A 115,343-nucleotide genomic window follows, 5' to 3' on the forward strand; every position below is an offset into this window, starting at 1 on the left:
GATGAGTCGCCATCGCTATCCCCACGAGTTCTCTGGAGGCCAACGGCAACGTATCGCCATCGCTCGGGCGCTGGTGCTCAAGCCGGAATTGATATTGCTCGACGAACCGACGTCGGCCCTGGACCGCACCGTGCAAAAACAAGTGGTCGCCCTGCTCCGCCAGCTTCAGGAAAAACATGGCCTGACCTACCTGTTTATCAGTCATGACCTGGCAGTGGTGCGCGCCCTGGCCCACGACATGATTGTGATCAAGGACGGGAAAGTCGTGGAAAGCGGCGCCAGCCATGACGTATTTGATGCGCCGCAGCATCCGTATACCAAAGAGCTGTTGGCGGCGGCGCATCCGGGCTAAACCTTGAAACCGCAAAGACGCCCGCACCGACAACATCACTTCCGGACAGGACTGAAATGAACACCACCGAAAGCCTCAAGGACTACCAGCGGGTCCGAATGCTGGCGATCCGTTCGCTGTTCGAGATCATCGAGCAATCGAGCGAAGGCACGGTGATAGTCGATCGCGACGCCAATATCGTCTGGATGAACGAACGTTACGCGCGCCGCTTTGGGCTGGAGTCTGCCGCCGTCGCCATTGGCAAAGCCTGTGAAAGCGTAATTCCCGGCAGCCTGCTGCGTGAGGTGGTGCGCACCGGCCGCCCGATTTTGCTGGACATGCAGGACACGCCCAAAGAACCGCTGGTGGTGATGCGCCTGCCGATCCATGACGACGTCGGCGCGGTGATTGGCGCCATCGGTTTTGCCCTGTTCGATGAGTTGCGCAGCCTGTCGCCGATGCTCAAGCGTTACCTGAGCATGCAGGAGGAACTGGCCTCCACCCGCTCCCTGCTGCGGGCACGTCAAACCAAGTACAACTTCGCCCACTTCATCGGCACCAGTGCCGCCAGCCTTGAAGTCAAACGTCGTGCGCGGCGCAGCGCCAGTGCCGATTCACCGGTGTTACTGCTGGGTGAAACCGGCACCGGCAAAGAGTTGCTGGCCCAAGCCATTCACGGCGCCTCGCCGCGGACGCACAAGGCGTTTGTCAGCATCAACAGTGCGGCGATTCCCGAGGCATTACTGGAAGCCGAATTTTTCGGAACGGCCCCCGGCGCGTTTACCGGCGCCGACCGCAAAGGTCGAGTCGGCAAGTTGCAGATAGCCCAGGGCGGCACTCTGTTTCTCGATGAGATCGGCGACATGCCTCTGCCCCTGCAAAGCAAGCTATTGCGGGTGCTACAGGAAAAAGAATTCGAGCCGGTGGGTTCGAACGAGGTGATTCAAAGCGACGTGCGGGTGATTGCTGCGACGTCCACAGACCTGGAGGCGGCGATCAAACGCGGCGAGTTTCGTGCGGACTTGTATTACCGCCTCAACGTCCTGCCGATTCAGGTTCCCCCCCTGCGTGATCGTTTGGACGATTTACCGGCCCTCAGTGAAGCGATCCTTGAAGAACTGCGCAGTCAACATGAGCTGAGCCGCGACGCCTTGGTGCTACTCGGTCAACACGCTTGGCCAGGGAACATTCGCGAGCTGCGCAACGTCCTGGAAAGGGCAGCGTTGCTCAGTGATGACGTGCTGTTGAATGAGGCGGATATCAGCGCGGCCATTGGTACGTTTACGCCGGTTGAGCGAGCAGTGCCCCAGACGATCCAACCGGTGGGCCATGAAACATTCAGTGAGGCTCGTGAGCGGTTTGATCGGCAGTTGATTGAGGCTACCCTTGCGCAATGCGAGGGAAAAGTCATTGCAGCGGCTGCGCGATTAGGGCTCGGGCGCTCGACGCTCTACAAAAAGATGGTCGCGCTGGGGATTATCGATTCTCAATAAAGAGATAACTGTCTCCGTATAGAGAAGAGCCAAGGCGTTGCTCGCCAGGCCGCCAACGGACTGCATCTGTGTCGATCAAAATTCGTCCCTGGGAGAGCTGGCTTACTCGCTAAGAAGCTACCCCTGCCACCCAACATCTCGAAACTGAGACAGTTGACACAAGCATCACCGCCAAAAACCCAATAAATCCTTATATTTCAATAAGTTGATTAACTGGCACGATTCCCGCTAATAGCCTCTCCTACAAAAGATTTACCCACAAAAATAACAATTCCAGGAGACACACCCATGAGTGTGATCATTGCCTTGGCAGCCCTCGCGCTGTTGATGCTGGCGGCTTACCGTGGCTACAGCGTTATTCTTTTTGCACCAATTGCGGCCCTCGGCGCCGTGCTGCTTACCGACCCTTCCGCCGTTGCCCCAGCGTTCAGCGGGGTATTCATGGAGAAAATGGTCGGGTTCATCAAGCTATATTTCCCTGTATTCCTGCTCGGTGCGGTATTTGGCAAGCTAATCGAGCTGTCGGGTTTCTCACGCTCAATCGTCGCGGCCGCCATTCGCTTGCTGGGCACCCGCCAGGCCATGCTGGTGATCGTGCTGGTCTGCGCCCTGCTGACGTATGGCGGCGTGTCGCTGTTTGTGGTGGTGTTCGCGGTCTATCCGTTTGCCGCAGAGATGTTCCGCCAGAGCAATATTCCCAAACGCCTGATTCCGGCGACCATTGCCCTCGGCGCGTTCTCGTTCACCATGGACGCCCTGCCCGGCACCCCACAAATCCAGAACATCATTCCCAGTACGTTCTTCAACACCACAGCCTGGGCCGCGCCGTGGCTCGGTCTGGTCGGCACCCTCTTCGTGTTCTGCGCCGGCATGCTGTTTTTGCAGCGCCAACGCAACAAGGCGCAACGGGCCGGTGAAGGCTACGGCAGCCTACTGCGCAACGAACCAGAAACCGCTGAAGACATCAAGCTGCCCAACCCTTGGATCGCGCTGTCACCGCTGCTGATGGTGGGCGTCATGAACCTACTGTTCACCCATTGGATTCCTTTGTGGTACGGCAAAACCCACAGCCTTGCGCTGCCAGGCATGAGCGCCCCGGTGACCACCGAAATCGCCAAGCTTACGGCGATCTGGGCAGTTCAGGCCGCCTTACTAATCGGCATTCTCATGGTCTTGGCGTTTGGTTATCAGGCGATCAAAGACCAGTTAGCAGAAAGCAGTAAAAGCGCCGTCAGTGGTGCGTTGCTGGCCGCGATGAACACGGCCTCGGAATACGGCTTTGGCGCGGTGATCGCTTCATTGCCAGGTTTTTTGGTATTGGCGGACTGGCTCAAAGGCATTCCCAATCCACTGGTCAACGAAGCGATCACCGTAACCCTGCTGGCGGGCATCACCGGATCAGCCTCAGGCGGCATGAGCATTGCGCTGGCCGCAATGTCCGAGAGCTTCATCAGTGCCGCGCATGCTGCCAATATTCCCCTGGAAGTGCTGCACCGGGTGGCGGCAATGGCCAGTGGCGGCATGGACACGTTGCCGCACAACGGCGCAGTGATCACCTTGCTGGCGGTTACCGGGCTGACGCACCGCGAAGCTTACAAAGACATTTTCTGTATTACGATCATCAAAACGCTGGCGGTTTTCGTGGTGATCGGCACTTTCTACGCCACTGGCATTGTGTGAGGTATTGATGACGACTCTTAAGGGCAAAACTGCACTGGTCACCGGTTCCACCAGCGGTATTGGCTTGGGCATCGCGCTCAGCCTCGCCAAAGCTGGGGCCAATGTGGTCCTCAACGGTTTCGGCGATGCCTCGAAGGTGATTGCCGACGTCGAGCAATTTGGGGGCAAGATCGGTCATCACCCGGCCGATGTCAGCGACCCGGCGCAGATTGCCGAGATGATCGCCTACGCCGAGCGCGAGTTCGGCGGCGTCGATATTCTGGTGAATAACGCCGGCATCCAGCACGTCGCGGCAGTTGAAGAGTTTCCGGTGGAGCGCTGGGACTCCATCATCGCGATCAATCTGTCCTCGGTGTTTCACAGCACGCGCCTTTGCCTGCCAGGCATGCGCGTCAAAAATTGGGGGCGGATCATTAATATCGCTTCGGTTCACGGCCAGGTTGGGTCGGTGGGCAAGGCCGCTTATGTGGCCGCCAAGCATGGTGTGATCGGCTTGACCAAGGTCGTTGGGCTGGAGACCGCTACCACGCAGGTCACCTGCAATGCCATCTGCCCAGGCTGGGTACTGACGCCACTGGTGCAAAAGCAGATCGATGATCGCGCCGCCGCCGGCGTCGACCCACAACAGGCGCAGCACGACTTACTGGCACAGAAGCAACCCTCGCTGGAATTCGTCACCCCCTCGCAACTCGGCGATCTGGTGCTGTTTCTGTGCAGCGAGTCCGGCAGTCAGGTACGCGGGGCGGCATGGAATATGGATGGCGGGTGGTTGGCGCAGTAGGCGCAATGACTGAGCATTTCCACGCAACTCGTGAGGAACGAGAGAGGCAAACAATGTCCGATATCCTCTGGCAACCCAGCGCGGAGCGCGTCAGCAAGACCCGCATGGACGCCTTCCGGTGTTTTATCAATCAGCGGCATCAGCTTGCAGTGGGCGATTACCCGGCCTTGCACCAGTGGTCGATTGATCATCGGCAAGTCTTCTGGCAGGCCATCGTCGACTTCTTCGAGATCCGCTTCCATGCGCAACCGAGTACCGTGCTGCATGAAGGTCCGCAGATGCCCAGCGCCCAGTGGTTCCCCGGCGCGACCCTGAACTTCGCCGAACACCTGTTGCTTCGTCGTGATGAGGCCGTGGCGGTCATCGCGATCGCCGAAACCGGCCAGCGCGAACAATTGACGTGGGCCGAATTGGCCAGCCATGTCGCCGGTTTCCAAAACAACTTGAAAGCGGCGGGCGTTGGCCTCGGCGACCGGGTAGCCGCGTGCATGCCCAACACATGGCAAACCCTGGTGGCCATGCTCGCCACCACCAGTTTGGGGGCCGTCTGGTCCTGTTCATCGCCGGACTTCGGCACCCAAGGGGTCATCGACCGCTTCGGCCAGATCGAACCGACAGTGCTGATTACTTGCGCCGGCTATCGCTATGCAGGCAAGGAGATTGACCAGACGGCCAAGGTCAATGAGATCCTCGAACGCCTGCCTTCGCTGCAACAGCTAATCGTCGTGCCCTACTCGCGACCTCAAACGCAGACCGCGGACTTCTGCACTCAAGCCAAGGTCACCTTGTGGAGTGACTTTTACCGTCCCGGCGGCGCACCCACATTTGTTGCCGTCCCTTTCGCGCATCCGCTGTACATCCTCTATTCCAGCGGCACCACCGGCGTGCCCAAATGCATCATCCACAGCACCGGCGGTGTGCTACTGCAACACGTTAAGGAACATGGGTTGCACGTCGATCTTGGCCCCGGCGATCGTTTGTTCTACTACACCACTTGCGGCTGGATGATGTGGAACTGGCTGGTTTCAGCGCTGGCGGTCGGCAGTGCGGTGGTGTTGTACGACGGCTCGCCGTTTCATCCCGACCCGCAGCGCTTGGTCGACCTGATCGATGACGAGCGCATCAGCGTTTTTGGCACCAGCCCCAAGTACCTTGCCACCCTGCAAAGCCTTGGTCTCAAACCTCGACAGAGCCATGACTTGAGCAGCCTTAAAACCCTGCTCTGCACCGGCTCAGCGTTATCACCACACAGCTATGACTACGTTTACGGTGAGTTCAAGGCTGACGTTTGCCTGGCCTCAATGTCCGGCGGCACCGACATCGTTTCGTGTTTTGTGAACGGCAATCCGCTGCTGCCCGTGCGGCGCGGAGAAATACAGGGCAAGAGCCTGGGCATGGCAATGGAAGTCTGGAACGACGCCGGGGAAGTGCTGATCGGCGAAAAAGGCGAGCTGGTCTGTACCCGCCACTTTCCGGCGATCCCCATCGGCTTCTGGAACGATCCCACCGGTGACAAGCTTCGCGCCGCGTATTTCGGTCAGTTCCCTGGCGTCTGGGCCCAGGGTGATTACGCCGAACAACTGCCGCATGGCGCGATGATAATCCACGGACGCTCAGACGCCGTGCTTAACCCTGGCGGCGTGCGCATCGGCACGGCAGAAATCTACCGTCAGGTGGAGAAAATCGCACAGGTGCTGGACAGCGTCGCTATCGGCCAGCCATGGCAGGATGACGTGCGAGTGGTGCTGTTTGTAAAGTTGCGAGACGGTGTGGAACTGGATGAAGCGCTGAGGCAACAGATTCGTCAGGTCATTCGCGCCAACACTACGCCACGGCATGTGCCGGCGAAAATCCTCGCTGTGACGGATATTCCCCGCACCATCAGCGGCAAGATTGTTGAGTTGGCGGTGCGAAATGCGGTTCAGGGTCACGCGGTAAAAAACACGGATGCACTGGCCAATCCGGAGGCACTGGAGCAGTTCCGCAAACGCCCGGAGCTCAACGACTAAGCGCTTCAATTGACGCTGGCAGCAAGCGCCGCAGTAGGGGTGTCAGTCCATCAGCCCCCACTCACCGGGTGGGGCTTGGGGGGCCGGCGCAGCATCGGCGTGCAACTTCAATCTCAAGCGCAAGTTATTCACCGAATCGGCATGCTTCAACGCCTCCGCCTCATCGATTGCACCCTCGAGCACCAACGCATAAAGCGCCGCGTCGAACGTTTGCATTCCCAGCCCCCCGGACTTTTCCATGATCCCCTTGAGCTCGGAAAACAGATTACGCCGGATCAGGTCCGCGATGGTCGGCGTCCCGAGCATTACCTCGACCGCCGCCCGACGCTGCCCCTCGCGTGTGCGCACCAGCCGCTGTGAAACAAACGCCTTGAGGTTATTACCGAGGTCGTGGAGCAACTGCGGACGGCGCTCTTCGGGAAAGAAATTGATGATGCGATCCAGCGCCTGATTGGCGTTGTGAGCGTGCAAAGTCGAAATCACCAGATGGCCGGTATCCGCGAACGCCAATGCATGTTCCATGGTCTCGCGGTCGCGAATTTCGCCAATCAGCACCACATCCGGCGCCTGACGCAGAGTATTTTTCAGGGCCGCATGGAAACTGCGAGTGTCAACGCCAACTTCTCGCTGATTGATGATCGACTTCTTGTGTCGATGGATGTATTCCACCGGGTCTTCGATGGTGATGATATGGCCACTGCTGTGGCGGTTACGGTAATCGATCAGCGCTGCCAGGGACGTGGACTTGCCCGAGTCAGTGGCGCCGACAAACAGCATCAGCCCCTGCTTGAGCATCACGGTTTCCAGCAGCACTGCGGGCAACTTAAGGTCTTCGAAGCGCGGAATGTCGAGTTTGATGTTGCGCGCCACAATCGATACGTCGTTGCGCTGTTTGAAGATATTGACCCGAAAGCGCCCGACCCCGGACAGGGAAATCGCCAGGTTCATTTCCAGGTCCCGATCGAACTCAACGCGTTGTTCGGCGTCCATGATGGAATCGGCAATGGCCGCGATTTCCCCCGGTTTGAACGGCTGATCGTCCAATGGCTTGAGCACACCGTCGAACCGTGCACTGGGGGGTGCGCCAGTGGACAGATAAAGATCAGAGCCATTTTCACTGGCAAGGTGTCGCAACAACGCATCTATTTCCATGGTAAAAAAACACCCGCTAAGCATTCAATGAACAGATATAACCCGGATCAGTGTTACATCGGGTCATTCTGCGTCTACCGTCTTGCAAGGATAGTAGACGCCGCCTCACCGACTTAAGTGCAGGACAATGCAATGAACGCAATATCCAAGGGCAGTGATGCCCAGGCCTTGATCGCCCGCACGGACTGGAGCCGTAACCCTTTGGGCGCCCCCGATGCCTGGCCGCAGAGCCTGAAAACAGCAGTGGACATCGTAATTCATTCGCCCATGCCAATGCTCTTGCTGTGGGGCCCGCAGCTTACACAAATTTATAACGACGGCTTCGCCCTGCTGGCAGGTAACAAACATCCAAACGCTTTCGGACAACCAGCGCACCTGATATGGCCGGAATTAAAAGACTTCACCGACCCCATCTACAGCGCCGTCCTACAAGGACATGTGCGGACCTACACCGAACAACGATTCACCTTACAGCGCGATGGAGGTGAAGCTGATTTTTGGCTGGATTTGACCTATAGCCCCATCCGCGACGAGAGCGCTAACGTTGCAGGCATTCTGGTCACCGCCATCGAAACCAATGAGCGCCGGCGCATTGCCCTTGAACTGGAGCAGCGTTCAGCCGACAGCCTCAAGGCCCAGCACGATACCGAACAGCGCCTGCAACTGGCCTTGGCAGCCACTGACGCCGTGGGCACGTGGGATTGGAACATTGGTGAAGATCGCTTTATTGCCGATGCCCACTTCGCACAATTACACGGCGTAAATCCGGCATTGGCCAGCCAGTTGCCCATCAGCGATTACCTCCAGGGCGTTCACCCGGAGGACCGGGCGCTGATTGCGCGCAGCATCAAGCACTGCATCACCCACGGCACCGAATACGCCGAGGAATACCGCCTGCTGCAACCCAACGGTGAGTTGCGCTGGGTATTCGCCAGGGGTCGTTGCTACAAGGACCACCATGGTCGGCCGACCCGTTTCCTGGGCGCCGCCCTCGACCTGACCGAACGCAAGCACACCGAGCAGGCGCTGCGTCAGAGCCAGACCGAACTGCAACTGATCATCAACGCAATGCCCATCCTGATCAGTTACGTTGACCGCGAAGAACGCTTTCGCCTGAACAACGCCGCGTACCTTGATTGGTACGGGCTCACGCCACAAGAGCTTTATGGCAAAACCATCCAGGAAATGCTCGGCGACGAAGCCTACGCCCTGCGTGCAGAACCGATCGCTGATGCGCTAGCCGGCAAGCCGTGCTGTTTCAGCATCAACACCCTGCACCGCGACGGCAGCACCCGTCATGCGCTGATGAATTACCTGCCGCGACACGGGGCCGACGGTTCGGTGAACGGTTTCTACATCTTCGTCATTGACGAAACCGAGCGTAAACAAACCGAGGAAGCCCTGCGCAACCTCAATGAAACGCTTGAGGAACGGGTGATCGCTCGTACTCGGGAATTGGCCGAAGCCAACCAGCGGCTGCAAAACGAAATGTTTGAACGCGAGCGCGCCGAAGATGCGTTGCGCCATGCACAAAAAATGGAAGCGGTCGGCCAGCTGACAGGAGGCATCGCCCACGACTTTAACAACATGCTCACCGGGATCATCGGCAGCCTCGACCTGATGCAGCGCTACATCGCCGAAGGGCGCGCCGAAGAAATCGGCCGTTTCACCGAAGCCGCCGTGTCCTCGGCCAACCGGGCAGCGGCGCTGACACACCGGCTGTTGGCGTTCTCCCGACGCCAGTCACTGGACCGCAAACCGCTGAACGCCAACGAGCTGGTGCATTCTCTGGAAGACTTGCTCAGCCGCACCAAGGGCGACCACATCGAACTCAAGCTGCAATTAGTCGCTGACCTCTGGTCGGTCAGCACCGACGTCAGCCAACTGGAAAACGCCTTGCTGAACCTGGTCATCAATGCCAGGGACGCGATGCCCGACGGCGGCGATTTGTTGATCGAAACAGCCAATGTTTACCTCGACGGCAGCGACATCACCACCCTGGAACCGGTCAAAGCCGGCGACTACGTGATGATTGCCGTGAGCGATAACGGCGCAGGCATGACGCCGTCAGTGCTGGCCAAAGCCTTCGATCCGTTCTTCACCACCAAACCCATCGGCCAAGGCACAGGCCTGGGATTGTCGATGATCTATGGCTTCGCCCAGCAGTCTGGCGGCCACGTCAGCCTCGACAGTGTGCCGGGCCAAGGCACCAGCGTGCGCCTGTACCTGCCCCGCCTGAACCTCGGCGTCCCGGAAAATAGCGTGTTACCCGCCACCGGCGAGGCGCCGGCAGCCAATGCGGGCGAAACCGTCATGTTGGTGGAGGACGATCCGGCGGTACGCATGCTGGTGCTCAACCTGCTCAACGAGCTGGGGTATAACGCCCACGAAGCTGAAGACGCCAAGTCGGCCCTGCCCTTGCTTGAGTCCGACCTGCGAGTGGATTTGCTAGTGACCGATGTTGGGCTGCCAGGGATGAATGGTCGGCAACTGGCGGAGATCGCCCGTCAGTACCGCCCCGATCTGAAAGTCCTGTTCATGACCGGTTATGCCGAGAAAGCCGCCGAGCGCCAGGGGTTTCTGGAAGCAGGCATGGACATGGTCGCCAAACCCTTCTCCATCGAGCTGTTGGCCAACAAGATTCGCACGATGATCGGTCAACCCGAGTGAGTTAAGGCATAATCGCGCGCCCCGCGCTCATCACCGTTACAAGGTCTGTCTCATGAAAGCTCAAGCCCGCCATATTCTGGTGAAAACCTCGGAAGAAGCCGAGCAGCTCAAACAACGCATCGCCAAGGGTGAAGCCTTCGACGTGCTGGCCAAAAAATACTCCACCTGCCCGTCCGGCAAGCGCGGCGGCGATTTGGGTGAAGTCAGGCCGGGGCAGATGGTCGGCGTGATCGACGCAGTCATCTTCAAAAAACCGCTGCGCGTAGTGCATGGTCCGGTCAAGAGCAAATTCGGCTATCACCTGGTGCAGGTGTTTTATCGGGATTGAACGAGGGGCTGCCGACTCCCCATCGCGGACCAGCCCACCTTAAGGGGCGGGCTGGTCCGCGAACCGATTGCGCAGCGAACGGCGCTATCTGGGAATGAGCGCCCCTGGCACCTGAATCACCCGACTCGCCAACCGATGACCCGCCTCGGCAGCCTCCACAGGACTGCCGCCCCTGAGCCGACTGGCCAAGTAGGCCGCGCTGAACGAATCCCCCGCTGCTGTGGTGTCTACCACCCGCTCGACCTGATGCGCTGGCACCTCGAATGACTCGCCATTGCAGCGAATCAAACACGGCTCGGCGCCACGTTTGAGCACCACTTCCGGGGTGCCAATCTGTGTGTAAGCCTCAAACACCGCTGCACAGTCAGAAAATTGAAACAACGCCTGCTCGTCATCGACCGTTAGCAGTGCCAGGTCCACATAAGGCAACACACTGCGATAAGCCGCCCGCGCATCGTCCACCGAGGCCCACAGGCGCGGCCGATAGTTGTTGTCGAAGACGATTCGCGCATCCCGCTGCCGAGCCTCAATCAAGGTCTCCAGCCATTTCTCGCGCCCCTGCGCGCCAAGCACCGCCAGGGTGATGCCGCTGAAATACAGCACGTCATAGTCCGGCAGTGCCGCAAGGATTGGCGCGGCGGCAGGCGTGGTGAAGCAATCACGCACCGCCGCCTCGTTGCGCCAATACAGAAAGCGTCGCTCGCCAGCGGCATCAGTCTGAATGCAATACAGACCCGGCAAGCGACCGGGCAACCGTTGCACCAGGCTTAACCCGATATTTTCTGTGGCCCAACTTCGGCACATGGCGTCGCTGAAACTGTCGTCGCCCAGGGCGGTGACGTAATCTACCGCGCCGCCCTCACCCATTTCTCGGCACAGGTAGACCGCCGTATTCAAGGTATCGCCACCGAAGCTTTGTTGCAGGCTGCCGTCCGCGCGCTGCTGTAGCTCGATCATGCATTCGCCGATCAGGGCAATGCGCGGAACGTTAGGGCCGAGGGTGCTGATGGTGTTCATTGAGGAGTGCTCTCGCAGTTCGGTGATCTCTGGACGGGCGCCTTCGCGGTGTGAAACCTTAAAAACAGGTTTCCATGGTTTCAATCACCCGCAACTGTTCATCCACCAAACACCCGACCCGCCACTTGTCGAACGTCAGGCACGGGTGGGATGTCCCAAACGAAATGATGTCGCCCACCTGCAACTCAAGCCCTGGTGCGACGGTCATGAACGCATGCTGGTCCATCACCGCCGTCACCTTGCAGGCGCTCATGTCGTCCCCCGTCGCCGGCACGATGCCCGCTTTGTAACGCAGTAACGGCACTGGCAAACCCGCGTCGTAGGCAACATCACGCTTGCCAAGGGCGATCACCGCAAACCCTGGTTCCGGCATTGACTGCACGTGTGCCCAGACTTCCAGCGCCGGGCGCAAGCCCTCATCCAAATCGCTGCGACGGTCGAGGACGCAGCATTGCGCGTCTTTATAGATGCCATGGTCGTGAGCGACGTAACTGCCGGGGCGCAACACGCTGAGGAAACGCCCGCCAGCGTTCTGGGCTTCGAAGGACTCAGCGATCAAGTCGTACCAGGCTGAACCCGAAGCAGTGATGATCGGCTGCACAATCGCGAACGCAGCGCTGTCCTGCAACTGCACCGCCAGCCGCACCAAAGACGCTGCAAACTCACGGATGCCACTTGCCGCGTGATCGCCGTGAATCACCCCTTCGTACCCTTCGATGCCGGTCAGCGCCAGCGCCGGTTGCGCGGCGATGGCCTTGGCCAGTTCGAGCACTTGCGCCTCGGTACGGCAACCGCAGCGGCCACCCAACACGCCGTACTCGATCATCACATTCAGCCGCATGCCACGGGAGGCGAAGTACGCGCCGAGGGCCGCAACGTTATCTGGATGATCGACCATGCAATGAAAGTCGAAGCTGGGGTCTGCCAACAAATCGGCGATCAGCGCCATGTTCGGCGTACCGACCAACTGATTGGCCATCAACACTCGACGCACGCCATGGGCGTAGGCCGCTCGCGTCTGGGTCGCGCTGGCCAGCGTGATGCCCCAGGCACCGGCCGCCAGTTGCCGACAAAACAGCGCCGGCGTCATGCTGGTTTTGCCATGAGGCGCCAACTGCGCGCCGCTGTTACTGACAAACGTCTGCATCCAGCGAATGTTGTGTTCCAACGCTTCACGGTGCAGCACCAGCGCCGGCAGGCTGACATCGCGTACCAGGTAAGCACCGGTCAGGGCAAAACCCTTTTCTACAGCGCCGGTAGGGTTGGCAGAAGACATGATCAAACTCCTCAGACACGCAGCTGCAAGCAGCCGCTGTTATTCGTTGATACGCCGGGCCAAGCCGTTGGCGCTATCGATCAACACCCGGCGATAGTCGTTGTAGTGAGTTTTAGCATCGGCCCGTGGAGCGACGATGCACAAGGTCGCAATGGCCACGCCGCCGGGGTCTTTGACCGGGGCGGCGAAACAATGGGTAAAGGTGTCGGCGACGCTGTCGAAGGAAAAGAAACCATCGATACCGGCCTGACGGATTTCCTTGAGAAACTGCTCCAGCGGCAGACGCTCACCGTCGGGCAGGATGAAATCATCAGGGTCGATCAGGTCGACAATGTCCTGGTCGCTAAGGTGCGCCAGCAGCAGGCGCCCAGACGCAGTCCAGGGAATCGGGGCGTTTTCACCAATGTCTGAAGAAATGCGGAAATGCCGCTCGCCCTCTTTCATCAGCGCCACGGTGTATTTGCGGCCGTTGAGCAGGCACATTTGTGCGGTTTCGCGGGTTTGGCTGACGATGTCCTGCAAGGCGTGGTCGGCCTCGCGACTGAGGTCGAAATGGCGCAAATGCGCCTGCCCCAGAAAGTACAACTGACGGCCGAGGTAGACGTGACCGTCCTTGCCCACAGGCTCCAGAATGCGCCGTTCCAGTAACGAGGCGACGAGTTCATACACCGTGGATTTCGGACTACCGATGCCGTTGGCGATGTCGTTAGGACGCAAGGGCTGGCCGATTTCCTTAAGGAAATCGAGGATATCGAATGCCCGGTCCAGACCGCGAGCCCGGCGCTTGATGGTGTCTTCGGTCATCTCTTCAGGTTCCCATTCAAAGTGCCGGGAGTTTACCGCTAATGACCGTTCCCACGGGGAGCGCGGGAACGCTCATTAGCGCGACTCGGCTCAGGCTTTTTTCTTGTAAGCGATGCAATCAATCTCGACCTTGCAATCGACCATCATGTTCGCCTGCACACAGGCCCGGGCCGGAGCGTGCTCTGGGCTGAAATACTCGGAGAAGACCTTGTTGAAACTCCAGAAATCCCGTGGATCTTCCAGCCACACACCGGTGCGAACCACATCTTCCAGGCCATAACCGGCCTCTTCGAGGATGGCGATCAGGTTCTTCATGGTCTGATGCGTCTGCTCGACAATGCCGCCCACGATGATTTCGCCCTCCAGCGCCGGCACCTGACCGGACACGTGCAGCCAACCATCGGCTTCAACGGCACGCGCAAAAGGACGAGGCTGACCGCCACCGGCGGTGCTGCCAGTGCCGTAACGAGTAATGCTCATGAGTGTTTCTCCTGATTGAAAAATTAAAACCGAGTGTTCTTCAGAAATTCCGCCAGTCGCGGCGATTGCGGGCGCTCAAACAGTTCTTTTGGGGGCCCCTGCTCTTCGATACGGCCCTGGTTCATGAAGACGATCTTGTCCGAGACCTCAAAGGCAAAACGCATCTCGTGGGTCACCAGCAACATGGTCATGCCTTCATCGGCCAGGCCCTTGATCACGTTCAACACCTCGCCCACCAGTTCCGGGTCGAGGGCCGAGGTGACCTCATCGAACAGCATCAGGCTCGGGTTCATTGCGATTGCCCGAGCAATCGCCACCCGTTGCTGCTGACCGCCAGACAACTGACCGGGAAAGTGATCCCGGCGCTCAAGCAGGCCCACCCGATCCAGCCACTTCTCGGCCAGCGCGACCGCTTGATCCTTGTGCAGTTTTTTGACCTTGAGCAGGCCGAGGGTGACGTTCTGCAACGCCGTGAGGTGGGGGAACAAATTGAATTGTTGGAACGCCATACCGGTCATGGCCCGATGACGAGCGATGACTTTTTCGGCGTGACGCACACGCTTGCCGTTGACTTCGTCATAGCCGATTGACTCGCCGTCGAGCAGGATTTTCCCGCCTTCAAACTCTTCGAGCATGTTCACGCAACGCAGCAACGTGGTCTTGCCCGAACCACTGGAGCCAATCAGCGTGACCACATTGCCGCGCTGCAAGGTCAGGTCCACGCCTTTGAGCACTTCGAGCTTGCCGTATTACTTATGCAGCCCGCGAATGTCCAGCAAAGCCGGGGCGTTCTGGGTCGAAACGTGTGCTTGAGTCATGGCAAAGCCACCCGCTTTTCAATGTGCCGGCCGAGTAATTCGATGGCGTAGTTGATGACGAAAAAAAGCAAACCGGCGAACAGATAAAACTCCAGGGTCATGAAGGTCCGGGCGATGATTTGTTGGGTGCTGAGCAACAACTCGGCGACACCGATTACCGATAGCAGCGTCGACGCCTTGACGATCTCGGTGGATGAGTTGACCCAGGTCGGCAAAATCTGCCGTAGCGCCTGCGGCAACAGCACATAACCCAGCGATTGATAGAACGTCAGGCCGATGGCCTTGCTCGCCTCCATCTGCCCGCGAGGTAACGCTTGCAGCGCACCACGGACAATTTCGGCGACGTGCGAGCCGCAGAACAGCGTCAGGCCCAGGGCCCCGGCCTGGAACGCGCTAATTTGCCAGCCCAGCGCCGGCGCCATGTAAAAGCAGGCCAGCACCAAAACGAACACCGGGGTGCCGCGAATCAGATCGACGTACAGACGAAAGGGTGCGCGCATCCAGAACGTGCCGTAGGTCAGCACCAGTCCGGCAAAGATGCCGATCAGCGTACCGAACAAAATCGCCAGCGCCGAGCACTGCACGCTGGTCAGAAAGCCCGACCACAGGATTTCCCGGGCAATCCACAACTCATGCAACCAACTGGGGGATTGGACCATGGGGCCTCCTATCGGCGAATTGCCAGACGCTGCTCGAGGTAGCGCAGGATCATGGCAATGAGGTAACAAGCGGCGACATAGAGCGCAGTGGTCACCATCCAGGTTTCAATCACCCGGTAGCTCTCGACATTGATCTTGCGCGCGTAATAGGTCAGCTCCGGCACGGCAATCGCCGCCGCCAACGAGGTGTCCTTGAACAGCGAAATGAAGTTGTTCGACAAGGCCGGCAGTACGTTGCGCAGCATCACCGGCACGGTGACATAAGCCTTGACCTGCCACTCGCCCAACCCAATCGCCAACCCGGCTTCGCGCTGTCCTTTGGGGATACTCAGCAGGCCGCCGCGAAAGACCTCGGTCAGGTACGCCCCGGCATACAGCGACAGCGTGACGATGAACGACGGAATCTTGTCCAGGCGGATCCCCAAACTCGGTAACGCAAAGTAGATCAACAGAATCAACACCAGAATCGGCGTGTTACGGATCACCGTCACGTACACCGACGCCAGCACCCGCAACGTGCGGTGCTTTGACAGCAAAGCAAACGCCATCAGCAGGCCGATCACGCAGCCAATGGCGATCGACAACAACGCCAGCTCAAGGCCCAGGCCGAGCCCTGCCAGCAAGGTGTCGAAATCGCGCCAAACGGCCGCAAAGTTCAACTGATAGTTCATGGTCAGCAGCACCTTGAGCGGGGCGATTGAGGGTCGCCCCACTCTCACGGGGTCATTTGAATTCGACAGGAAAACCAATCGCAGGCGAAGGCAGGTCTACACCGAACCACTGTTTGAATGACGCCGCGTAGGTTGGGAACTCCACGCCGGTCATTGCTTCATGCAACACGGTATTGACGAAATTCAGCCAGTCCTGATCGCCGCGTTTGACGGCACAGGCGTATGTTTGCGGGCTCCAGGCATAGGCCGGACTGCGGTAGTGGCCAGGGTTCTGCACCATCAGGTATTTCACCGACGACTGATCGGTCGCCGCCGCATCGGCACGGCCAGAGTTCACGGCCTGGTACATCAGGTCCACGCTGTCGTACTGATCGACCTTAGCCTTGGGCAGCGCCTGGTGGACCAGCTCTTCGGCGTACACGTTTTGCAAAACCGCCACCGTCACGCTGTCGCCGGCGGCTTTGAGGTCTTCGATTTCTTTGTACTTGCTGTTGGTCGGCAGCAACAGGCCAACGCCTTCGCGGTAATACGGCAGTGTAAAAGCCACCTGCTGAGCACGGCTGGCGGTGACCGTGATGAACTGACAACTGATGTCGACTTTGTCCGTCAGCAGGTTCGGAATTCGCGCATCGGAGGACTGCACCACGAACTCGACCTTGCTCGGGTCATTGAACAAACCCTTGGCGATCATGCGCCCGATGTCGATATCAAAACCCTGCAACTTGCCGTCTGCCCCCTGGAAGTGCCACGGCGCATTGGTGCTGCCCGTCCCCACCATCAACTTCCCACGGGCCAGCACACTGTCGAGCTTGCTGTCCGCCGCCTGGGCAACACCCACGGCAGCGGCCGAAGCCGCGAGGATAAAAACACACGCTTTGAACAAGGAAGGTCGGCGATGCATGGCAAGCACTCCAGGAGAATGTGTATTCCGCTATAACGGATACTGGTATGTAATAGCGGAATAGACAGCAGAAAGTGTGCCACAGGCTGCATGAGTGATGTTAGGAACCTTGAAAAGTGTTTTGAATCAGAGCGATGCGTGATGACACGGAAAAAACGTTACGCCACGAACTGCGGAGAAAACGCTACCGTTGACTACAACCCGCGAGTAGTGGGGTCACAGTGTGGCTTGAGCGAACGATGATGGTGCAGCGCTGCATACCCTTTAACGCTCAAGAATGCTTCGACCTGTAATTTCTGACAGTAGACCTGCCCGCCACCCTCCTCTAACGTCAACCACGTCTTCGACGAACGCTACGAAAAGGAGATTGCCGTGACCGCGCTCCCCCCTAACTCAATGTTGGCCCCGACCTACCGCAAGGTTCTCAACACCTGGCGTCCGGTCATCCTGTACTTCGGTGATGAGCATTGCCCCGCGTGCGAAACGGCAGAGCCGATTTTCCGCCAGGTCGCCGAGCCGTTTCGACATCGCGCGACTGTCTTCGTATTGAAAACCAGCGAATCGCCCCGGCATCCGCAGGTCACCGGCACCCCGACCGTACTGTTTTACAAAGATGGAAAACTGCTAAAAAAGCTCAAAGGGATTGGCACTGAGCAGAGCCTGACAGAGGACTTCGTCACACACATCGGCAAGGTGAAACCCAATTACAAGGCTAAAAAACCGAGCCATGACCTCACGTGGTTGCACCGAACACTGCGTAGCCTATGCACTGTGTCTCGGGCGCATTCCCTGATCAGGGCTTGAGTTTGTGACACGGGGAATATCGCTATCGTGAGCAAGCTCGCCACCCCAGAGATTGCCGGTGAACACACACGTTGTGTCAACCGTGATCACCTAGGGGCGCGAGCTTGCTCGCGATGAGGCCCGTCAGTGCGGCGCTGCGTTACCCACTGCTGCGCACCAGCAATACCTGCGTCACCCGACGTTCCTCTACCGCCATCACCGTCACCATCCAACCGTCCCATTGATGACGGTCACCGATCATCGGCAAGCGATCCAGCACGCTCATCACCCAACCGGCCAAGGTCTGGTAATCCTCGGTGGGTTGCGCGCTGAAACCGGTCAGCTGTCGAACCCGCGTCAAATTCAACGCACCGCTGACCCTGAACCCGCCCTGCTCCTCGACCACATCCGGGCCTTCAATTTCGCTGGCATCCGGCAGTTCGCCAGCGATCGATTCAAGAATGTCGGTCATGGTCAGCACACCGACGAAGTCACCGAATTCATTGACCACAAAGGCAATGTGGGTCGAGGCTTGACGCATCTGCTCAAGCGCATTGAGGATCGAGTAGCTGTCCAGCAGATTGAGGGTCTTGCGTGCGAGGTTTTCGAGGTCGGGCTCGTGGCCGGCCAGGTATTCCTTCAGCAATTCTTTCTTATGCACGAAGCCCAGCGGCTCATCTACCGCGCCGTCGCGAATCAGCGGCAGGCGTGAATAGGACGAGTGCATCAGCCGCTTACGAATAGTTACCGCATCGTCAGACAAATCGATGTGATCAACATCGGCCCGCACGGTCATCAGCGTGCGTATCGGCCGCTCGGCCAGTTGCAGCACACCACTGATCATCACTCGCTCGCGTCGGCCGAACAGCGAAGCACTCGGCACGTCACCGTTATCCAGCAAGTCGGCAATCTCCTCGCCGACCTCTTCCACCGCCAACGTGCCCCCCCCCAATAAACGCATCACAGCATGGGCCGTGCGCTCACGCATCGGCCGCAGACCTTGCATAGAGCGCTTGCGCCGGGCCCGGGCGACCTGGTTGAACACCTCAATCAAGATCGAAAAACCAATGGCCGCATACAGATAACCCTTGGGAATGTGGAACCCCAGGCCTTCGGCGGTCAGGGCGAAACCGATCATCATCAGGAAGCCCAGGCAGAGCATGATCACTGTCGGATGTTCGTTGACGAATCGGGTCAACGGCTTGCTGGCAACGATCATCAGGCCAATAGAAATGATCACCGCGATCATCATCACCGCGAGTTCATCGACCATGCCCACGGCGGTAATCACCGCGTCGAGCGAAAATACCGCGTCGAGCACCACAATCTGCGCCACGATCGGCCAGAACATCGCATAAGCGGCATTGCTCGCCCGCTGACCGACATGCCCTTCGAGCCGTTCGTGCAACTCCATCGTGGCTTTGAACAACAGAAACACACCACCCAACAACATGATCAGGTCACGGCCCGAAAAGGCCTTGTCGAACACCTCGAACAGCGGCTGAGTCAGAGTCACCAGCCAGGAAATACTCGCCAGCAAGCCAAGACGCATCAACAGCGCCAGGGACAAACCAATAAGGCGTGCGCGGTCGCGCTGCTCCGGCGGTAACTTGTCCGCCAGGATCGCGATAAACACCAAGTTATCGATGCCCAGCACCAGCTCTAGCACGATCAACGTCAACAGGCCCAACCAAGCGGTGGGATCAGCTATCCATTCCATAAAAACGTCTCGATCTCTTCAGCGAATTCAGAATGCCGGGCACGGCAAGGTGCGGCACGAAGGCCGTTGAGGTGCAATGGCTGAGACAGATGGACGTCGAAAGACCGGGTATTTGGCCTGCGTCAGGGTTGCGCGAGTGCGCGAGATATAAGGTTGACTGGGAGGCTCCGAGACGGTGTTCATGCAGTTCCTGAAAGGACAAAAGGATTGGAATCGTACAGCCTCAGTCAATATTTCCTACAGCGTGAATTCATTACAAAATTTGTAAGGCATTTGAAATCTGACTGTTCCTGGACCTGATTACGACGCCTTTGCACTGAATCAGATGCCTGCTGGTTCAACAATCACCGCGCAGGCGTGAATGAGGCCAGCACTCGCTCGGCATTCGCCTCGCAGTCCATCCCCTCGGGCCGTGCCTGAATATCGGCGATCAGCCCCAAGAGCTGCGCCTTGCTCTGAACCAAGTGCAACTGGATTGCTTCGATCTGCTCGACCTTGCGTGCGAGGCCCGCCACCAGGTTTTGGTGCTTAAACTCACCGGTGGCGCTGTCGGGCAACAGTTGCTTCAACTCTTCCAGGCTGAACCCGGCCTGCTGAGCACACAGGATGATGTTCAGGGTTTGCACGACGTGGTCCGGATAATGCCGGTAGCCATTAGCGCGGCGTTCGACTTTCGGGATGAGGCCTTGAGCCTCGTAAAAACGAATGCGCGATGCGTTTAACCCACTTAATTGCGCCAATTCACCAATTTTCACTCGAGCCTCGTTTGCCTGCTTGACATTAAAGTTAGCTTTAAGCTTAGCCTCTACGCTTCATTGATGAGGAGTCAAGCATGTCGCCCTTCCAAGCGTTGAAACTGCCCAACGGCCAGACCATCGACAACCGCCTGGCCAAAGCCGCGATGGAAGAAAACCTTGCCGATACCCAACAGGCACCTGCGGATGCGCTGTTGCGTCTGTATCAAGCCTGGGCCAAAGGTGAAGCCGGGTTGTTGCTGACCGGCAACGTGATGATCGACCGTCGAGCCATGACAGGCCCCGGCGGCGTGGTATTGGAAGACGAGCGACACCTTGAGCGTTTTCGCCAGTGGGCGGCCGTTGGCCGGGCTGGTGGCGCGCAATTCTGGATGCAACTCAATCACCCAGGGCGCCAGACCATGGCCAATCTCGGCCAACAGGCTTGGGCGCCGTCGGCGGTGGCACTCGATCTGGGCGCGTTCTCGAAGATGTTCGCTGAACCCAGGCCCATGAATGAAAGTGACATCGCAGACGTGATCCAACGCTTCGCCGCCAGTGCAGCACTGGCAGAAAAAGCTGGTTTTACCGGCGTACAGATTCATGCCGCCCACGGCTATTTGCTCAGCCAGTTTTTGTCACCGCTGACCAATCTGCGCACGGACCAATGGGGCGGCGCTCTGGAAAATCGCGCGCGGTTGCTGCTGGCGGTGGTCGGTGCTGTTCGCCAAGCGGTTTCAGCGCAATTCTGCGTGGCGGTGAAGCTCAACTCAGCCGATTTCCAACGCGGCGGATTCGATGCCGACGACGCCCGGCAAGTCATCCAGTGGCTTAACGAGCATCAGGTGGACTTGCTCGAATTGTCCGGCGGCAGCTACGAAGCGCCGGCCATGCAAGGTGAAGCGCGCGACGGGCGGACGCTCGCGCGGGAGGCATACTTCCTTGAGATGGCCGAAGAGTTGGCGAGTGTGGCGCGTATGCCGGTGATGGTGACCGGCGGTATCCGCCGCTTGGCAATCGTCGAACGCGTGCTCGACAGCGGCATCGCCATGGCCGGGATTGGCACCGCAATGGCGCTGGAGCCGCACGTGGTCAAACACTGGCGCGAGGGCCGCAACAGCCACCCGCAACTGCCGCCGATACACTGGAAGCGCAAACCGCTGGCCGCCTTGGCGACCATGGCGGTGGTGAAGTTCCAGCTCCATCGCCTGAGCCGTGGGCGCAAACCGCGACCGCAGGTCTCGGCGCTATGGGCACTGATCCTCGACCGTCTATACATCGCCCGCCGCACGCGGCAGTACCGTCAGGCGATGGCCAAGTAATCGAAGATCAAGGGAGTCATGACCGTGCTTGAGTTGTCCTCTTTTAAACCCGAGGACTACCGATCGATCACTGGAGCATCCCATGGCGAAAATCACCCTTGCGCAGCAACTGGCAACCACGCTTGAACAGGCCGGCGTAAAACGCATCTGGGGCCTGACCGGCGACAGCCTCAACGGTCTGACCGAGGCCCTGCGCACCATGGACAGCATCGAGTGGATGCATGTCCGTCATGAGGAGGTCGCGGCCTTCGCTGCCGGTGCCGAAGCGGCGGTCACCGGAGAGTTGGCGGTGTGTGCCGGCAGTTGCGGCCCCGGCAACTTGCACCTGATCAACGGGCTGTTCGACTGCCACAGGAACCATGTACCGGTGCTCGCCATCGCGGCGCAGATTCCTTCGTCCGAAGTCGGCTTGAACTACTTTCAAGAGACCCATCCGCAAGAACTGTTCAAGGAGTGCAGCCACTTCGTCGAGTTGGTCAGCAACCCGGCGCAGATGCCGCACGTGCTGCACCGGGCGATGCGCAGCGCGATCCTCAATCGTGGCGTCGCCGTCGTGGTGATCCCCGGTGACGTGGCGTTGCAGGAAGTCGAAGACAACCTGAAGCCTTGGCCGGTGCTTTCCAAGCCTCGCACTCTCCCCGCGCCCCAAGACCTGGATCGACTGGTCGAACTGCTGAGCCAAAGCAATGCTGTGACCCTGATGTGCGGCGCCGGCTGCGCAGGCGCCCACGATCAAGTGGTAGCGCTGGCAGACGCCTTGGGCGCGCCGGTGGTGCATGCCTTGCGCGGGAAGGAACATGTGGAGTGGGACAACCCGTTCGACGTCGGCATGACCGGGTTGATCGGGTTCAGTTCCGGGTATCACGCGATGCTCAACTGCGACACGCTGGTGTTGCTCGGTACTGACTTCCCTTATCGCCAGTTCTACCCCACCGACGCGACCATTATTCAAATCGATCACAATCCCCAGGCACTCGGCCGGCGCACACCGCTGGACCTGGGCATTGCCGCCGACGTCGGCGAAACCCTTGCTGCCTTGCTACCGCGTCTGCCTTATCGCGCCGACCGAAGTTTCCTAGCGTCGTCCCTCAAGCATTATGAAAAAGCCCGTCAGGGGCTGGATGACCTGGCGCAACCTTCCGCGCCTGGACGGCCGATTCACCCGCAATACCTGACCCGTCTTCTCAGCGAACTGGCTGATGAAGACGCCATCTTCACCGCCAACGTCGGCACGCCGACGGTGTGGGCCGCGCGTTACCTGAAAATGAACGGCAAGCGCCGACTGCTCGGCTCTTTCAATCATGGTTCGATGGCTAACGCCATGCCCCAGGCCATCGGCGCTCAAGCAGCATTTGCCGGGCGTCAGGTGATTTCATTGTCCGGCGACGGTGGTTTCAGCATGTTGATGGGGGATTTCATTTCCTTGGCGCAGTTGAAGCTGCCGGTCAAGATCATCATCTACGACAACGCGGCGCTGGGATTTGTCGCCATGGAGATGAAATCCAGCGGACTGCTCGACACCGGCACCGACCTGCACAATCCAGACTTTGCGGCGATGGCCAACGCCATGGGTATTCTCGGGATTCGTGTCGAAGATTCAGAGGCGCTCGAGCCCGCGCTGCGCCGAGCACTGGCACATGACGGACCGGTTTTGGTCGATGTGATCACCGCCACCCAGGAACTGGCCATGCCACCGACCATCAAGCTGGAGCAGGCCAAGGGATTCAGTTTGTACCTGCTCAAAGCAGTGATGAGCGGGCGCGGGGATGAAGTGATCGAATTGGTGCGCACTAACCTCTTGCGCTAAAAGCCTGATCAGGCAGTGGGCTGACCCGCGAGCAGGTCAGCTCATACGCCCGAAAATTAGCGTTAAACGGGGAGCCAACAGAATTCGGAAAAAATCTTACGCTAAGCGTTCGGCAAGCTAGGTTGTGGCCGTATCGGTGCGGATGTTCGGTGCCTGGCGGTCGAACGCTTGGCGCCTAATGCCCTACGGGCAGGTCGATGTGCGTGGCGTATCCGGGGATTTGCTCAGCAGCACCGGCTTTGGTCCAGCGGTGAACCAAGCTGCGACTGGAGATGCCCAGCGCACTTTTCAAATTCGGGTGATCAGGAAAACCAATACCCTTGCGGGTGAAGGCGGTCAGGTTCGTATTGAGCTGCGCGAGCAGGCGTTTACGCTCGGCAAAAAACTCCGGCGAACGTAAGTGGCCATCCGCTTGAAATGTGCGTTTGTGCAGTGCTTCGATGTCATTCAAAACGGTTTTCACGTTCCCCAGATTATTGGCAAACATCGCTTCACCAACGCCAATACCCTTTGAACCGTAATCCAGAAAGGCTTCGATTTCGTCGCGGTGGCGAACCATAAAGTCAGCCTCTTCCGGACTAAGCGGCTTGAGTGCGGCATTCGTCTTGGCCGCTGCTTCCATCAGCAACGCTTCTTCGCGGGTGCATTACAGGTTGGTAGGGGCACTGATGACGATCATCGAACCGGCTTTAACGTCGGTCAAATTGGGGTTTAGCGATTTGAATTTGCTGATCACTGCCGGGTTTTTCGCCGCAAACAATGTTGATTCCAGGTGCTCAGCAGTCGTACTTTTCGGTACGACATAAAAGCCTGGCTCTTGAGGCTGCGGTTTAACTATCGGCTCAGCATCAGGTAACGGTGGTTTCTCTCGAACCACCGGTTTGTGAAAGCCAAATAACCAGTAAAAGCCTCCTGAACTTTAGCTTTGGCGATAAAAGACGATTCGATTTCGCTAAAGCTGATGCCTTGACGCTCACGATCTTCCCGGCGAATTAGACGCATAACCTATTGTCCTTAATAAGAGAACCGATCAGGCAGAGGTCTGCCCCGATTCATCCTTTGATAGTGCGCGAAAGGATAACCGCCGTTCGTCGGAGCTAAAATGTTGGCTTATCGCCATTGAAGTGCGTGGTGATGAAAAGAGCACGAACACGCAGAGTCAGTAGAAGTAAAACTTCGCGTACTGGTCGATACTTCCTGTTCTGTGTAGCCCGAAAAACCATCGAGCCCCGCTCTGATGTCAGGTTGGGCTATACCCCAACCGGGCGTCAGGCAGATCACTCGGGTAGCGTCAGAATAGGGCTATTTTCTGTATTTCCTGACCCCGAGGCGTCAAGTTCTATGACCTCAATCTGACAAACTGAATGCATCGTAGGATTTTGTCCGAACTCTGCGGACTCCCCTAAACCAGCTCATCGATGTGTCGATAGTCAGCCCGCAATTGCGCGGCCAGCGCCTTGGCCCGCCCCAGCCGAATCGGACCGCGTTCGATATCGATCAGCAGCGCCGGGCAATCCAGCGCTGGCAGCATGGGCCATTCTTTCAGTCGTCCATCCGTCAACAGCAGCACCCGCTGCTGTTCGGCGGCAAAACGCTTGCGCCGCGACGCGAGCCATTGACCCGCTGCCCCTAACGCCGCCAGCAACGGCGTACCGCCTCCCGCCCCCAGCCCCGCCAGCCAGTCGCGCAGGCCACTGGACGCTTTAAGCCCTTGCATCTGCCACTTCGGCGTGTCGCCACTGGCCGTCAACAAGGCTAAGCGCGCGCGCTGACGATAGGCATCGTCAAACAGTTGCGCCAATACGCCTTTAGCATCGCTCAATGCCTGATGACGGCGGGTGGAAGCCGATGCATCGACAATCACTAGCCACAGTTCGTGAGGCGAACGGGTGCGCAGTTGGAACACCAGATCCTGTCGCTGACGCGGCCGGCCATTGAGCAGCGTACTTGGCCAGTTGATCGAGCCGTGAACGGCTGCGCGCTGTTTGCCTTGCCGGCCGTTATCGAGCCGTCCTGGCTGGGGTCTGGCATTCGCCCCCGCGTCAGATCGAGGGCGAATGCCTAAGGCTTTTTTGGCCAGCTCGGCACGTCGCGTCGCGCGCCGACCGGCAACGCCGGCGCAGGCATTTCACCCCATTGACCTTGGCCCTCACTCGGCTTGGCGGATTGCGCAGATGGCGACTGCGGCGTTTGAGACGACTGCGGTGCCGCCGCTGCCTGCTCACGCCGGCGATGACGCAAGGCAAACTCGGCGACCGCGTCGATATCTTCATCACTGATTGTTCGGGCCCCGCGCCAGGCAGCATGGGCCCGAGCCGCCCGCAGCCAGACCAGATCAGCCCGTAGCCCATCGACACCCGCCGCAAAGCAGCGCTCAGTGATCTGCGCCAACGCTTCGTCGTCGAGGGGAATGTTTGCCAATGCCTCACGCGCTTGCTGGCAACGTTCGCGCAACGACTGTTGCTGGACTTCCCAATCGGCACAAAAACCGTGTGGATCACTGTCGAAATCCAGCCGCCGCCGAATGATCTGACCGCGTTCGGCAGGTGCAGTCTGACCGCTCAGGGCGACATTCAGCCCAAAGCGGTCCAGCAGTTGCGGACGCAGTTCGCCCTCTTCCGGGTTCATGGTGCCAATCAGCACAAACTTCGCCGAATGCCGATGGGAAATGCCATCACGTTCGATCAGGTTGGTCCCGCTGGCCGCCACGTCCAGCAGCAAATCCACCAAGTGATCGGGCAACAAGTTGACTTCATCGACGTACAGCACGCCGCCATCGGCCTTAGCCAACACCCCCGGAGAAAATTGTGCGCGGCCCTGGCTAAGCGCAGCGTCCAGGTCGAGGGTGCCCACCAGCCGTTCTTCAGTCGCACCGAGCGGCAGCGTGACGAATTGACCACTGGCCAACAAATCCGCCAAGCCGCGTGCCAGCGTGGACTTGGCCATGCCACGCGGGCCTTCAATTAACACACCACCGATTTTCGGGTCGATGGCGGTCAGGTACAGCGCCAGCTTCAAGTCGTCAGCGCCGACCACGGCACAGAGCGGGAAATGCGGGGTGTCAGTCATGGTTAACTCTCGGTCATGGTCGATGATTGATGGTTCCCGCACGCTGCGTGGGAACCATCAGACCTCAGGAATCTTCTTCTATATCCAGCAACAGATTTTCCAGCGCGTCGCGGTACTCGCCCGGTTCCTGCCACAAACCGCGCTGCTGGGCTTCCAGCATCCGCTCCGTCATATCGCGCAAAGCATGAGGATTATGCTCGCGGACAAAATCGCGCGTCGCCGGGTCCAGCAGGTAGGCGTCCGCCAACAAGGCGTACTGGTGATCATCGATCAGGTGCGTGGTCGCGTCGAAGGCGAATAGATTATCAACCGTCGCCGCCATTTCAAACGCGCCCTTATAGCCGTGGCGCTTAACCCCCTCGATCCACTTCGGATTGGCCGCACGGGAGCGAATCACCCGGTTCAGCTCTTCCTTGAGGGTGCGAATTTTCGGCAGGTCCGGCTGACTGTGGTCGCCGTGATAGCTGGCCGCCGATTCGCCGCTGAGGCTTTCAACGGCGGCCAGCATGCCGCCCTGGAATTGGTAATAGTCATTGGAGTCGAGCACGTCATGCTCGCGGTTGTCCTGATTCTGCAAGACCGCTTGCACTTGACTGAGGCGCTGAGCGAACTGTTCGCGGGCCGCCGTACCCTCGTCAGATCCGCCGTAGGCGTAACCGCCCCAGTTCAGATAAACCTCGGCCAGGTCTTCACGACTTTGCCACAGTCGACCGTCGATAGCGCCCTGCACGCCCGCTCCGTAGGCACCGGGTTTGGCGCCGAAAATACGCCAACCCGCCTGACGCTGAGCAGACGCTTCATCCAGGCCCGATTGGCGCAGCGTTTCACGCTCGGCGCGGACCTTGGCGGCCAACGGATTGAGGTCGTCCGGCTCATCCAGCGCCGCCACCGCTTGCACGGCGGCATCGAACAGGCGGATCAAGTTGGCGAAGGCATCACGGAAAAAACCCGAGACGCGCAAGGTCACGTCCACTCGTGGCCGGTCCAACAGGCTTAGCGGCAGAATCTCGAAATCATCGACCCGCTGACTGCCGGTGGCCCATACCGGACGCACGCCCATCAACGCCATGGCTTGGGCAATATCATCGCCGCCGGTACGCATGGTGGCGGTGCCCCAGACCGACAGCCCGAGCTGGCGCAAATGGTCGCCGTGGTCTTGCAAGTACCGCTCAAGAATCAGGTTCGCCGACTGAAATCCGATGCGCCACGCTGTGGTGGTTGGCAAGTTGCGCACATCCACCGAGTAGAAGTTGCGCCCGGTGGGCAGCACGTCCAGACGCCCACGACTGGGTGCGCCGCTAGGCCCTGCCGGGACAAACCGACCGCTAAGCGCGTCCAGCAAACCGCGCATTTCGGCGGGACCACAGGCGTCCAGACGCGGCGCGACCACGTCACGTAGCCCGTCGATGATCGCGCTCACGTCAGACCAGCCCGTTTCCTTTAAGCGCGAGCCTGCCTCCGGGAGACGATCAGACGATGACGATGTCTCAATCAACATGGTTAATGAAGGGGCAAGCGCTTCGCGAGCAGGCTCGCCCACGTAAGGACCGAGTCCGGTCTGAGGCGGGTTCAACGCCTGCGAGATCAGGTGCGCGGCGAACAGTTCCAGGCGTTCGCGGGTATCGCCTGCCGTGCGCCATACGTCATCGCTGACGGTGAGCAGTTGCGCCGGTTTCGGCCCGACCCAAGGGTCGGCCAGCGCGCAATCCAACGGATCGAAGCCCAAGCAAAACGCTTTGGCCAGCGCCCGCAGCAGGCTTGACTGGGCGCCGCGACCATCGCCCCGTGGAATGCGCAGCAACGCCAGCAAGGTGTCGATACGCAAACGCCCGGTGGGCGACTCGCCAAAAATGTGCAGGCCGTCGCGGATCTGCGACTCCTTTAAATCGCACAGGTAGGTATCCAGCCGCGGCAACCAGATTGCAGCGTCGGCGGCACTGTCGAGTTTTTCATCCAGTTGCAGCTCGCGGTCGATCTGCGTCTCGCGCACCAGTTGCAGAATGTCACGCTGCAACTCACGGGCGCGGCGCGGATCAAGCAATTGCGCTTCGTAATACTCGTCGGCGAGCAATTCAAGGTTACGCAGCGGACCGTAAGTTTCGGCACGGGTCAGCGGCGGCATCAGGTGATCGATGATCACCGCTTGCGTGCGGCGCTTGGCTTGAGCGCCTTCGCCGGGGTCGTTGACGATAAAGGGATAGATGTTCGGCAGCGGCCCGAGCAACGCATCCGGCCAGCAGTTCTCGGACAGCCCGACACCTTTGCCGGGCAGCCATTCGAGGTTGCCGTGCTTACCGACATGGACCACACCGTGGGCGCCGTAGGTGTTACGCAACCAGAAGTAAAACGCCAGATAGCCGTGGGGCGGCACCAGGTCCGGGTCGTGATAAACCGCGCTCGGATCTACCTGATAACCCCGAGCTGGTTGAATACCGATAAAGGTCAGACCCAAGCGCAGGCCCGCGACCATCAACCGACCGTCGCGGAACATTGGATCACTGTCGGGCGGCCCCCAACGCTCCAATACCGCCTGGCGGTTGGCTTCGGGCAGTGCGCTGAACATCAAAAGGTAGTCGTCCAGCGCCAGGCTTTGCTGACACGGCCGCTGATCGAGACTGTCGAGGTCATTAGTGACTCCGCCGAGCAACTGCTGGATCAATGCGGTGCCGCTGTCCGGCAGTTCGGCCGGCACCGGATAACCCTCTTGATGCAGCGCACGCAGAATATTCAGCGCCGCGGCCGGGGTGTCGAGGCCTACGCCATTGCCGATACGACCGTCGCGGGTCGGGTAGTTGGCCAGGATCAGGGCGATGCGTTTTTCGGCGTTGGGCACTCGCCCCAGATCGATCCAGCGCCGCGCCAGCTCAGCAACGAAGTCCATGCGCTCAGGTTGTGGCCGATAGCAGACCACATCGCACTGACCGCGCTCGCTGCGCCAGGCCAGGTCTTTGAAGCTGATCGGGCGACTGATGATCCGCCCGTCGAGTTCCGGCAACGCGATGTGCATCGCCAGGTCTCGCGGGCCGAGGCCTTGTTCGCTGGCGCGCCAGCCGGGTTCATTGTCTTGGGCACAAATCGCCTGAATCACCGGGATGTTGCGACGGAACGGCCGCAGGTGTGGCGCTTCAGGACTGGATTGGGCAAACCCGGTGGTATTTAGAATCACCCCGGCCTCGACCGCATCCAGCCAGTCCTCGACCGCCGCCAGGCAGCCAGGCTCTTTGAGACTGGCCAACGCGATGGGTAAAGGGTTTAGCCCCGCCGCTTGCAAGCGCTGGCAAAAAACATCAATGAAACCGGTATTCGCTGCCTGCAAGTGCGAACGGTAGAACAGCACCGCAGCCACCGGCTGGTCGACTTTCCAGTCCGCTTGCCAATCCTTGAGTTCAGCCAGACTTTTTTGCGGGTGATAAATCGCCGTGCGCGCCAACGTTTGTGGCTCGGCCCAGGCATAGTCTCGGTCCAGCCAGCGATTGGCCAGGCAGCGGAAAAAATCCAGCGCGTTGCTCATGCCGCCCTGACGCAGAAACTGCCAGAGGCGATCGCGATCGCTGGCCGCCACGGTGCTTAAGTCACTGAGTTCGGGGTCAGGACGGTCATCGCCGGGCACCAAAATAAGCTGCACGCCGCGCTCCGCCAGTTCCACCAATCGCTCGACGCCGTAACGCCAATAGCCAATGCCACCGTGCAGCGAGATCAAAATGACTTTGGCGTGGCGCAACACTTCATCGACGTACAAATCGACCGACGCATGGTTCTGAACCTGCATCGGGTTGGCCAGACGCACACTCGGGTAATCGTCGGGCAACTGTTGCGCCGCCTCGGCGAGCAGCGCCAGGCTGGAGTCGCCGCTGCACAGGATCACCAGCTCGGCGGGCGTTTGTCCAAGGTCGGCGATGTTGTCATCCGACACGAAACCGCCGGGCTGAGTCCTGAGCAGGTGCATGGCTTAAACGCTGAGCGCAGCGCGCAGTTGCGCTTCGAGCAGAGCGGCGTCCAGTTCCTGGCCGATCAACACCAGGCGCGTGGTGCGCGCTTCATCGGCGCCCCACTGACGGTCGAAGTGCTTGTCGAAGCGCGTGCCCACGCCTTGGATCAGCAAACGCATCGGCTTGTTCGGGATCGCGGCGAAGCCTTTGACCCGCAGGATGCCGTGCTTGACCACCAACTGGGTCAACGCATCCATCAGCAGGCTTTCGTCGGCTTGCGGCAATTCGATTGAGATGGAGTCGAACGCGTCGTGGTCGTGATCGTCCTCACCGTCGTGGTGATGGTCATGATGGCTGTGACGGCTGTCGATGTGTTCTTCGGAACCCGCGCCGAGGCCGATCAGCACGTCCAACGGCACGCGTCCGCTGCTGGCTTGGATAACTTTCACCGCAGCCGGCAGCTCTTCGGCGACTTCCAGGCGCACGCGGGCCAGGTCTTCAGGGCTGATCAAGTCGGCCTTGTTGAGGATCACCAGGTCGGCGCTGGCCAGTTGGTCGGCAAACAATTCGTGCAGCGGCGACTCGTGATCCAGGTTCGGATCGAGTTTGCGCTGAGCGTCGACCTGGTCGGGGAACGCGGCGAAGGTGCCAGCGGCCACGGCAGGGCTGTCGACCACGGTAATCACCGCATCAACGGTACAGGCGCTGCGAATTTCCGGCCACTGGAAGGCTTGAACCAATGGCTTCGGCAAGGCCAGGCCAGACGTTTCGATGAGAATATGGTCGAGGTCGCCGCGACGGGCCACCAGTTCGCGCATCACCGGGAAGAACTCTTCCTGAACAGTGCAGCAGAGGCAGCCATTGGCGAGTTCATAAACACGCCCGTTGGCCTCTTCTTCAGTGCAACCGATGGAGCACTGTTTGAGGATTTCGCCGTCGATGCCCAACTCGCCGAACTCGTTGACGATCACCGCAATGCGGCGGCCCTGAGCGTTGTCGAGCATGTGCCGCAGCAAGGTGGTTTTGCCCGAGCCGAGGAAACCGGTGACGATGGTGACAGGGAGTTTGGCCAGTGTTTTCATCGGATGCCCTTTGGCAAGGTGGCGGGCATACGGGACGACAATCGCGGCCAACGATGCGCGCGCGGAAGAGTTCGCCACCGGATCACCCCGCCCGGTTGTAGTGAGAATCTGTGACGAGGCAGGTCTCCTGGCTGACGGTGTGCCAGTCGGTTGACTGGCATTTGCTGCGCCTTCCCGTTCGCCCAATGAAGTGGGCTTGCAGTGGCGTGGCAGCGAACATCACCGTTCACAGTTGCGGGGGCAGCCGCGGCATCGACCGCGTTCCCTTCTTAGCTTCGACAAACGCCGAAGAACCTCGAAAGCGCAAGGCTACGCATCGTCTGGGGGCGGGTCAATGTCTTGTCGCGTCCGCGCCGCTACCGTTGCGAGGCTGCTCGCGACAACGTTCCTCCAGTTCGGCGTTGAGAACCCTTGCCAATTGACTCCCCGCCCCCACCCGTGGTCTGCTGTGCGCCTTGTTACGGGTGCCCTTCATAGGGTGAAACGGGAAATCGGTGAATCATGTGCTTTACTCTTAAAGCCATGTCAGTCCGATGCTGCCCCCGCAACGGTAAGCGAGCGAAGAATCAGATCCACTGTGCCGACAACGTCGCATGGGAAGGCGATTCTTGCAGGTTCAGGCGCAAGCCTTGGCCCCTCGTGAGCCCGGAGACCGGCCCGCAACACATCGATAACAAACCCGCGGTGGGCGGGCGCTGTTTGAACTTCTGCATGCCTGTCGCGCAGGGGGTCTTCATGCGCTCTATTCACCCGCTGACAGACCAGAGGGAAGCGCCATGTCGATCATCAGCAGTACAACCAGCCGCACCACTAGCAACACTACAACGCTGAGCCAACGCCTGACCGCCGCTATCGGCGCATCGATTCTCGGTGCCTGCCTGGTGTACTTCGCCGGTTTCTCGCACATTGATGCGGTACACAATGCCGCACACGATACCCGTCACAGCTCCGCGTTTCCGTGCCATTGAGACCTGCCCAAATGATCAAGCGTATAGCGCAAACCGCAGGTTTCACCGGGTTGCTGGCCGCCCTGCTGCTGACTCTGCTGCAAAGCTTCTGGGTGGCCCCGCTGATTCTGCAGGCAGAGACCTACGAAAAGTCCCCAGCGACTGAAACCCATCAACATGCCGAAGGCGCGATGGTGGGCCACACTCACGACGCCGAGGCCTGGGAACCGGAAAACGGTTGGCAGCGCGTGCTGTCCACCACCGGCGGTAACCTGGTCGTTGCGGTGGGCTTCGCGCTGATGCTGGCGGGCCTCTACACTTTGCGCGCCCCCACCCGCACCGCTCAGGGCCTGCTCTGGGGCCTGGCGGGTTATGCGACCTTCGTGCTGGCGCCAACGTTGGGCCTGCCACCTGAGTTGCCGGGCACTGTCGCCGCCGATCTGGCGCAACGACAGACCTGGTGGATCGGTACTGCAGCGTCTACCGCTGCCGGTATCGCCCTGATCGTGTTCAGCCGTCACTGGCTGATGAAAATCCTCGGAGTGGCTATTCTGGCGGTTCCGCACGTGATCGGTGCGCCACAACCGGAAGTCCATTCGATGCTGGCTCCGGAAGCGTTGGACGCGCAGTTCAAAATCGCTTCGCAGCTGACCAACGTAGCGTTCTGGCTGGCCTTGGGCCTTATAAGCGCCTGGCTTTTCCGCCGCAAAACCGACGGTCAATACCACGCATGACGAGTAACCGCGCAGCGCCGACCCTGGTGGTCGGCCTGGGCTGCCAGCGCGGCTGCCCGGTCAGCACGCTACGCGCACTGCTTGATCAGGCGTTACAGGCTCATCAAATCGAATTGCGGATGATCAAGGCCCTGGCCAGCATCGACCTGAAACGCGATGAACCGGGGCTGATAGAGTTGGCCGCGCAGTTGTCCCTGCCATTGATGTATTTCAGCAGCGAACAGCTGGCTCGCTATCAATCACAGTTGAGCCATCAATCACAGATCGCCTTCGAGCGCACCGGTTGTTACGGCGTGGCGGAAAGTGCAGCCTTGGCGTTGGCGGAGCAACTGGTCGAGGCCCCGGCAAAACTGCTGGTATCGCGACAGAAATATGCCCAGGCGACCCTCGCGGTAGCCAGTGCGGCACAACCCCAGCGCTAATCCGCCCTCTCGATCATGAGCAATCTTCATCTGAAGCGTTCTCCACGCCCTTTTTCTTACAGGAACCGACGATGACCGTCTATTTTATTGGCGCGGGTCCCGGCGACCCGGAACTGATCACCGTCAAAGGCCAGAGGCTGATTCGCAGTTGCCCGGTGATCATCTACGCCGGCTCGCTGGTGCCGGCTGCGGTGCTTGAAGGCCACCGGGCCGAACACGTAGTCAACAGCGCCGAGCTGCACCTGAAACAGATCATCGAACTGATCAAAAACGCCCACGCCAACGGCCAGGACATCGCCCGCGTGCATTCCGGCGATCCCAGTTTGTACGGTGCAATTGGCGAACAGATTCGCTACCTGCGCGAGCTCGATATTCCCTTTCAAATCATCCCTGGCGTCACCGCCACAGCAGCCTGCGCCGCGCTGCTGGGGGCAGAACTGACGCTGCCAGACGTTTCGCAGAGCGTAATTTTGACGCGTTACGCCGACAAGACGGCGATGCCGGCGGGCGAAGAGCTGGGCAGCCTGGCGCAACACGGCGCGACCATGGCGATTCATCTTGGGGTCAATCATCTGCACAAGATCCTTGCCGAGTTGCTACCGCATTACGGCGCAGACTGCCCGATCGCCGTGATTCACCGGGCGACGTGGCCGGATCAGGACTGGGTGGTAGGGACATTGGCCGATATCGCCGAGAAAGTTGAAGCGAAAGGGTTCCGACGCACGGCGCTGATCCTGGTGGGCCGGGTGCTTGGCAGCGATCATTTCAGTGAGTCCTCGCTGTACCGCGCGGGGCATGCGCATTTGTACCGCCCTTAGCAGCCTCTTCGCGAGCACGCTCGTTCGCAATTGGGCGCTCGTCAATCCAGGGCGAGCCTGCTCGAGAAGGCATCCTTGAACATCACCCATAAAAAAACGGCGCTCACGGGGCGCCGTTTTTTATGTCGCAGCGAACACCTTAGTAGTAGGCGTTTTCTTTCTGCGTGTGGTCGGTTACGTCGCGAACGCCCTTGAGCTCCGGAATACGCTCGAGCAGGGTGCGCTCGATGCCTTCACGCAACGTGACGTCTGCCTGGCCACAGCCCTGGCAACCGCCGCCGAACTTGAGAACGGCGATGCCGTCTTCAACCACATCAATCAGGCTGACCTGACCGCCGTGGCTGGCCAGCCCCGGGTTGATCTCGGTCTGCAAGTAATAGTTGATGCGCTCGTTAACCGGGCTGTCAGCGTTGACCATCGGTACTTTGGCGTTTGGCGCCTTAATGGTCAGTTGGCCGCCCATACGGTCGGTGGCATAGTCGACCACCGCATCATCCAGGAAGGCTTCGCTGAATGAGTCGATGTAGGCAGTGAAGCTTTTGAGCCCCAGCGCAGTGTCTTCAGATTTCTCTTCGCCCGGCTTGCAATAGGCAATGCAGGTTTCGGCGTACTGAGTGCCAGGCTGGGTGATAAAGACGCGGATGCCGATACCTGGGGTGTTCTGCTTGGAGAGCAGATCAGCCAGGTAATCGTGGGCGGCGTCGGTAATGGTAATAGCGGTCATGGAAACTCCTCGCAGGCGTCGGCGCAGTTTACGCCAATCGTCGCGCCGCACAAAGTCCCAGTATTTTTGTCGGGAAAGCGCGAACGCTGGCGGCCTGTTCAAAACCTCATCAGGCAAGGCTTTAAAGCCTGAAATAGCGGGGTTTCACCCCGACCAACACTCCGCCCACGTTTCGATCAAAAATCGATCAAAGATTCTCGTAGCGGTTCATGTCCAGCACGCCCTCTTCCACCGGATCGGTTTCATGAAGGTAGCGGCTCAGGTCATGGAAATACTCCCAAAAATGCGGATGACTGCGACGAATACCCCAACGCTCGACGATTTTCTCGAAACCGCTGCCGTCATTGGCGTGCTCCATCGCGTCCACGAACGCTGGCACTTGCTCGGCGGGAATGTTGAAGATGAAGTTGGGGTAGCTACTAAGCACGCCGGGGAAAATGGTCAGGGTGTCCAGCCCCGGCTGATAGCGCAGCGATTCGCCGCTCAAAAACGCGACGTTACTGTGGGCACGGTTGCGCAACAGGCTATAGAACTCGCGCTTGCCGCTGCGGGTCTCGATGCGCAGCATGCTGGCTTCTGGCAGTTGATCAATGATTTTGAGCCCGGCAGCCGGACGGGATGTGAGGCGACTCAACGCCTGCTCGGCATTCTGCAATTCAGGGTCGATATTGGGCCGTGAACAATAGGCGCCCTCGCATCGATTGATCGGGTCCGGGGTTGCATTGAGGTCGCCGTATCGAGCCAGCAACTGCTTTGCAAAGTCGCGTTTAGGGTCTTTTTCGTCCAGTTTCAGTGCTGTCGGCTTGTCGTTATCGATGGACTCGTAGTCCAACCACATTTTGAATTTGCCACTACTCTGATACCAATCGTCGAGGTAGTCGCCCCTGGAATTGGCCGGCATCAGGCGCAGGAAATTCTGCTCGGCTCCGTTGCGGATCAAGTCAAAGTACAAGCGAGTCTGCGCCTGATGTGACACGTTGCCGAACACATCGAAGTTCACCGCCAACTGGTAATAGGTGCGTTCCAGCAACGGATAGTCAAACAGCCATATCGTCTGCGGTACTTCACCGATCAAGCCCTTGGTCACCGAGGCACTGTCGAAATGCCGAAAGATGCTTAACAAGGCATTGTCGTTACCTGCCCACAACGTAGACCAGCTCGGCGCCGGCGCATCAGCGTAGCTGTCGCGGCGTAACGCTTCATATTCATTACGCTTGTTGCGGTAGTCTCGCCAAAGACTCAATACGCTGCCGACATCGTCGTTTTGCCCCGGCATCGCCAGCAACGGCGTGGCCTGCCCTCGATAGTTAGGATCAGTGATGTACAGGTCATGGTCCGGCGCCTGAAACAGCGCCCAGAAGTTGTCACGAATGACGTCGGTCGCAATTTGGCCGCGGCACACCGGACCGCGAATAAACGTGCGCACAAAGTATTCGGCGTTATCGAGCATGAACTGGTAGCGGGCCTGAGCGGGAATGGCCTCGAAGGTCTGGAACGGATTGGCCCGACGTTCCGGGCCATAACCTGGCAACGCCGTCACCTGCCAGTTACCGCTATAGAAGAGGCTTTTGACCCGTGCCATTTTCGCCGGGCTCAATGGGTAGGTGATGTGGGTCTTGTGGACGATCACACCCTGCACCGGCCACAAACGGTAGTAAATCTGAGTACCCGGATCGTCGTTCGGACGCCGGGTGTTGATCAGGTCTATAGGTTGGCCGGTCGGCGTGCGTGAACGCACCCACTGGAAGAAATGTCCCGGCTCACCGTCGTTGAAGTAGAGGTGCGCCAGGAATAAATGCTCGAACAACCATCGCCCGACCAGGCTCTCGCGGGCACCCGGCGCATTGAGCAGGTTTTCCCATTGCAGCACTTGCAACGCTTCCTGTGTACTCGGCACCAACCCTTGCTCATCAATGGGCGCGCCGGATGCAAGCCAGCGTTGCAGTGTCTGATACTGCTGATCAGTCAGGCCGGTCACCGCCAGAGGCATACCTTCTTGAGGGTGAGCGCTGGCGTAACCCTGGAACTGCGCCGGCATCGCACACATGTTCTCGCGATTCAGGCCCAGGACGATGTCATCCGGCAACTTGGCGTTGGGCTGCAACACAGCGTTGTGGCCCAACTCCAGCATGCGCGCCATCAACGCGGCTTGACTGCCTTGAGCGTCGAGCACCGAATAAAAATCCTTGTGCTGCCAGGCTTGCTTGCCGAAAGCGTCATAAAACAGCCGGGTCGGCGCCGCGGCCTCGCGACGCTCGCCGTCATAGACCGGGATCTTTGTAGCGCCACGCGCCGCGCCTTCGCCACTGCCCAGGTTCAACTGACAGGCGGAGTCATAGCAGGCGTGGCAGGCCACACACTTTTCGGTGAAGATCGGCTGAATATCGCGGGTATAAGAAATAGCCGGTTCCTGCGCAACGGCGCATCCGCTTAAAAGCAGCAAACCAATGCAGACGACGACGCGATACGGCATGAGCAGTCCCGATAATGAAAAAACGCCGCGATTCTACCGGTCTGGCACCGCGACCAACATGAGCGATATTCATGCAAAACCCTGACATGCTCCAAAAGCGCACAGGTTTGCTATGATCCCGCCCCTTCGTCATGGTCTTTCCGAGTAGCCCCAATGTCCGATCGCAGTGTTCGCCTTCAAGCCCTCAAGCACGCCCTTAAAGAGCGAATCCTGATTCTCGATGGCGGCATGGGCACAATGATCCAGAGCTACAAGCTCGAAGAGCAGGATTACCGCGGCAAACGTTTCGCCGATTGGCCGAGCGATGTCAAAGGTAATAACGACTTGTTGGTGCTGACTCGCCCAGACGTCATTGGTGCTATTGAGAAAGCCTACCTGGATGCTGGCGCCGACATTCTGGAGACCAACACTTTTAACGCTACCCAGGTTTCACTGGCCGATTACGGCATGCAAGGGCTGGCATACGAGTTAAACGTAGAGGGCGCACGCCTGGCACGCAAGGTCGCTGATGCCAAGACCCTGGAAACCCCTGAAAAACCACGCTTTGTCGCGGGCGTGATCGGGCCGACCAGCCGCACCTGCTCGCTGTCGCCAGACGTGAACAACCCCGGCTACCGCAACGTCACGTTCGATGAATTGGTGGAAAACTACACCGAGGCCACTAAAGGCCTGATTGAAGGCGGCGCCGACCTGATCCTGATCGAGACCATCTTCGACACCCTCAATGCCAAAGCGGCGATCTTCGCCGTTCAAGGGGTTTTCGAAGAGCTGGGCATCGAGCTGCCGATCATGATCTCCGGCACCATTACCGACGCCTCCGGTCGTACTCTCTCCGGCCAGACCACCGAAGCGTTCTGGAACTCCGTCGCCCATGCCAAGCCGATCTCGGTCGGCCTGAACTGCGCCCTCGGCGCCAGCGAGTTGCGCCCCTACCTGGAGGAGCTATCGAACAAGGCCGGCACCCACGTTTCGGCGCACCCGAACGCTGGCCTGCCGAACGAATTCGGTGAGTACGACGAATTGCCAGTAGAAACCGCCAAGGTCATCGAAGAGTTCGCCCAAAGCGGTTTCCTGAACATCGTCGGCGGCTGCTGCGGCACCACCCCGGGCCACATCGAAGCGATCGCCAAGGCGGTGGCTGGTTACGCCCCGCGCCAGATCCCGGTCATTCCCAAAGCCTGCCGCCTGTCAGGCCTCGAACCGTTCACCATCGACCGCAGCTCGCTGTTCGTCAACGTCGGCGAGCGAACCAACATCACCGGCTCTGCCAAGTTTGCCCGCCTGATCCGTGAAGACAATTACACCGAAGCCCTGGAAGTCGCCCTGCAACAGGTCGAAGCCGGTGCTCAGGTGATCGACATCAACATGGATGAAGGGATGCTGGACTCGAAGAAGGCGATGGTGACCTTCCTCAATCTGATTGCCGGCGAGCCGGACATCTCCCGCGTACCGATCATGATCGACTCCTCCAAGTGGGAAGTCATCGAAGCCGGCCTCAAGTGCATCCAGGGCAAGGGCATCGTCAACTCGATCAGCATGAAGGAAGGCGTCGAGCAGTTCATTCATCACGCCAAACTGTGCAAGCGCTACGGCGCCGCCGTGGTCGTGATGGCCTTCGACGAGTCCGGCCAGGCCGACACCGAAGCGCGCAAAAAAGAAATCTGTAAACGCTCCTACGACATTCTGGTCAACGAAGTCGGCTTCCCGCCGGAAGACATCATCTTCGACCCGAACATCTTCGCCGTGGCCACCGGCATCGAAGAACACAACAACTATGCTGTGGACTTCATCAACGCCTGTGCCTACATCCGCGACGAACTGCCGTATGCGCTGACATCGGGTGGCGTGTCCAACGTGTCGTTCTCGTTCCGTGGCAACAACCCGGTGCGCGAGGCGATTCACTCGGCGTTCTTGCTCTATGCGATCCGCAATGGCCTGACCATGGGCATCGTCAACGCCGGCCAGTTGGAGATCTACGACCAGATCCCCGCCGAACTGCGCGATGCCGTAGAAGACGTGGTGCTCAATCGCACACCGGAAGGCACCGACGCCCTCCTCGCCATCGCCGACAAGTACAAGGGTGACGGCAGCGTCAAGGAAGCCGAGACCGAAGAATGGCGCGGCTGGCCTGTCAACAAGCGGCTGGAACATGCGCTGGTCAAAGGCATCACCACCCACATCGTTGAAGACACCGAAGAGTCGCGTCAGTCCTTCGCGCGTCCGATCGAGGTGATCGAAGGCCCTCTGATGTCCGGCATGAACATCGTCGGCGATCTGTTTGGCGCCGGCAAAATGTTCCTGCCGCAGGTGGTGAAGTCAGCCCGTGTGATGAAACAGGCCGTGGCGCATTTGATCCCGTTCATCGAGCTGGAAAAAGGCGACAAACCAGAAGCCAAGGGCAAGATCCTCATGGCCACGGTCAAGGGTGATGTCCACGATATTGGCAAGAATATTGTCGGTGTGGTGCTGGGCTGCAACGGCTACGACATCGTCGACCTCGGCGTGATGGTGCCGGCGGAGAAAATCCTGCAAGTGGCCAAGGAACAGAAGTGCGACATCATTGGCCTGTCCGGCCTGATCACGCCGTCGCTGGATGAGATGGTCCACGTCGCGCGCGAGATGCAGCGTCAGGATTTCCACCTGCCGCTGATGATCGGTGGTGCGACCACGTCCAAAGCGCACACCGCCGTGAAGATCGAGCCCAAGTACAGCAACGACGCCGTGATTTACGTCACCGACGCCTCACGCGCCGTGGGCGTGGCGACCCAGTTGCTGTCCAAGGAACTGAAGCCCGGCTTCGTCGAGAAAACCCGGCTGGAATATATCGAAGTCCGCGAGCGCACCGCCAACCGCAGCGCCCGTACCGAGCGCTTGAGTTACCCGGTGGCCATCGCGAAGAAGCCACAGTTCGACTGGAGCACCTACACGCCGGTCAAACCAACGTTCACAGGCGCCAAGGTGCTGGACAACATCGATTTGAACGTCTTGGCCGACTACATAGACTGGACGCCGTTTTTTATCTCCTGGGACCTGGCTGGCAAGTTCCCACGCATCCTGAATGACGAAGTGGTCGGTGAGGCCGCGACTGCGCTATACGCCGATGCCAAGGAAATGCTCGCCAAACTAATCGATGAGAAACTCATCAGCGCCCGCGCAGTGTTCGGCTTCTGGCCGGCCAACCAAGTGCGCGATGATGACATTGAAGTGTATGACGATAATGGCAAGCCATTGGCCAAGCTGCATCACCTGCGCCAGCAAATCATCAAGACCGACGGCAAGCCGAACTTCTCCCTGGCCGATTTCGTTGCGCCGAAGGACAGCGAAATCACCGACTACGTGGGGGGGTTCATCACTACCGCCGGGATCGGCGCCGAAGAAGTGGCCAAGGCCTATCAAGACGCTGGCGACGATTACAACTCGATCATGGTCAAGGCCCTGGCCGACCGCTTGGCCGAAGCTTGTGCCGAGTGGCTACACCAACAAGTGCGTAAAGACTACTGGGGTTACGCAAAGGACGAGACGCTGGACAACGAGGCTCTGATCAAAGAGCAATACACCGGCATCCGTCCTGCCCCAGGCTACCCTGCCTGCCCGGACCACACCGAAAAAAGTACGCTGTTCGCCTTGCTCGACCCGCAAGCCCGCGAGATGCAGGCTGGGCGCAGCGGTGTGTTCCTTACCGAGCACTACGCGATGTTCCCGGCAGCGGCCGTCAGCGGCTGGTATTTTGCCCACCCGCAGGCGCAATACTTCGCCGTGGGCAAAATCGACAAGGACCAGGTGCAGAGCTATACGTCACGCAAAGGGCAGGAATTGAGCGTGACCGAGCGCTGGTTGGCGCCTAACCTGGGTTACGACAACTAAAGGTCAGCCGACGATCGTCCCCATGCTCGGCGTGGGGATGTAGCCAGCAACACGCAGCGCCCAAAGAATAGACGCAGAGCGTGGCAACGGTCCGTGCAGCATTGTCTATGCTTGCCTCACACACCTACGTGACGAGGGATTTATGGACGATCCAGTCGACAACAAGCCGCCGACCCTATGGCAGATGCTGCACAGCGTCGTTGCGGCGGCATTCGGCGTGCAAAGCGGGAAGAACCGCGCCAGGGACTTTACCCACGGCAAGCCGAGTCATTTCGTCATCCTGGGGATTTTGTTCACAGCTGTATTTGCGCTGACACTGTTTGGCATCGTGAAGCTGGTGCTGCATTTGGCGGGGGTCTGAATCGACTTCAGTGGATCAACGTTTGCAGGTTGAACGGATAACGATAGGACGCCGGCCGCCCCTTGGCTGACAGTTTGCGAAAGTTCACCCCGTAATTTTGGGTGGCACTCAACGCCAGTAACTGTTTGGCCTGCGCACGATTGATCAACTGCAACACCGGAATCTGCAGATCACGTCCACCGTATTGGCTGGCATCCACCCCTTGCGCGTAATCATGCAACTGCACCAACGCCCACCCACCCAGGCTGAAGTGCCCGCCCAGCAGCACACTCAAGCGACCGTCCAAAAATGCCTGCAACGCTGGTGGCGAATTGTTTACCGCGCTGAACAAGGCACCCTTGCCGGGCTTGCCGCCAACCTCCGTGTAGGCTTGCATAGCGCCAAATGCCATCTCGTCGTTGGCCGACCAAACCAGTGACGTTTGCGGGTAGCGTCTAAACAGCAATTTGGCTTGTTCATAGGCTCGTTCACGGCTCCAGCCGCTGTAGACCAATTGCCGCAGGCGTACCTCGGGGTGTTTGGCCAACGCCCGTTTCATGCCCTTCTCGCGCAGTTGCGCCGAAGGCGTGATCTTGAGTCCCGAAAAAGCCAGCAACTCAATCACCTGTCCGGGCGCCACAGGCCCTTTGAGGCGAATCAGTTCCTTGAGCATCAAGTAACCGCCCTCCTCGTCATTAGGCACCAGGCTGCCTAGCAAGTCGGGGAGCTTGTCGGGTTGCGAACCGAGCAGTCTCGTTTGGTCGGCAGTAAAAGCACTATTGACCATGAACAGCTTTACGCCGCTCCCTTGGGCCAGGCGCAGGATTTGCGGGGCAACGTATTGCTCGTTGACGAACACCAGATAGTCGGGGCGATTGGGGCCTTGCAAGGCTTCGCGGGCTTGATCGATGACGACTTCAGGCTCGCGATCAGCGTAAACAATACGCAAATCCATGCCCAAGTCTTTGGCGGCGGCTTGCATGAATTGCGAGAAGCTGACCCAGAACGCTTCCTGGGTGGACCCCGGATTGAGGAACAGCACCGAAGCCGCCTGGGCACAAGGTCCCAGGACCGTGCAAAGCGTCAGCACTACACCACAAAAAAGCTTCAACATTGGTCATTCGAGCCCCGGAAATTTCGCCGCATATTATAGCCAACGAGTGCCCGGAAACGGGGCTTATTCCATCAACTGTCCGACAATCGTCGGGATTGGACTCGGACGAGGTCGTTTATTGATGGCTGACCCAAAACACTGCCGTGCCTACGACCAGAATGATCAGAAACAGAATCGCCCAAGCATCAACGGTGCTATCACTTTTTCTTGCTTTGGTTGGGTTGCTCATTGCATCGCCTCTTGTCGGTTTTATTGGTGATTGCATAAAGACTCGACCACAGTTAAGACGATGATTGCCCGCACCACAAATGTGGAATTAGTAACAACCACTCTCATTAGTCGTTTTGGTTCTTTACATATACTCAAACATCACTTTTGCGCATAACTGCAAACTGGTATCTTGCCCCGGCTCCGTAGGGAGTGCGCGGCCGTGCGCGCAGAATTGCCGAGGCAGTATCGGACGCAAGCAAGCGAAAAAAGCAGCTGGATCCGACCGGCCCAAGCCTGAGAACAGGACTTATATGTACGTATACGACGAGTACGATCAGCGGATCATCGAGGACCGCGTCAAGCAGTTCCGTGATCAGACCCGACGCTATCTGGCTGGCGAGCTGAGCGAAGAAGAATTCCGCCCCCTGCGCCTGCAAAATGGCCTTTATATCCAGCGCTTCGCTCCGATGCTGCGGGTGGCAGTCCCTTATGGCCAACTCACTTCGCGCCAGACGCGAATGATGGCCAAGATTGCCCGCGACTACGACAAGGGCTATGCCCACATCAGTACCCGGCAGAACGTGCAGTTCAACTGGCCGGCGCTGGAAGACATTCCGGACATCCTTGCCGAACTGGCTACCGTGCAAATGCACGCGATCCAAACCAGCGGCAACTGCCTGCGCAACGTCACCACCGACCAGTTCGCCGGTGTCGCCGCCGACGAGTTGATCGACCCACGCCCATGGTGCGAAATCGTTCGTCAGTGGACTACCTTCCACCCGGAATTCGCCTACCTGCCGCGCAAATTCAAGATCGCCATTAACGGTTCGACGTCAGACCGTGCGGCCATCGAAGTTCATGACATCGGTCTCGAGCCGGTGCATAACGCCGCGGGCGAACTGGGTTTCCGCGTGCTGGTAGGTGGCGGCCTGGGCCGTACACCGGTAGTCGGGGCGTTCATCAATGAGTTCCTGCCGTGGCAAGACCTGTTGAGCTACCTCGACGCCATCCTGCGGGTTTATAACCGTTACGGCCGTCGCGACAACAAGTACAAGGCGCGGATCAAAATCCTGGTCAAAGCCTTGACCCCTGAAGTCTTCGCGCAAAAAGTCGACGCGGAAATGGAACACCTTCGTGGCGGCCAGACCACGTTGACCGATGCCGAAGTGCATCGCGTCGCCAAACACTTCGTCGATCCTGACTACAAGGCCCTCGACAATCAGAGTGCAGAGTTGGCCGACCTCGACCAGCAAAATCCAGGCTTCGCACGCTGGCGCACCCGCAACACTCTCGCGCACAAGAAACCGGGTTATGTGGCCGTGACTCTGTCGCTGAAGCCGACTGGTGTTGCGCCGGGCGACATCACCGACAAACAGCTCGATGCGGTGGCTGACCTGGCCGACCGTTACAGTTTCGGTCAACTGCGCACTTCCCACGAGCAGAATATTATTCTGGCCGACGTCGAGCAGGCTCAGTTGTTCTCGCTGTGGGGCGAATTGCGCGAGCAAGGTTTCGCCACGCCGAACGTTGGGTTGCTGACCGATATCATCTGCTGCCCTGGCGGCGATTTCTGCTCCTTGGCCAACGCCAAGTCGATTCCGATTGCCGAATCGATCCAGCGCCGTTTTGACGACCTGGATTACTTGTTCGACATTGGCGAACTGGACCTGAACATCTCTGGCTGCATGAACGCCTGTGGTCACCACCACGTTGGTCACATCGGGATCCTCGGGGTGGACAAAAAAGGCGAGGAGTTCTACCAGGTATCACTGGGTGGCAGCGCCAGCCGTGACGCCAGCCTCGGTAAAATCCTCGGTCCTTCGTTCGCCCAGGACGCTATGCCGGATGTGATCGAAAAGTTGATCGACGTGTACATCGAGCAACGTACCGACGATGAACGCTTTATCGACACCTACCAACGTATCGGCATCGACCTCTTCAAGGAACGCGTCTATGCAGCGAATCATTAAAAACAACGAGGTTGTCGACGAAACCTGGCACGTGTTGCCAAAGGACGCGACGCTCGACGGTATCTCCAACTGCGACGATTTGATCGTGCCGCTGGCCCTGTGGCGCGATCATGCTCACGCCCTCAAGGCCCGCGACGGCGGCTTGGGTGTCTGGCTGGACGCCGATGAAGAAGCTGAAGAAATCGGTGAAGACATTTCACAGTTTCAGGTGATTGCCTTGAACTTCCCCGCCTTCACCGATGGCCGCAACTACTCCAACGCCCGCTTGCTGCGTGACCGTTATGGTTTCAAAGGTGAACTGCGGGCGATTGGCGACGTGCTGCGTGACCAATTGTTCTACCTGCATCGCTGCGGCTTCGACGCCTTTGCCTTGCGCGCAGACAAAGATCCTTACGAAGCCCTTGAAAGCCTCAAGGATTTTTCGGTGACCTACCAAGCCGCCACTGACGAACCGCTCCCGCTGTTCCGCCGCCGCTAATCTGCGTCACCCTGAACCTCTTTGAGGTTCAGGGTTGCACACGGTTAGCTGACGGGCCCTGGACCAATCGGAAACGGCTGCCCCATCGCCACCCAGTCTCTGTACAACCGGACACGACCTTCCAGCGAAACCAGGATCGCCATCGGATTATCAATATCGGCATCCCCGACTTCAACCTCCTGACTCAAGCGCTCCCATAGCGGCGGCGAAGCCTGCGCTTCGCTCAACAGTCGCCACACCCGTGCCTGAAGCGCCAGATAATCGACCCGGTAGTCAGCGGTCAGACTCAAAGCGTTCATAAAGCCCAAAAAGCGTATCCCTCCCCTTTTTTCCGCCACACCCTCCCAGATCGATTGCCGGGCGGCCCGTTGCGCGTCATCGCTTTCATGCAGCCAAGCACGCGAAGTGCCGTAGTCAGCGCCGGGAGTTCCTAACCATAAATTGATTCCGGTCCGCTCTCGATGACTGATCAAACGCCGCAACGTGTCCTCGTCCATCAGGGGGTTACCCCACAACTGCACGCGCCCAGGGGCGATGGATTGACTGATTACCGCAGGCGGGACCCGCGCAATCTGGTTATCGCGTAAATCAAGAGCTGTCAGGTAAGGCGGGTCCATGATGCCGATCGGGCAGGTGGTAATCCGCGTGTTTCGCAGATTCAAACGACGCAATGCGTTCATTCCCAATACAACTGGAGAAACGACTAAGGGATTGTTGCTCAGATCCAGATCTTCAAGCCTAACCAGTTCGCGTAACTGCGATGCAGTTTCCAGCTTGAATTGCAGCTGGGTTGACCCGAGGTTCAACGACGTAAGTTGAGTCATTTGAGGTATTGCAGGCGGCAAACAACCTTCGAGCACTCCGTCGATGTTGGTCTGGGTCAGATCAACGTCTTCCATGTTTAACGTCCGAAGGTTTGGAAAGCACTCGAGAAAAACATCCAGACTTTCTTGCTCCGTCACGTTCAAGGCCCGCAACGACAATTCGACAACCTCACTTAAACGCACACTCAGGGTCGGCAATCGGTGATAGCTTTCTGCATCCATATTGAGTTTGAAACCAATAAAATCTCCATTCGAATAAACACGGTTGTCGGGCCGGTTACGCTGGCTCCAGATAGAAAATAGTTCTTCAGAGAGTTCGATCCTGGTCTGTCTTTCATGGTCCACTGCCTGTTGCAGCAACTGAAGATTGTGCCCATGAATCTGCTCTGGCCCCAACCCTTGCGCGGCATCATCACCCGCCACCAAAAAATCGACATGCATGTCATGGATGTCGTCGGTAACCCTGTCGATCCAGTCTGCCAAGTCCGCGGACAACTGCAGGCATTGCCGACGTAACTCATCAATGTGCGCCTGAGCCCCGACACCTGCACGTTGCAGTAACTCATCGGCTTGTACGCTGGAGGAGTCCGGGTAGATATCCTTGACCTGCAACCTCATCATTTCATGCGTCATTGCGTCGGCCTGAGGCGTATCCGGAAAGCCGCCTCCGCGCAACCCCTGAGCCTCGAAAGGTAGCCCGCAATCCATCCTGTGCAGCCCAAGCATGAGTTGGGATCGCGTCAGGGCGTTGTCAGCAAGCAGGCCCCTCAGGGCGCGCGCCTGATTCATAGCAGGCAAACGCAGCGCCAAGCGCTCCTGCGCAGACAAGTGATCGAGCACCGCAGCAATAAAATCTTCACCGTCAACGTTCGCGCCCTGGCGTTGGTACTGATTGGCTACCTTGATCAGCGGTCGACGATCAACGCTACCCAGCGGGCCGCAATGATCCAGGATTCGCCCCTGCGACACAGCGTCCAGCACTTCAAACCTCAGGCCTTTTGGCCATCCTGGCAAGTTCTTGAGTGAGTGTAATGCCAGCGTGTCTGACTCAGGACCGGCCATTGCAGGCAAGTAAAGGCCTTCATACGCACGGTTTAGCCGAACATGTTGTTGATACTGCCTGGCCTTGTCGGCCAACCGTTGAAACACGCGCATGACGTCGACGGGATCAGCGGGCACCTGAATGTCCACGCCATATCGGTCGAGCATTTGCTCAACGGCGCTTTTGGGCAGGCCTGGGTATTCGTGCTGAAACAACCTCACCCATTCGTTCGAGGAGCTTTGGAGCGCAAGGTAGCGGTTGTTTAACAATAGCGTTCGTTGCGCCTCGGCCTGACTGGCGAGACGAACCCTCAAGCGAGCTGTCGCCGCCATCAGATCGTGTGTCAGGGGCTCGCCCAGCAGCGTTTCGGCAGTTGATTTTTCGAGCCGGCACAGCAACGCCTCTAACCAACCAGGCTCGGACAGTTTTACATAAATGACTTGGGCCGCATCTGCCGACCCGAACGCTTGCCGACTCACGCCGCCTGGAGTGTCCAGCAACCGCAATGATGTTGCCGACGGCCAGCCCGGTGACTGAACCAGCAGTTGCAACTGCAATGGCGGATCAAGGCTGTCTTGCAGCGCCCTCGTGCTGTTTCGCATGCCATCGATGAACTGTGTCATGTCCTGATCGATTCTGAAGCGGCTGATCGTGTCGGACAGCATGGGCGTCATCGGTCTCCCTGACGACATCAGGCGCAGCATGTCGTTATCGATGTCGGTGACGTGGCCAATCTGTGCCAGTACCTCATCGCTGAGGGACGATACGGGCTCTCCAATTCGTCGGATCAGCTCCGCACGGGTGGCGACGGGTTGAAGCGGCGGCGGATGCAGAATCACCTCGATATCAGCCACCGGCGTTACCTCTGACGTTCTGGACGGTCGCTGCGCCCTGTTCAGCAGAGTCGCCTCATCAGCCGCAAGCGCCCTCCCACCTCCCACCAACGGCAACGCATTGAGCAGGCCGAAAATCATGCGCGTCGCACCTTGCCGCGTTTCACCCTTGACGACCTGATCCAGCCCATAACCGGCATCAATGATCCCGGCTAACGCCAACAGTCCCTCACCTCCTGGAACGAAGAGTGCCAGCGGCCCAAATGTATTGATCCATTGCACCGCCGACTCGACAACCGCACTCAAGTTGTCACGGTTGACCTGCGCATCGTCGAAAACGCTATCAACAAGGGCAAAGGCTTCCCGCTTCATGACCAGTACGCATTGTGCAAATGGATCGGTTCCCGAAGATGCCGGGGTAAAGCCAACGTAGTCCGCAGGCTCCCAGTAGCCGTCATTGTTGAAAAAACCGGCACTTTTCGTCAGCGCGTGCCGCCGAGGATAAATCGCCATACCCTCCAACGCAGTCAGCACCCCGGCATGAAATGTACCGTCGTTACGATCATCTGGCGCAAAGTGAGACGCCAACGCCTGCCGCGTATCGGCGCTTTTGCCCTGCACCACAATCCACTCCAGCAGTTGCGGGTTATCGGCAAATTCATGCAAGGGTGAAGAGTTGCCCGGTATGTACAACAAGATTCTGGAACTGCTACGGTCCTGGTAGCTCCAGATGTCTGTGGCGGTATACCGATAGAGCTTCAGTCGACTGGCCAAGACAGAGGCGGGAAGTACCGTCGCTGCCCGTAGTTGCTCGTCCTCAAGTGTTCGCCAGAGCTGATCAGGCGGCAACCCTGCGGCGTGCAAGGCGAGCGCCAGCCCATGCGCGGTGAGCCTGTGCTCTTGATGTTCAAGCCAGGCTGCCCAGACAAACGCCGCCTTGACCGACGTCCTCAGCGGATAAGGAGCACTCGCGACAAGCACATCGTCTGCCGCCCACGTTCGATCAAGATAGGCGCGGTACAAGTCCTTGACGTTCAGTTGCCAGACCCAGGCCTTGAAGTCGGCCGGCTTCAGGTTGATTTGCGTGTGTGGACCGTAAATTTGCGGAACGGTATGGCGATAGATACCTTCATACGTTTGATGAATAAACCCGAGGCGGTTAGTAAGCTCATCGGTTTTCTCGACGATGCGCACGAACGGCCCGACATCTGGTGGCGTGTACAGGCCAAACGCGGTTTCACCAAAACTGCCATCACCCACCGCCTGATAGTTGGAAAGCAAAGCTTGGGTCAACGTGCGGGAGGTCACCACCTTTCCCGCAAGCACCTCGCTCTGAGCAGGACGTCCGGTATAGCGGTAGTCGAGGGTGACCAATATCGCCGTTTGCGGGTCGATGTCGCGCCCCCATTTGTCATTGATCAGTTGCGCGCAAAACTGACTGGGCGACAGGGGCAGCGCGTTATTGACGCTTGCGCCCAGCGCGTTACGCATCAGAGGGGCCGGCAGCGTACTCGGGGCAATCGGGGCATCAGTAGGGAGATCAGGCATACGCAATCCATTGCGAGCAGTAGAGGCTTACAACATACCGAAGCGCAAGGCACTTCAAAGCAGGAAAGAATCACCAGCGGGCTTAGGACAATTCCCAGCGTTGATGAGGAAAACAGAAAACCCACAGCAAAAAAAAGGAACCGTGACAAGTTCACGGTTCCTTTTTCAATTGTGACGTGCGGGTTTTACCAGAAACGTTGCTGGGTCAAACGGCTCCACCATGTCAACAAAACGCGGTCCACAGAACCACTCGCGGCCATACCAATGCGCTCTTGAAGGCTTTTGCGCTCTGAGTAGTGCAGGTGGTAAAGCTCGGATTTTCTGGCCCGCTCGGCCAGGTACTCGTCACTGGTTTTCAGCTCATCGACCAGCTGTTTTTCCAGTGCCGCGACACCCAGCCAGACTTCTCCGGTAGCCACTTCATCGATTGCCAATTGCGGGCGATAGCGAGAAACGAAGTTCTTGAACAACTGGTGCGTGATGTCCAGATCTTCCTGGAATTTCTCGCGTCCCTTATCAGTGTTTTCGCCAAAAACGGTCAGGGTGCGTTTGTATTCACCGGCGGTGAGAACTTCAAAATCGATGTCGTGCTTCTTGAGCAAACGATTAACGTTGGGTAACTGCGCCACCACGCCAATCGAGCCGAGGATGGCGAACGGCGCGCTGATAATTTTCTCGCCGATGCAGGCCATCATGTAGCCACCGCTGGCGGCCACCTTGTCAATGCACACGGTCAACGGTACGCCAGCCTCGCGGATACGCGCCAGTTGCGACGACGCCAGACCATAGCTGTGAACCATGCCGCCACCGCTTTCCAGGCGCAGCACCACTTCGTCTTTCGGGGTCGCCAATGTCAGCAGCGCGGTGATTTCGTGGCGTAGGCTTTCGGTGGCGGACGCTTTGATGTCGCCGTCGAAATCCAGCACAAACACCCGAGATTTGACCTCAGGCGCCTTCTTCTGTTTTTTCTCGGACTTAGCCTGGGACTTGCGCAGCGCCTTGAGTTGCTCCTTGTCGAGCAAGGTCTGCTCCAAACGTTCACGCAAGCCTTTGTAGAAATCATTGAGCTTGCTGACCTGCAACTGGCCCGACGACTTTCGCCGTCCTTTGCTGCGCAATGCCGCAAAACTGGCCAAAACCACCAGAATGGCGACGACCAGGGTCACGGTTTTAGCCAGAAAACTGGCATATTCAGCTAGAAACTCCACAGGGACTCCTTCAAACGATGCGCAGCAGAGGCGCGCGCGCGATGGCGCCAGCATACCCATGCGCTGCGCTTGGGGCCAGTCGTGAAACCTCTGGCGACAAGCCGGCAAGCGGCCTTTCAAACAAGCGTATGTTTTTTCATTGACAGCTCAGCGCCATCCTCATAACCTCGCCGAACCTTCAACGTACCGGGACGACGCGGACGTGGGCAGTATCTACTTGATTCGACATGGCCAGGCCTCCTTTGGTGCAGACGACTACGACGTCTTGTCGCCGACCGGTATCCGCCAGGCAGAAATCCTCGGCCAGCACCTGGCTGAACTCGGTGTCAGCTTTGATCGCTGCCTTTCGGGCGACCTGCGTCGGCAACAGCACACGGCCAACAGCGCACGGCAACAGTTCGTCGACGCAGGCCTCGCCGTCCCACCGCTGGAAATCGATCCAGCCTTCAACGAATTCGATGCCGAAGCGGTCATCCGCGCCCTGCTGCCGGCGCTGCTGCCGGACGAACCCGAAGCATTGAATTTCATGCGCAATGCCGCGCAGAACCGGGGTGAATTTCAACGTATTTTTTCGCTCATCATCGAGCGCTGGCTGGCGGGCACCTACGACACCGAGGGCCTGGAAAGCTGGTTGGGGTTTGTCGAACGCGTGCAAGGCGGATTGAACCGTATCCTCGAGCAAGCAGAAGAGGCCCAGAAAATTGCCGTATTCACCTCCGGCGGCACCATCACTGCTTTGCTCCACCTCATTACACAGATGCCGGCAAAGCAGGCATTTGAATTGAACTGGCAAATCGTCAACACCTCGCTCAACCAACTGAAGTTTCGTGGTCGCGAGGTGGCTCTGGCTTCCTTCAACAGTCATGCACACCTGCAACTGCTGAAGGCCCCGGAACTCATCACGTTTCGCTGAGTCCGGAATAGTGTGACCCCGGCTGTAACCACCCAATAAAGGATCGAACCATGACCTCCGTAGCTGATGCCGTACAAGCAATGAAAGCCAAGTTCAACCCAGCCGCTGCTGCCGGTCTGGACCTCGTATTCGGTTTCCGTATCGATGACACCCAAAACTTCTCGTTGATCGTAAAAGACAGCACTTGCGAGCTCAAAGAAGGCGAAAACCCAGACGCCCAGGTGACCTTGGTGATGGACGGCGAAACCCTGCAAGGCATCGTCGACGGTTCGACTGACGGTATGCAAGCGTTCATGGGCGGCAAACTGCGCGCTGAAGGCGACATGATGTTGGCGATGAAACTGTCCGAGCTGTTCCCGTCTTGAGATGACGGCTCCTCCCTATGGCGGGGAGCCTCTCTGTCGGCCTATGAATCCCGTCTAGATGACGGGATTTGTTGTTTCAGGGCCTAGCGCGTACCCGCGTCATCCATCTCTTCGAAAACTTTGACGTAAGCTTCGTGTTCTTCGTTTGCGCTATCAACTTCTAACACTTCACCATCAAAACCGAGGTTACCCTCGTCGCCGTCGAGCTGCAGACCGATGACAAACCTGCGATAGCTCACCTGTAGATAAAGATTGTAAAGATCCGCCGGCTTATCCGGCGCAGTGAACACGCTGTAGGTGTAGCGCACACGCTGGGTCAGCACCGGCCATCTGTCCCAGATAGGCTGCGTATCCACTCGAGGCTGAACATCCTCCAGCGCCTCTATGGCCGCCTGAATCAGGAACTCGTTGTCCTTGGCCTTGAAAACGAATGGCTTGCTGCGCGTCATGATGTACGGATTCAACTTGCCGTCGAGTTCCTGAGGGACATACGTACCATTACGAAACCATTTCGTGGCATCGAACGTTGGCCCATCAGTGCCGGTGGCGCGAGACGTCATCATCACCGTGCCGGGAAGACCTGGCCCCTGACTGGCATACAGATAAGTGCCGGCCAGACCGACAGCGATGAGCGCTGCCATCAAGATGCCTTTCGGGTTACTGACGTTGATCATCGTCTACTTCCTTGTGGGAGCGGGGCGAGGAATCTACCCGATCTATCGGGCGGTTAAAACAGGCCGTTCCCACATTTGCGGTCTATATTCCTTCTGGCTGCCTGCGTCAGACATCGGCTGTTCAGTCCGATTGTTTTACGCAGAACACCGCCATGAACCTACCTGACGAACACCACGGATTTAATCGTTACCGTCTCATGCAAAGCGTTTCGGCAGGTGCCACAGGTGCCTGGATCAACCCGCTATCCTCAGGGAGTCACACCATGCCCGACGCACCGGCCGACCTCATTTTGTACAACGGATGCCTGCACACCGTTGACCGCAAGAAACCCCAAGCCAGCGCGGTGGCGATCAAAAACGGGCGCTTCGTGGTGGTTGGCAGCGACGCCCAGGCGATGGCTTTGCACGGCCCGGGCACGCAAATCATCGACTTACACGGCCGCACGGTAATCCCTGGCCTCAATGACTCGCACCTTCATCTGATTCGCGGCGGCCTCAACTACAACCTTGAACTGCGCTGGGAAGGCGTGCCATCGCTGGTCGATGCTCTGCGCCTGCTCAAGGAACAGGCTGATCGCACCCCCACGCCACAATGGGTGCGCGTGGTCGGGGGCTGGAACGAATTTCAGTTCGCCGAAAAACGCTTGCCGACAATTGAGGAACTCAACAAAGCCGCACCGGATACCCCGGTGTTCGTCCTGCACCTCTATGACCGCGCCCTGCTCAACCGCGCCGCGCTTAAAGTGGTCGGCTACACCCGCGACACCCCGAACCCGCCAGGCGGCGAGATCCAACGCGATGCCAATGGCAACCCGACGGGGATGCTGATCGCCCGTCCCAACGCGATGATTCTCTACTCAACCCTGGCCAAAGGGCCAAAACTGCCGCTGGACTATCAGATCAACTCGACCCGCCAGTTCATGCGCGAACTCAACCGCTTGGGCGTCACCAGCGCTATCGATGCCGGCGGCGGTTACCAGAGTTATCCGGACGACTATCAGGTCATCCAGCAATTGGCCAACGACCAACAACTTACGGTGCGCATTGCCTATAACCTGTTCACTCAGAAACCCAAGGAAGAACTGAGCGATTTCAAAAACTGGACCCACACTTCGCACTTCGGCCAGGGCAACGATTTCCTGCGCCACAACGGCGCCGGGGAAATGCTGGTGTTCTCGGCGGCGGACTTCGAAGACTTCCTTGAGCCGCGCCCGGACCTTGCGCAATCCATGGAAGACGATCTGGAGCCGGTGGTGCGACACCTGGTGGAGCAGCGCTGGCCGTTCCGCCTGCACGCCACTTACAACGAATCCATCAGCCGCATGCTCGACGTGTTCGAGAAGGTCAATCGCGACATTCCGTTCGACGGTTTGCCGTGGTTTTTCGACCATGCTGAAACCATCACCCCGCAGAACATCGAGCGGGTCAAAGCCCTGGGCGGCGGCATTGCGATTCAGGACCGCATGGCGTTTCAAGGCGAATACTTCGTTGACCGTTACGGGGCCAATGCCGCGGAACAGACCCCGCCCATTGCGCGCATGCTCGCAGAGGGCATTGCGGTCGGCGCGGGCACCGATGCCACGCGGGTTTCCAGCTACAACCCATGGACTTCACTGTATTGGCTGGTGAGCGGTCGCACGGTCGGCGGCCTGGCGCTGTACCCGCAAGGCTTGAGCCGGGACACTGCGCTGGAACTCTTCACCCACGGCAGCGCCTGGTTTTCTTCCGAACAAGGCAAAAAAGGCCAGATCAAGGTCGGGCAACTGGCGGACTTGATTGCACTGTCGGCGGACTATTTCCACATTGATGACGAAGCCATCAAATGGATCGAGTCAGTGCTGACGGTGGTGGACGGCAAGATCGTCTACGGCAGCAGCGAGTTTGAAAAGCTCTCCCCTGCGCCCATACCGGTTATTCCCGAGTGGTCACCTGTGACCAAAGTGCCCGGACACTGGAAACCTCAGGCGCCGCTGACGGCACAGGTCCATCACTGCGTGGGCGCTTGCGCGGTGCATGCCCATCGTCATGAGCAGGCGCGACTGTCCTCGGCGCCGGTCAGCGATTTTCAGGGCTTTTGGGGCGCGTTCGGCTGTTCCTGCTTTGCGTTTTGACCCGCCCCTGTTGGACGGGGCTTTACGACCGTCCTCTCTTACAGTTGAAGCGATACACAGAAGCGTCTGCCGGCCCTGGACCTACACCCACGCCCTGGGGACGACATACTTGCTGACACATGCTTGATCTCGATCAGTTGTCCGGCGCTGCGTAATCACTACTATCGCGCTTCCATCGAACGCCACGGACGGCTCATTGCCGGGTATGGCGGGACATTCTCAAGGAAGAGGCACGCATGCGTTCACTGAAGATCATTCTATTGTCCTCCGCATTTAATGGCCTGACCCAACGGGCCTGGCTGGCGTTGCGCGAAGCCGGTCATCGCCCCAGCGTGGTGCTGTTCACCAACGAGGCGGCTGTCTGCGAGCAGATCGAACACACCGGCGCTGACTTGGTGATCTGCCCGTTCCTCAAGGACCGCGTACCGCAACAACTGTGGCGCAATCGCCAACGCCCGGTGGTGATCATCCACCCAGGGATCGTCGGTGACCGCGGTGCCAGTGCGCTGGACTGGGCGATCACCCGTGAACTGGACCGTTGGGGCGTGACTGCGCTGCAAGCAGTCGAAGAAATGGACGCCGGGCCGGTCTGGGCCACGTGTGAGTTCAACCTGCCTCAAGGTCTGCGAAAGTCCGAGTTGTACAACGGACGAGTCAGCGACGCGGCGATGCTGTGCATCCATGAAGTGCTGGAAAAATTCACCACCGGTTTTGTTCCGGTGCCACTCGATTACAGCCAGCGTCATGTGCTCGGCCGTTTGCAGCCGAACATGACACAGGCCGACAGAACGTTCAGCTGGCACGACTGCTCGCGTTTCATCAAGCGCAGCATCGACGCCGCCGATGGTCAGCCGGGGGTGCTGGCGAGCCTGGCGGGCGGACAATATTACGTGTTCGACGCGCACCTGGACTCACGCAGCGGTACGCCGGGGGAGATTCTGGCCGTCCACGATGATGCTGTGCTGGTAGCGGCCGGTGACCGGAGTGTGTGGATCGGTGCATTGCGGCGCAAACCGCTTCCCGGTGAAGAAACGTTCAAGCGCCCCGCTCGTCATGTGCTCGCCGAACACCTGCACCCAGTACCGACGCTGGACTGGTCGATTTCGACGCAGCCGTTCAACAACGAAGCCTATCAACCGATCCGCTATCGCGAGTCCGGTCACGTTGGCGAGCTGACCTTCGAGTTCTACAACGGCGCCATGAGCACTGAACAGTGCCAACGACTGGTCACGGCGCTGCGTTGGGCCAAGGCGCGTGACACTCAGGTATTGCTGATCAAGGGCGAACGCGGCAGTTTTTCCAATGGCGTGCATTTGAACGTGATCCAGGCAGCGGAGGTGCCGGGGCTGGAAGCCTGGGCCAACATTCAGGCCATCGACGATGTCTGCCAGCAATTGCTCAGCGCTCGGCAACTGGTGGTCAGTGGCTTGACCGGCAGCGCCGGGGCCGGCGGTGTGATGCTGGGGCTGGCCGCCGACATCGTGTTTGCCCGTGAAGGCATCGTGCTCAACCCCCATTACAAAACCATGGGGCTGTACGGTTCCGAATACTGGACCTACAGCTTGCCCCGCGCCGTGGGCCCGGCCATGGCGCAAAAGCTCATCGAAGAGTGCTTGCCGATCAGCGCCGTCCAGGCATTGCAGCTGGGCATGGTCCAGGAAATAGGTCCGCGCTGCCCGCAAGAGTTCGGGTTGTGGTTGCTGCAACGGGCCAACGGCGCGTTGAGCGATCCGGTGTATGACGCTGTGCGCAAGCGCAAGACTCAGCCCGACAAGCAACTCATGCAGCACTGCCGCAACGCGGAGTTGGAAGACATGGAATTGGACATGGTCCACAACCGCCAACAGTTCGCCGAAAAGTGCCGCAACTTTGTCTTCAAGCGCAAGGTGTGTGGCACGCCACGGCGGTTGATCGCTGAGTGGACCATGGCGCAGCAGGCGGCGCTGGCAGGCTGATGTGGCCACGCCTGTAATAGTCTCAGCGCGGGTAAGCTCAGCGGTTCGGCGTCAAGGTTGCAAGAGCAGCACCACCAAGGCACTCCACCCAGTCTGATGGCTGGCCCCCAACCCGCGTCCAGTTTCGCCATGAAAATACTCATGGAATAACACCAGATCGCGACTGGCCGGGTCGGCCTGCAAGTGTGGATACGCCGCCATCGACGGCCGATTACCCTCTTCGTCACGCAAAAACAGCCGGGTCAGTCGCTGGCTCAGGCTGTCTGCGACCTCCTCCAGCGACGCCAGAAACCCCGAACCCGTGGGGTACTCCACCGAGAAATCCTGGTCGTAGTAACGATGAAATTCACGCAAGGCTTCAATCAGCATGTAGTTGATCGGCATCCACACCGGCCCCCTCCAGTTGGAGTTGCCGCCGTACAGCCGTGACGCCGACTCACCCGGCTCGTACTGGGCGCAGAGCCGGTGGCCGTTAATCTGCAAACCGAAGGGTTGTTCGGCAAACGCCTTGGACAGCGAACGGATGCCGAATGCGGACAAAAACTCGCCCTCATCGAGCATCCGCTTGAGCAGATCCTTGGTGCGCTCCCCCCGCAACAGCGCCAGCAGCATGCGGTTGCCTTCACCGGGTTCGGTCCAGCGTGAGACCAGGCTGGCCAGGTCCGGCCGATGACGCATAAAACCCAACAATCGCTCACGCAGTCCCGGCAAGCCCTCATGCTCGTGTTGTTCCAGCACCTGCACGGCAAACAGCGGCATCAGGCCGACAATTGAGCGCAACCGCAGCGGCTCGCTCACCCCGTCTGGGCGGTGCAGCACATCGTAGAAAAACTGATCCTGTTCGTCCCACAGCCCTTCGGCGTCAGAATCGACTTTGTTGATTGCCCCGGCGATGTACAGAAAGTGCTCGAAAAATTTCACCGCGATGTCGACGTACACACTGTTGCGTTTGGCCAGCTCCAGGGCGATGCGCATCAGGTCCAGTGCGTAGGCCGCGACCCAGGCGGTGCCGTCTGCCTGATCGAGTTGATAACCCGGCGGCAAAGACGCCGAGCGGTCAAACAGCGCAATGTTATCCAGCCCCAGAAAGCCGCCTTGAAACAGGTTGCGTCCCTCGGCGTCCTTGCGGTTGACCCACCAGGAGAAATTCAGCAGCAGTTTGTGGAAGATACGTTCGAGAAAATCCAGGTCTGCCACCCCTGTCAGCGCTTTATCCTGCTGATACACCCGCCAGCAGGCCCAGGCGTGTACCGGTGGGTTGGCGTCGTCAAAACGCCATTCATACGCTGGCAATTGGCCGTTGGGGTGCATAAAGCGGTCTTTGACCAGCAGCAATAGTTGGTGCTTGGCAAAGCCCGGATCGATCAACGCAAAGGCCACAGCCTGAAAGCCCAAGTCCCAGGAGGCGTACCACGGATACTCCCAGGTGTCGGGCATGGACACGATGTCGATGTTCGACAGGTGCCGCCAATGAGTGTTACGAATGTGCGCGCGCTCGGGCGCAGGCGGCGGTTGCGCCGGGTCGCCGTCCAGCCACTGATTGACGTCAAAGTAGTACAGCTGTTTTGACCAGAGCAACCCGGCCAATGCCTGGCGCTGCACATTGCGCGCATCGGCGTCGGGGATTGCGGCTTGCAACACCGCGTAAAATTCATCGGCGTCGGCGCGGCAACGTTCAAAGACTTCCCTGGCATTGACCTGTGCGGCGCCGGCGGGCGCAAACCGCAGGAAAACACTGCGACGCTGCCCCGCGTCGAACTCCAGCAAAAAGTGCGCAGCGGCACGGGTTCCGCCTGTGCGACTGACCGCTTGGGCCACGCCATCGACCACGCAATCATTGATCCCGTCCTTGAACGGACCGGTGGCTGGCCCTCCATCAAGTTTGGGAAAGTTGCTCTGGTTTTCACAGAACAACCACTGGCAATCTGCTTCGCCCCAGGCAGTGGCCTGTCGTTCGGCCTGTTGCGGATGCAAGGCCAGCACGTGCTCGCCATCGAGGGCCAGGCTCGGCTTCGGTGTGTCGCCCTCCCAGCTCCAAGTATTGCGCGCCCACACCTGCGGCAACACATGCAAACGTGCTGGCTGCTCGGAACGGTTATGGACGGTCACACGCATAAAAATATCGTCGACTGCGTGCTTGGCGTATTCGACTGTCACATCGAAATAACGATTGTCGTCGAACACCCCGGTGTCGAGGATTTCATATTCAGCGTCGGCCAAGCCCCGACGAGCGTTCTCAGCGACCAGGTCAGCGTAGGGGAATTCGGACTGCGGGTATTTGTAGAGCATGCGCATGTAGGCGTGGCTCGGTACACCATCGACGTAAAAATACAGCTCCTTGACGTCTTCGCCGTGATTGCCCTCGCTGTTGTTAAGGCCAAACAGGCGCTCCTTGAGAATCGGGTCGTGCTCGTTCCACAGGCCTAACCCAAGGCACCAGTGCTGGGCTTTATCGGAAAACCCTGCGAGTCCGTCCTCACCCCAGCGATAGGCGCGACTACGAGCATGGTCGTGGGGAAAATATCGCCAGGCATCGCCGTCGCTGCTGTAGTCCTCGCGTACCGTGCCCCACTGGCGTTCGCTCAGATAAGGCCCCCACTCGCGCCAGTCCTGAGCCTCGCTGCCAGCCAAGCGTTGGCCTTCACGGGTATCGAGAATGTTCGCTGCGGGTTTTGCCGTCATAGGTCGGTCCGTTGATTCAGAAGACGGGTTGCAGTGTAGTGCGCACACCCCGGCAGGAAAGTGAAAACTGTGACATCCAATGAATAGCAACGCTTGTGGGCGCGCTAATCGCCCATGAAACCGCTAAGAAGAGAGCCTGGATGGCGGCAATCAAGGTTGCTCCGACCTCTCTGGCAGGATCGACTAATCTGCAGTGATAACAACTACCCCAGGTGATTGCATTGAGGCAGACCACCGAAGCATTTCGCAGCCGCTACCGCGCCGATATACACCGATGCTACAACCCCTGGCTGCACGGAGCGTTTGTACTGCTGTTTGGCCTGCTGGCCATTGGCGGTTTCTGGCGCACCGTGCAGCAGATTCGGCCCTTGGAATGGCTGGCGGTGCCGCTGACATTGTTGTTTTTCAACGCCGGCGTCTACGCCGTCCATCGCCATCTGGGGCATCACAAAAAAAGCTGGGCGCGGTTGTTCTATATGAGGCATGCCGGCGACCATCACAGTTTTTTCGCCCCCGGACACATGACCTACGACAGCGCCTTGGACTGGCGAGTGATCCTGTTTCCAGCGTGGCTGATCGTGCTGTATACGGGCGTCATCACCCTGCCCGTCTGGTGGCTGCTGTCGCAGGCCAATACCAACGTTGCTGGACTAGTTGGTGGCTGCCTGGTTTCAGGTTACCTGGCCTATGAAGTATTCCATGCCTGTGAGCACCTTCCCCCCGGCAACCCGGTCACCCGAATGCCGTGGGTCCGTCAGATGCGCCGCCTGCATGAACTGCATCACCGTCGAGAGCTGATGCAGACGCGTAATTTCAATATCGTATTGCCATTAATGGACTACCTGTTCGGCACGCTGTACTGGGAGCCGGAGCAGGCGCCACTCAACCTGACGAGCCCTCTTATGACACGCATGCGGCATCAGATCGACATTGCTGGAAACCCGATTTCGGTGCTCGCTTATGCCTGCACCGTGACCCGTTGGCCAGAGTGGCATCCGTCCTCGTTGAGGGTCGAAGGCCAGAGCGGCGCGCTGCACGCCGGGGCCCGGTTTGAGGAGGATATTCGGGCCGGAGGCCGTGACGGGCACCTGAGCTGGGAGGTCGAGGAATACCTGCCGGGGCGCCGTTGGAGTGCTCAGGCACAAGGCGATCATGGTCTGTCGCTGATGGTGACCTACGAGTGCGAAACCTTCGGTGACGGCACTCGGTTTGTCCGAACCCTGAACTATCGCTTCAGCGGCCTGGCAATGCGCATTGCCAACCGCTTGCTACTCAAGCGGCGCATCGAGCATGAATCAGCCGCCTCACTGCGGGCCTTGCGCGACAGCGTGCAGCAGCACTTGGCGCGGCACCCGTCGAACAAGGCGTTACCGTAAACCTGGACGACTACGCGAGTGTCAGGAGCGGGCGCCCAACTGCTGGACGATCTTGTCCTTGACCAGCAAGCGCTTCTCCTTGAGTTTTTTCAGCGCGTCATCACTGGGGGCATTCGAGGTCGCCGTTTCGGCTTTCACCACCTCGGCGTCCGCTTGCGAATACTTGTTTAGCAGTGAATCCAGTAATGGATCCTTGGTGCGTTTTTGCTGGATCTCTTCCTTCGTGCAGCTCAAATCCTGAAAAAGGTCGTGGGTCACCGGCATGGAACACCTCCGTTGGTTGATCGGTAGCAAACGCGATCAATTGCGCTCACCAACTATCAGAATGGCCTCGGTTACCGGGTTCTGTCGACCGCCTATCAGACCAGCGGTGCCCGTTGGTCGTCCTGTCGTATTCGCGATAAATGCGTTTTGCTTGCGTAAGCCGCCACCCAATCACGTTCATTTTCAGCGACTACCCGGCGCGGCCCAGCACCTTGGCCAAAAACGCGGCTGTGCGGCTTTTTTTGCTGCTGGCCACCGTCTGCGGCGTCCCCGCCACGACAATTTTGCCTCCCTGATCCCCTGCGCCAGGCCCGATGTCGATCACCCAATCGCTCTGGGCGACCACCCGCATTTCATGCTCGACCACGATCACCGTGTGACCCGCCGCCACCAGGGTGTTCAACTGTTCGAGCAAGCGATCAACGTCCCGCGGGTGCAGCCCCGTGGTGGGCTCATCCAGTACATACAACGTAGCCCCTCGCTGACTGCGTTGCAGCTCGGTGGCCAGTTTGATCCGCTGGGCTTCACCGCCAGACAGCTCCGTGGCCGGCTGACCCAGGCGCAGATAACCCAGGCCAATGTCGCGCAGCACCTCTAACGAGCGGTGAATGCCGGGCTGTTCGGCAAACACCGAGACGGCTTCGTCCACCGTCAGTTGCAACACCTGGGCGATGTTGAGGCCCTGCCAGGTGATCTCAAGCGTTTCAAGGTGATAGCGAGCGCCGTGGCAGGTTGGGCATGGCGCATACACGCTGGGCATAAACAGCAACTCGACGCTGACAAACCCCTCGCCCTCGCACGTCGGGCAACGCCCCTTGGCGACGTTGAAGGAAAACTGCCCGGCGTCGTAACCCTTGGCTTGGGCTTGGGGCGTGGCGGCGTAGAGTTTGCGCACGCTGTCGAACAGGCCGGTGTAGGTCGCCAGGTTCGAGCGCGGGGTGCGGCCAATGGGTTTTTGATCGACCTGCACCAAGCGTTTGATGGACTCCAGCCCTGCGCTGACCTGACCGCCACTGGCGTAGGGCACGTCATCTTCAAGGCTAAGCGTCTGCGGCTCGCGTTCGCTGACGCCGCGCCCCAAATGAGCCCCGACCAACTCCAGCAGTGCCTGGCTGACCAAACTGGATTTTCCGGAGCCCGAAACACCGGTCACCGCCGTAAAACAGCCCAACGGAAATTCGGCACTCAGGTGATTCAGGTTATTGCGGGTGATGCCGTCCAGGCGCAGCCAGGCCGACGGCGTGCGGCAGATTCGCGGTGCAGTGACCTGCTCGGCAAACAGGTAGGCGCGGGTCTGCGATTCGGTGATCTGCGCCAGACCTGCCGGTGGCCCGCTGTACAGCACCCGTCCGCCCTGCTCGCCCGCCGCCGGCCCCACATCAATCAGCCAATCGGCGCGGCGCATGGTTTCAAGGTCATGCTCGACCACAAACACGCTGTTGCCCTCGGCCTTCAAGCGCTGCAAGGCGTCGAACAGCGCTTCGCCATCGGCGGGATGAAGACCTGCGGAAGGCTCATCCAGCACGTAAATCACGCCGAACAGTTGCGAGCCTAATTGCGTCGCCAGGCGCAAGCGCTGTAACTCGCCAGACGACAAGGTCGGGGTGCTGCGCTCGAGCGCTAAGTAGCCGAGGCCCAAATCGGTCAGGGTGCTGACGCGTTCCAGCAAGTCCTGCGCAATACGCTGCGCAGCCAAGCGTTTTTCCACTGACAAGTTCGGCGTGTGGCGCACGTCTGGCGCCTGCGCGTGGCCACTGCCGCCGTGGGCGACGCGGTGTTCGCGTACCGCGCGAGTCTGACGGTGTGTCAGCACTTCGCTCGCCGCATCAGGTTGTTCGAGGTAACGCTGAGCCGCCACCGGTTTCAAAACCTCGGCCACTTGCAGCAACGGCATCTGCGACAGTTGGCCAATGTCGTAACCGGCAAACGTCACCGACAGGGCCTCACGTTTGAGCCGCTTGCCGTCACACAACGGGCACGGGCTGCCGAGCATGAATTGTGAGACACGCTTTTTCATCAGCGCGCTTTGTGAATGACTGAAGGTGTGCAGGATGTAGCGTCGGGCGCCAGTAAAAGTACCTTGGTAACTCGGTTGCAGGTTGCGCTTGAGGGCAACGCTGGTTTCTTCGGGCGTGAGTCCCGCATACACCGGCACCGTCGGCGTTTCATCAGTGAAGAGAATCCAGTCGCGCTGCTGCTTTGGCAGCTCGCGCCAAGGCTTATCGACGTCGTAGCCCAGCGTCACCAGAATGTCGCGCAGGTTCTGCCCCTGCCAAGCCACGGGCCAGGAGGCTACCGCTCGCTGGCGGATAGTCAGGCTGGGGTCCGGGACCATCAAGGCTTCGGTGACTTCATAGACCCGTCCCAAACCATGACACTCAGGGCACGCCCCCTGAGGCGTGTTGGGCGAAAAATCTTCGGCATAGAGCATCGACTGCCCCGGCGGGTAGCTACCGGCCCGGGAGTAGAGCATGCGGATCAGGCTCGACAACGTCGTTACGCTGCCCACCGAAGAGCGCGTACTCGGCGTGCCACGTTGTTGTTGCAGCGCAACTGCCGGTGGCAGGCCCTCGATGGAGTCGACGTCCGGCACGCCGACCTGATCGATCAGGCGCCGGGCATACGGGGCCACGGATTCAAAATAGCGTCGTTGCGCTTCAGCGTAGAGGGTCGAGAACGCCAGCGAGGATTTACCCGAACCCGAGACACCGGTAAACACCACCAACGCATCCCTGGGAATGTCGAGATCAACGTTCTTCAGGTTGTGTTCCCTTGCGCCACGCACCCGAACCATGCCGGCGGGTGGATTGGCGGTGCGTTTTGAAGTCATGAACCTGCCTTGATTGGCGAATGGATAGAAGCGAGTCCCTGCCTAAGCGCTAGGCGTAGCAAGGCGACTTGTCACCTCGCCGCCCGGAATCGATGGTTTAGCCGTTGAGCACCGTGCGCACCATCCGGGTCAGTGCGTCCGGGCCATAGGGCTTGCTTAGCAGATATGTTTCGGGGCTCAACTGATGATTACGCGAAATGATGTCCCGGGTGTGACCGGAAGTGAACAACACCGGTATGGGCGGGTTCTGCACCTTGGCCCAGGCGGCCAAATCTGAACTTTTGATCAGACCGGGCATGACCACGTCGGTGAAAATCAGATTCACCGCCACGCCGTCCAGCAACATTTGCATGGCGGCGTCACCGTTGATTGCGGTCAGCACCTGATAGCCCTCTTCTCGCAGCAATTCCACGGCTGAAGCCCGCACTGCTTCATTGTCCTCGACCACCAGAATGCATTCGTGACCGCCCCGGTGCGGCACATCATAGAGCGTTGTTTCGCGCAGCAACGGACGCAGGCTACGGGGAAAATACAATTGCACCCGTGTGCCCTCTCCGACCACGCTGGACATCTCGATGTGCCCACCGCTCTGCTTGACGAAACCGAACACCATGCTCAAGCCGAGGCCGGTACCCTGGCCGTCGGCCTTGGTCGTAAAAAACGGCTCGAACGCCTGGGCCAGCGTCTGCGGCGGCATGCCAATGCCGCTGTCAGAGACCGTCACACGCAGATAATCTCCGGCAACGATTCCTTTGCCCTGACAAAACCGTCGATCCAGCGCAACGTTTTCAGCGTTCAAACCGATGACTCCATCGCCTTGCAGGGCGTCCCTGGCGTTGATCGCCAGATTGAGAATGGCGTTTTCCAGTTGGTTGCGATCTACATTGATCCGCCAAGGTTCTTCAGGCAGTTGCACATCGATGTGAATGGTTTCACCCAGCGCACGGTGCAACAACTCCCCCATCCCTTCGAAAATCTGTCGCGGGTCGCAGATGGCCGGTGACAGTGGCTGACGCCGGGCGAACGCGAGTAATTGCGAGGACAACTTGGCCCCCCGTTCGACCGCTGCGATGGAGGCATTGACCCGGCGCTGCACGTTGGCATTATCGGGCTCATTGCGCGCGAGTAAATGCAGGTTGCCGGCGATAACCTGCAACAAGTTGTTGAAGTCATGGGCCACGCCACCGGTAAGGCCACCGATGGCTTCAAGCTTCTGCGATTGACGCAGTTGCTCTTCAGCCATCAACCGCGCCTCGACTTCATTGGCGACCCGTTGCTCCAGGTTGCGGGTGAACTTGAGCAGCGACTCCTCGGCGATTTTGCGTTCGTTAATGTCAATCAGCACACCCGGAAAACGAAACGGCTCGCCCTGTTCATTGAATTCGCAACAACCGCTGGCCAACACCCACAAATACGTGCTGTCGGGACGAAGGACGCGGTATTCGGCGTTATAAGGGACGCCCTTGGCGACCGATTGATCGATCCGGTTCCTGACCCAGGCCAGGTCGTCCGGGTGAATCCGCGCTTCGGCGATGTCAGGTGCCAGGTTGAGCAGGTTTCGCTCAGGAGGGTAAGAAAAAGTGCGAGCGAAACGCTCGTCGCCAGACAGCGTATCGGCCTTGATGTCCCAGACGAATGAACCGAGCAAAGCCCCGGCGTTGAGCGCCAGGCGCACACGCTCGTTGTCGGCGCGATAGGCATCTTCAGCTTCCCGACGTCGGCGTTCGGAAATCACATGCTCGGTGGTTTCAACCACCATGGCCATGACGCCGGCAGGTTGCCCTTCGTCATTGGCAACGGGACTGTAATAGAGGTCCAGCCAGACTTCTTCCGGAACGCCATCTCTCAGCAACACCAACTCTTTATTGCTATAAGACAGCGTGCCGCCTGCCAGGCAGGTGTCCATGACATATCGATTGAAATCGGCCACTTCCGGCCAGCCCTGCTCAACCGCCGCACCTAAAATATAGGGATGGCGTCCACCGGCAAACACCGAGTAGGCGTCGTTGTAGATCATGTAGCCGGTACGGCTCCAGAGCATCACCATCGGCAGCGGTGAGGCCAGCATCAACTGCACCGTGCTGGACAGGCTGGCCTGCCAAGTATCGATAGGACCGAGTTCTGTCTGGCTCCAGTCGAACGCGCGAATGCGTCCGGCCATTTCACCATTCCAGCCGGCACATCCGTGGCTATCCGATAGAAACTGCATCGACTGACTCTAAGTCCCGATAAATGACAGGGTTTAAGCAAGTGCAACGGCACACAAACGATGCCCACCCGTTTGTTTCGAGCATGGTCGAGGCGAATGGTTTCATACAGGTATAGCGGATTCAAATTAAAAACGTATGGTGAGCGGGGCTTGCCCCCAGCTCACCATGCAAACGCCCGACAACAGGCGCTGGACCTGACAGGGTGGTATCAATCAGTGCCGTATTTAGGCGAACGCGGGCCGTACAGTAAACCTGCACGTTGTCCCGCCGACAGCAGCCGTGTGCTGGCTACGCCGGCTATCGGGTGAGCGGCATCTGTGGAGCTGTTGATCACTTGCTTGACCGCTGCGACCACCAGCATGCCAATCAAGTTGCCACCGCCATTGTTGTTACCCTCTTCGCTCGACGCGCGGGCCGAACCGGTCCACAGGGTGGTGCCGGTTTTGAGGTCCACCAGCTTCGCATTCGCAGTGACCACGGTTTCACTGTTAATGATCATGTAGCGGGTGCCGTAATCGGTCACGGTGATGTACAGCGCCGCATCGGCACCAAAGATGTCCCGCAACTTGTCGGCTGGCGCTTGGTGGATGTCCGCTGGGGTGGTCAGGCCATTCTGGCGAAATGTTTCATCGACCAGCGCAATTGGCAGTACGTAGTAGCCTGCTTCAGCCAACGGAAAGGTCACTTGGGACAACAAGCTGTAGGACGCCTTGACGTCCGGCGAGTTGTTTAGCGGTGGCAATACCAGAATGGTTTTCGGACGGCTTTGCTTGTACGCCGAATAGTCCACGGTCTTGGGACTGACGCAACCGCCCAGCACTGCCAGGGCCAGCAGGCCGGCCATCAGTTTCAATGCGCGCGGGATCATTTGGCGTCTCCGGTTTTAGCGTTCTTGAGCAGAAAATCCATGTACGGACCAGACTCGGGAAACAGGGTTTTCTCGGTTCTGAACTGCTGCACCATCTGGTCGTCCTTGCCCATGCTCAGGTACAACAACCCGAGTTGAGCGTGGTAACCAGGCGGTGGCGTATTACCGGTGGAAGCGATTTTTTGCAGATCACGTTCCAGGGCTTCGGCCTGAGCTTCCTTGGGCGTTTCGCCCTTGAAATACTCATAAACCTCAGGTTGGTAGCTTTCCCATTGGTAAAGGGTTTTCGGACCGGAATTACAGCCGGCCAGCAACGCGCCGCCCGCCAGGGTCAAGGCCATCAATGGCCACGACAGGTACTTGTTCATACGATTATTGCTCCTTGCCATCAACCTTGATCAGTTGCCCGGTTTCCATGCACCGGAATTCATGCCATCTACCAAACGATTGATCGCCTCACGCATGGCCAGGTCGAGCACCTTGCCGTTGAGGGTCGAATCGTAGGCCGCCGTACCACCAAAACCGATGACTTCACGGTTGGACAAGGCGTACTCACCCGCGCCCTGGGTCGAATAGACGACTTCCGAGGTACTGATGTTGACGATGTTCAGGTTGACCTTGGCGTAGGCAACCTGGGTCTTGCCGAGCCCGAGAATGCCGAACAATTGGTGGTCGCCGGTCTCTTTACGGCCGAATTCCGTGACATCACCCGTCACCACAAAATCAGCCCCCTTGAGGCGCTGGGCCTGGCCTTTGAGGGTCGCTTCCTGCTGGATCTCGCCCATGTTGTCGCGATCCAGCACGCTGAAGCGATGGGTCTGCTGCAAATGGGTGATCAGAATGGTCTTAGCCTGCCCGCCGAGACGGTCAACGCCGTCGGAGAAGATGCCGCGCATGTAGCTCGAACGGTTATCGAACTTACCCACGGCCATCGGCACCCGGACACCGGTCCAGGCCTGGCTGGCACTTTCAACTTTTTCGATGGGCAATGCCCGGGAGCTTTCGGTTGCACAGCCCCCCATCGCAACCACTACCGCAATCGCGGCACCTGATACCAACACTCGAGAAATCATTCTCACTGCAAATCCCTTCTGAAAAACTGTTGATCCCGGCATAGCGATGACCGACCGCTGCACAAGGCAGCAGCGAAAAAGCGCTGGGGAGATAGAACCAATAATCGATGTGCGGTACATCGACGGCGCGCATTATGCCAAAGTGCCACCACTGAATACAGCTTTAAAATAATCTGGCGTCGGTCGATTGACCCGCACGCGTAAGAAAATTCCAGAGGCTGGGGCACTCGTCATCGGTCAGCGGAAATCACGGCTGCGCACGCTAATGCCATCGAGTAATGGGCTCAAGTCGCTCAAGCGTCCGGCAATTAAATGCCGCACTTCGCCTTCCTTTTCCCAGCGTCCATCAACCTTGAGCAGGTGCGCGCCGACCAATACCTGCCGCTGGCGCTCGGCCAGATCGCGCCATACCACCACGTTGACGTTACCGAACTCGTCTTCAAGGGTCACGAAGGTGACTCCACTGGCGGTGCCCGGACGCTGTCGTCCGGTCACCAAACCGGCCACGCTGACCGGGCGCCCATGATCAACGTCGAGCAACTCGCTGGAACTGCGGCAGCGCAGGGCTTTCAACTCGCCGCGCAACAAGGCCAGCGGATGCGGGCCAAGGGTGGTGCCGACGCTGGCGTAATCGGCTTGCAAGTCTTCGCCGGCAGTGGGTTTGGGCAGCGACACCGTGGGCTCTTCCTGACTCGGCAGACCGGCAAACAAACCGAGCTGCTTCTGCACCCCCGCCACCTCCCAGCGAGCCCGGTGACGGTCGCCGGCCAAGCCGCGCAAGGCGCCAGCATCGGCCAGTTGCTCTTGGGCACGCGCATCGAGTCGGGCCCGTTGGCCAAGGTCGGCAATGTCCACAAATGCGCTCCACGCCCGCGCCGCTTCAATGCGTCGGGCATCGTCCTCGCGAAATCCCTTGATCATCCGCAAGCCCATGCGCAGCGCTGGTTGTGCGTCGCTGATCGGTTCCAGGCTGCAATCCCAATCGCTGGCTCGCACGTCCACCGGACGAATCTGCAAATGGTGCAGCCGGGCATCCTGCAGTATTTGGTCCGGGCTGTAGAAACCCATCGGCCAACTATTGATCAGCGCACAGGCGAAGGCCGCCGGTTCGTGGCACTTCAGCCAACAACTGGCGTAAGTCAGCAAGGCAAAACTGGCCGCGTGGGATTCGGGGAAGCCATAGCTGCCGAAACCTTTGATCTGCTCGAAAATTTGTGCGGCAAACTCTGGCGTGTAGCCGTTTTTCGCCATCCCTTCCGCCAGCCGTTTCCGGTGCGGCTCCAGGCCACCATGGCGTTTCCAGGCCGCCATGGAGCGGCGCAACTGGTCCGCCTCGCCGGGGCTATAGTCGGCGGCGACGATAGCGATCTGCATCACCTGTTCCTGGAACAGCGGCACGCCCAACGTCCGCTCCAGTACCACCTTGAGTTCTTCCGAAGGGTATTTCACCTCTTCTTCTTTTTTACGGCGCCGCAGGTAGGGATGCACCATGCCGCCCTGAATTGGCCCAGGCCGGACAATCGCCACCTCGATCACCAAGTCGTAAAAAGTGCTGGGCTTGAGCCTGGGCAGCATCGACATCTGGGCCCTGGACTCGATCTGGAACACCCCGACCGTGTCGGCACGGCTGATCATCTCGTAGGTTTGCGGGTCCTCGGACGGCACTGTGGCCAGGCTCAGATCACGCCCCCGATGCCGGCGCAGCAGATCAAAACAGCGGCGGATGGCGCTGAGCATGCCAAGGGCCAGAATATCCACCTTGAGCAACCCCACCGCATCCAGGTCGTCCTTGTCCCACTGAATGATCGTGCGCTCGGCCATGGCTGCATTTTCCACCGGCACCAGGCTGTCCAGCGGCTGCTCGGAAATCACAAACCCGCCTGGGTGCTGGGACAGGTGCCGGGGGAAGCCGATCAGTTGCCCGGTCAGGCTCAACACCCGACGCAGCACCGCGCTGTCCGGATCGAAACCGCCTTCACGCAGGCGTTCAACCGGTGGTGTTTCATCGCTCCAGTGCCCGCAGCAATCGGCCAGCGCGTTGATCTGATCCGGCGGCAGCCCCAGCGCCTTGGCGACATCGCGCACGGCGCCGGCCGCATGGTAAGTGCTGACCACTGCCGTCAGCGCCGCACGGTTCCGACCGTAACGACGGAACACGTACTGCAAGACTTCTTCACGCCGTTCATGCTCGAAATCGACGTCAATGTCTGGCGGCTCGTTGCGTTCGCGCGAAAGAAAGCGTTCGAACAATAACGTCGTTCGACCCGGGTCTATTTCGGTGATCCCCAAGGCATAACACACCGCCGAGTTAGCAGCCGACCCCCGCCCCTGACAGAGAATATTTTGCTCACGCGCGAAACGCACAATGTCGTGAACCGTCAAAAAATAGCTTTCGTAACCGAGGCCGGCGATCAGCTCCAACTCCTTGTCGATTTGCACCAGCACGTCGGCTTTTGGCCCCTCCTTCCAGCGCCAGCGAATGCCCTGCTCGGTCAACTCGCGCAGCCAGGACGTGGCCGTCTGACCTTCGGGCACCAACTCCCGTGGGTACTGATAACGCAATTGACCGAGGTCGAAAGTGCAGCGCCGGGCAATAGCCAGTGTTTCGTCGAGTAAGGTTTGTGGGTAAAGCTCGCCCAAGGCGCCGAGACTGCGCAGGTGTCGCTCACCGTTGGGGTGCAGGCGCAACCCGGTGGCGGCCACCGGCAAGTGATGACGGATCGCAGTCATGGTGTCCTGCAAGGCGCGCCGGCCACGGGCATGCATGTGTACATCGCCACTGGCCACCGCCGGAATTCGCAGTTCGGCGGCCAGTTTCAGCAGCGCGGCCAGGCGCTGGGCATCGTCCTGACCCCGGTGCAACTGCACGGCCAGCCACAGGCGTTCGGCAAAGACGCTGCGCAGCCAGCACCCCTGTTCACAGGCATCGACCGCGTCCGGCACCCACAACGCCAATAGCCCCGGCAACGGTTCGTTGAAGTCCTCCCGTAGGACCTGATACTGGCCTTTTTGCGTGCGGCGTCGAGCCCGAGTGATCAAACGGCACAGTGCCTGATAACCCTCAAGGTTCTCGACCAGTAGCAGCAGTTTCGGGCCGTCCTCGATCCGGATTTCACTGCCGATGATCAGCGGCAGTTCCACCGCTTTAGCGGCTTGCCAGGCGCGGACGATACCGGCAAGTGTGCATTCGTCAGTGATTGCCAGGGCTTTATAACCTTGCTGTTTCGCCCGTTGAAACAGCTCCAGGGCGCTGGACGCACCGCGCTGGAAGCTGAAGTTCGACAGGCAGTGCAGTTCGGCATACCCAACACTCATGCGAACCAGCCCTGCAACCATAAATGGCCGCCCTCTCCCACGGTTCTATAGGCCCAGCCTTGCTGGCCGGAACGGGTTTCGATCAGGTAATAATCGCGCCGCACGTCATCACCGTCCCACCAGCCTGACTCGATACGTTCCGGCCCCATGAGGATGCGCGTCGAACCTTCATGAACCGCTAAGGGTTCGCTCAGCAGCCAGCCCGGCCGCTGCACGCGGGGCAGCCCGCCGCAGAACTGGCTGTCAACACTGGCCTGCCACGCGCATTCCGGCCGGTGATCGGCCTGGAAGCGCAAACCTTGCACTGCGTCGTCCCCCAAGCGTGCCCGCAGGCGTTCGCGCAACTGCTCCCAAGGCAAAGACTGTTGCGCACGGTCGTCGAATAATTCCTGACGCTGAGGCACAAAACTCGGTAGGTCCTCGGCACACAAGCGAAAGCCGCGCACGGGGGCCTCGACTTGCACCTGTTCCAGTCGCCCACGGGCCAGTTCGAAGAGCATCGCTGGATCACGCTCGGCGCTGAGCAGGCCGACCTTGATCCGCGTGTCCGGCAACCCGGCGTGTTCGAGGAGCAGGTCAAAACGCTGAACACCGCGGTCCCGACCGCACAGAAAGGCCGACAGGTCCCCGGTCAACCGGCGCAATGGGAACAGCAGCGCCTGATGGGACTGCACATCGAAATTGAGTTCGATGCGCACATCAAAGCGGTCCGGCGGCAGGTAAAACGCCAGGGCCAAGTGGCGTAACCCGAGCAGGGTATCCAGATGCTTGAGTACCTGAGCCTCGAAACGTCGGGCCAGGGTATGTCGCGGCAGGGCCTGCACCTGACTCAAGGTCCGCAGGCCCATGCGTGATAACGCCGTTGCCACCGTAGGTTCGAGGGCGATCCGGTCGATGGGCAGTTGCCCCAGGTGATAGCCCAAAGCCTGATCGTCCGGCACCACCAGGCCGTCATACACATTGGCCAGCACCCGCGCCGCCACTGGGTTGGGCGCGGCGACGATCCGATGGCGAAAACCCAGCCCGGTGAGTTCGGCCCGCAACCGCGTTTCGAACTGCGGCCAGGCACCAAACAGACCGAGGCTGGACTCGATTTCAAACACCACGGCGCGGGGATAATGAACGCTGACCTGAGCACTGAATCGATAGGCCCAGGCCGCGAGAAACTGCTGCCAATGTTCGATCTCGGCGGCATCGTACTCGGCGGTGACAAAGCCTTTGCTCAGGGCCTGGGCGGCGGTCATGGACTGGCCTGGGCGCAAACCCAACGCCCTGGCGGAACCGTTGACCGCTTGCAACACCCGGCGCTGGGCCGGGCCAGTCAGCAGCACCAGCGGCTCATCGGGATTGGGGCGCTGGCGCAGGACGGCATCCATCGCCAATTGCGGGAAAAGAATGCAAACCCAGCGCATGGCAGCCTCAATGCCCCACGGCAAACGCAATCGGCGCCGTGCGGGCCAGTCCGCCGCGACACTTGAGGACGCGCAATTGCGCAGGCCGGGCATCGATGGCAATGCGCAAAGCGGCTGGCGAAGGGTTAATCGCCTCTTTGATCGAGCGGTAGGCGAAGGCCAGGGTCTGACCGGTTTCCGCCGCCACCTGCAAGCGGCGCAAGGCTCGGTCATCGGCCTTGTGCGGCCAGCACAATACGGCGCCGCAACTGCCCGAGCGCAGGCATTGTTCCACCGCCCACAAGGCATCACGTTCGCCCGCCTGGATAATCGACAACTGGCGCAGATCAACCCCGGCGTTCTGCCAAGCCTGGGGATACGGCACGTAGGGCGGCGCCACCAGCACGATGCGCTCACCCGCCGCCGACAACCGCGCCAACGCCGGCCACACCAGTTGCAGTTCACCCACGCCCTGTGCGGCGAGAAGGATTTCAGTCAGTGCTGCTTCCGGCCAACCACCGCTGGGCAGTGCGGCATCCAGCGCGCAATACCCAGTAGGTTGCGGGCTGACCGCCGGTGGTGCGGGCCGGCCCTTCCATACCTGGCCACCATTGAACAGCGTATCCAGCGCGACGACGGCGCCCATCACCCTTGCCTCACCAAGCCGCAGAACACCCCTTCGATAGCAAAGTCCTGATCGGCTTCGACGATGATCGGTTGATACGCCGGGTTGCGCGGCAGCAGGCGCACCGTATCGCCGACCCGCTCAAAACGCTTGATGGTGACTTCGCCATCGAGCCGCGCCACCACGATCTGCCCGGTGAGCGCCTCGGGGTTGCGGTGTACCCCCACAAGATCACCGTCGAGAATGCCGTCCTCGATCATCGAGTCGCCCTGAACCCGCAGCATGTAATCCGGCACCCTGGAAAAGATCGACGGATCGAGCAGCAAGCGGCTGTGAACCTCGGCATCGGCGCTGATCGGTAAGCCGGCAGCAACCCGGCCAAGCACGGGAATGTCCAGTAGCTCGGGGCGCGCCGGTTGCCCGAGCAAACGAATGCCCCGGGCCTGATTCGGGTTGACCTCGATCAAACCGGCCTCGGTCAGCGCCAACACATGCTTGCGGGCCACGCTGCGGGAGGCAAAACCAAAGGCCTCGCTGATTTCAGCGAGGCTCGGGGACTGGCCGTGCTCCGCGATTCGATCACGGATAAAGGTCAGGATGGCGGTACGGCGGGGCGTTAGAGTCGTCATGGAGTACATTTGTACTCTTTCAGCTTTTCCCTGACAAGAACCGCCAGTCAGCTCAACCGCCGGGCCGCCAGAAACCCTTCGAGGTAATCGATAAACGCCACGACTTTGGCCGTCGCCCGTCGATGGCTCGGGTACACCGCCAAAATGTGCGGGCCAAAGCTGTCCGGATCGATCTCGTAGTCTGCCATCACCTGCACCAGGCGTCCCTCGGCCAGGTACGGCGCCGCGCTCCATAACGGCGTGTGCAACAACCCGTGACCGGCCAGGGCATTGGCCAACAGCAAGTCGTAATTGTCGCTGCTCAATCGCGGCGCCCGAGGCTGTGGCAGGCTTAAACGCTGCCCGTCACGCTCGACCCACCAGAACTCGCGGCTGAGCAACGGATGGCGATACAGCAACCACTCGTGCGCATCGAGCGTGTGCGGGGTGACCGCCAGTTTCTGGCGCTCCAGATAGGCCGGGCTGGCGCACAGCGCCAGGCGATTGCTGCCGACGACACGGGCAATCAGCCCCGGCAAATCGTCATGGCCTTCGCGCAGGGCCAGGTCGTAGCCGCTTTCCAGCAGGTTGACGAACTCATCGCACAGGTCCACTTGCAGGTTGATCTGCGGGTATTGCTGCAAAAATCCGCCACACACTTCGTCAAGGAATGCGCGCCCGTAGGCCAGTGGACCGGTGATTTTCAAATGGCCGCGCAGGCCATGCTGCAGTTGCTCGATTTCCTCACCGGCCTCCTCCAGCCGCTGCAACACCTGTCGCGCAGTTTCCAGATAAAGCCGCCCCACTTCCGTCAGCAAAATCCGTCGCGTAGTGCGCTCGAACAGACGGGCCCCCAATTCCGCTTCCAGGTGGTTGACCGCTTTGGTCAGGGCTGAGGGGGTCTTGCCCAACTGCTCCGCCGCGCGGCTGAAACTACCCAGTTGCGCCGTGGCCACAAACATTTTCAAAGCGCCCAGCTTGTCCATGCTTTTTCCATTCTGGCAAAAACGTTTTTCGTGAAGTAGGCGTTCTGCTGCACGACAGCCGCCACTAATCTGGCCATCAGACGCAATAACAAGGAAATGTTCAATGAAAAGGTTCCTCCCGAATCTGCTGGTTGCCGCTGTGAGTTTTGCCTCGATGGAAGTCATGGCCGCCACCGACCTGGTGTTGCTCAATGGCCAGATTTTTACCGCCAACCGTGACCAACCCAAGGTGCAGGCCATGGCGGTAGAAAACGGCACCGTGCGACAAGTCGGCAGCGATGCGCAGATCAAGGCGTTGATCGAGCCCGGCACCCGTGTCATCGACCTCGGTGGCAAGGCACTGATGCCCGGTCTTATCGACAGTCATTCGCACGCCATTTTCGGAGGCCTGGAAAGGGTCGCGGCCAATATGCAGGATGCCGTGGTCAGCCTCGACGAACTGGAAAAGCGCCTGCGTAGCTGGCGTGACGACGGCACGGCCAAGCACGGCGATGTACTGAGCGTGGCGGGCATGAGTTCGGCGTATTGGGCGCAGGCGCAAGCCTTTGGCAAAAAATTCAACGCCGCAGAATGGGCTAACGTGCCAGTGGTCTTCACCGGCAGCGACCACCACACCGCGTGGGCCAATAACGTGATGCTCAAGCGTGCCGGCATCAACACCGAACTGCTGAACAGCTTGCCCGCCGCTGAGCGCGACACCATTGGCAAACTCGCCGACGGCACCCCTGACGGATTTTTGGTGGATGCCGGTTGGGACCGGGTCGCCTCGACGATGCCCGTGCCGAGCGCTGCCGACATGCTCAAGGCCGCACAAACCGCCGTGCGCTACAACAACAGCCTGGGGATTACGGCCTGGATGGACCCTGCCGCCAACGCCGCGCCAGGCGAAGCGGTATTTGCCATCAAGCCCACAGAAAAAACCGTCGGCGTACTGCCGGTTTACCAAGCGCTATCGCAAACCGGCGCCATGACGGTCCACGTCGCCGCCCTGCTGGTCGCCAACCCTAAAAGCAGGCCGGCCGATCTCGACACCCTGGACAAGGTTCGCCAGCAATTTCAGGGCATCCCCAACCTGACCCTGCCCGGAATCAAGATCTTCGCCGATGGCGTCAGCGAGTTTCCGGCCCAAAGTGCGGCGATGATCGAACCCTACAAAAACTCGCATAAACGGGGTGAATTGCTGATTGATCCGCAGCATTTTGGCGAACTGGTCAGCGCCATCGACCAGCGCGGCTGGCTGGTACACATCCATGCCATCGGCGATCGCGCCGTGCGTGAAGCCCTGAAGGGTATCGAACAGGCGCGCAAGGATCGGAAGAGTGGCGTGACCCACTCGATCACGCACCTGCAAATGGTCAACCCAAAAGAGTTTGCGCGGTTCAAACCGCTCAACGTCATCGCCTCGATGCAACTGCTGTGGGCCACCGCCGACGACAGCACCTACGGCATGATCAAGCCCTACGTCAGCGCCCAGGCCTTCCGTTATCAGTACCCGGCGCACTCGCTGCTCAAACACGGTGCGACCCTTGCCGGCGCCAGCGACTGGCCGGTGTCATCGCCCAACCCGTGGAATGCCATGGCCCAGGCGATGACTCGAGCCGGCCCGCTGGGCGTGCTTAACGCCGACGAGCGAATCGACCGCGAAACGCTGTTCTACGCCTACACCCTCAACGCTGCCCGCACCATCGGCCTGGACAAAAAGATAGGCTCATTGACCGCTGGCAAACAGGCTGACTTTATCGTGCTGGACCGCGACGTGTTCAGCGTCGATGAGAGCGCCCTGAACGATACCCAGGTACTCCAGACCTGGTTCGCCGGTCGACAGGTTTACGGCGAGGCGCTTTAAAAAGCCGTGACTGCGTTTTCAATGCTGCTGAGCGTGGTCTAAGGCACGCAAGTCCAGGTGTCCGTCCTTGAGTGGCGGACACCAGTAGTAACCACCGGTGATCGGCCGGCTGATGCGGTAAAGACCGTCAGTGACACCGTCTTCCAGGCCACTCATGCGCCGCAGTTGCGCCTCGAATGCGTCGAGGGAAAACCCGAATGCGAGGAACATCAAACCCGCGCGGTCACCCTCGATCCACGGCATCGAGCGGCGGACCACGAACGCTTCCGGGGCGAAGCTTTCCTGGGCAGTGCGTTTGACGTGGGCGTAAATTGGCGCGTCATCGAGTTCTTCGTTATCACTCAAGCGCCGCCCCATGAGGTTGTCCTGTTCTTTGGACGGCATCGCGTGGAAGCCTTTGAGGTCGTGTTGCCATTGCTGGATCGCGGCGAAGCTGCCGCCCACCCGGCCTTCAGCGCCCTCACGCACCAGCGCAGCCGCCGCTGCGGCTTCGTCATGGGGGTTTTCGGTGCCGTCTTCGTAGCCGGTCAGGTCATGGCCGGTCAAGTGGCGAAAGGTTTCGTTCATCTGCACCAGACGAAACGCCGGGGTCAGCGCGGCTTCGATGGCGGTGCTGCGATTGAGCAACTCGCCGCGGTCCACCCCGTGCAGCCAGCACCAGAGGGCGTGCTGGGTCGATGGGTTATCGACGCCGACACCGGCCATCGCCGGGAATGCTCGCAAGCCTTCGACTTGAACATTCAGAGCCTTGACCAGAGACTCTCCAAAACCGACGACCGCCGATTTCCCATCCACCCACTGCATCAGCTTGTCGAGCGCCGCCGGTAATGCATCGACGGATTCAAGGGCAAAGAACATATGACGGGCTTGAGGCGCAACGGGGGTGGCGAGAATGCCCGGCTGGTAGTCACTCATATGAAATCCTTGAAAAAGCTCGGAGTTTAACCGGGCCTAAGAATGCTTTGGCGTACTGGGTGCTGGGACTGAAAAGAAAGTCCCTGACAGGTGGGAACAGTAGCTCGATAGAAAGAGCCACCGGACAAGCAGCGGAAAGACGCGCCGTATAGACCACATCCCAAGAGCGCCACGAAAGCGCACTGGATACGGCCCCGGCAAAAAAGTGAAGCGCGGAAACTGTCTTGCACGGGCATCAGTGCCTGGACTAAACGGCCAGAGGCCAACGCTTAGGTGTTGATCAAACATGATCAAAGCCGCACGTGGCGGCATCCAGTAAAAAGAAGTCGCCTGTCAAGGCGGTTTTTCTGTCAGGCGTCTTTGAACCCCGGCAATCCCTTGAAAACGCAGTAGTCTTTGATTGTCTGTACTACTCCGTCCGACGAATCATCTACCCCATCCTCTGGATAGAACAATAAGTCGCTACCCGCAGGGTGCGGCACGACCTGATTGAAGTGCTCTACCAATTCTCCCCGGTCTTCTTCCGTCCCAGCATCGTCGATAGCGTCAATCAAGGCTTTGAACTCCTGCTCAGTGTAATCGGCAAGATCGCTCTTAAGTTCCATTACTCACCCCCTCTATGTATGTCGATATGACGCCTTGGCGTAACAGCTCGCAGATTGTCGGCATCGTACACGGCACCTCCGTCTTTGATTAACTCTACGTGGTGCAGCTCGAATGCAATTCGCTTTCCTGCATGCTCGTTTTTGGGGGCTGCGGGGGCCAAGCCTTTCGCCATGCCGGACAGGTTACGAGAGTTGAATTGTTGGCTCAGCTCAGCGTCATTAGCTACGGCTATCCACAACGCTTTCCTGAACGCATCGAAACTGCTGAAGTTTTTGCCTCTAAGCTGATCGGCAATACGAGTCGGGATCGGCGCGCCCAGCCCAGCCCCTGCACCGGCCAGCCAGATGCCTGTCACGTCCTGCCCCTGCCCTGTAACGACACCCGGATCAAGGCGCACGTTCATCACGATGTACAACGGTTTTATGCCCGAATTAGCCGGGAAAACGAGGATGAAATCCTTGTAATCAGGCGGATGAATCGGGTCAACGATCATGTTATCCGCTTGTTCGGTCGGCGGATAAATCCAGATCTGCGGGGCTTGCGGAGCGGCTTCCAGTGCTGGAATGCCCAGCGTGTCAGAAGGATTGGCAGCAGGCGTCCAGATTAATGTAATGCCGTCGCCAAAATCAGCCACCTGCTGTTCGCCCTGGACAACGAACTGCACGACCGGAATCATCTCCCAGTCGCGGCGCTTCTGAGTGTTGTAACCGTAACCTTTCAGCGTGCCGTCGGCTTGTTGCTCTACATGCAACCGAACCCGTGTACGGCCTTCCTTGAGCGACTTAAGCTGGTCGTCGGTGTACAGACTGCTATCACCGAGGCTCGACGGCCAAAGCAGTGCAACTACACCGGCCAAAGCACCTGCGGCAACACCTGCCGTAACAACGCCCGTTCCGGTTGCCGTGCCAGTTGCAGCCGTTCCCGTGCCCGCAGCAACAGCAGCTCCAGCTGTGCAAAGACCGCCACATGAAGCACCGGCAGAAGCCATGGCCGTTCCGCCGAGCAAGAGGGTTCCGAGTGCCGAAGGTAAGGCACTGCCGCTGATTTTTTAAGTTGAATGTTGCCGTTAGCGTCCGTTTCACGACCGCCGAGTAAAGCGAATTCGCCATACTCTTTGATCGCATCGGTGGGAATCGCGCCGGAAGGGCTAACGTAATTAATTGTGCCATCAGGCAGCTTGCAGGATTTGGTAAACGTGCAGCCGACTGCTGGCTGTTCTTGCTTTTTGGGCTGCTTGATCAAACTGTCTTCATAAGCCTGCTGTCTGGCCAACATGGCCTGATAAGGCTTTTGCATTTCTTCGCGTGCGGCAATTTCAGCGTCTGTCATGTCACGCAAATAACGGCCACCTATGCCGCTGCCACCGCCTCCGCTGTAAGATTGCCAAACCTGCGGTATGTCCTTGTTTCTGGCCATATGACTTTCCTTGTTTAGGGCCACAAGGATAACGGCTGTGAAAACTCACTCAAATGCTGGCTGATAGCCAGTGCAAAAAGAAGGCTTCGCATAATGGACGTTATGGCTAAATTCAGCGCCGGGGCTTCGCGATTATTCCGGCGCTAAATTCGTCGAATACGACGGCAAAGCTACCATAACGTCACAGAAATTATGCGAAGCATCACGTGCGGAGCTGGGGGGCTCTGGAGGCTGCTTTTCACTAGGTGATCAGGTGTTTCTAGTAGCAACACGGCTTCAGAACGATGGCTTCTGTCCTTCGTCATCTGCGTCGATACGAATTTTGGCGCGTGCAACAACGGCCATCGCTTCGGCAATGAAAGCCGCGTCACCGGTGTCGTAAGCATCAGCCAAAAAGACAGCTACGGTCTCTGAATCAACCAGCGAGTCCGCAGGATCATAATCATGTGTGAAACTACCTGACAGGATTGGCTCTGAAGAGCCATCGGGATAGCGGAACACCCATTTACCGTTGATTTGTTCTGCACGGGGCAAGCCGAGCTGGTCAGCTTTATTCGCAGCTTTCGCAGTGGCAGCAGCCATTATCTCCGAAACTTTATCGAGACCAATTTCTTCAAATAGTGATTGAACCATGGAAACCCCCATTTATCAGGTCGGAGATATTGAGATACTTCAGCTCTGTCATTGGATTACCTCGGGAGAAATCCGCTCAAGTCGCCATGCTTCCTGAAACATGGCTTTTAACGCAATCTGATGCTCCTTGTTGAAGCTGGAGGTTCCTTTGCGCAGGTAGGGATTTCGCCAATGCTCGTTGCGTAACAACTGATGGTATGAGACTTCCTGAGCGGTGATCGTAGGCCGATCCGTGCCATAAATGAAGCCCGTTTTAAGGCCAAGGTTGTAGCGGTTGGAAAGGTCGCGGTAGGGACGGCAGTTACCTGCCGCCCCCCGTCCAGATCCGTACGTGCGGAACTACCGCATACGGCTCCTGCCTTGGGTACGTGACGCGAAGCGATCCTCAGGGTAAGGATGTGCATTTCTGGGTCTTGGTACGTAGAGGTCGGCAAGGCGTCCGTAGCGTGACCATTGAAGCCGATGACGCTGGCTGCGACGTTTGAGGGCTTGCCGCCATAGACGGCATACCGCCAGACGAAAACCACCAAGACGTATCAGGTTTCCCGGCACCGCGTGGTAGTTGAAGTACCCAGTGACCACTCGGTTAAGCCACTGACCCACGACTCGAACAGGCTCGTGACGTCGGCGCTTCAGCTCATCCCGAATAGCCAGCAGCGTCGCACGCATTCGCTTCTTGACCGTCAGTCGCAGTATTTGAAAGCCACCACTTCTGTTGGTACTACAACAGTGCGTGAAGCCCAGGAAATCAAACGTCTCCGGTTTACCCAAGCCTCGCTTCCTACGATTTCTCGCAGCAAAACGACCAAACTCAATCAGCCGTGTTTTCGAGGCGTTGAGGGATAAACCGAACCCGGCCAAGCGTTTCTGCAACTGCACCAAAAACTGCTGAGCCTGCCATTGCGTCCTGAAACCCACCACGCTGTCGTCCGCGTAGCGCACAACGATCATATCGCCACGGGCATGCCGCTGGCGCCACTGCCTTGCCCATAAATCCAGCACGTAGTGAAGATAGATATTTGCCAGTAACGGCGATATCACTGCGCCTTGGGGAGTCCCCTTGGTCGCAGCCACCCTACGGCCATTCTCCATAACACCCGCCTGAAGCCATTTGCAGATAAGCCCGAGCAGGCGCCGGTCTGCAATCCGGTGTCCTAGAAACATCAGCATCCATTCATGGTCGATCTCGTCAAAGAACGACGTGATATCCGCATCCAATATCCAGTTCACCTTCTGGCCCTTCAGCGCGACCGTCAACGCATCCAGCGCATCGTGCTGGCTGCGCCCCGGCCGAAACCCATACGAGAAACCTAGAAAGTCCTCTTCATAGATCGCATTCAGAACGGTAACAACCGCCTGTTGTACGATCTTGTCCTCCAAAGAGGCAATGCCCAACGGGCGCTGCCTGCCATCGGCTTTGGGAATGTACACCCGCCGCGATGGCGTTGCCCGATAGGCTCCACTGTGGAGCCTTGCGTGCAAATCGGTCACCCGCTGGAGAAGACCCTCCTCATATTCTCGCCACGACATACCGTCCACGCCCACCGCCGCATCGCGGCGCAAGGCATAGAAGCTTTGCGCCAATAACTGCGGTGTGATGTGGTGCAGCAATGCCGTGAACTGCATGCCCTTGTTCCTTCGGGCTGCTTCACGTACACCTTCAAGTCCCATCGACGCGCAACTGGCCCGGCTCAGTGTCCGGGGCGCGGGGGGCCTGTCGGTGTTTCCCTTGGCTACGTCCCTTTCCTCCACTATCTCCGCCGGGCTAGGCCCTTTGTTCGATGGCTTCTCAGGTACTACGGACGTATCCGACTTCTCAGCGGCGTGGGCAGCAGGGTTGCGGCTTTTGGCCTTTCCTGCTCCGCCCGGTGCTTGCGCACCGGGCACCGCTGAGATCTCCCAGTTTCTGTGCGAAGGACTTCCCGACGTGCACAGGGTCTCCGACCGCGCGGGATCAGAGCATGACAGGCGTCTAACGCCATGCTCCGTATTGCCTTCTGCTTCGCATAACAGCATCGGCATCCCGGATTCCTGATTACGCGGCTCAATGGCTGGCCCATCGGTTTCCCCTGTCAACGCTTCACCCTGCACCTCGCGGTGCAACATGCATGACTCGGGGTCTGGTTGATTCGCCATTTCTTACCAGTATCGAACTTTCATCGACTATCCTCCGCCAGCTTTGACTGGCGCACTATGCGTCCGGCCAAGTCATCTACCCAACCCCGCAAAGCCGGGACATGGTGTGCATTTAAATTTAGGTGGGCACCAGTTCTAGCCTTTTAAGCGGGTATTCCATGCAGCCAACACGCCGTTCGTATTCCAAATCCTTCAAAGCCCAGGTCATTCAAGAGTGTGCCCAACCCGGCGCATCGATTGCCAGCATCGCCCTCAGCCATAGCCTTAACGTAAACCTCGTTCACAAATGGATTCGGGTGCAAGTGCAGAAAAGCACGGCGCTTCAACCAGCATTCATCCCCTGAATTCATAGAATAAGTGCAACGTTTGAAACGAGAGGCAGAGAGCCAGCCACCGGTAGAATCCAGGCTCTCACACCAAAGGATTCAAACGCAGATGACCACGCCTTACCGGCAGCTGACTCAGGGCCAACGTTACCAGATTGAAGCCGGCCTGAGGGCTAAAGAGAGTCAAGCAAGCATTGCTAAACAGGTGGGAGTGCATCCTTCGACGATCAGCCGTGAGGTTCGCCGCAACCGTCCTGAAAACATTTACAAAGCGATTTGTGCGACCCAAGAAAGTTATGTCCGCCGTGTGGGTGCCCGTAAATTTTGCAAGCCGATTGCCTGGTTGAGTCATCACCTTGCGATATGGCTCAAGCATGGAATGAGCCCGGAGCAGATTGCTCATCGGCTCAAGCAAGAGAAACCGGATCAAGCGGTCAGCCATGAGTGGATTTATCGGTTTATTGCCACTGACAAACGGGGCGGCGGCGAGCTGTATACGCATCTACGGCACCGTCGAAAGCGCTACCGTAAACGCTATGGAAGCCATGATCGGCGGGGGCAGTTGCGAAATCGGGTGTCGATCACCGAGCGCCCTGCTGAAGTCGAAACCCGCGAACGGCTGGGGGACTGGGAAGGTGACACGGTGCATGGGGTGGGCGGTAACCTGGTCACCTTGGTTGAGCGTAAAAGCGGCTATCTGAGTGCTTACCCAGTCAAGCGTCGAACTCGCCGCCAAGTCACTCGGGCGATCAATTTACAGTTCAATGGGCATGTGGTGCATACGTTGACACTGGACAACGGCAAGGAGTTTGCCGGCCATGAGCGCATCGCGCACAAGAGTCGTTGTAGGGTGAATTTTGCCGACCCGTATTCGTCCTGCCAGCGCGGTACGAATGAAAATACCAACGGTTTGCTCCGCCAGTATTTCCCCAAGGGCAGTGACTTCAGCAAACTAACCGTTGCCGCTGTAAACCGGGTGGTCGCGCAGATCAATTTACGCCCTCGCAAACGCCTGGGCTGGAAGACACCTTACGAAGTTTATGCAGGGGTGAGCGTTGCACTTATGTGTTGAATTCAGGGGGGCAAAACCGTTTGTGTGGCTTGAAGTACACGCAAACCCAAAGGACCAACGGATGCGACGCCGCCACTCAACGCACAAGCGTCTGCCGCCGACAAAAAAAAGGGGCAGCCAAAACGGCCACCCCGAGGAGTTACAACGAGAGATCTACAAGGTCAGCTGACCGCGTTCCTCTTCGGTCAACTGTTGCCGAGCCTGTTCGTCCAGCGCCCCGGCCCCCAGCACTTGCACCGCACTGTTGGGGTTGTACGCGGGCGCAGGCGCACGATTGGCGCCATCGCGCGACGGCGCCAGTTGCTCAGAGCCGAAGCTCAGCACCTGCACGGTAAACACCGATGCCTGATTCTGCCGCCCCGCCGCCTGTTGCTGGCGGGCCACATCTTCTGCAGCCTGGGTGGCCGAGGTGGCTGCCGAACTGGCCGAGGTAATCGCCCCGGTATTGACCGATGCCGTTAATGGCACCCCGGACGATTTACCCTGGGTCTGGATGTTGGCCGCGTTCACCACCGTCAGCGCTGCGATGTTGACGTTGCCCGACACCCGGATGCCCGCCTCCCCAGCATCGATAGTGCCCAGCGGTGCAATCAGGTCGATGTCCCCCGGCGCCACTTCGGGAATCGGGTTAAGCGTGGCGATACCCGCCCCCGTGCTCGGCACCGACGGCGACAGCGTGACGTTGCCCCAGGTGTCGTAGGTGCGTTTGGGCGGGGTGTAGACCACCGTGGTTTTCGAGCCACGACCGGCGTTGATATCGCCTTGTGCCGACCAGCCGAAAATCGAGCCACCGAAGGTGGTCATGATCCGGCTCTGGCCCAGCAGAATGCTGTCGTGGGCGTAGAGCTGAATATCCCCGGAACCCTGGGTGATCACCCCCGCCGTGGACGGAGGCGCCGCACCTTCGATGCCGAAAACCTGGCGTCCGCCCGGCGTCAGCACCTGGATATCGCCGCCGAAATCGGTGTGAATGCCCGCGCCACCGTAGAGCGTTACGTCGCCGTTGTAGTGGATGGCATTGCCCGCCACGTCCTGGGTCGGGAACAACGCCGCTATCGCTTCACGACCTCGCGCATAACTGCCACTGCGTGCCGCGCCAACGGTGTTGTACTCACGACCACCGGCCTTGAGCTCGGCGAAGTAGACCTTGCGGGCGAAGACTCGCTGCTGCTCGGCGGGCAACGCCGCAAAATAATCCGCAGCCTGACGCTCATCACCGTTGAAGCCGAAACGCTCGCCCAGCCACTGACTCAGTTCGGCGCTGTAGTTCTTGATCGCGCCCGGCCCCAGATAACGGCTGAGCAAACCCTGATAGTTCGGGCCTTTGGCTCCGGCGCCGACGATCAGCGAAATAGACGCACCGCCCTCACTGACCGAAGAACGGGCATCGACATTGCCGATACTGTTAAACCCGCCTTCCTGATAAACCTGACCCACGCCCGGCCCTGCGCCATACAGGTTGCGGCCCGCGCTGACCTCCAGCAAACCGGGACCGGCGACGTTGAAGGTACTCAGGCGAATATCGCGCCCGGCGGACACAATGGAGATGTCATCGGCACGGCTATGCACAATCAGGTTGCCGGTGGATTGACCATTAACGCCGCTGACCGTCGTGTCGACGGCGGTGGAGGTCCCCAACGGCAGGCCGGCATTGACGATGTCACGTCCGGCCATGACTTTCAGCGGGCCGCTGCCCTCATAACGGACCTGGTTACCCACGTCCGGAAACCGCAGAATCTCACCGGTACGTAAACCGATGATGTCGCCATTAATGGCGTAGAAACGCACGGGCTGCCGATCTGGCCAGGCTTGATTGCTGAAAGCGTTGGCGCCGAAGGTGAACAACGGGAAGCTGTTCACCTCCTTGTAGACGTCCGCACTGAAGTTGCTATAAATCACGCCCCCGGAGGCATTGGTGCCGCCAAAAACCGGGTTGAACGGCGTGGCGATCCGCGCCGGATCGGCTCCGGATTGCGTCACCGCGTAGCCACCGGCATAGATCGAGTTGCCGGCAATCAGTTGCAGCTCGGCGTTGGCCGACGGCGCCGTCATCAGCGAAAAAGTCGATGACAGGCCCGTGGCGCTGGAGGCGGAAACCCCGTAATAAAGGCTGCCATAGGGCGCCACCGCCCGCAGGATCGAGGGATAGAACATCCGTCCGCCAACAGCAGGCGTATTCAGACTTTGATTGGTTTCCGTCTTCAAGAACGGCGTCAGGTTACCGCCGGCGCTGAACAGGTCGATGGCGGTGTTGGGCGTCCACAACGAGAATCCGCTGTAACCGCCGCCGTCATGGTAGACACCCGACGCATCGGTAAACCCCGTGGCGTTCTGCATCTGCAGACGCCCTGGATCACCGACGCCATCGAGCACCAAATCGCCGCGGCTATTGAGTTGCACGCCGCTATCACCCGCCACGACGGTCACGCCGCCGCGCGCACTGGCCTTGGTCGAGACATAAGCGTCATAAGAACGGGATTCTTGCGGGTCATTAAACGCGGCGGCGCTGCCATAGATCAGGTCCAGCACGCCCACCGCGCCAGCGCGCAGTTGCAGTGCGCCACGCAGGTTGACCAGCGTGCCATTGAGATCAGAGGTCACGCCATTGGCCGCCTCCCGAGCCTGGGCCGAAGGGTTGAGCGTGCCGCCGATGTTCACCCGCAGATCACCGCCGCCGGTCAACACCAAACGGCCGTCGCTGGCGATTCGACCGCTGCTGCCCACCGCCAGGTTCAGGCCCTGACTGCGCTGGACCTGGTTGGCCGTGGCACCGCTGTAGGCCAGCAACCCGGCATCACCTGCCGCTTTCACGTCCAGGTTGCCGCCACCCAACGTTCCGATCCCGGTGAAACCCACCAGTGCCGGCGCACTGTTGTCTTGAGCCACGAAGGTCCCGAAGTTGATCCACCAGGCCGTTGGAATAGCCGAACCGTTGCCCATGCCCTGACGCCACAACCAATTGCCGACAGCCGCCGAAGCGTGCTGTTGAGGCAACCCAAGAGGGTCCTGTTTGCGCCCGAGGGTATCGCCCTGCAACTGGCCGCCGGCGTTCAGTCGCAGATTACCGCCCTGTTCCGGATACCACGCCTGATACGCAGAGCCCTGAGTCAGCGGCTCGTAGGCGCTGGCATTGACGCCCAGCACACTGCCATCGGCCTGGCGACCTCGGGGTTGTTGCCAAGGGTCGGTGCTGCCGGTGGCCAGCGATGCCGATTGAGTGCCCGCCGTGTAGACACCGAACAGCGATTGCAGGTTGAAGTCGCCGGCACTCAGCACATCGAGATCGCCGGTGCCGGTGCGCAGCACACTGTACAGCTGGGTTTGCGGGACCACTTTGCCGGGGATGACCTTCTCCTCGCAGCTCCCGGGGAAATCACAGAGCCCTTGGGCCAGCAAATCCGGCGGGACGACTTCGCCCTCCGGATAGCCGAAAATGTTGTCTGCCGTCCAGACCAGCATCGTCCCCCCCGCATCACGTTTGGAGAGGTAGTGCGGGTCCGCCAGGCGCAGGCTGCCGCTGTCTGTCGCCACTTGCGTAGTGCGCGAATCAGCCGCATGGGTATCGGCGCCCGCCACCAGCCGCATCGACCACGATTGCGAGCCCTGTGGCAGCATCGTCGCCAGCGCCCAGTTTTTTCCTTGCTGCCCGTTAACGCTGGGGCGCAGCTCGATCACGTCAACACCATCGGCCAGTTTGACGTCGGTTTCTGCCGGAATCAGGCCGCCGATGGGCAAGGTATTGATGCCCGACTGCACCAGCCCGGATTCGGGCAGTGCCACGCCTTTGGGCCAGACACCGGCTTGCACGGCGACATCGACACTGAATCGGCTGCCGGCGTCCAGCCGTACACCAGACGGCAAGCTTACGGCGCTCGTCAGCAAGGTGCCGGCGGCATACAACACGTTGCCGTTGCCATCGCGCACCGTCGCGCTGAGCAGCGTCCCCGCCGCCAAATTCAGCGGAGTATCGAGGACCAAAACGTTGGGTAACTGCGTACCGGCCTTGAGGGTCATGGCCTTGAAGGGCAGGTCATAGTTGAGCACGCTGCCTGCCGGGTACTGGGTGCCGTCGGCCAGCGCAATATCACCGCGCGGCACGACAAGATCTCCCCCGAAAGGCTGCTTGCCGGGAATCAGCAACCAACCATTACCGTCAGTACGCCCTGGCGCATCGGCCGAGTCTGGCGGCATGAATCCATCGGTAACGCTGCCGTACACGTCCAGGTTGCCCCCGGCTCGAATCACCAGGCTGCCCGGCTCACCGGATCCGTACACCGCGGTTTTCTGACTGTGAGGGTTGAGGCTCGCGTAGCGGTAACCCGACAGGTCAACGTCACCAGAAATCACCAGGTCGCCATCGGCCGTCGCACTCGCAATCTGCACCCCAGGGCGCACGTGGAAAGCGTCGGCGTAGGTCGCGTTGTTGAGCCCGGCGAGTTTGCCGTTGAGCAAGGCGGTGTTGGCCAATGCCGCGTCGATAAACATCGTGCTCTCGACATGTTTGCCATCGAGGTACGCCTGATCGATCACTTGATACGGGCGACCATTGGCACCGTTGCCGCTCGCCGTCGGCGCATCGGTGTAGCGCTGGACCGCATTGAGGGTGATTGAACGTGCGCCCTGAACGATCAACGGGCCACTGGCGTCGATATCGATGTCACCGCTGCTCGCGGCACCCAGGCGTGGGGCGTTGAGTTCGACCGTGCCGAGCATCCGTCCATCACGCTGTCCGGCGCCATTGCCCAGCGGCGCATCTGTGCCATGGCGCACATCTATCCTTGAGCCGCCCGCCAACACCAACGTCCCGTCCTGAGCCGTCAATTCGACCGTCGCGCGGTTCGGCGAATCGATAATTTTGCCGTAACTGTCGACCCGCAGTTGTGTGCTGTGTGCATCCAGCACGGCCGTGTTTGCCAGCATCAGCCCGGTTTTGCCCGCGAGGCGAATACTGCCGACCTGCCGACCGCTGGCATCGACGGTGCCGAGCACGGTCAGACTGCCGTTGTCCACCGACACGTTGACCTCGTTGGCTTTGAGTTCGTTACCGATCACCAGGTCGCCACGCTTGAGCTGGAAGCTGCGCGAGCCGACGACCTGATCACGGTTGAGACGTTGGTTGAGCGCGGCAAAATCGCCGACACTTTGCGCCCGAATATCCACACCGCCCGCGGCGTAAGGCACAGCCGTACCGCCCGCGTTGTAGTCACCGCTGGCATTGCCGAGAATATGCCCTTGCAAGTCCACCAGGCCGGCAGCGTCGTTTAATGCATAGGCGCTCAACAGACCGGCGCGGTTATTACGCGCACTGAGGTCAATCACTGAGCCGGCGGCCTGGCGAATACTGCCGGTTTCGCTCTTGAGGATCAGGTCACCGCCCCAGCTGTACTTGCGTACATCGTTGAGCAGCAGCTCGCGACCAGCCAGGTCAATCTGCGCGGCATCGCCCAGGGTCAGGTCGCCCGCACTGCTCAAGGTCAACTTGCCGCTGGGCAGGCGCACCGTGCTGTCGAGCCATACGCTGCGGCCTTCGAGGGCGAGTTCGGCGCCGAGGGCGGAGGCGTCGGCGGTTCCCGCGCTCAGGCCGGCTATGCCGGACACGGTGACCGCGCCCCCGGCCTTGATCCGGTTGACCGAGCCGGCCTCACCAGTCCACAGCGGCGTGCTCACTCGCAAGTCGCCACCGCTGTAGCTAAAACCGCTGCCCGCGACGTAATCGCCCTGAGCCGCATAAACCTTCAAGCCGCCGTTATGGTTGGCGGTGATGCGTTGGGTCGCCGTGAGGTTAACCTGATTGAAACCCAGGGCCAGGCGCTGGCTGTCGCTGTTGTTGGCTTGGCTGTTCGGCCCGTAACCAAATTCCAGCGTGCCCACTTGAATGTCCAACAATCCGTTGCCAGTGCCTGCACCGTTAGCCACCGGCGGCGCTGCCGGTGTGCTGGTGCCATTCCAGACCAGCGTGCCAGTGCGAATCGTCGCCTGATCACTGGCAGCGCCGTAGCCGTAAATGGCTGGCGTGCCGAGCACCAAGCGCTGCAAACGAGACTGGCCGTTCTGGTCGAGGGTGCTGAGTTCTACGCTGTCGTAGAAGTTCACTGAATCCCTGGCGTTGAGCACCAGGTTTTCCAGGGCCGGTGCGCCTTGGGCCGCGTCGCCGCGCAACAGTCGGTCGAGCACTTGCTGATTCAGCGTCAGGCCTTGGGGCAAGGCATTGCGCTGTTGTGCGGCAGCCAGAGCCTGAGCCGAGCCGATGTTGACCCCGCCAACGGCCAGTATCAGGTTGCGTGTGCCGAAACGTACCGAGTCATCCAGGCTGAAAGTGTTATCAGTGGCCACCGTGATCGAGCCTTCCGAATACAGTTGCGTCGTGCCGGAACAGGCCAGCCCTGGGCAGAGACCGACGCGCACTGCGCTAGGTCCCAGAAACGTCACTGCCGCGGCAGTCGGAGGCAGCACGTCGAGCCAGCCATTGGACACGGCCAACACGCCATTCTCGCCGGGCGCATAAACAAAACCACTGCGTGAATCGTAGGGCGCCTTGCCCTGCCCCAAGGTGTTGATACTCGCGCCCTGCTCAATGACGATGCCATCGCTAGTGAGTCCGTTCGCCACTAAAAACACTTCCCCGGCCCTGAGCGTTGCTCCTTGACGCAGGTAAACATCGCGCAACTGAGCATTGAACGTCACCAGATTGCCGCCCTGGCCATAGAACACACCCGGCAGCGCACCGATGGCCAGCCGCGGCGCCTTGAGCGCATTCAGTTCGCTGTCGTAGATCGATGGCCCAGCAAGACCCGGCGTCGCGGCCTGCCCGGCACTCAACACTTCAAGCGCACTGCCGCCGATGACGCCAACACTGCCTCCCAGCCCGTCACTGGCAGGCGCAAACGAGGCGCGGCCGTTGAAACTGAAGGTCTGTGCCGGATCGCCGGTGCCGGTGAAATTCAACAGCAAGGTCTTACCGTCCGCCTCAATCATCGGCCGGGGCACGCCTTTGAGGGCGGCGTCCGCTTTGGCAAACGCGGCATAACCGGTTTCGTTGTATTGCGAGTAACGGCGCAGTACATCGCCCGACGTCACAATCACCTGGCTGGACAGCGGATCACGAATCGCGCTGTTGGCGATCGATAACCGGCCCGAGGTCGCCCACGACCCATTACGCATGGCCAGACTTTTGCTCAGAGTACCGGCACTGGCCAGGCCATTGAGTTCAACCCGGAATGCGCCGGGCAACAACGCATAACTGGCCGGCATCAGGGTGTAGGTGCCGGCCGGCAAGCCCGGCACGGCAGCATCGAGGGTGATGCGCTGGCCGATCACCGGGTCGCGTACCCCACGCTCACCCGCCAGCGGTGCGTAAGCCGACGCATTGCCCGGCACAATGGCGTACACCGGATTACTCGACAGCCCCGGCAAGGTAAAGCGGCCATCCACACCGTTTTGCAGCAACGGATTGTAGCGCGCGTCCGTTGAGCCGCCGCGTCCGGCGATAAACCCGGCGCCGGTCAATTGACCACCGCCAGACAGATCCAATACCGCGTCCGGTTGTATCTCAATGCGCGGACTTTTCAGTGAAATGCCCACCGTCAGCAGGCTGTTGGCCGCACTGCCGCCCACGCCCGTCAGCTCCACGGTCTTGCCGTTGTACTGATAGTTCAGCCCGTCGATGGTGCCGCCATAGGGCATCAATACGCCGTCGCCGCTGACCGAAGTCAGGCTGCCCGGCAGGAACGACAGCGTGTTCAACACGTTGGGGGTCACGCCGAAGGTCAGCATGCCCAACGGAGCCCGGACCACGCCGCCCTGCTGGACGGTGCCGCCCTCCAGACTCAACTGACCGAACGCCGAATACGGCGCAGCCGGCAAGGTGTCGGTGGTGCGCCCGAGGATCAGGCTCGACTGAGTCGTCGTCTGAATGCTCGCCTTGGCCCCGGTGACCGGGTACAACTGCGCCGCCAACAGACTGAGGTCAGCGTTGCTCTGCAATTGCGTGACACCTGCGGCGTTGAGCGCTGAAGCACCGAGGAAACGCAGATCACCGGCGGTGCGCAAGGTGGCTTGCGCAAAGCCGCGACGATCCACCACCACACCCGGCCCCTGGTTTTGTTCCAGGGTGCCATGGGCGCCAAAGGTGACGTTATCGCGCACATCCATCAGCTCGGCGCTCAGCAGCAGTTGCGCGCGGCTGACATCGGTGGACAAACCGCCTTGTACGGTCGGGCGCAGTGCCGCATCCGTACCAATGGCCGTCGCGCCTGCCAGGCGCAGGTACGGCGCCTGCAAAGACACACGGCTGTCACTCGCGGCGTTTGACGCCAGTGCCAGCGAACCGGCGTAGAGGTTCAGGCTCTGTTTCATGCTCAGGTTGACGTCGCCGTCGAACGACAGAATGCCGTTGCTCAACAGCGACAGGTTGTCGAAACCGCCATTGACGATGCGCGCCACGTCCAGTCGTCCCTGACCATAGGCCAACGGCGCTGACGGATCGACCGCCGCGCCGGGAGTTTGCGAGAGGATTAATTCACGCGGGACGCGCACCCCGTTGTCGATGCTGCGTTTGAGGTACAGCCCCGTTTCGAGTGCCACCGACAGACTGCCGCCCGCCGCCCCCGCGCCGCCTGAGGCGGCACTGAGCTGACCGTCGATGACTAAGCCATTGTTGGAGCCCAAAGCAATCTTGCCGCCCGCACTGGCCAGGGTGCGAGCCCCCTGGTCGCGGATATCCAGTTGCGCCTGGGCGCCGTTAGCCAGCAGCCGCGAACCCTGCTCCAGCACCACGAACAGGTCTGGTGCCTGGGCAGCGCCCTGATCGGCGTCGATGTCGGCGCCGATGACGATGCTGCCCCCCGCGTCCACTCGACCATAACGCCGACCTTGGGCATCAATGGCGGTCACCGCCCGCGCACTGACATCAATCAACCCGCTGCTGCCCACGCGGATGGAGCGCTGATGAGCCGCCTCATCGAGACCGTTGGCGATAACGGCGGGATTGATCTGGCCCAGTGTCACCGCGCCGCCCCAGGCATTGAGCTGTCCGTTCACGGTCAACTGGCCGATGCTGGCGAGGTTCAATGCACGCCCCGGATCGACGCTCAACACCGCGCCCTGTTCAACCATCAAACTGACATTCGGCCGGTCAGCCAATGGCGACAGCAACGTACCGGCGCTCAGGCTCAGGTCCGCGCCGCCGCGCTGGCTTAGCACGCCCTTGATCGGGTCTTCCTGATAGAGCCCAGGGGTCCAGACTTCCAGCCACTGCGAGGTATTTAAACTGCGGTTGCCTTGCACCTCCGGAAGCAGGCGATACACCGGGCGCGTCACGTCCACCTGCGTGTCCGCCAGCACCGTCAAACCCTGGTTACCGGCGATGCGGTATTGACCGAAGCCCTTGTTAAAAAAATCGCCGGCCAACACCAGCGTGCCGTCGTCCACCGCACCTTGCGCCTGTCCGATCTGCACCTTAGCGGCCTGAAGGTCGAGGATTCCGGCGCCCTCGACGCCGTAACCGAGCAGGTCGGCCCCGATCAACAAACGCCCGGTGGACGCACTGCTGCTAGCGTTAGCGGCCAGGGTGATGTCACCACCGCGACCGCCCTGCAGCGTGTTGTTGCTGAGTAATGTGGCGCCTGACGACACATCAATACGACTGCCTTGCTCCAGGACCACATCACCATTGCTGCGAATCGACACCGTGCCCCCAGCGCGATACGCCACACCGTCACTGGCCACCTCGCTGAATGCTTGATTACGCCACAGCCCGCTGGCATTGAGGTTGACCCCACTGGCCACCCGCACCGAGCCCGGATTGCCCGACGGAGCAGCCAGCAGGGTGTCTTCAATCTTGTCGTTGTTCAGTTGATTGAGCACGTTACCCAACTGCACGCTACCGCTGCGGGCGGTCAAATCTGCGTTCACGTCGATGCGCGGACCGTACAGCGTGATGTCGCCACCAGCGGCTACCTGCAAGGCACCCGCGACCACAACCCGCTCCTTGGCGGCCACTTTGACCGCGCCCAGCTCGAAGCTATTGAGGCGCGTGCTGTCCAGGGTCAGACGGCCCTGGCGGTCGGTGGCCACGGCGTCGTCAAGACCGATGACGTCACCGATCGAGGCGTGCCCGTCGCTGAGGCTGACCTGATCCAGCACTGCCGCTAATTGTTGATTCAACGTGCCTGCGCTTTGCAGGTAACGCGGCACGAAACTGCCAACGACCAACTGTGCGCCACGGGCGACGCTGTTTTGGGTTTGCTGATAACCGTCGAGCCCGGCTTGCGGCGCCTGGGTTTGGCGGTCGCCCTGGAACGTCTTGCCCAGTAACTCGCCTTCGATCACCGCATTGCGGGTCGCCACCACCAGTTGCCCGGCATCACGGCCGACGCTGTAGCCGTTTTCAAAACGGCTGCGCGGCGCAATCAACGCGTTATAGAAGTAGTCCGTCTGGCCCCAGCGCTCGCTATGGTTTTCGTAGCCTTTATAAACGCCGGTGTAGAGCAAATCGCCGGGCGCTCGGGACACTTCATACAGCCGACCGTCCGCGCCTCGGAGCCAACTCTGCTGGACCAAACCGCTTTGTACATCAAGGGTGCCACCCGACAAGTTGATCTGTGAGCCCTGCCGGGTCACCACATCATTGCCGGTAAACGTTACGTTCCCGCCCTGCGCCATCCACTCGCCGACCGTATGGTTTCGAGTGCCGAGGTAACCGCCGACCTCCAGCAAGCCGCCCGCGGTGTACCAACGGTCGGTAGCGTAACCGTTGACTCCGGCGGCGACATGCACCAGGTCGCGCACATCAACCCACACATCGGTGCTGTTGAGGCTGCCCTTCTCACGGTTGCTCGAAGCATCACGTTGCTCGTTGCCCTGAATGTTGACCTTGATGCTGTTGGATTCCATCGCCACTTTCACGCCAACGGCACCGGACACGTCAATGATCGCGCCGTCACGCACCAAGCTACGCTGGCCGGCGCTGACCGCGACCTGGCCGCCCGTCGCCAACACGATCGAACCACTCTGAAAATCCACCGTGCCGCCGCTGACGATTTCGACCCGTGACTGATCCGTGCGGTCGGCCACTTTGCTCAGGTTGTCGAAACGACCGGTAGCGTTGTTGGGCAGCACACCGTTGAGGTTGTTGATCGCTGCCTGACGTTGGCTGTCCAGCGCCGAGGCGCCCTGCGCCAGCAAAATCGTACTGACACTGCCCTGGCCCAGGGTCACGCTGCCCGAGACGTCGCTCGCGGCATTGAGCAAATGAATACTGCCGCGCGTGTCCACTGAGGTGCTGGCCAGCAGCACACCGTTTTGCTGGACCTGATGCCCGGTCAAGGTGATATCGCCTGTCGCCGCCTGAACAATCCCGCTGTTGATCGCCGTACCGGCCGTGCTGCCAACCTTGAGACCGGTCGCCACTTCGCTGCCCCGCGTCGTTGACTGTTGGTTGCCCTCGGTGCCGGCACCACGGCGGATGTAAAAGCTGTCGCCGGCGGCCAGAATGGTCTGGCCCTTGGGCGTGACAAGGCTCCCGTCATTGCGCACTTCGCTGCCTAACAGCAAGGTGTAACCACCGGCTTGGGTCGATGAGCCAGCAGCCTGCGTTTGCAGCAGCGCACCGCGTTGCACCTCGACCTTGCCGAACGCATCGCTAAAGGTCGGTTGCGTCCCGTTGAGATCGACGTACAAACCGTTCTTCGCAAACTGGTCATCGCTGATGGTCGCCGCAGCGGCGACCAGGTTGCGCACGTTGACCTGGCTGCTACCGGTGAAGAGGATGCCGTTGCGGTTGACCAGCATCACGGTGCCAGGGGCGTTGATCTGCCCGGCAATCACGCTGGCACGGGCATTCGGGTCATTGACTCGGTTGAGCACTGCCCAACTCGATTGCTGAGCGAACTCCACGGTCGTGTCACGGCCGACGTTGAAAGTCTCCCAGTTCAGAATCGCCTTGTCGGCGGTTTGCTCGATGCGCACGTGGGTCTTGCCGTCCGCCTGCGTTTGTTGTGGCGCACTGGCGTTAACCCAGCCTTGGGTCAGCGCATTGCCGTCCACCTTCAGACCGCCCTCACCCAGGCCATTAGGCACGCTTTGCGGCTGCCCCAGCGCAAACTGGCGGCCAGCGGCTTGTGCCGCTTGTTGCGCAGCAATCGCCGACACGGTGTTATTCAGGTTGTCGATTGACTGTTGCAACTGCTGAGTGACCCGCTGTTGCTGCGCCAACGGTGGTGGCGCGCCGGGCAACCCACCACCGGGCCGCGCAGCACCACTGGCCTGGGCCGCGCCCTTGGCGGCAAACCAATCGGAACTGAACGCTGTCGCCGCGTCGGCACTGCCGGCAATCATCAGCAACGCCATGGCCTGGGCCAACGGTTTCAAACGCAGCAGCGGATGCTCCGCCAGGCGTGCAGGGACATTCAGATCAGGCGTGGTTGTACCGCGAGGCATCACTACTCTTCCTTTTGTCATTCTCGGAACGGGCTGCTGCAACGACAGGCGCTGCTGATATGGGGTTAGGCAGTTGGCGTGGGTCAGGACCGAACACTTGTCACGCAAAGTTCATATAGGTGGGGTAAGGCCACGCTGCCCACGCAAAAAATCGACAGCGCCCTACAGGCCGCTGCCGATCGTTATCGCTGTCGCCAGACCGCGCGACGTGACTTCAGACGCTTGCCTTACGGACGACCCAGACCGTTGCAAACGCTGACGTTAGCGATGTCCAGGCCGTCGCTGTAGCCGTTGTCGAGGAAGGTTTTCTTGATTTCAGCCGCGAACGCAGTAGGCAGGCTGACGAACGAGTGCTGAGCAATCGTCACGGCCTTGGCGCCGGTGTAGAGGTCGTTGAAGAAGCTACGAATCGAAGCGGCATCGGCAGCCGTCGTGTAGCACTGACCCACGAGGAAGTTGGTGTAGCCCACGATTGGGTAGCCAGCCGTTGGCACAGGTTTGTCACCACCGGCCGCGTTGCTGCCGAAGGTCGGGACCCATTTCAGCGGGTTGGCACGGTCGGCAGCGGTGGCCGGAGCGGTAGCCGTTCCCAGGGCGGTACGCGCGTTGGCCAAAGTCGGCAGCGGCGCAGTGCCCGCAGCGACGGCGGCTTTGCTGACGCGCGCGACCACCGCGTTACTGTTGACGTTGACGTAGTCAGGGCTGACATAACCGATGGTGCCATCGGTGGCGTTAACCGCAGTCACCATGTCAGCGCTGGTTGCAACAGCCTGCCAGGTCGCCGGTTCAACACCGATGTTGGCGGTGGTGAATGTACCGCTGACACCAAACTTGGTAGGGCAAGAATCATTGAGGAAGCGAGCCAGCAGTTCCGTCGTGCCGCTGCTGCCGGAACGGTAGATCACTTTGATCGGGGTGTTGTCAGCCGTGCCCAGCAACGTCCCCCAGGTAGTGATGTCGCCGGAGAACACGCCACACAACTGGGCCGCGCTCAATTGCAGCGTGGTCACGCCGGCGCGCTTGTACGCAATGGTCACCGCGGTGCCCACCGAGGGCACCTGGATCAATTTGCCGAAGGTCGCGCCATTGGCGTTGGTGTAGTTAGTGAGTTCAGCGGCGGTCAGCGCCGAGTCGCTGCCGGCGAAGTCCACTGGCGTGCCGGCGGGCTGGCCGATCGAAGCGGCAGCGTTAGTCAGAAAAGCCGTCTTGCCGGCACCGCTGCCGACACCGGTGTAGCTGAAGTCGGTCGGTAACAAACGTGGCAGGGTCGATGTACCGTTGTAGAGGTTTTCCGGCAGGGTTGCACCGCCACCGACAACAGCGGCCATGGCGTGGGCCGAGGTCAGTGCGGCAACAGCCAACGAGGCTGCGATCATAGTGCGCTTAAACATGAAGAAGCTCCTTTCATCGTGTTCATACGGGGAGTGATGTGCTCGTTAATGACGCCATGGCGCTCAAAACCTTGCCTTGCTCTGAAGGGCGTATGGGGTGAGGCCATGGGTTAAACGTTCGCAGCTTCCGGTGACAGATAAAGGAAAAAACCTCGGGTGCCGAGCGTGACTTTTTCGGGAAATTCACGGGTGTTTACCGACACTTTTGCAGGGGCTTGAGACGAAGGGTTTGCCATCGATGGCAAGGCTGACCTGCAAGGGTTGCTTTGCCGTTGCACATGACAAAACAACGAACCCGAGAATGGCTCGGGTGCAGGTGTGTTGAGGTGAAAAATGTGCGGATTATTTTTTGATGCGCTCTTCACGATCCGAAGAAGCTGTTACTGCACCAGTTGATTGATCTCGATGATCGGCAACAACACCGCCATCACGATCACCAACACCACCCCGCCCATGACCACAATCATCAACGGTTCGAGCAACGCGGTCATGCCCATGGCCCGGCGTTCGATATCGCGAGACAGTGTTTGCGCGGCGCGGTCGAGCATCGGCGGCAGCGAGCCGGTTTTTTCGCCGCTGGCGATCAGGTGGATCAGCACCGGCGGGAAAACTTTCTCCACGCGCAACGCGGCGGCGAGGTTGACCCCTTCGCGGACCTTGGCCGTGGCATCGCTGACACTCAGGCTCAGGCGGTCATTGGACAAAGTCTGGCGCGCGGCTTCCAGCGCGCGCAACAGCGGCACTCCAGCGCCGCCGAGAATCGCCAGGGTGGAGGCGAAACGGGCGGTGTTCAAGCCCAAAATAAAACGTCCGAACAAGGGCAATTTGAGGATTCGACTGTGCCAGTTCAACCGGGCGACCGGGTTGCGTAAATACAGGCGCCAACCCCAGAAGCTGCCGGCCATTACGCCAAAACACAACCAGCCCCAGCCGCGAATAAAATCACTCGCGTTGAGCATCGCCACGGTCAACCCCGGCAGGTCCTGACGTGCCTGTGAAAACGCACTGACCACCTGCGGCACCACGTAGCTGAGCAGGAAAATCACGATGGCGATCGACACCAGCCCCACCACCCCAGGGTAGATAAATGCGGTGAGAATCTTGCCGCGCAAGTTGTTGCGCTCTTCGATGTAATCGGCCAACCGTTCCATCACTTGGGCGAGGTCACCGGACTCCTCCCCTGCGGCAATCAGCGCCCGGTAGATGTCCGGAAAGTCCCGCGGTCGTTTGGCCAACGCTTCGGCCAGGCGCATGCCGCTGCGCACATCGGCGCGCACCGCACTCAACGTCTGGGCGATGTGCTTTTTCTCGGCTTGCTCCACCGTCGCGCTCAATGCTGCCTCCAACGGCAGGCTGGCGCCGAGCAGGCTCGCCAGTTGCCGGGTGGCCCAAGCCAGGTCGTTGTCCGACAGTTTGGCGCTGAACAAACCGCCACTGCCGCCGGCCGGCGTGTTGCTCTCGATCTGCACCAACAGCGCGGTCAAGCCACGGCTGCGCAAGACGCCGAACGCCGCGCTCTGGCTGTCGGCCTCAAGATGACCGGCTTCGATCTTGCCGGTGGCGTCGGCGGCTTCAAAACGGTAGCGATTCATCAGGCGTCCCGTGTCACACGGTGGATTTCTTCGGGCGCGGTGGTGCCGCTGCGTACCCAGCGCTCGCCGTCTTCGCGCAGGCTGAACATGCCGGCCTCGCGGGCGGCGACCCGGAGTGCCTGTTCACCCGCACCTTGGTGAATCAGCGTGCGGATGTTGTCGTCGATGCAGAACAATTCATGAATCCCGGTGCGACCGCTGTAACCGGTGTGGTTACACACGGCACAACCGACCGGGCGCCAGGTGCCGGGCAGCGCCGGATCTTCTTCTTTGCAGTGTTGGCACAGCCGACGCACCAGCCGTTGCGCGAGCACCCCCAGCATCGACGACGCCAATAGAAACGGTTCGACGCCCATATCGATCAGGCGGTTGACCGCCGATACCGCGTCGTTGGTGTGCAGGGTCGCCAGCACCAGGTGCCCGGTGAGCGACGCCTGTACGGCGATTTGTGCGGTTTCGAGGTCTCGGATCTCGCCGATCATGATGATGTCCGGGTCTTGGCGCAGGATCGCCCGCAGCGCCAAGGCAAAGGTCATGTCGATCTTGGCGTTGACCTGAATCTGGCTGATGCCCGGCAAGTCGTATTCGACCGGGTCTTCGACGGTAAGAATGTTGCTGGTGCTGGCGTCCAGCCGCGCCAACGCGGCGTAGAGGCTGGTGGTCTTGCCGCTACCGGTGGGGCCGGTGACCAGCACAATGCCATGCGGCTGACGGATCAAGCTGTCGAGTTTGGCCAACACGTGCGGGTCCATGCCGAGGGTTTCCAGTTGCAGGCGTCCGGCCTGTTTATCGAGCAAGCGCATCACCACCCGTTCGCCATGGCCGGTGGGCACGGTAGAGACGCGAATATCGATCGGCCGCCCCGCCACGCGCAACGCGATACGACCGTCCTGAGGCAGGCGTTTTTCGGCAATGTCGAGTTGCGCCATGATCTTGATCCGCGACACCAGCGCGCCGTGTAATGCTTTGCGCGGCGACACCACATCACGTAGGGTGCCATCGACTCGATAACGCACCACCGAATGGCTTTCGTAAGGCTCAATGTGAATGTCGCTGGCCTCGTCCCGGGCCGCCTGAGTGAGCAAGGCGTTGATCATGCGGATCACCGGCGCGCCGTCTTGAGTGTCCAGCAGGTCGGTGATTTCCGGGATGTCCTGCATCAGGCGATCCAGATCAACTTCGTTCTCCGCCGCCCCGACCACCGCCGCCGCGCTGCCGGTGTCGGCATAGGCACTGGCGAGCAGGCCGTCGAGTTCTTCATCGCGCACACGTTCTAACCGCGCGGGGCCAAACTGGCGACGGACTTCGCTGATCGACCAGCCGGGGGTTGAAGGGCACACCGTGAGCACCGCGCCTTCCTCGCCATCGCGCAGCAGGATGCGTTGCGCCTTGGCCCAGGCATACGGTAACGCGCTCATGGCAACCCCCTCATCTGCGACACACCGAAGACCCCACATTGGATGGGTGCGCTAATCATTGCACCGTCCCTCCTGCGGTCGGCACCGCGCGAAGGGTTGCTCTCGGCTGCGTATTCGACGCCGGCACCGACGCCGGCACCGACGCCGGCACACCCTGCGCCGCCGTCGGCAGTTGCGGCGCCTGCATGTCGGGCATCGACCAGCTGCGTTCTGGTTGCAGCCCGCCCTGGGCGCGGCGCATGAAGTCGTAGCGGTTGAGGGTGATCGCTCGCCCCGCGCCGCTGTCACGAATGATGTAAGGCCGCAGGAACACCATCAAGTTGGTCTTGGTCGTCGCTCGACGCTCGTTGCGAAACAGCGCACCGATTCCGGGGATAGTCGACAGCCACGGCACGGCTTCGTTGCTTTGGCTGTAACCATCTTGCAGCAAGCCGCCAAGCACCATGATTTGCCCGTCATCGAGCAGGATGCTGGTGTCGATTGCGCGTTTGTTGGTGACGATGCCGGCAGCGGCCACGCTGCTCGAAGCGCGCGCATCAATGCTGCTGACTTCCTGATAGATATCGAGCTTGACGGTGCCCCCCTCGGAAATCTGTGGCCGCACGTTAAGCTTCAAACCAACCTCTTCGCGGGTCACGGTCTGGAACGGGTTGTTGCTGGTGCCGCCGCCGGTCACGTAGCTACCGCTGACAAACGGGATGGTCTGGCCAACGAAAATACTCGCCGCTTCGTTGTCCAGGGTCAGCAGGTTCGGCGTCGACAGCACGTTGGTGCCGCCCTTGCTCTTGAGCGCGTGGGCCAGCACTTTGAGGTCCATGACCTTGCCAATACCGGGGATGTCCACCGTGCCGTTGAGAAACCCGACGCTCAAGCCGCCAGGCAACACATCGACACTGGTCTTGCCGTTGACGTTGATCCCTGAACCGCCCAGATTCGCCCCGCCGATCACGCCGTTGCCCGCCAGGTTGCCGGTCTGCCATTGCACGCCAAACTCATTGGCATCGTCTTCGCTGACTTCGACGATCAGGCTTTCGATCACCACTTGCGCACGACGCTGGTCGAGCATGTCGATGACTTCGCGCAGGTTGCGGTACAGCGGATCCGGGGCGGAAATCAGCAAGGTATTCGTAGTGGCATCGGCCTGAATGGTCACGCCGCCAGCACTGAAGGCCACGCTCTGGTCATTCTGCTGGCCACCGATCTGACTGGATGAAGCACTCGCGCCTTGGCCATAAACGCTCCCGCCCGTGCTGTTGCCGGACGTCGAACTTTGGCTACCGTTGCTGCTTTGACCGCTGCTTTGAGCGCTTTGCCCGCCGCCGCTGGCATTGCCACCCATGCCACTGAGCGTCGAACGCGCGGTGTTGCCCGTGCCGCTGTCGCTTTCCCCAGTGAGCAAACCGCGTAACGCCTGAGCCAGTTTCGCTGCCTGAGCATTGCGCAGGTACACCACGTGCAGGTTGCTTGGGTTGCTTTGGGCGTTGTCGAGTTTGTAGATCAGATTGCGCGCCAGCTCGGTGCGCTCCGGGCTGCCGGCCCGAATGATAATCGCGTTGGAGCGTGGATCACCAATGACCGAGATTTTTTGGGTCGGGTCATTGCCCGGTTGTTCCAGCAACTGCGAGACCATGCCGGCGATGTCCACCGCGATGCCGTTCTGGATCTGTACTACGTCGGTGTCGATGGCGCTCGGGGTGTCGATGCCGGCGATGATCTGTGCCACGCGCGTCAGGTTCTCCGCATAGTCGGTGATCACAATGGTGTTGTTGCCGGGGTACGCATTGATCGGGTTGTTCGGCGAGACAATCGGGCGCAACACCGGAATCAGGTTCACCGCGTTTTCGTACTGCAAGCGAAACGTGCGGGTGAGCATGCCGTTACCGGCCGGTTTGTCGGCGCTGTAGATCGGCCCACCGAGCAACTTGGCGTCGGCTTCGGGCACCACCTGAGCGACACCACCGACATCAACCACGCTGAAACCCTGCATGCGCAACGCTGCCAGCAACATGTCGTAGGCCTGATGCGCAGGGACCTGGCCTTCGCTGACCAGCGTCAAGTTGCCCTTGACCCGAGGATCAACCAGAAACTGCTGCCCGGTGGAACGCGACAACGCCCGCACCACCGCTTGGATGTCGGCCTCGACGAAATTCAGCGTGACCGGTTGATCGCCCAGCGGATGACTCGCCTGCGTGCTACTGCCACTGGAACCGCCGCTGCGCGAGGGGTTGCTGATTTTGTGCTGCGGCCGTGGCGGTGTTTCTCTCTGCATTCGTTGGCGATCGAGCAAGGCATCGCCACTGCGCTGGGTGTTGGCCAGCGGCCGCCCGAGTTCACTGTCAACCAGCAACGGTGGCGGGTTAGACGGCGTTTGCGAGCTGCACGCCCCCAGCGCCAACAACAGAAACGGCGCGGCCGTGCGTGCGTAATTGGAACCTGACCACTTCATGAAGCTTCCTTAGCGCCCTGCGCCTGATCCATGCGAACGGTTCCCGACAGAGTGCCTGCCGTGTCATCAGCCGTGACCTCGCCTGCACGCTGCAAACGAGCCTCGACCACTTCCAGAGAAAACTGCTTGGGGTTGCCCAGCAGCCAACCGATCACCGCAGCGGCCGGTGCGTCTTCAAACGTCAACTGCCACGCGCCGCCGGTGGCCTGCAACCGGTAGTGCCCAGCCAGACCGCTGGCGTCGAGAGTGTGCTGCAAGGACTGTTCAAGGCTTTGCCCGGACGATGGGGTTACGACCTCACGCAACAACGCATCCAGCGTTTGCGCCTGTGTACGCAACTTCGGTGTTTCGACCTGCCAGTAATCGATTTTTTTCAGGGGTGGCTGGATCAACAGCAACCAGATCAACAACCCTGCGAGTACCAGCGCAGTGCCCGCAACCATGCGTTTCTCACGCAAAGCCAGGCCTTGCCAGATCACCCGAGAGCGACCGTTAAGGTGCTGCCAACGGCGGCGGTAAGCCGTCATAGAGGGCTTATTCATCATCGGCTCCAGTGCCTGCGTTCGCGTCACCCGCCGGCACTTGCGAGGCCGGACGCAACACCCAGCCCTCATCCGTGGCGCTGACGGCAATCCCGGCCTGCGCCAATGCGGCCTGCCAGGTCTTGTCGGTGCTGTGGCGGCGTGCGTCTTGCAGCAGGCTCAGTTGCAGCTCGCCGTTTTCATAGAGCAGACGTTGCACGCTACCGGCCATGGACGGCAGCGTGTTTGCGGCTTGCAGCACCATGCTGGCGAATGTCGGGGTGGCGTCGGCGGTCGCCCCCGTCTGCCGCGCGGCCAATTGCTGACGGGCCTGTTGCAGCGGGTTGAGAATCACCGGCAACTCAGGAAAAGCCTGCTTCACCCGCTGACTCATCTCGGTTTTGAGCCGTTGCCCTTGCGCCGCTTGGCGGGCGGCGTACAGGTTCAGCCCCAAGGTCCAGACCGCCAGTGCCACTGCGCAACAGGCAGCGGCACGCCCCCACCCCGGTTGATGGCGGCTACGTTGCTGAAGACCGCCGTGCAACCCCCATCCGGGCAACGGGCCGGCCCAGCGTTGTTCAGCCGGTAAACAGCTCACCGGAAAATCGGCGGCGGCGCCCACCCACTGCAAGCCTGGGCCGGCCTCTAGCAAAAGATCGCTCAGTGCCTCATCAATGGCCGGGTGAACCACCGCGTGTTCAAGGGTGTAACGCACCAGCAAATGACCTTCATAGAGACAGGCCACGGGTACATCATGGCTGGGCAATGCGTAGGCGGCCGGGTACAACCCACGCACGTTCAAATGCGCCAGACGCAGGAGTTGGCCGAAGTGGGCCAGCCCTTGCCGAGAGAGCCAGGCGATATGCACCCGCCCTTGAGTGTCCCGAGGGCTATGGGCAACGTGCATCTGCGCGCAGTCGCCGAGGATCAGCGACTGCGCCGCACACTGCACCGCTGCGCTGGTTTTGGCCGAGGGCAGCAAGGGTAAGTCGATGCTCGCCAACACGCTGTCCTGGGGGTGCAGGAAAAACGCGATGGCCGGGGTTTTGCCGCGCAGGGCCAATTGCAGCAGGGTGCTGTGACCCTCACGTGTCAGCTGGCCCTGACGATCCAGCCAGGCGAACGCCACAACACTGTCCAGAGACAGTTGCGCCAGCGGCGGCAAAGCCACTCTTAGCTGGCTCATACGCCTACCCGCGACCAGATCACCCGAGGCAGGCGATCCGCGCTGCGTTGCAGCAAGGCGTCAAGGCTGACCCGACGCTGTTCACCGCCAGCCTGGCCGCGCAGACGAAACCAGTCACTGGTGATGCCGACTTTAATCGTCGTCAACTCCAACTGCGGCATACGCAGACGATTGACGAAGTCGCCCCGATTGATAAACCACTGGCCCGCGTCGCGCTCGGCAATTAACGCTTGGGCGCGTTCGATTGACAGGCCGGGCACATACGCGGCCAATACCGGCGCCGTGGCGGTATTGCTGTTGAGCCAGGTGTTGGCCGGGAGAATGGTGATGAACGGGGTCACTTTCGCCAACACCGCCTCGGTAATGCCTTCGATACCGCGCAAATCCTCCACCCGGCGCAACATCGGTCGCGTGGGCGGCAGGGGTTTACGCGCGGCATTGGGCGAGGTGCTGCGACCGCTGTCAAAACCATGGTTGAGGGGTGCCTGGTTTGCCAGGTCGGGGTTGAGCAGTCGCGGATAGGAAGCGATGACCCGCTGACTGATGCGCTGGCTCAGCGTAGCGTTGAGACCGAGCAACTCGCACAGACGCTGAAAATGGCCCAACTGTTCTTCATCGATGCGCTCGTTGGCCACCAGGTTGCGCAAGTTGAACTTGCCCTGTTCGTCATCCAGCCGCCCTTCGAAACCACGGCTACCCACCCCCAACGGCCCCATCACCAACGGCTGCGCCCACGGCTGGTCGAGTCGGATCAAGGGCTCGCGTTGCTGTGCATCCCACAGCCATTGCCGGCTGATCTCCAGCGCACCTTGCAGCATCCAGGCGCCCTGCACCCGTGATTGCTCGGCTTCCAGAGCACGCGTAAAGACGGTCTGGCGGCTCAGCATACCGCCGGCAATCACCGCCACCACCGCGGCAATTAGCAGCGCGCTGATGATTGCCATTCCGCGCTGGCTCGCCGCTGTCGGCGAATAGGTTTTCATGGCCTGCCTTACAACTGCCAGGAGCCGATATCGGCATTCACACCGTCGCCGTCAGGCTGACCGTCAGCGCCCAGCGAGAAGATATCGACTTCACCGTTAGCCCCCGGATTCAGGTAGTGGTAAGGACGGCCCCACGGATCATTGGGCAGGCGCTCCAGGTACGAACGCCAGTTGCTGTTCTTGGCATCCGCCGGGCGTTCCACCAACACTTTCAAACCTTGGGTCATGCTCGGGTAAGTGCCGTGGTCCAGGCGATACAGCTTCAAGGCCTGCATCAACCCGGCGATATCCTGTTTGGCGGCCGTGGCCCTGGCCTGGTCAGGACGGTCCAGCACCTTGGGCACGACCATCGCTGCCAGAATCCCCAGGATGACCACCACCACCATGATCTCGATCAGGGTGAATCCCTTCTGTCCACGGGGCAGGCGTGGCGTGCGGGGGTGCAATTTGAAGTGCGCGATATCCATCTCGACATTCCCTGGCTTGATTCGATTCGACGCGCAGTGTTGCAAGAAGATATGTCAGTGACGTTGAAAATCCTCGGGAGCTTTGGTCGTCAATCGGTCAAGCGCGGGGGCTAACGTCAGTGGCTGTTCAGCCGGTTCGAGTGCCTGATGCCACACCCTCCGCGACAAGCCGGTTTTACCCTGATTGAAGTGCTCGTGGCGCTGGCGATTATTGCCGTGGCGATGTCGGCGGCAGTGCGGGTGGCAGGGTTGATGACCCAGAGCAATGGCCTGCTACGCGATCGGTCGATTGCGCTACTGGCGGCACAGAGTCGGCTCGCCGAGTTGCGCCTCGAACCCAGACTGACGCTGGGACAACGAACCATCGAGTGTGATCAGGGACGGTTGTTGCTGCGCTGTGAACAGGCCGTTGCCTACGCGCAAAATGGCCGGTTATTGCGGGTCGGGGTGCAAGTGTTCGACCGTAGCCACGAGGCGCCGCCCCTGGCCCGGCTCGATACTTTGCTGAGTCGGCCGGTGCCGAAGTGACCTGCGGTTGATCTACTCGCGCGTCAGAATCGGCAAACCCGCTGCCTCCGGCAGTTTATCGAGCAGCACGCGGGTTCGCTGTGTACCCCGTTCGATGACGACCGCATCACCTTCAATGGCGACCACCGTCACCCGAGGGCTAACCCGTTCTCCGAGTAAAAAGCTGCGGGGAGCGCCCCCATTGAGGCTAAGGATTGCCACCGCGCCACGACTGCCGGCCATCACGCCACTGACTTTGATCTCGACCGGCGCCGGCTGATTGGAAAACCACTGCAATGCCGGGTTGTCGCTATGGGCGGCGCTCAGTGACGGCGATAGGTCCGGGTTGCGTGACTCAGCGGACATCAGCAGCAACGATGACCAGGTGGCGATGCCGGCCAGTGCCGCCAGCAAGGCGATTGACTGGACCCACTGCGGTGCGGTGAACCGCTCGATAAATGACATGGGTTGAAGCTCCTTTTAGTCCCTGCCCCCGAGCTTACAGCGCAATTCTCACGTTTTTATTTCACACGCTCATCATCTTCACCGTGCAGGATAAAAACACTGCAAAGGAGCGCACCGTAAATGAAGGGCTTCAAACAAGATGGCTTTACGCTGATTGAGTTGATGGTGGTATTGGTGATCATCGGCATCGCCAGCGCGGCGGTCAGCCTGAGCATCAAACCGGACCCGTTGCACCTGCTGCGCAAAGACGCCGAGCGTGTTGCGCAATTGCTGCAAGTGGCGCAAGCCGAAGCCCGGGCCGATGGCCGGCCGATTACCTGGCGGGCAGATGCCAAGGGCTTTCGCTTCAGCCGCCGCGATGACCTTGGCACAGGCGTCGACCACTTCAACAACGACCCACAACTGCGGCCACGCACCTGGCAAACCCCGGCGTTGGAGGTGCGACTGCAACCCCGGCAAACACTGGTGTTGAACGCCGAATGGGTCAATCCGCCCGTGCAACTGCAACTCTCGGACGGAATCAACAGCATCGCCGTGCAACGCAACGCCGCCGGCCAGGTCAGCGTGAAATGAAGCGCCAGCAAGGGTTTACCCTGATCGAAGTGATGGTCGCGATCATGCTCATGGCCATCGTCAGTGTCATTGCCTGGCGCGGACTGGACAGCGTCACCCGTGCCGATGCGCATTTACAGGCCAGTACCGAGCAAACCGAAGCGTTACTGCGCACGCTCAATCAACTGGAGCGCGATGTGGCGATGCGCGCCAGTATTGAGTTGTCGGAGCCGGCGAAACCTGGCGTCGACGATGACCCGCCCCCCACGGCACCGGCGGCCTTGACGGTAAGAAGTACGGACGGCAAAGGCTTTCGCCTGGACGTGATCCGCTCCGCCGCCGATGGCCACGGCGGGCTGCAACGAGTGCGTTGGTGGCTCAAGGGCGACGCCCTTTACCGCGCGGTCGCCGAGGCTCGCAGTCAATACCCGCTGCCAGCACCGATGGAGGGCGTGGCCGTGCTCACCCAGGTCAGCGCAGCGACGTTGCGGGTCTGGGAGACGGACAAGGGCTGGCGCTCGTTGAGTGGTAATCGCCAGGAAAACCCCTTGGGTATCGAGATCAGTGTGACCCGGCAAACACCGCAAGGGCCCGAGAAGTATCGGCAGGTGATGGGCCCGCTGGACTGACCGAACCCCACCAATCACGCGCCGGCTGACGACTCAAACCATTCCCGCCGCTCGTCAAAAGTGTTGCGGATCAGTTGCGCAATCACCTGCACCTGCGCCGAATCCACGGACTGAGCATTGACCGCAAGCCACACCTGACGCCGCATGGGCTCGCGGAACACCCCTGGCAACGCGATGAGTCCGCGGTCATAGCGGCTGATGTAGCCGGGCAGCAGACCGATGCAAGCGCTGCAACGGATCATTTCCAGCATCAGCTCATAGGATTGCAACTGCACCACCCCGGCCAGCCGCTGCTCCACCAGGCTGTTCCACGGCCGCAAGCTATCGATCTGGCGATCATGCTGCCACTGCACCAACATGAAGTCCGCCAAGTCATCAACGCTCGCAGGCCGGGCCGTGACCCGTGAATAACGTTTGGCGATGTGCGGCAGGTAGTCCAGGCGAGCCAGGCATTGCGGCTCGCTGGTGGCGAAAGTTGGCCCGGGGTGAGGTGAATGATCGGTGCCCAGCCAGACCACCACGTCGGCGCTGACGGCTTGCAACGACAGCGCGCTGTCCAGGGAAATGATCTCCAGGCGCACACTGGCGTTGCGGCGCAGCAACGAGATCAGGTCCCGCCCAAGGATGTCATGCAGGATCGACTCGGCCACCGCCACGCGGATCATCGGTTGTTCGAGCACGGGTAACTGATGGTCGTAGGCCAGGGCGATCAACTGCGCGTGCAACTGCTGCCCTTCACGGCTGAGGCTCAGGACGCTGCCCTGGAAGCTGAACAGTGAGCGTTGCAAACGCTCTTCGAGTTGCGCCAGTTGCTTGCGCAACACGGTTGACCGAACGTTGAGGCTGCGCGCGGCCTGCATGAAGCAGCCACATCGGGCACTGACCATAAAATACTGCGCAACCTCGGCCTCGATCTCTATCGCCTGCTTCAGCCAGGCTTCGCTGGTCATCGGCGACGAGCGGTAATCGGTAACACCCTGGCGTCCTGTGGATTCTATAAATGACATCGATGACTCCCTGTCGATCTTTGTTTGGTTTGAAACGTGCGCGGCTTCGACTGACCCGGAGCAATCCCCTGGGGGAGCAGCCGGCTAAGGTTTTTCCTCCAGCACTTTGTTCAACTGCGCACCGTCAATGCTCAGCGTCGCCGTATTGAGCATGCCGTCCAGGTACGCTTTGGCGATCTGTTCCTGACGCTGGGCACGCAAAGCCTGGGTCAAGCGCTCGCGCAGTTCATCCAGGGTCGCGACGCGGGCCGGTTGTTGCTCGGTCAGCTTGATCACATGGAAACCCGCCGCACTCTGCACCGGGTCCGAGACCGCGCCGACTTTGAGTCGCGACACCGCGCCACGTACCTCGGGCACCAGTTGCTGTAACGGTTTCAGGCCGGTGTCACTGACGCCAACCGGTGAATACTGGCTCGCCAACGCGGCAAACTCTGCCGGCGCGGCCTGGGCTTTCTTGCTCAGTTCCAATGCCTGCTTGCGCACGTTTTCAAGGCTCTGCGAATCGGCCACAGCGAGGAAAATCTGACTGACGCGGTACATCGGCGGCGTCACCCAACCCGACTTGCCCGCCTCATACGCCTGCTGCAACTCGCTGGCGCTGGGGTAGTCGGCCGGCACTTGGCTGACCGACTGCAAGTAGTCCCGAAAGACAATCTGCTCGGTGGCCGCGCGGGTTTGCGCCTCCACCTCCGGACGCTGCCGCCAGCCTTGGGCGTCGGCCTGTTCAAGCACCGCTTTTTGCGCCAGGCGCGAACGAATCCAGCTTTCCAGCGCCGCGCGATTGCCGCGCAGTTGCTCTGCAACGTCCGGCGCAACAGTGGCGAGCAAGTCGCTCAACTCGTGCGCAGTGACCTGTTGCTTGCCCAGCCGCGCCACTGCTGGCCCGTTCACACTCACTGTCGATGGCACCGGCTGCTGAGCTGCCACCGGGTCATTGCCCGGCCGGAGCCACAACGCAACAGCCACCCCTAACACGGCAAATGCTGCCACGCTCACCACTGCCCCTGGCTTTTTCACAGCGCTGCGACCTCTTGCGCCGCCTCGACGGTTTCAGCCTGAGCCTGCAACTGCGCAGCGTTCTGACTGTACTCGCGCAGGTAAACGATGAACTCCTGAAGCAGCCGATCCCACAATTCCAACTGGCCCTTGAGGTGTTCTTCACTTACCCCGGCGGCCACTACTACGTCCATTTCCATCACCAGAAACTCACCCTGCACCGACAACCGGGCAAACCGCCGCGAAGCGTTCCACAGTTCCGCCAGGCCGGCCGGCAATGCGCCCTGCACGCGCAAGGCGCAACTGAATGTGAAATCGACGTACCCGCCCTGCTCCGGCGCCGGGTTGCCGAAACGCACCGCATAACCGATGCCCTGGCTGGCGCTGAGTAATTGCACGATGCCGTTCTGCTCGGTCTGATTGACCCGGTAACCGGCGGCTTGCAGCACGTCAGTCAGGGAATCGGGCGCTACGTGGCTGATCAATTGAGTCATAAGGTTGTTCCTTGTACTTAGTGAGCGAGCGCCGCCTGGGGCGTGTCGTATTGCGTTTTGTAGAGTTCATCGCCCATGCCTTGGGCCAGCTCTTCGAACTTGACCCTGGCTGAACCGGCAAACGGTTGGCGAATCTTCATCACGTCGCCGACGTCGATTTTCTCGTAGGCCGCAAGAATCTCCTTGGCCACGCCGTACATCTGCTGATTCTTGGCTGAACATTGCTGCAAGTGTGTGTCACGTTCGGCCAACTGCGCCTGAAGCGTTGACCGCTCGGCCTCTTTGGCCCGGGCCATGACTAACAACTCCTCGTAAGCTTTCTTGAACTTGCCGACTTGTTCACTGCTGGCCGCCGCTTGCGCCTGAGCCTGGTTTTGCAGACGGTCGTGCTGTCCGGCCAATTGCTCGGCCACGCCACGCGCCTTGGCCAGTTCGGCGTTCAGTTGTTGGATCTGCGCCTGGGCGGCCTTCGCTTCACCTTGCGCGGCCAATTGCGCGGCGCTGGCCTGCGCTTGCTGACTTTGCAACGCTTGTAACTGCTGGGTGGTGGTGCGCAACTGGGTGCGCAAGCGCTCTTCCATGCCTTCGGCGCTCGCCCCCTGCGCGATCAGCAGCCCCAGCGTTAGCAGCAAAATGGGTGGTTTCATCAAGCTCTCCCGGCGCCCTAGAAGCGCGTATTGATTTCAAGCTGCAAGACATCGACATCGAACGGCGCACCGTACACGGCCTCGGAACTCAACCAGCGACCGGTGGCGTAAACATTCTTCGCCAGCCCGTAGTTGCCGCCCAGGACATAGCCCTTGGCATTGGTGCCGCCCAAGTGGAAGGAAGAATCGTTGAAGCCATCCGGCAAAGCGTCGGGCTGGATGTATTTGTAGCCAGCGAAGAGGTTCCAGTCGCCCTGCTTCTTCAGCTCCAGCGCACTGCCCAGGGTGAACTGCACCATCCAGGCATTGGCGCCGCTTTGCACATTGCCGCTGCTGTCGAGGTTGTTGACGAGCTGCCCCGCCGAGCGTTTGCGCATGTCGTTTTCGTCGTAGCCCAGGTTGTGGATGTAGTTGCCCTGGCTGCGCAGTTTGAAGTCTTGCGGCAGGTCGGCGTCCCACATCAGGTTCAGGTCCAGCAGGTTGAACTGCGAGGCCAGGCCGACAAATTGCGGCTGCGGCGTGGCGGCCGGGTTCAGCGGGTTCGGCGCGATGTCGCGCAGCAGGAATACCGAGTTGCCCTTCTGCATGAACGCCGAACGCGTGCCGTCGGTGTCGCAACCCGGCGCACCCGCCCAGGGTTCGCAGGGGCTGGAGCGTTGGCCCTGGATGTCGTCAAAACGGTAATACGCCAGCGCACCCTTGAGGCGGTTGTTGCTGTTGATCGCCCAATTGGCGCCGACCTGCGCGCCGTACAGCCACTTGTTGGCGCTGCTTTCCTTATCAAAACCATTGCTGGTGGTGGTGTCGTTGCTGTAGTCAACCGGAAACGCGCCAACCGTGCCAAACATCCCCCAGTCACGGGTGAACGGATGGTCGAAAATCGCCGCCACGCCGTCAAAGTTCAGGTCGTTGGAATACAGCATGTCGGTGGACATGAACGGGTTAGCAAATCGCCCGCCGGTCAGGGTCAACTGCTCGGACGGCTTCCAGGCCAGGTAACCCTGATCGAGCCAGATTTCTTTTTTGGCGAACCCGCCACCCAGGGTCTGAGTGGTGGACACCGGATTGTTGTCCGAGCCGGTGCCAATGCGGATGCCAGCGGTCCACTGCGGCGCGACCAACGCGGTCATGCCCAGCCGGGCCCTCAGGCGCATTTGGTTAGAGCGGTCTTCACGGGTGTTGAGTAACGGCGGCAGGCTGGTGCTGCTGTTGGGGTTCACGTCATACGGGCCGTTGTTGTTGAGCTTGGAGAAGTCGACGATTTCGTTGCTGTTGGTGCCCGAGTAGTAACGCGACTCATCCCGCAGGCGAATGTCGCCGTCAAAGCTGATGCGCGATACCCACTCCGGAAAGGTATTGGGCTGTGCCCAATTTTCCTGTTTGGCGGTGGCCATTACCTCCGCCTTGACCTGATCGCGGATCTGATCGCGAACGGCCGTCGGCACGTATTGCACCCGCACGTCGCCGGGCGCGGTGGCGGGCCCCGAGGCCACCGCTGCCGTGGCCGTTTGACGGGCTTGCAGCGCTTCTTTTTCCGCTTGGGCAATCAGGCCTTCGGCCTGGTCCTGTTTCAAAACACCCTGCTGTACCAGCAAGCGGATCAGATTGATTGTGGCGTTTTCCGAGGGCGCAGGGGCTGCCGCCGCATGCCCGACCAGGGTCGCAATGACCATGCCGACCGCCAGGGACAATCGATTCACGTTGGAAATCATCTGCACACAACTCCTTTTGGCAAAGCTGAAAAATGTTTGATTAACCCGGACGCCGCCCTTGCAGGGACAGGCGCACGGGTAACGTCATGGAGGCCGGTGGCCGTTCACTCAGGTGTGGCGCGGCGCGCAGTGCGGCGAGCACCTGTGCGTCGACGTCGGGGTTAGCGCTAGACTTCACCAGCTCGACACGGGTGATCTCTCCGACGCTGCTCAGCCACACGTCGGCTTGCAGCGAGAAGGCCTGGTTGCGCAGGTCCGGGTTCTCTCGCAGCAAGCGCTGAAAGGTGAACGCCAGAAACTGGCTGTAGGTGCCATTGCCCAACCGCCCACCGCCGGCCCCTGCCATGCCGCCGCCCTTGCCAGCACCGATGTTGAAAGCGTCGTTGCCGGACTGGGCAGCGCCGTCCATTTGCATCGGGTTAGCCAAGTCGTCGGCCGGTGATGGCGGCGCCTCTTCTTCAGGCTTGACCTCTTGCGGCTCCGGCGTCGGCTCGGGCTCGACCATCTTTTCTTCGACCGGCGTCTGCGGCTCTGGCGGTTTTTCCGGCGGCGGAGGGGGCGGTGGCGGTAACGCAATGATGGTCGGCACTTTCGGGGCTTCGCGGCGGATGCCACTCATGTCGTTGGCCCACTGCCAGAGCAACCATGCGGCCACGGCCCCGAGCAGCAAACCGGCGCCCCACTTGACGAAGCGCGCAGGGGACTTTTTCACGGGCGAAGGGCTGATAGGGCGTTGTGCGGTCATGGTCAGCCCTTACTCGGCTTGCCGGTGACAAGGCCGACCTGGGACAGCTCCAGACGCCGCAACAGGTCCAGCACCTCAATCACTTTCTGGTACTGCACCGTGGCGTCGCCGCGCACGATCACCGGAAAATCCGGGCTCTGCGCCTTCTCAATGCGCAGGCGATCGTCCAGTTCGGCCAGGGTCACCGGGTACGCGTCGAGGAACACCTGGCCGACGTCATTGATCGAAATCGCCTTGGTTTTGGCTGCGGACAGCGACACCGAGGCGCTGGCCTTGGGCAAGTTGATCTGGATGCCCGAAACCTGGGCGGTGGCGGTAAGAATAAACATCACCAACACCACCATCAGCACATCCACCAGAGGCGTGATGTTGATGCTGTCCACCGGTGCGTCATCTTCATCGTCATGCGCGGCATTCACGGAAGCCATGTCAGTGCTCCTCAGGCCGGTACGGACGTGTTGGTGTGGTTGCCACGGCGATGCGCCGTCTCACTGAACTGACTTTCGCCGTGCATCTCCGCCAGACGAGTAATGAACTCATCGACGAAGACCCGCATGTCAGCGCTGATCTCTTTGTTGCGGGTGATCAGCCGGTTGTAGCCAAACAGCGCCGGGATCGCGACGAACAAGCCCATGGCCGTGGCCAGCAACGCGGCGGCCATGCCCGGCGCGATGGCGTTGATGTTGACGTCACCGGCCATGGCGGTGCCGAGGAACACCACCATGATCCCCAGCACCGTGCCGAGCAGCCCGATGTAAGGCCCGCCGGCAATCGCGTTGGACAGGGTCGAGAGTTTCGAACTGAGCGCCTGATTCTCGCGGGTGCGTACACCGTCCATGGAGCAGCGGATGGCTTCGATGGTCGCCGCCGACACCGACGACGTATC

85 protein-coding genes, 1 pseudogene and 2 riboswitches (2 of these 88 running past the window's edge) are annotated in these 115,343 nt (G+C 60.0%); of the genes and pseudogenes, 29 read left to right on the top strand and 57 right to left on the bottom strand.

Annotation, left to right across the window (positions count from 1 at the left end):
- The 5 genes from RHM68_RS13500 to RHM68_RS13520 form a co-directional block, all read left to right on the top strand.
- Window positions 1-352, top strand: the 3' portion of a protein-coding gene (locus tag RHM68_RS13500) for an ABC transporter ATP-binding protein (protein ID WP_322215378.1). The gene continues 1,223 nt to the left of window position 1, outside the view; the window shows 352 of its 1,575 coding nt (coding positions 1,224-1,575); the start codon falls outside the window, past its left edge; the stop codon is at window positions 350-352.
- Between the two features lie 56 nt (window positions 353-408).
- Window positions 409-1,824, top strand: coding sequence for a sigma-54 interaction domain-containing protein (locus RHM68_RS13505; RefSeq protein WP_322215381.1), 1,416 nt, complete (start codon window positions 409-411; stop codon window positions 1,822-1,824).
- 288 nt (window positions 1,825-2,112) lie between these two features.
- Window positions 2,113-3,504, top strand: a complete 1,392-nt coding sequence (locus tag RHM68_RS13510) for a GntP family permease (RefSeq protein ID WP_322215383.1) — start codon at window positions 2,113-2,115, stop codon at window positions 3,502-3,504.
- A 7-nt stretch (window positions 3,505-3,511) separates the two neighbouring features.
- Window positions 3,512-4,285, top strand: a complete 774-nt coding sequence (locus RHM68_RS13515) for a 3-hydroxybutyrate dehydrogenase (RefSeq protein WP_322215385.1) — start codon at window positions 3,512-3,514, stop codon at window positions 4,283-4,285.
- 53 nt (window positions 4,286-4,338) lie between these two features.
- Window positions 4,339-6,294: an acetoacetate--CoA ligase gene (locus tag RHM68_RS13520; protein ID WP_322215387.1), complete on the top strand. Its 1,956-nt coding sequence runs from the start codon at window positions 4,339-4,341 to the stop codon at window positions 6,292-6,294.
- Between the two features lie 42 nt (window positions 6,295-6,336).
- On the opposite strand, the gene RHM68_RS13525 is transcribed toward RHM68_RS13520, so the two are convergent.
- Window positions 6,337-7,446, bottom strand: coding sequence for a PilT/PilU family type 4a pilus ATPase (locus tag RHM68_RS13525; RefSeq protein WP_322215389.1), 1,110 nt, complete (start codon window positions 7,444-7,446; stop codon window positions 6,337-6,339).
- 132 nt (window positions 7,447-7,578) lie between these two features.
- Between RHM68_RS13525 and RHM68_RS13530 the strand changes: the two genes are divergently transcribed.
- Together RHM68_RS13530 and RHM68_RS13535 are read left to right on the top strand one after the other, a co-directional pair.
- Window positions 7,579-10,116 (top strand): PAS domain-containing protein, encoded by a 2,538-nt coding sequence (locus RHM68_RS13530; protein ID WP_322215391.1) that lies wholly within the window; start codon window positions 7,579-7,581, stop codon window positions 10,114-10,116.
- 52 nt (window positions 10,117-10,168) lie between these two features.
- A complete protein-coding gene (locus tag RHM68_RS13535) occupies window positions 10,169-10,444 on the top strand; it encodes a peptidylprolyl isomerase (protein ID WP_028622750.1) in 276 nt (91 codons plus the stop codon).
- Window positions 10,445-10,528: 84 nt separating this feature from the next.
- On the opposite strand, the gene RHM68_RS13540 is transcribed toward RHM68_RS13535, so the two are convergent.
- The 8 genes from RHM68_RS13540 to RHM68_RS13575 all read right to left on the bottom strand — a co-directional run bounded on the left by RHM68_RS13540 (window position 10,529) and on the right by RHM68_RS13575 (window position 17,070).
- Window positions 10,529-11,461 (bottom strand): sugar kinase, encoded by a 933-nt coding sequence (locus tag RHM68_RS13540; RefSeq protein ID WP_322215395.1) that lies wholly within the window; start codon window positions 11,459-11,461, stop codon window positions 10,529-10,531.
- Window positions 11,462-11,519: 58 nt separating this feature from the next.
- Window positions 11,520-12,737 carry an amino acid deaminase gene (locus tag RHM68_RS13545; protein WP_322215397.1) on the bottom strand — a complete coding sequence of 406 codons (1,218 nt, stop codon included), beginning with the start codon at window positions 12,735-12,737 and terminating at the stop codon, window positions 11,520-11,522.
- Between the two features lie 39 nt (window positions 12,738-12,776).
- On the bottom strand, window positions 12,777-13,541 hold the full coding sequence (locus RHM68_RS13550; protein ID WP_322215400.1) for an IclR family transcriptional regulator: 765 nt from the start codon (window positions 13,539-13,541) through the stop codon (window positions 12,777-12,779).
- Between the two features lie 90 nt (window positions 13,542-13,631).
- On the bottom strand, window positions 13,632-14,021 hold the full coding sequence (locus tag RHM68_RS13555) for a RidA family protein (protein WP_322215402.1): 390 nt from the start codon (window positions 14,019-14,021) through the stop codon (window positions 13,632-13,634).
- 23 nt (window positions 14,022-14,044) lie between these two features.
- A complete protein-coding gene (locus RHM68_RS13560; protein WP_416195196.1) occupies window positions 14,045-14,755 on the bottom strand; it encodes an amino acid ABC transporter ATP-binding protein in 711 nt (236 codons plus the stop codon).
- 80 nt (window positions 14,756-14,835) lie between these two features.
- The gene (locus tag RHM68_RS13565; protein ID WP_322215404.1) at window positions 14,836-15,498 is read right to left on the bottom strand and encodes an amino acid ABC transporter permease; all 663 of its coding nucleotides are present in this window, start codon (window positions 15,496-15,498) and stop codon (window positions 14,836-14,838) included.
- 8 nt (window positions 15,499-15,506) lie between these two features.
- Window positions 15,507-16,169, bottom strand: a complete 663-nt coding sequence (locus tag RHM68_RS13570; protein ID WP_322215406.1) for an amino acid ABC transporter permease — start codon at window positions 16,167-16,169, stop codon at window positions 15,507-15,509.
- Between the two features lie 52 nt (window positions 16,170-16,221).
- Window positions 16,222-17,070 carry a transporter substrate-binding domain-containing protein gene (locus tag RHM68_RS13575; RefSeq protein WP_322215408.1) on the bottom strand — a complete coding sequence of 283 codons (849 nt, stop codon included), beginning with the start codon at window positions 17,068-17,070 and terminating at the stop codon, window positions 16,222-16,224.
- Between the two features lie 396 nt (window positions 17,071-17,466).
- Here RHM68_RS13575 and RHM68_RS13580 point away from each other — a divergent pair, with 396 nt between their 5' ends.
- Window positions 17,467-17,874 (top strand): thioredoxin domain-containing protein, encoded by a 408-nt coding sequence (locus RHM68_RS13580; protein WP_416195245.1) that lies wholly within the window; start codon window positions 17,467-17,469, stop codon window positions 17,872-17,874.
- A 139-nt stretch (window positions 17,875-18,013) separates the two neighbouring features.
- On the opposite strand, the gene RHM68_RS13585 is transcribed toward RHM68_RS13580, so the two are convergent.
- Both RHM68_RS13585 and RHM68_RS13590 read right to left on the bottom strand, forming a co-directional pair.
- Window positions 18,014-19,573, bottom strand: coding sequence for a TerC family protein (locus RHM68_RS13585; protein WP_322215411.1), 1,560 nt, complete (start codon window positions 19,571-19,573; stop codon window positions 18,014-18,016).
- Window positions 19,574-19,917: 344 nt separating this feature from the next.
- Window positions 19,918-20,328, bottom strand: a complete 411-nt coding sequence (locus tag RHM68_RS13590) for a MerR family transcriptional regulator (RefSeq protein ID WP_322215413.1) — start codon at window positions 20,326-20,328, stop codon at window positions 19,918-19,920.
- Between the two features lie 77 nt (window positions 20,329-20,405).
- Between RHM68_RS13590 and RHM68_RS13595 the strand changes: the two genes are divergently transcribed.
- Together RHM68_RS13595 and poxB are read left to right on the top strand one after the other, a co-directional pair.
- The gene (locus RHM68_RS13595) at window positions 20,406-21,629 is read left to right on the top strand and encodes an NADH:flavin oxidoreductase/NADH oxidase family protein (RefSeq protein ID WP_322215416.1); all 1,224 of its coding nucleotides are present in this window, start codon (window positions 20,406-20,408) and stop codon (window positions 21,627-21,629) included.
- A gap of 82 nt (window positions 21,630-21,711) precedes the next feature.
- Complete coding sequence (poxB, locus tag RHM68_RS13600; protein WP_322215419.1) at window positions 21,712-23,436, top strand: ubiquinone-dependent pyruvate dehydrogenase; 1,725 nt, start codon at window positions 21,712-21,714, stop codon at window positions 23,434-23,436.
- A 175-nt stretch (window positions 23,437-23,611) separates the two neighbouring features.
- Here poxB and RHM68_RS13605 read toward each other — a convergent pair whose 3' ends face one another.
- From RHM68_RS13605 to cobW, 5 genes are all read right to left on the bottom strand, one after another.
- Window positions 23,612-24,058 (bottom strand): hypothetical protein, encoded by a 447-nt coding sequence (locus RHM68_RS13605; RefSeq protein ID WP_322215421.1) that lies wholly within the window; start codon window positions 24,056-24,058, stop codon window positions 23,612-23,614.
- A gap of 780 nt (window positions 24,059-24,838) precedes the next feature.
- The gene (locus RHM68_RS13610) at window positions 24,839-25,495 is read right to left on the bottom strand and encodes a vWA domain-containing protein (protein WP_322223793.1); all 657 of its coding nucleotides are present in this window, start codon (window positions 25,493-25,495) and stop codon (window positions 24,839-24,841) included.
- Window positions 25,496-25,497: 2 nt separating this feature from the next.
- Window positions 25,498-26,505, bottom strand: a complete 1,008-nt coding sequence (locus RHM68_RS13615) for an ATP-binding protein (protein WP_322215423.1) — start codon at window positions 26,503-26,505, stop codon at window positions 25,498-25,500.
- Between the two features lie 64 nt (window positions 26,506-26,569).
- Entirely contained in the window at window positions 26,570-30,451 is a 3,882-nt protein-coding gene (gene cobN, locus RHM68_RS13620; RefSeq protein WP_322215425.1) for a cobaltochelatase subunit CobN, read from the bottom strand.
- Window positions 30,452-30,454: 3 nt separating this feature from the next.
- Window positions 30,455-31,516 carry a cobalamin biosynthesis protein CobW gene (gene cobW / locus RHM68_RS13625; RefSeq protein ID WP_322223795.1) on the bottom strand — a complete coding sequence of 354 codons (1,062 nt, stop codon included), beginning with the start codon at window positions 31,514-31,516 and terminating at the stop codon, window positions 30,455-30,457.
- A 99-nt stretch (window positions 31,517-31,615) separates the two neighbouring features.
- Window positions 31,616-31,829: riboswitch (cobalamin riboswitch) on the bottom strand.
- A 132-nt stretch (window positions 31,830-31,961) separates the two neighbouring features.
- A riboswitch (cobalamin riboswitch) is annotated at window positions 31,962-32,192 on the top strand.
- A 100-nt stretch (window positions 32,193-32,292) separates the two neighbouring features.
- Here cobW and RHM68_RS13630 point away from each other — a divergent pair.
- The 4 genes from RHM68_RS13630 (at window position 32,293) to cobM (ending at window position 34,437) form a co-directional block, all read left to right on the top strand.
- The gene (locus RHM68_RS13630; RefSeq protein WP_322215427.1) at window positions 32,293-32,484 is read left to right on the top strand and encodes a CbtB domain-containing protein; all 192 of its coding nucleotides are present in this window, start codon (window positions 32,293-32,295) and stop codon (window positions 32,482-32,484) included.
- A gap of 11 nt (window positions 32,485-32,495) precedes the next feature.
- Window positions 32,496-33,197, top strand: coding sequence for a CbtA family protein (locus RHM68_RS13635; RefSeq protein ID WP_322215430.1), 702 nt, complete (start codon window positions 32,496-32,498; stop codon window positions 33,195-33,197).
- On the top strand, window positions 33,194-33,619 hold the full coding sequence (locus tag RHM68_RS13640) for a cobalamin biosynthesis protein (protein ID WP_322215432.1): 426 nt from the start codon (window positions 33,194-33,196) through the stop codon (window positions 33,617-33,619). The genes RHM68_RS13635 and RHM68_RS13640 overlap by 4 nt, the downstream gene beginning before the upstream one ends.
- A 71-nt stretch (window positions 33,620-33,690) precedes the next feature.
- A complete protein-coding gene (cobM, locus tag RHM68_RS13645; protein ID WP_322215434.1) occupies window positions 33,691-34,437 on the top strand; it encodes a precorrin-4 C(11)-methyltransferase in 747 nt (248 codons plus the stop codon).
- 139 nt (window positions 34,438-34,576) lie between these two features.
- Here cobM and nfuA read toward each other — a convergent pair whose 3' ends face one another.
- Window positions 34,577-35,161 carry a Fe-S biogenesis protein NfuA gene (gene nfuA / locus RHM68_RS13650; protein ID WP_322215436.1) on the bottom strand — a complete coding sequence of 195 codons (585 nt, stop codon included), beginning with the start codon at window positions 35,159-35,161 and terminating at the stop codon, window positions 34,577-34,579.
- A 187-nt stretch (window positions 35,162-35,348) separates the two neighbouring features.
- Window positions 35,349-37,634: a fatty acid cis/trans isomerase gene (locus RHM68_RS13655; RefSeq protein WP_322215438.1), complete on the bottom strand. Its 2,286-nt coding sequence runs from the start codon at window positions 37,632-37,634 to the stop codon at window positions 35,349-35,351.
- Between the two features lie 153 nt (window positions 37,635-37,787).
- On the opposite strand from RHM68_RS13655, the gene metH reads away from it, so the two are divergent.
- Both metH and RHM68_RS13665 read left to right on the top strand, forming a co-directional pair.
- Window positions 37,788-41,498 carry a methionine synthase gene (gene metH / locus RHM68_RS13660; protein WP_322215439.1) on the top strand — a complete coding sequence of 1,237 codons (3,711 nt, stop codon included), beginning with the start codon at window positions 37,788-37,790 and terminating at the stop codon, window positions 41,496-41,498.
- Window positions 41,499-41,640: 142 nt separating this feature from the next.
- Window positions 41,641-41,859 (top strand): DUF2970 domain-containing protein, encoded by a 219-nt coding sequence (locus tag RHM68_RS13665; protein ID WP_322215441.1) that lies wholly within the window; start codon window positions 41,641-41,643, stop codon window positions 41,857-41,859.
- A gap of 7 nt (window positions 41,860-41,866) precedes the next feature.
- Here RHM68_RS13665 and RHM68_RS13670 read toward each other — a convergent pair whose 3' ends face one another.
- Window positions 41,867-42,952: an ABC transporter substrate-binding protein gene (locus RHM68_RS13670; RefSeq protein ID WP_322215443.1), complete on the bottom strand. Its 1,086-nt coding sequence runs from the start codon at window positions 42,950-42,952 to the stop codon at window positions 41,867-41,869.
- A 521-nt stretch (window positions 42,953-43,473) separates the two neighbouring features.
- On the opposite strand from RHM68_RS13670, the gene RHM68_RS13675 reads away from it, so the two are divergent.
- On the top strand, window positions 43,474-45,132 hold the full coding sequence (locus tag RHM68_RS13675) for a nitrite/sulfite reductase (RefSeq protein WP_322215445.1): 1,659 nt from the start codon (window positions 43,474-43,476) through the stop codon (window positions 45,130-45,132).
- Complete coding sequence (locus RHM68_RS13680) at window positions 45,116-45,610, top strand: DUF934 domain-containing protein (protein ID WP_322215448.1); 495 nt, start codon at window positions 45,116-45,118, stop codon at window positions 45,608-45,610. The genes RHM68_RS13675 and RHM68_RS13680 overlap by 17 nt, the downstream gene beginning before the upstream one ends.
- A 44-nt stretch (window positions 45,611-45,654) precedes the next feature.
- Here RHM68_RS13680 and RHM68_RS13685 read toward each other — a convergent pair whose 3' ends face one another.
- Window positions 45,655-49,857, bottom strand: coding sequence for a leucine-rich repeat domain-containing protein (locus RHM68_RS13685; protein ID WP_322215451.1), 4,203 nt, complete (start codon window positions 49,855-49,857; stop codon window positions 45,655-45,657).
- Window positions 49,858-50,042: 185 nt separating this feature from the next.
- Complete coding sequence (gene sohB, locus RHM68_RS13690) at window positions 50,043-51,065, bottom strand: protease SohB (RefSeq protein ID WP_322215453.1); 1,023 nt, start codon at window positions 51,063-51,065, stop codon at window positions 50,043-50,045.
- A 202-nt stretch (window positions 51,066-51,267) separates the two neighbouring features.
- Here sohB and RHM68_RS13695 point away from each other — a divergent pair, with 202 nt between their 5' ends.
- Together RHM68_RS13695 and RHM68_RS13700 are read left to right on the top strand one after the other, a co-directional pair.
- A complete protein-coding gene (locus RHM68_RS13695; protein WP_322215455.1) occupies window positions 51,268-51,978 on the top strand; it encodes a histidine phosphatase family protein in 711 nt (236 codons plus the stop codon).
- 50 nt (window positions 51,979-52,028) lie between these two features.
- Window positions 52,029-52,343, top strand: coding sequence for an SCP2 sterol-binding domain-containing protein (locus RHM68_RS13700; RefSeq protein ID WP_322215457.1), 315 nt, complete (start codon window positions 52,029-52,031; stop codon window positions 52,341-52,343).
- An 83-nt stretch (window positions 52,344-52,426) separates the two neighbouring features.
- On the opposite strand, the gene RHM68_RS13705 is transcribed toward RHM68_RS13700, so the two are convergent.
- Entirely contained in the window at window positions 52,427-53,017 is a 591-nt protein-coding gene (locus tag RHM68_RS13705; RefSeq protein WP_322215459.1) for a hypothetical protein, read from the bottom strand.
- 263 nt (window positions 53,018-53,280) lie between these two features.
- On the opposite strand from RHM68_RS13705, the gene RHM68_RS13710 reads away from it, so the two are divergent.
- Window positions 53,281-55,128, top strand: a complete 1,848-nt coding sequence (locus RHM68_RS13710) for an amidohydrolase (RefSeq protein WP_322215462.1) — start codon at window positions 53,281-53,283, stop codon at window positions 55,126-55,128.
- A gap of 236 nt (window positions 55,129-55,364) precedes the next feature.
- Window positions 55,365-57,083, top strand: a complete 1,719-nt coding sequence (locus RHM68_RS13715; protein ID WP_322215465.1) for a hydrogenase maturation protein — start codon at window positions 55,365-55,367, stop codon at window positions 57,081-57,083.
- Between the two features lie 51 nt (window positions 57,084-57,134).
- Here RHM68_RS13715 and RHM68_RS13720 read toward each other — a convergent pair whose 3' ends face one another.
- Window positions 57,135-59,765, bottom strand: a complete 2,631-nt coding sequence (locus RHM68_RS13720; protein WP_322215468.1) for an MGH1-like glycoside hydrolase domain-containing protein — start codon at window positions 59,763-59,765, stop codon at window positions 57,135-57,137.
- Between the two features lie 221 nt (window positions 59,766-59,986).
- On the opposite strand from RHM68_RS13720, the gene RHM68_RS13725 reads away from it, so the two are divergent.
- Complete coding sequence (locus tag RHM68_RS13725) at window positions 59,987-61,141, top strand: SRPBCC family protein (protein ID WP_322215470.1); 1,155 nt, start codon at window positions 59,987-59,989, stop codon at window positions 61,139-61,141.
- A gap of 21 nt (window positions 61,142-61,162) precedes the next feature.
- On the opposite strand, the gene RHM68_RS13730 is transcribed toward RHM68_RS13725, so the two are convergent.
- The 11 genes from RHM68_RS13730 to RHM68_RS13780 form a co-directional block, all read right to left on the bottom strand.
- Window positions 61,163-61,405 (bottom strand): DUF465 domain-containing protein, encoded by a 243-nt coding sequence (locus tag RHM68_RS13730; RefSeq protein WP_322215472.1) that lies wholly within the window; start codon window positions 61,403-61,405, stop codon window positions 61,163-61,165.
- Between the two features lie 190 nt (window positions 61,406-61,595).
- Window positions 61,596-64,235, bottom strand: coding sequence for an excinuclease ABC subunit UvrA (locus RHM68_RS13735; RefSeq protein ID WP_322215475.1), 2,640 nt, complete (start codon window positions 64,233-64,235; stop codon window positions 61,596-61,598).
- Between the two features lie 97 nt (window positions 64,236-64,332).
- Window positions 64,333-66,444 carry a hybrid sensor histidine kinase/response regulator gene (locus RHM68_RS13740; protein ID WP_322215478.1) on the bottom strand — a complete coding sequence of 704 codons (2,112 nt, stop codon included), beginning with the start codon at window positions 66,442-66,444 and terminating at the stop codon, window positions 64,333-64,335.
- A 209-nt stretch (window positions 66,445-66,653) separates the two neighbouring features.
- The gene (locus RHM68_RS13745; protein WP_322215480.1) at window positions 66,654-67,313 is read right to left on the bottom strand and encodes a DUF799 domain-containing protein; all 660 of its coding nucleotides are present in this window, start codon (window positions 67,311-67,313) and stop codon (window positions 66,654-66,656) included.
- The gene (locus RHM68_RS13750) at window positions 67,310-67,681 is read right to left on the bottom strand and encodes a DUF4810 domain-containing protein (RefSeq protein WP_322215482.1); all 372 of its coding nucleotides are present in this window, start codon (window positions 67,679-67,681) and stop codon (window positions 67,310-67,312) included. The genes RHM68_RS13745 and RHM68_RS13750 overlap by 4 nt, the downstream gene beginning before the upstream one ends.
- Before the next feature lie 30 nt (window positions 67,682-67,711).
- Window positions 67,712-68,386: a CsgG/HfaB family protein gene (locus RHM68_RS13755; RefSeq protein ID WP_322223797.1), complete on the bottom strand. Its 675-nt coding sequence runs from the start codon at window positions 68,384-68,386 to the stop codon at window positions 67,712-67,714.
- A 237-nt stretch (window positions 68,387-68,623) separates the two neighbouring features.
- On the bottom strand, window positions 68,624-71,722 hold the full coding sequence (locus tag RHM68_RS13760) for an error-prone DNA polymerase (protein ID WP_322215484.1): 3,099 nt from the start codon (window positions 71,720-71,722) through the stop codon (window positions 68,624-68,626).
- Window positions 71,698-73,113, bottom strand: coding sequence for a DNA polymerase Y family protein (locus RHM68_RS13765; RefSeq protein ID WP_322215487.1), 1,416 nt, complete (start codon window positions 73,111-73,113; stop codon window positions 71,698-71,700). Before RHM68_RS13765 ends, RHM68_RS13760 begins: the two co-directional genes overlap by 25 nt.
- A gap of 7 nt (window positions 73,114-73,120) precedes the next feature.
- Window positions 73,121-73,738 carry a translesion DNA synthesis-associated protein ImuA gene (gene imuA, locus RHM68_RS13770; protein WP_322215490.1) on the bottom strand — a complete coding sequence of 206 codons (618 nt, stop codon included), beginning with the start codon at window positions 73,736-73,738 and terminating at the stop codon, window positions 73,121-73,123.
- Window positions 73,738-74,355, bottom strand: a complete 618-nt coding sequence (lexA, locus tag RHM68_RS13775) for a transcriptional repressor LexA (protein ID WP_322215492.1) — start codon at window positions 74,353-74,355, stop codon at window positions 73,738-73,740. The genes imuA and lexA overlap by 1 nt, the downstream gene beginning before the upstream one ends.
- A gap of 38 nt (window positions 74,356-74,393) precedes the next feature.
- On the bottom strand, window positions 74,394-75,311 hold the full coding sequence (locus RHM68_RS13780; protein ID WP_322215494.1) for a LysR family transcriptional regulator: 918 nt from the start codon (window positions 75,309-75,311) through the stop codon (window positions 74,394-74,396).
- Between the two features lie 103 nt (window positions 75,312-75,414).
- Here RHM68_RS13780 and RHM68_RS13785 point away from each other — a divergent pair, with 103 nt between their 5' ends.
- Complete coding sequence (locus RHM68_RS13785) at window positions 75,415-77,157, top strand: amidohydrolase (protein ID WP_322215496.1); 1,743 nt, start codon at window positions 75,415-75,417, stop codon at window positions 77,155-77,157.
- An 18-nt stretch (window positions 77,158-77,175) separates the two neighbouring features.
- Here the strand turns inward: RHM68_RS13785 and RHM68_RS13790 are convergent, their stop codons facing one another.
- The 5 genes and pseudogenes from RHM68_RS13790 to ltrA all read right to left on the bottom strand — a co-directional run bounded on the left by RHM68_RS13790 (window position 77,176) and on the right by ltrA (window position 82,353).
- Window positions 77,176-78,072, bottom strand: coding sequence for a Dyp-type peroxidase (locus RHM68_RS13790; protein WP_322215498.1), 897 nt, complete (start codon window positions 78,070-78,072; stop codon window positions 77,176-77,178).
- Between the two features lie 350 nt (window positions 78,073-78,422).
- Window positions 78,423-78,677 carry a bacteriocin immunity protein gene (locus tag RHM68_RS13795; protein ID WP_322215501.1) on the bottom strand — a complete coding sequence of 85 codons (255 nt, stop codon included), beginning with the start codon at window positions 78,675-78,677 and terminating at the stop codon, window positions 78,423-78,425.
- Window positions 78,677-80,094: pseudogene (locus RHM68_RS13800) on the bottom strand (S-type pyocin domain-containing protein). The gene RHM68_RS13795 and the pseudogene RHM68_RS13800 overlap by 1 nt, the downstream one beginning before the upstream one ends.
- A gap of 276 nt (window positions 80,095-80,370) precedes the next feature.
- The gene (locus RHM68_RS13805) at window positions 80,371-80,727 is read right to left on the bottom strand and encodes a hypothetical protein (RefSeq protein WP_322215503.1); all 357 of its coding nucleotides are present in this window, start codon (window positions 80,725-80,727) and stop codon (window positions 80,371-80,373) included.
- A gap of 339 nt (window positions 80,728-81,066) precedes the next feature.
- Window positions 81,067-82,353 (bottom strand): group II intron reverse transcriptase/maturase, encoded by a 1,287-nt coding sequence (gene ltrA, locus RHM68_RS13810; RefSeq protein ID WP_369124956.1) that lies wholly within the window; start codon window positions 82,351-82,353, stop codon window positions 81,067-81,069.
- A 668-nt stretch (window positions 82,354-83,021) separates the two neighbouring features.
- Between ltrA and RHM68_RS13815 the strand changes: the two genes are divergently transcribed.
- Window positions 83,022-83,207 (top strand): transposase, encoded by a 186-nt coding sequence (locus RHM68_RS13815; protein WP_322215506.1) that lies wholly within the window; start codon window positions 83,022-83,024, stop codon window positions 83,205-83,207.
- A 91-nt stretch (window positions 83,208-83,298) separates the two neighbouring features.
- Complete coding sequence (locus RHM68_RS13820; protein ID WP_322215508.1) at window positions 83,299-84,261, top strand: IS30 family transposase; 963 nt, start codon at window positions 83,299-83,301, stop codon at window positions 84,259-84,261.
- Between the two features lie 153 nt (window positions 84,262-84,414).
- Here the strand turns inward: RHM68_RS13820 and RHM68_RS13825 are convergent, their stop codons facing one another.
- From RHM68_RS13825 to gspG, 9 genes are all read right to left on the bottom strand, one after another.
- Window positions 84,415-96,699, bottom strand: a complete 12,285-nt coding sequence (locus tag RHM68_RS13825; protein WP_322215510.1) for a filamentous haemagglutinin family protein — start codon at window positions 96,697-96,699, stop codon at window positions 84,415-84,417.
- A gap of 227 nt (window positions 96,700-96,926) precedes the next feature.
- Entirely contained in the window at window positions 96,927-98,090 is a 1,164-nt protein-coding gene (locus RHM68_RS13830; RefSeq protein ID WP_322215512.1) for a substrate-binding domain-containing protein, read from the bottom strand.
- Window positions 98,091-98,470: 380 nt separating this feature from the next.
- Window positions 98,471-99,682 (bottom strand): type II secretion system inner membrane protein GspF, encoded by a 1,212-nt coding sequence (gspF, locus tag RHM68_RS13835; protein ID WP_322215514.1) that lies wholly within the window; start codon window positions 99,680-99,682, stop codon window positions 98,471-98,473.
- The gene (gene gspE / locus RHM68_RS13840; RefSeq protein WP_322215516.1) at window positions 99,682-101,100 is read right to left on the bottom strand and encodes a type II secretion system ATPase GspE; all 1,419 of its coding nucleotides are present in this window, start codon (window positions 101,098-101,100) and stop codon (window positions 99,682-99,684) included. Before gspE ends, gspF begins: the two co-directional genes overlap by 1 nt.
- A 55-nt stretch (window positions 101,101-101,155) precedes the next feature.
- A complete protein-coding gene (gspD, locus tag RHM68_RS13845; protein WP_322215518.1) occupies window positions 101,156-103,546 on the bottom strand; it encodes a type II secretion system secretin GspD in 2,391 nt (796 codons plus the stop codon).
- The gene (gene gspM / locus RHM68_RS13850) at window positions 103,543-104,088 is read right to left on the bottom strand and encodes a type II secretion system protein GspM (RefSeq protein WP_322215522.1); all 546 of its coding nucleotides are present in this window, start codon (window positions 104,086-104,088) and stop codon (window positions 103,543-103,545) included. The genes gspD and gspM overlap by 4 nt, the downstream gene beginning before the upstream one ends.
- Window positions 104,081-105,253: a type II secretion system protein GspL gene (gene gspL / locus RHM68_RS13855; RefSeq protein WP_322215524.1), complete on the bottom strand. Its 1,173-nt coding sequence runs from the start codon at window positions 105,251-105,253 to the stop codon at window positions 104,081-104,083. The genes gspM and gspL overlap by 8 nt, the downstream gene beginning before the upstream one ends.
- Window positions 105,250-106,236, bottom strand: coding sequence for a type II secretion system minor pseudopilin GspK (gene gspK / locus RHM68_RS13860; RefSeq protein ID WP_322215527.1), 987 nt, complete (start codon window positions 106,234-106,236; stop codon window positions 105,250-105,252). The genes gspL and gspK overlap by 4 nt, the downstream gene beginning before the upstream one ends.
- Before the next feature lie 8 nt (window positions 106,237-106,244).
- A complete protein-coding gene (gene gspG / locus RHM68_RS13865; RefSeq protein WP_322215529.1) occupies window positions 106,245-106,703 on the bottom strand; it encodes a type II secretion system major pseudopilin GspG in 459 nt (152 codons plus the stop codon).
- A 147-nt stretch (window positions 106,704-106,850) separates the two neighbouring features.
- On the opposite strand from gspG, the gene gspI reads away from it, so the two are divergent.
- Window positions 106,851-107,231, top strand: a complete 381-nt coding sequence (gene gspI / locus RHM68_RS13870) for a type II secretion system minor pseudopilin GspI (RefSeq protein WP_322215532.1) — start codon at window positions 106,851-106,853, stop codon at window positions 107,229-107,231.
- Between the two features lie 12 nt (window positions 107,232-107,243).
- Here the strand turns inward: gspI and RHM68_RS13875 are convergent, their stop codons facing one another.
- Window positions 107,244-107,675 carry a type II secretion system protein N gene (locus RHM68_RS13875; RefSeq protein ID WP_322215534.1) on the bottom strand — a complete coding sequence of 144 codons (432 nt, stop codon included), beginning with the start codon at window positions 107,673-107,675 and terminating at the stop codon, window positions 107,244-107,246.
- A 120-nt stretch (window positions 107,676-107,795) separates the two neighbouring features.
- On the opposite strand from RHM68_RS13875, the gene gspH reads away from it, so the two are divergent.
- Both gspH and RHM68_RS13885 read left to right on the top strand, forming a co-directional pair.
- Window positions 107,796-108,248 (top strand): type II secretion system minor pseudopilin GspH, encoded by a 453-nt coding sequence (gene gspH, locus RHM68_RS13880; protein WP_322215537.1) that lies wholly within the window; start codon window positions 107,796-107,798, stop codon window positions 108,246-108,248.
- Window positions 108,245-108,856, top strand: a complete 612-nt coding sequence (locus tag RHM68_RS13885) for a prepilin-type N-terminal cleavage/methylation domain-containing protein (protein ID WP_322215540.1) — start codon at window positions 108,245-108,247, stop codon at window positions 108,854-108,856. Before gspH ends, RHM68_RS13885 begins: the two co-directional genes overlap by 4 nt.
- Window positions 108,857-108,870: 14 nt before the next feature.
- Here the strand turns inward: RHM68_RS13885 and RHM68_RS13890 are convergent, their stop codons facing one another.
- From RHM68_RS13890 to RHM68_RS13925, 8 genes are all read right to left on the bottom strand, one after another.
- A complete protein-coding gene (locus RHM68_RS13890; protein WP_322215541.1) occupies window positions 108,871-109,863 on the bottom strand; it encodes a LysR family transcriptional regulator in 993 nt (330 codons plus the stop codon).
- Between the two features lie 84 nt (window positions 109,864-109,947).
- Entirely contained in the window at window positions 109,948-110,880 is a 933-nt protein-coding gene (locus tag RHM68_RS13895) for a peptidylprolyl isomerase (protein ID WP_322215544.1), read from the bottom strand.
- Window positions 110,877-111,353 (bottom strand): YbjN domain-containing protein, encoded by a 477-nt coding sequence (locus RHM68_RS13900; protein WP_322215546.1) that lies wholly within the window; start codon window positions 111,351-111,353, stop codon window positions 110,877-110,879. Before RHM68_RS13900 ends, RHM68_RS13895 begins: the two co-directional genes overlap by 4 nt.
- Before the next feature lie 17 nt (window positions 111,354-111,370).
- Window positions 111,371-112,000, bottom strand: a complete 630-nt coding sequence (locus tag RHM68_RS13905) for a DNA repair protein (protein WP_322215548.1) — start codon at window positions 111,998-112,000, stop codon at window positions 111,371-111,373.
- A gap of 17 nt (window positions 112,001-112,017) precedes the next feature.
- Complete coding sequence (locus RHM68_RS13910; protein ID WP_322215551.1) at window positions 112,018-113,712, bottom strand: putative porin; 1,695 nt, start codon at window positions 113,710-113,712, stop codon at window positions 112,018-112,020.
- 40 nt (window positions 113,713-113,752) lie between these two features.
- Window positions 113,753-114,457 (bottom strand): energy transducer TonB, encoded by a 705-nt coding sequence (locus tag RHM68_RS13915; RefSeq protein ID WP_322215553.1) that lies wholly within the window; start codon window positions 114,455-114,457, stop codon window positions 113,753-113,755.
- A gap of 2 nt (window positions 114,458-114,459) precedes the next feature.
- The gene (locus RHM68_RS13920; protein WP_322215555.1) at window positions 114,460-114,885 is read right to left on the bottom strand and encodes a biopolymer transporter ExbD; all 426 of its coding nucleotides are present in this window, start codon (window positions 114,883-114,885) and stop codon (window positions 114,460-114,462) included.
- Between the two features lie 11 nt (window positions 114,886-114,896).
- Window positions 114,897-115,343, bottom strand: the final stretch of a protein-coding gene (locus RHM68_RS13925) for a DUF2341 domain-containing protein (RefSeq protein WP_322215557.1). The gene runs 1,353 nt beyond the window's last position; 447 of the gene's 1,800 nt are visible here — the last part of the coding sequence; the start codon falls outside the window, past its right edge; its stop codon occupies window positions 114,897-114,899.

Origin of the sequence: Pseudomonas sp. DC1.2 (genome assembly GCF_034351645.1) — a bacterium.
GTDB lineage: Bacteria > Pseudomonadota > Gammaproteobacteria > Pseudomonadales > Pseudomonadaceae > Aquipseudomonas.

Coding starts and splice junctions, on each gene's coding strand:
- RHM68_RS13505 (WP_322215381.1), top strand. CDS start 409: ATGAACACCACCGAAAGCCTCAAGGACTACCAGCGGGTCCGAATGCTG.
- RHM68_RS13510 (WP_322215383.1), top strand. CDS start 2,113: ATGAGTGTGATCATTGCCTTGGCAGCCCTCGCGCTGTTGATGCTGGCG.
- RHM68_RS13515 (WP_322215385.1), top strand. CDS start 3,512: ATGACGACTCTTAAGGGCAAAACTGCACTGGTCACCGGTTCCACCAGC.
- RHM68_RS13520 (WP_322215387.1), top strand. CDS start 4,339: ATGTCCGATATCCTCTGGCAACCCAGCGCGGAGCGCGTCAGCAAGACC.
- RHM68_RS13525 (WP_322215389.1), bottom strand. CDS start 7,446: ATGGAAATAGATGCGTTGTTGCGACACCTTGCCAGTGAAAATGGCTCT.
- RHM68_RS13530 (WP_322215391.1), top strand. CDS start 7,579: ATGAACGCAATATCCAAGGGCAGTGATGCCCAGGCCTTGATCGCCCGC.
- RHM68_RS13535 (WP_028622750.1), top strand. CDS start 10,169: ATGAAAGCTCAAGCCCGCCATATTCTGGTGAAAACCTCGGAAGAAGCC.
- RHM68_RS13540 (WP_322215395.1), bottom strand. CDS start 11,461: ATGAACACCATCAGCACCCTCGGCCCTAACGTTCCGCGCATTGCCCTG.
- RHM68_RS13545 (WP_322215397.1), bottom strand. CDS start 12,737: ATGTCTTCTGCCAACCCTACCGGCGCTGTAGAAAAGGGTTTTGCCCTG.
- RHM68_RS13550 (WP_322215400.1), bottom strand. CDS start 13,541: ATGACCGAAGACACCATCAAGCGCCGGGCTCGCGGTCTGGACCGGGCA.
- RHM68_RS13555 (WP_322215402.1), bottom strand. CDS start 14,021: ATGAGCATTACTCGTTACGGCACTGGCAGCACCGCCGGTGGCGGTCAG.
- RHM68_RS13565 (WP_322215404.1), bottom strand. CDS start 15,498: ATGGTCCAATCCCCCAGTTGGTTGCATGAGTTGTGGATTGCCCGGGAA.
- RHM68_RS13570 (WP_322215406.1), bottom strand. CDS start 16,169: ATGAACTATCAGTTGAACTTTGCGGCCGTTTGGCGCGATTTCGACACC.
- RHM68_RS13575 (WP_322215408.1), bottom strand. CDS start 17,070: ATGCATCGCCGACCTTCCTTGTTCAAAGCGTGTGTTTTTATCCTCGCG.
- RHM68_RS13580 (WP_416195245.1), top strand. CDS start 17,467: ATGTTGGCCCCGACCTACCGCAAGGTTCTCAACACCTGGCGTCCGGTC.
- RHM68_RS13585 (WP_322215411.1), bottom strand. CDS start 19,573: ATGGAATGGATAGCTGATCCCACCGCTTGGTTGGGCCTGTTGACGTTG.
- RHM68_RS13595 (WP_322215416.1), top strand. CDS start 20,406: ATGTCGCCCTTCCAAGCGTTGAAACTGCCCAACGGCCAGACCATCGAC.
- poxB (WP_322215419.1), top strand. CDS start 21,712: ATGGCGAAAATCACCCTTGCGCAGCAACTGGCAACCACGCTTGAACAG.
- RHM68_RS13605 (WP_322215421.1), bottom strand. CDS start 24,058: ATGGAAGCAGCGGCCAAGACGAATGCCGCACTCAAGCCGCTTAGTCCG.
- RHM68_RS13615 (WP_322215423.1), bottom strand. CDS start 26,505: ATGACTGACACCCCGCATTTCCCGCTCTGTGCCGTGGTCGGCGCTGAC.
- cobN (WP_322215425.1), bottom strand. CDS start 30,451: ATGCACCTGCTCAGGACTCAGCCCGGCGGTTTCGTGTCGGATGACAAC.
- cobW (WP_322223795.1), bottom strand. CDS start 31,516: ATGAAAACACTGGCCAAACTCCCTGTCACCATCGTCACCGGTTTCCTC.
- RHM68_RS13630 (WP_322215427.1), top strand. CDS start 32,293: ATGTCGATCATCAGCAGTACAACCAGCCGCACCACTAGCAACACTACA.
- RHM68_RS13635 (WP_322215430.1), top strand. CDS start 32,496: ATGATCAAGCGTATAGCGCAAACCGCAGGTTTCACCGGGTTGCTGGCC.
- RHM68_RS13640 (WP_322215432.1), top strand. CDS start 33,194: ATGACGAGTAACCGCGCAGCGCCGACCCTGGTGGTCGGCCTGGGCTGC.
- cobM (WP_322215434.1), top strand. CDS start 33,691: ATGACCGTCTATTTTATTGGCGCGGGTCCCGGCGACCCGGAACTGATC.
- nfuA (WP_322215436.1), bottom strand. CDS start 35,161: ATGACCGCTATTACCATTACCGACGCCGCCCACGATTACCTGGCTGAT.
- RHM68_RS13655 (WP_322215438.1), bottom strand. CDS start 37,634: ATGCCGTATCGCGTCGTCGTCTGCATTGGTTTGCTGCTTTTAAGCGGA.
- metH (WP_322215439.1), top strand. CDS start 37,788: ATGTCCGATCGCAGTGTTCGCCTTCAAGCCCTCAAGCACGCCCTTAAA.
- RHM68_RS13665 (WP_322215441.1), top strand. CDS start 41,641: ATGGACGATCCAGTCGACAACAAGCCGCCGACCCTATGGCAGATGCTG.
- RHM68_RS13670 (WP_322215443.1), bottom strand. CDS start 42,952: ATGTTGAAGCTTTTTTGTGGTGTAGTGCTGACGCTTTGCACGGTCCTG.
- RHM68_RS13675 (WP_322215445.1), top strand. CDS start 43,474: ATGTACGTATACGACGAGTACGATCAGCGGATCATCGAGGACCGCGTC.
- RHM68_RS13680 (WP_322215448.1), top strand. CDS start 45,116: ATGCAGCGAATCATTAAAAACAACGAGGTTGTCGACGAAACCTGGCAC.
- RHM68_RS13685 (WP_322215451.1), bottom strand. CDS start 49,857: ATGCCTGATCTCCCTACTGATGCCCCGATTGCCCCGAGTACGCTGCCG.
- RHM68_RS13700 (WP_322215457.1), top strand. CDS start 52,029: ATGACCTCCGTAGCTGATGCCGTACAAGCAATGAAAGCCAAGTTCAAC.
- RHM68_RS13705 (WP_322215459.1), bottom strand. CDS start 53,017: ATGATCAACGTCAGTAACCCGAAAGGCATCTTGATGGCAGCGCTCATC.
- RHM68_RS13710 (WP_322215462.1), top strand. CDS start 53,281: ATGCCCGACGCACCGGCCGACCTCATTTTGTACAACGGATGCCTGCAC.
- RHM68_RS13715 (WP_322215465.1), top strand. CDS start 55,365: ATGCGTTCACTGAAGATCATTCTATTGTCCTCCGCATTTAATGGCCTG.
- RHM68_RS13720 (WP_322215468.1), bottom strand. CDS start 59,765: ATGACGGCAAAACCCGCAGCGAACATTCTCGATACCCGTGAAGGCCAA.
- RHM68_RS13730 (WP_322215472.1), bottom strand. CDS start 61,405: ATGCCGGTGACCCACGACCTTTTTCAGGATTTGAGCTGCACGAAGGAA.
- RHM68_RS13735 (WP_322215475.1), bottom strand. CDS start 64,235: ATGACTTCAAAACGCACCGCCAATCCACCCGCCGGCATGGTTCGGGTG.
- RHM68_RS13740 (WP_322215478.1), bottom strand. CDS start 66,444: ATGCAGTTTCTATCGGATAGCCACGGATGTGCCGGCTGGAATGGTGAA.
- RHM68_RS13745 (WP_322215480.1), bottom strand. CDS start 67,313: ATGATCCCGCGCGCATTGAAACTGATGGCCGGCCTGCTGGCCCTGGCA.
- RHM68_RS13750 (WP_322215482.1), bottom strand. CDS start 67,681: ATGAACAAGTACCTGTCGTGGCCATTGATGGCCTTGACCCTGGCGGGC.
- RHM68_RS13755 (WP_322223797.1), bottom strand. CDS start 68,386: ATGATTTCTCGAGTGTTGGTATCAGGTGCCGCGATTGCGGTAGTGGTT.
- RHM68_RS13760 (WP_322215484.1), bottom strand. CDS start 71,722: ATGGTTGCAGGGCTGGTTCGCATGAGTGTTGGGTATGCCGAACTGCAC.
- RHM68_RS13765 (WP_322215487.1), bottom strand. CDS start 73,113: ATGCGCTGGGTTTGCATTCTTTTCCCGCAATTGGCGATGGATGCCGTC.
- imuA (WP_322215490.1), bottom strand. CDS start 73,738: ATGGGCGCCGTCGTCGCGCTGGATACGCTGTTCAATGGTGGCCAGGTA.
- lexA (WP_322215492.1), bottom strand. CDS start 74,355: ATGTACTCCATGACGACTCTAACGCCCCGCCGTACCGCCATCCTGACC.
- RHM68_RS13780 (WP_322215494.1), bottom strand. CDS start 75,311: ATGGACAAGCTGGGCGCTTTGAAAATGTTTGTGGCCACGGCGCAACTG.
- RHM68_RS13785 (WP_322215496.1), top strand. CDS start 75,415: ATGAAAAGGTTCCTCCCGAATCTGCTGGTTGCCGCTGTGAGTTTTGCC.
- RHM68_RS13790 (WP_322215498.1), bottom strand. CDS start 78,072: ATGAGTGACTACCAGCCGGGCATTCTCGCCACCCCCGTTGCGCCTCAA.
- RHM68_RS13795 (WP_322215501.1), bottom strand. CDS start 78,677: ATGGAACTTAAGAGCGATCTTGCCGATTACACTGAGCAGGAGTTCAAA.
- RHM68_RS13805 (WP_322215503.1), bottom strand. CDS start 80,727: ATGGTTCAATCACTATTTGAAGAAATTGGTCTCGATAAAGTTTCGGAG.
- ltrA (WP_369124956.1), bottom strand. CDS start 82,353: ATGCAGTTCACGGCATTGCTGCACCACATCACACCGCAGTTATTGGCG.
- RHM68_RS13815 (WP_322215506.1), top strand. CDS start 83,022: ATGCAGCCAACACGCCGTTCGTATTCCAAATCCTTCAAAGCCCAGGTC.
- RHM68_RS13820 (WP_322215508.1), top strand. CDS start 83,299: ATGACCACGCCTTACCGGCAGCTGACTCAGGGCCAACGTTACCAGATT.
- RHM68_RS13825 (WP_322215510.1), bottom strand. CDS start 96,699: ATGCCTCGCGGTACAACCACGCCTGATCTGAATGTCCCTGCACGCCTG.
- RHM68_RS13830 (WP_322215512.1), bottom strand. CDS start 98,090: ATGTTTAAGCGCACTATGATCGCAGCCTCGTTGGCTGTTGCCGCACTG.
- gspF (WP_322215514.1), bottom strand. CDS start 99,682: ATGAATCGCTACCGTTTTGAAGCCGCCGACGCCACCGGCAAGATCGAA.
- gspE (WP_322215516.1), bottom strand. CDS start 101,100: ATGAGCGCGTTACCGTATGCCTGGGCCAAGGCGCAACGCATCCTGCTG.
- gspD (WP_322215518.1), bottom strand. CDS start 103,546: ATGAAGTGGTCAGGTTCCAATTACGCACGCACGGCCGCGCCGTTTCTG.
- gspM (WP_322215522.1), bottom strand. CDS start 104,088: ATGAATAAGCCCTCTATGACGGCTTACCGCCGCCGTTGGCAGCACCTT.
- gspL (WP_322215524.1), bottom strand. CDS start 105,253: ATGAGCCAGCTAAGAGTGGCTTTGCCGCCGCTGGCGCAACTGTCTCTG.
- gspK (WP_322215527.1), bottom strand. CDS start 106,236: ATGAAAACCTATTCGCCGACAGCGGCGAGCCAGCGCGGAATGGCAATC.
- gspG (WP_322215529.1), bottom strand. CDS start 106,703: ATGGATATCGCGCACTTCAAATTGCACCCCCGCACGCCACGCCTGCCC.
- gspI (WP_322215532.1), top strand. CDS start 106,851: ATGCCACACCCTCCGCGACAAGCCGGTTTTACCCTGATTGAAGTGCTC.
- RHM68_RS13875 (WP_322215534.1), bottom strand. CDS start 107,675: ATGTCATTTATCGAGCGGTTCACCGCACCGCAGTGGGTCCAGTCAATC.
- gspH (WP_322215537.1), top strand. CDS start 107,796: ATGAAGGGCTTCAAACAAGATGGCTTTACGCTGATTGAGTTGATGGTG.
- RHM68_RS13885 (WP_322215540.1), top strand. CDS start 108,245: ATGAAGCGCCAGCAAGGGTTTACCCTGATCGAAGTGATGGTCGCGATC.
- RHM68_RS13890 (WP_322215541.1), bottom strand. CDS start 109,863: ATGTCATTTATAGAATCCACAGGACGCCAGGGTGTTACCGATTACCGC.
- RHM68_RS13900 (WP_322215546.1), bottom strand. CDS start 111,353: ATGACTCAATTGATCAGCCACGTAGCGCCCGATTCCCTGACTGACGTG.
- RHM68_RS13905 (WP_322215548.1), bottom strand. CDS start 112,000: ATGAAACCACCCATTTTGCTGCTAACGCTGGGGCTGCTGATCGCGCAG.
- RHM68_RS13910 (WP_322215551.1), bottom strand. CDS start 113,712: ATGATTTCCAACGTGAATCGATTGTCCCTGGCGGTCGGCATGGTCATT.
- RHM68_RS13915 (WP_322215553.1), bottom strand. CDS start 114,457: ATGACCGCACAACGCCCTATCAGCCCTTCGCCCGTGAAAAAGTCCCCT.
- RHM68_RS13920 (WP_322215555.1), bottom strand. CDS start 114,885: ATGGCTTCCGTGAATGCCGCGCATGACGATGAAGATGACGCACCGGTG.